The organism is Picosynechococcus sp. PCC 7117, from assembly GCF_001693275.1.
Classification (GTDB): Bacteria; Cyanobacteriota; Cyanobacteriia; order Cyanobacteriales; family MRBY01; genus MRBY01.
The window spans coordinates 172088-264782 of the sequence record NZ_CP016482.1; the positions used below are offsets into that span (position 1 = coordinate 172088).

At 45.5% G+C, this 92695-nt stretch carries 79 protein-coding genes, 3 pseudogenes and 2 CRISPR repeat arrays (1 of these 84 only partly in view); of the genes and pseudogenes, 44 read left to right on the forward strand and 38 right to left on the reverse strand.

The genetic code is table 11. The annotated features are described in order from the left end of the window. The 3 genes from AWQ22_RS15855 to AWQ22_RS15865 form a co-directional block, all read right to left on the reverse strand. Window positions 1-1022, reverse strand: partial view of a PD-(D/E)XK nuclease family protein gene (locus AWQ22_RS15855; RefSeq protein ID WP_065711946.1) — the start only. Its footprint begins 1651 nt before the window's first position; only the first 1022 of its 2673 coding nucleotides appear in the window; the start codon lies at window positions 1020-1022; the stop codon falls past the left edge of the window. Window positions 1023-1811: 789 nt separating this feature from the next. Further along, complete coding sequence (locus AWQ22_RS15860) at window positions 1812-2135, reverse strand: YlcI/YnfO family protein (protein ID WP_030008089.1); 324 nt, start codon at window positions 2133-2135, stop codon at window positions 1812-1814. Between the two features lie 2 nt (window positions 2136-2137). After that, complete coding sequence (locus AWQ22_RS15865; RefSeq protein WP_030008090.1) at window positions 2138-2569, reverse strand: putative toxin-antitoxin system toxin component, PIN family; 432 nt, start codon at window positions 2567-2569, stop codon at window positions 2138-2140. A gap of 422 nt (window positions 2570-2991) precedes the next feature. Here AWQ22_RS15865 and AWQ22_RS16880 point away from each other — a divergent pair, with 422 nt between their 5' ends. The 4 genes from AWQ22_RS16880 (at window position 2992) to AWQ22_RS15880 (ending at window position 5490) form a co-directional block, all read left to right on the forward strand. Continuing rightward, window positions 2992-3135, forward strand: coding sequence for a hypothetical protein (locus AWQ22_RS16880; RefSeq protein ID WP_157094669.1), 144 nt, complete (start codon window positions 2992-2994; stop codon window positions 3133-3135). Window positions 3136-3137: 2 nt separating this feature from the next. Then, window positions 3138-4793, forward strand: a complete 1656-nt coding sequence (locus AWQ22_RS15870) for an AIPR family protein (RefSeq protein WP_065711947.1) — start codon at window positions 3138-3140, stop codon at window positions 4791-4793. A gap of 74 nt (window positions 4794-4867) precedes the next feature. After that, complete coding sequence (locus AWQ22_RS15875) at window positions 4868-5101, forward strand: type II toxin-antitoxin system Phd/YefM family antitoxin (protein ID WP_065711948.1); 234 nt, start codon at window positions 4868-4870, stop codon at window positions 5099-5101. Then, window positions 5098-5490: a type II toxin-antitoxin system VapC family toxin gene (locus AWQ22_RS15880; RefSeq protein WP_065711949.1), complete on the forward strand. Its 393-nt coding sequence runs from the start codon at window positions 5098-5100 to the stop codon at window positions 5488-5490. Before AWQ22_RS15875 ends, AWQ22_RS15880 begins: the two co-directional genes overlap by 4 nt. A gap of 167 nt (window positions 5491-5657) precedes the next feature. Here the strand turns inward: AWQ22_RS15880 and AWQ22_RS15885 are convergent, their stop codons facing one another. The 6 genes from AWQ22_RS15885 to AWQ22_RS15910 all read right to left on the reverse strand — a co-directional run bounded on the left by AWQ22_RS15885 (window position 5658) and on the right by AWQ22_RS15910 (window position 10239). After that, the gene (locus AWQ22_RS15885; RefSeq protein WP_065711950.1) at window positions 5658-6557 is read right to left on the reverse strand and encodes a ParB/RepB/Spo0J family partition protein; all 900 of its coding nucleotides are present in this window, start codon (window positions 6555-6557) and stop codon (window positions 5658-5660) included. Continuing rightward, window positions 6550-7188, reverse strand: coding sequence for a ParA family protein (locus AWQ22_RS15890; RefSeq protein ID WP_030008092.1), 639 nt, complete (start codon window positions 7186-7188; stop codon window positions 6550-6552). Before AWQ22_RS15890 ends, AWQ22_RS15885 begins: the two co-directional genes overlap by 8 nt. Window positions 7189-7378: 190 nt before the next feature. Then, window positions 7379-7588, reverse strand: coding sequence for a hypothetical protein (locus AWQ22_RS15895; protein ID WP_065711951.1), 210 nt, complete (start codon window positions 7586-7588; stop codon window positions 7379-7381). Next, complete coding sequence (locus AWQ22_RS15900) at window positions 7588-8094, reverse strand: hypothetical protein (RefSeq protein ID WP_065711952.1); 507 nt, start codon at window positions 8092-8094, stop codon at window positions 7588-7590. The genes AWQ22_RS15895 and AWQ22_RS15900 overlap by 1 nt, the downstream gene beginning before the upstream one ends. A 231-nt stretch (window positions 8095-8325) precedes the next feature. Further along, window positions 8326-9035, reverse strand: a protein-coding gene (locus tag AWQ22_RS16640; protein WP_397428282.1) for an IS1 family transposase whose coding sequence is annotated in 2 segments (ribosomal slippage) — window positions 8326-8750 and window positions 8750-9035 — 711 coding nt in all. Because the reading frame shifts where the segments join, the coding sequence is not laid out codon by codon here. 217 nt (window positions 9036-9252) lie between these two features. Further along, window positions 9253-10239, reverse strand: a complete 987-nt coding sequence (locus AWQ22_RS15910) for a ParM/StbA family protein (RefSeq protein ID WP_065711953.1) — start codon at window positions 10237-10239, stop codon at window positions 9253-9255. A gap of 472 nt (window positions 10240-10711) precedes the next feature. Here AWQ22_RS15910 and mobF point away from each other — a divergent pair, with 472 nt between their 5' ends. From mobF to AWQ22_RS15925, 3 genes and pseudogenes are all read left to right on the forward strand, one after another. Further along, entirely contained in the window at window positions 10712-14461 is a 3750-nt protein-coding gene (gene mobF / locus AWQ22_RS15915; protein WP_065711954.1) for a MobF family relaxase, read from the forward strand. An 87-nt stretch (window positions 14462-14548) separates the two neighbouring features. Beyond that, window positions 14549-15030: pseudogene (locus tag AWQ22_RS15920) on the forward strand (helix-turn-helix domain-containing protein). Further along, window positions 15030-15602: a PIN domain-containing protein gene (locus tag AWQ22_RS15925; protein ID WP_065712028.1), complete on the forward strand. Its 573-nt coding sequence runs from the start codon at window positions 15030-15032 to the stop codon at window positions 15600-15602. The pseudogene AWQ22_RS15920 and the gene AWQ22_RS15925 overlap by 1 nt, the downstream one beginning before the upstream one ends. A 450-nt stretch (window positions 15603-16052) precedes the next feature. On the opposite strand, the gene AWQ22_RS15930 is transcribed toward AWQ22_RS15925, so the two are convergent. From AWQ22_RS15930 to AWQ22_RS15975, 10 genes are all read right to left on the reverse strand, one after another. Continuing rightward, window positions 16053-17147, reverse strand: coding sequence for a hypothetical protein (locus AWQ22_RS15930; RefSeq protein ID WP_065711955.1), 1095 nt, complete (start codon window positions 17145-17147; stop codon window positions 16053-16055). A 36-nt stretch (window positions 17148-17183) separates the two neighbouring features. Beyond that, window positions 17184-17579, reverse strand: coding sequence for a hypothetical protein (locus AWQ22_RS15935; RefSeq protein ID WP_065711956.1), 396 nt, complete (start codon window positions 17577-17579; stop codon window positions 17184-17186). A gap of 105 nt (window positions 17580-17684) precedes the next feature. Continuing rightward, window positions 17685-19532 (reverse strand): type IV secretory system conjugative DNA transfer family protein, encoded by a 1848-nt coding sequence (locus tag AWQ22_RS15940; RefSeq protein WP_084449074.1) that lies wholly within the window; start codon window positions 19530-19532, stop codon window positions 17685-17687. After that, window positions 19477-19962 carry a hypothetical protein gene (locus AWQ22_RS15945; protein WP_065711958.1) on the reverse strand — a complete coding sequence of 162 codons (486 nt, stop codon included), beginning with the start codon at window positions 19960-19962 and terminating at the stop codon, window positions 19477-19479. The genes AWQ22_RS15940 and AWQ22_RS15945 overlap by 56 nt, the downstream gene beginning before the upstream one ends. A 40-nt stretch (window positions 19963-20002) precedes the next feature. After that, a complete protein-coding gene (locus AWQ22_RS15950; protein ID WP_084449075.1) occupies window positions 20003-21973 on the reverse strand; it encodes a M23 family metallopeptidase in 1971 nt (656 codons plus the stop codon). After that, window positions 21970-23142 (reverse strand): hypothetical protein, encoded by a 1173-nt coding sequence (locus AWQ22_RS15955; protein WP_232321589.1) that lies wholly within the window; start codon window positions 23140-23142, stop codon window positions 21970-21972. Before AWQ22_RS15955 ends, AWQ22_RS15950 begins: the two co-directional genes overlap by 4 nt. Before the next feature lie 11 nt (window positions 23143-23153). Further along, the gene (locus tag AWQ22_RS17205) at window positions 23154-24575 is read right to left on the reverse strand and encodes a hypothetical protein (protein WP_065711961.1); all 1422 of its coding nucleotides are present in this window, start codon (window positions 24573-24575) and stop codon (window positions 23154-23156) included. A 21-nt stretch (window positions 24576-24596) separates the two neighbouring features. Next, window positions 24597-25346 (reverse strand): hypothetical protein, encoded by a 750-nt coding sequence (locus tag AWQ22_RS15965; RefSeq protein WP_065711962.1) that lies wholly within the window; start codon window positions 25344-25346, stop codon window positions 24597-24599. Next, a complete protein-coding gene (locus tag AWQ22_RS15970; RefSeq protein ID WP_157094670.1) occupies window positions 25346-26377 on the reverse strand; it encodes a hypothetical protein in 1032 nt (343 codons plus the stop codon). Before AWQ22_RS15970 ends, AWQ22_RS15965 begins: the two co-directional genes overlap by 1 nt. A gap of 202 nt (window positions 26378-26579) precedes the next feature. Beyond that, complete coding sequence (locus AWQ22_RS15975) at window positions 26580-27812, reverse strand: hypothetical protein (protein ID WP_065711964.1); 1233 nt, start codon at window positions 27810-27812, stop codon at window positions 26580-26582. An 845-nt stretch (window positions 27813-28657) separates the two neighbouring features. Here AWQ22_RS15975 and AWQ22_RS15980 point away from each other — a divergent pair. The 4 genes from AWQ22_RS15980 (at window position 28658) to AWQ22_RS16885 (ending at window position 36149) form a co-directional block, all read left to right on the forward strand. Further along, on the forward strand, window positions 28658-34852 hold the full coding sequence (locus AWQ22_RS15980) for a strawberry notch C-terminal domain-containing protein (RefSeq protein ID WP_232321590.1): 6195 nt from the start codon (window positions 28658-28660) through the stop codon (window positions 34850-34852). A gap of 15 nt (window positions 34853-34867) precedes the next feature. Continuing rightward, window positions 34868-35182 (forward strand): hypothetical protein, encoded by a 315-nt coding sequence (locus AWQ22_RS15985; protein ID WP_065711966.1) that lies wholly within the window; start codon window positions 34868-34870, stop codon window positions 35180-35182. A 57-nt stretch (window positions 35183-35239) separates the two neighbouring features. Further along, the gene (locus AWQ22_RS15990; RefSeq protein ID WP_065711967.1) at window positions 35240-35749 is read left to right on the forward strand and encodes a hypothetical protein; all 510 of its coding nucleotides are present in this window, start codon (window positions 35240-35242) and stop codon (window positions 35747-35749) included. Between the two features lie 148 nt (window positions 35750-35897). Beyond that, complete coding sequence (locus tag AWQ22_RS16885) at window positions 35898-36149, forward strand: hypothetical protein (RefSeq protein WP_157094671.1); 252 nt, start codon at window positions 35898-35900, stop codon at window positions 36147-36149. A gap of 335 nt (window positions 36150-36484) precedes the next feature. Here AWQ22_RS16885 and AWQ22_RS16000 read toward each other — a convergent pair whose 3' ends face one another. From AWQ22_RS16000 to AWQ22_RS16050, 11 genes are all read right to left on the reverse strand, one after another. Further along, on the reverse strand, window positions 36485-37201 hold the full coding sequence (locus AWQ22_RS16000) for a hypothetical protein (RefSeq protein WP_065711968.1): 717 nt from the start codon (window positions 37199-37201) through the stop codon (window positions 36485-36487). 2 nt (window positions 37202-37203) lie between these two features. After that, the gene (locus AWQ22_RS16005) at window positions 37204-39969 is read right to left on the reverse strand and encodes a hypothetical protein (protein WP_065711969.1); all 2766 of its coding nucleotides are present in this window, start codon (window positions 39967-39969) and stop codon (window positions 37204-37206) included. Further along, window positions 39969-40310: a hypothetical protein gene (locus tag AWQ22_RS16010; protein WP_065711970.1), complete on the reverse strand. Its 342-nt coding sequence runs from the start codon at window positions 40308-40310 to the stop codon at window positions 39969-39971. Before AWQ22_RS16010 ends, AWQ22_RS16005 begins: the two co-directional genes overlap by 1 nt. A 5-nt stretch (window positions 40311-40315) precedes the next feature. Further along, window positions 40316-40837, reverse strand: a complete 522-nt coding sequence (locus AWQ22_RS16015; protein WP_084449076.1) for a hypothetical protein — start codon at window positions 40835-40837, stop codon at window positions 40316-40318. Window positions 40838-41044: 207 nt separating this feature from the next. After that, window positions 41045-41437: a type II toxin-antitoxin system death-on-curing family toxin gene (locus AWQ22_RS16020; RefSeq protein ID WP_065711972.1), complete on the reverse strand. Its 393-nt coding sequence runs from the start codon at window positions 41435-41437 to the stop codon at window positions 41045-41047. Further along, window positions 41434-41658, reverse strand: coding sequence for a histidine kinase (locus AWQ22_RS16025; protein ID WP_065711973.1), 225 nt, complete (start codon window positions 41656-41658; stop codon window positions 41434-41436). Before AWQ22_RS16025 ends, AWQ22_RS16020 begins: the two co-directional genes overlap by 4 nt. 92 nt (window positions 41659-41750) lie before the next feature. Next, entirely contained in the window at window positions 41751-42995 is a 1245-nt protein-coding gene (locus AWQ22_RS16030; RefSeq protein WP_084449086.1) for a hypothetical protein, read from the reverse strand. Window positions 42996-43324: 329 nt separating this feature from the next. Then, window positions 43325-46246 (reverse strand): CHAT domain-containing protein, encoded by a 2922-nt coding sequence (locus AWQ22_RS16035; RefSeq protein WP_232321591.1) that lies wholly within the window; start codon window positions 46244-46246, stop codon window positions 43325-43327. A gap of 98 nt (window positions 46247-46344) precedes the next feature. Next, window positions 46345-47490 (reverse strand): DUF1822 family protein, encoded by a 1146-nt coding sequence (locus AWQ22_RS16040; RefSeq protein ID WP_065711976.1) that lies wholly within the window; start codon window positions 47488-47490, stop codon window positions 46345-46347. 13 nt (window positions 47491-47503) lie between these two features. Further along, the gene (locus AWQ22_RS16045) at window positions 47504-48232 is read right to left on the reverse strand and encodes a hypothetical protein (protein WP_065711977.1); all 729 of its coding nucleotides are present in this window, start codon (window positions 48230-48232) and stop codon (window positions 47504-47506) included. A gap of 207 nt (window positions 48233-48439) precedes the next feature. Beyond that, window positions 48440-49255, reverse strand: a complete 816-nt coding sequence (locus tag AWQ22_RS16050; protein ID WP_065711978.1) for a hypothetical protein — start codon at window positions 49253-49255, stop codon at window positions 48440-48442. A 220-nt stretch (window positions 49256-49475) separates the two neighbouring features. Here AWQ22_RS16050 and AWQ22_RS16055 point away from each other — a divergent pair, with 220 nt between their 5' ends. From AWQ22_RS16055 to AWQ22_RS16105, 11 genes are all read left to right on the forward strand, one after another. Beyond that, window positions 49476-49985 (forward strand): DNA integrity scanning protein DisA nucleotide-binding domain protein, encoded by a 510-nt coding sequence (locus tag AWQ22_RS16055; protein WP_065711979.1) that lies wholly within the window; start codon window positions 49476-49478, stop codon window positions 49983-49985. 83 nt (window positions 49986-50068) lie between these two features. Next, window positions 50069-51625: an ATP-binding protein gene (locus AWQ22_RS16060; protein ID WP_065711980.1), complete on the forward strand. Its 1557-nt coding sequence runs from the start codon at window positions 50069-50071 to the stop codon at window positions 51623-51625. 999 nt (window positions 51626-52624) lie between these two features. After that, window positions 52625-54439 (forward strand): CHAT domain-containing protein, encoded by a 1815-nt coding sequence (locus AWQ22_RS16065; protein WP_065711981.1) that lies wholly within the window; start codon window positions 52625-52627, stop codon window positions 54437-54439. A 90-nt stretch (window positions 54440-54529) separates the two neighbouring features. Further along, a complete protein-coding gene (locus AWQ22_RS16070) occupies window positions 54530-54826 on the forward strand; it encodes a DUF1778 domain-containing protein (RefSeq protein WP_065711982.1) in 297 nt (98 codons plus the stop codon). Continuing rightward, window positions 54816-55319, forward strand: coding sequence for a GNAT family N-acetyltransferase (locus AWQ22_RS16075; protein ID WP_065711983.1), 504 nt, complete (start codon window positions 54816-54818; stop codon window positions 55317-55319). The genes AWQ22_RS16070 and AWQ22_RS16075 overlap by 11 nt, the downstream gene beginning before the upstream one ends. 164 nt (window positions 55320-55483) lie before the next feature. Continuing rightward, window positions 55484-55936, forward strand: coding sequence for a hypothetical protein (locus tag AWQ22_RS16080; RefSeq protein WP_065711984.1), 453 nt, complete (start codon window positions 55484-55486; stop codon window positions 55934-55936). Between the two features lie 110 nt (window positions 55937-56046). Beyond that, entirely contained in the window at window positions 56047-56637 is a 591-nt protein-coding gene (locus tag AWQ22_RS16085) for a hypothetical protein (protein WP_049761775.1), read from the forward strand. A 35-nt stretch (window positions 56638-56672) separates the two neighbouring features. Further along, window positions 56673-57068, forward strand: a complete 396-nt coding sequence (locus AWQ22_RS16090) for a hypothetical protein (RefSeq protein ID WP_065711985.1) — start codon at window positions 56673-56675, stop codon at window positions 57066-57068. 404 nt (window positions 57069-57472) lie between these two features. Then, entirely contained in the window at window positions 57473-58624 is a 1152-nt protein-coding gene (locus AWQ22_RS16095; RefSeq protein WP_065711986.1) for a hypothetical protein, read from the forward strand. A 25-nt stretch (window positions 58625-58649) separates the two neighbouring features. Next, entirely contained in the window at window positions 58650-59339 is a 690-nt protein-coding gene (locus AWQ22_RS16100) for a hypothetical protein (protein WP_065711987.1), read from the forward strand. Between the two features lie 4 nt (window positions 59340-59343). Next, window positions 59344-60525 carry a pentapeptide repeat-containing protein gene (locus tag AWQ22_RS16105; RefSeq protein WP_065711988.1) on the forward strand — a complete coding sequence of 394 codons (1182 nt, stop codon included), beginning with the start codon at window positions 59344-59346 and terminating at the stop codon, window positions 60523-60525. Between the two features lie 255 nt (window positions 60526-60780). Here the strand turns inward: AWQ22_RS16105 and AWQ22_RS16110 are convergent, their stop codons facing one another. Next, window positions 60781-62007: a YafY family protein gene (locus AWQ22_RS16110; RefSeq protein WP_065711989.1), complete on the reverse strand. Its 1227-nt coding sequence runs from the start codon at window positions 62005-62007 to the stop codon at window positions 60781-60783. A 157-nt stretch (window positions 62008-62164) separates the two neighbouring features. Between AWQ22_RS16110 and AWQ22_RS16115 the strand changes: the two genes are divergently transcribed. The 7 genes from AWQ22_RS16115 to AWQ22_RS16145 all read left to right on the forward strand — a co-directional run bounded on the left by AWQ22_RS16115 (window position 62165) and on the right by AWQ22_RS16145 (window position 68421). Continuing rightward, window positions 62165-62386 (forward strand): hypothetical protein, encoded by a 222-nt coding sequence (locus AWQ22_RS16115; RefSeq protein ID WP_157094672.1) that lies wholly within the window; start codon window positions 62165-62167, stop codon window positions 62384-62386. A gap of 179 nt (window positions 62387-62565) precedes the next feature. Beyond that, a complete protein-coding gene (gene csx18 / locus AWQ22_RS16120; RefSeq protein ID WP_065711991.1) occupies window positions 62566-62862 on the forward strand; it encodes a CRISPR-associated protein Csx18 in 297 nt (98 codons plus the stop codon). Beyond that, on the forward strand, window positions 62859-63845 hold the full coding sequence (gene cas1, locus AWQ22_RS16125) for a CRISPR-associated endonuclease Cas1 (protein WP_065711992.1): 987 nt from the start codon (window positions 62859-62861) through the stop codon (window positions 63843-63845). Before csx18 ends, cas1 begins: the two co-directional genes overlap by 4 nt. Further along, window positions 63845-64123: a CRISPR-associated endonuclease Cas2 gene (gene cas2, locus AWQ22_RS16130; RefSeq protein WP_065711993.1), complete on the forward strand. Its 279-nt coding sequence runs from the start codon at window positions 63845-63847 to the stop codon at window positions 64121-64123. Before cas1 ends, cas2 (AWQ22_RS16130) begins: the two co-directional genes overlap by 1 nt. A 178-nt stretch (window positions 64124-64301) precedes the next feature. Next, a CRISPR array of direct repeats spans window positions 64302-65091; the repeat unit is 36 nt; unit sequence GTTTCTCTTTACTTGAGAAGCTAATAGATTGGAAAC. 220 nt (window positions 65092-65311) lie between these two features. Next, the gene (locus tag AWQ22_RS16135; RefSeq protein ID WP_065711994.1) at window positions 65312-67372 is read left to right on the forward strand and encodes a DNA phosphorothioation-associated putative methyltransferase; all 2061 of its coding nucleotides are present in this window, start codon (window positions 65312-65314) and stop codon (window positions 67370-67372) included. A 168-nt stretch (window positions 67373-67540) separates the two neighbouring features. Next, window positions 67541-67861 carry a type II toxin-antitoxin system HigB family toxin gene (locus AWQ22_RS16140; protein WP_065711995.1) on the forward strand — a complete coding sequence of 107 codons (321 nt, stop codon included), beginning with the start codon at window positions 67541-67543 and terminating at the stop codon, window positions 67859-67861. A gap of 140 nt (window positions 67862-68001) precedes the next feature. Next, complete coding sequence (locus AWQ22_RS16145; protein ID WP_065711996.1) at window positions 68002-68421, forward strand: type II toxin-antitoxin system HigA family antitoxin; 420 nt, start codon at window positions 68002-68004, stop codon at window positions 68419-68421. 119 nt (window positions 68422-68540) lie between these two features. Here AWQ22_RS16145 and AWQ22_RS16150 read toward each other — a convergent pair whose 3' ends face one another. Further along, window positions 68541-68777, reverse strand: coding sequence for a hypothetical protein (locus tag AWQ22_RS16150; protein WP_157094673.1), 237 nt, complete (start codon window positions 68775-68777; stop codon window positions 68541-68543). An 83-nt stretch (window positions 68778-68860) separates the two neighbouring features. On the opposite strand from AWQ22_RS16150, the gene AWQ22_RS16155 reads away from it, so the two are divergent. From AWQ22_RS16155 to AWQ22_RS16165, 3 genes are all read left to right on the forward strand, one after another. Beyond that, a complete protein-coding gene (locus tag AWQ22_RS16155; RefSeq protein ID WP_065711998.1) occupies window positions 68861-69757 on the forward strand; it encodes an HNH endonuclease in 897 nt (298 codons plus the stop codon). Between the two features lie 24 nt (window positions 69758-69781). Further along, window positions 69782-70491, forward strand: a protein-coding gene (locus AWQ22_RS16650; RefSeq protein ID WP_397428282.1) for an IS1 family transposase whose coding sequence is annotated in 2 segments (ribosomal slippage) — window positions 69782-70067 and window positions 70067-70491 — 711 coding nt in all. Because the reading frame shifts where the segments join, the coding sequence is not laid out codon by codon here. A 97-nt stretch (window positions 70492-70588) separates the two neighbouring features. Beyond that, window positions 70589-71629, forward strand: coding sequence for a competence protein CoiA family protein (locus tag AWQ22_RS16165; protein WP_157094674.1), 1041 nt, complete (start codon window positions 70589-70591; stop codon window positions 71627-71629). Here the strand turns inward: AWQ22_RS16165 and AWQ22_RS16170 are convergent. After that, window positions 71626-72009, reverse strand: coding sequence for a 3'-5' exonuclease (locus tag AWQ22_RS16170; protein WP_065712000.1), 384 nt, complete (start codon window positions 72007-72009; stop codon window positions 71626-71628). The genes AWQ22_RS16165 and AWQ22_RS16170 overlap by 4 nt on opposite strands. Window positions 72010-72016: 7 nt before the next feature. Further along, complete coding sequence (locus AWQ22_RS16175; RefSeq protein ID WP_065712001.1) at window positions 72017-73159, reverse strand: UvrD-helicase domain-containing protein; 1143 nt, start codon at window positions 73157-73159, stop codon at window positions 72017-72019. Window positions 73160-73232: 73 nt separating this feature from the next. On the opposite strand from AWQ22_RS16175, the pseudogene dndC reads away from it, so the two are divergent. From dndC to AWQ22_RS16190, 3 genes and pseudogenes are all read left to right on the forward strand, one after another. Continuing rightward, window positions 73233-74270: pseudogene (gene dndC / locus AWQ22_RS16180) on the forward strand (DNA phosphorothioation system sulfurtransferase DndC); the annotation flags it as partial. 196 nt (window positions 74271-74466) lie between these two features. Then, entirely contained in the window at window positions 74467-74988 is a 522-nt protein-coding gene (locus AWQ22_RS16185; protein WP_084449090.1) for a DUF2442 domain-containing protein, read from the forward strand. Window positions 74989-75000: 12 nt separating this feature from the next. Next, a pseudogene (locus AWQ22_RS16190) lies at window positions 75001-75186 on the forward strand (AAA family ATPase); the annotation flags it as partial. Window positions 75187-75226: 40 nt separating this feature from the next. Here AWQ22_RS16190 and AWQ22_RS16195 read toward each other — a convergent pair. The 3 genes from AWQ22_RS16195 to AWQ22_RS16205 form a co-directional block, all read right to left on the reverse strand. Beyond that, window positions 75227-75973, reverse strand: coding sequence for a M48 family metallopeptidase (locus tag AWQ22_RS16195; protein ID WP_065712004.1), 747 nt, complete (start codon window positions 75971-75973; stop codon window positions 75227-75229). Beyond that, window positions 75966-76211, reverse strand: coding sequence for a hypothetical protein (locus tag AWQ22_RS17015; protein ID WP_198166568.1), 246 nt, complete (start codon window positions 76209-76211; stop codon window positions 75966-75968). The genes AWQ22_RS16195 and AWQ22_RS17015 overlap by 8 nt, the downstream gene beginning before the upstream one ends. 90 nt (window positions 76212-76301) lie before the next feature. Then, complete coding sequence (locus AWQ22_RS16205) at window positions 76302-77195, reverse strand: tyrosine-type recombinase/integrase (RefSeq protein ID WP_065711926.1); 894 nt, start codon at window positions 77193-77195, stop codon at window positions 76302-76304. A 109-nt stretch (window positions 77196-77304) separates the two neighbouring features. Here AWQ22_RS16205 and AWQ22_RS16210 point away from each other — a divergent pair, with 109 nt between their 5' ends. Beyond that, window positions 77305-77763, forward strand: a complete 459-nt coding sequence (locus tag AWQ22_RS16210; protein ID WP_065711927.1) for a double zinc ribbon domain-containing protein — start codon at window positions 77305-77307, stop codon at window positions 77761-77763. A 207-nt stretch (window positions 77764-77970) separates the two neighbouring features. Here AWQ22_RS16210 and AWQ22_RS16215 read toward each other — a convergent pair whose 3' ends face one another. Then, window positions 77971-78834 carry a WYL domain-containing protein gene (locus AWQ22_RS16215; protein WP_065712006.1) on the reverse strand — a complete coding sequence of 288 codons (864 nt, stop codon included), beginning with the start codon at window positions 78832-78834 and terminating at the stop codon, window positions 77971-77973. 96 nt (window positions 78835-78930) lie between these two features. Here AWQ22_RS16215 and cas3 point away from each other — a divergent pair, with 96 nt between their 5' ends. The 8 genes from cas3 to cas2 (AWQ22_RS16255) all read left to right on the forward strand — a co-directional run bounded on the left by cas3 (window position 78931) and on the right by cas2 (AWQ22_RS16255) (window position 89603). After that, window positions 78931-81114 (forward strand): type I-D CRISPR-associated helicase Cas3', encoded by a 2184-nt coding sequence (cas3, locus tag AWQ22_RS16220; protein WP_065712007.1) that lies wholly within the window; start codon window positions 78931-78933, stop codon window positions 81112-81114. A 692-nt stretch (window positions 81115-81806) separates the two neighbouring features. Next, window positions 81807-85148 carry a type I-D CRISPR-associated protein Cas10d/Csc3 gene (cas10d, locus tag AWQ22_RS16225; protein ID WP_065712008.1) on the forward strand — a complete coding sequence of 1114 codons (3342 nt, stop codon included), beginning with the start codon at window positions 81807-81809 and terminating at the stop codon, window positions 85146-85148. A 53-nt stretch (window positions 85149-85201) separates the two neighbouring features. After that, window positions 85202-86167: a type I-D CRISPR-associated protein Cas7/Csc2 gene (cas7d, locus tag AWQ22_RS16230; protein WP_065712009.1), complete on the forward strand. Its 966-nt coding sequence runs from the start codon at window positions 85202-85204 to the stop codon at window positions 86165-86167. Between the two features lie 14 nt (window positions 86168-86181). After that, window positions 86182-86904: a type I-D CRISPR-associated protein Cas5/Csc1 gene (gene cas5d / locus AWQ22_RS16235; protein WP_065712010.1), complete on the forward strand. Its 723-nt coding sequence runs from the start codon at window positions 86182-86184 to the stop codon at window positions 86902-86904. Window positions 86905-86908: 4 nt separating this feature from the next. Continuing rightward, window positions 86909-87745, forward strand: a complete 837-nt coding sequence (gene cas6, locus AWQ22_RS16240) for a CRISPR-associated endoribonuclease Cas6 (RefSeq protein WP_065712011.1) — start codon at window positions 86909-86911, stop codon at window positions 87743-87745. Between the two features lie 9 nt (window positions 87746-87754). Further along, complete coding sequence (gene cas4, locus AWQ22_RS16245) at window positions 87755-88333, forward strand: CRISPR-associated protein Cas4 (protein ID WP_065712012.1); 579 nt, start codon at window positions 87755-87757, stop codon at window positions 88331-88333. Window positions 88334-88335: 2 nt separating this feature from the next. Beyond that, window positions 88336-89313, forward strand: coding sequence for a type I-D CRISPR-associated endonuclease Cas1d (gene cas1d, locus AWQ22_RS16250; RefSeq protein ID WP_065712013.1), 978 nt, complete (start codon window positions 88336-88338; stop codon window positions 89311-89313). Then, entirely contained in the window at window positions 89310-89603 is a 294-nt protein-coding gene (gene cas2 / locus AWQ22_RS16255) for a CRISPR-associated endonuclease Cas2 (protein WP_065712014.1), read from the forward strand. Before cas1d ends, cas2 (AWQ22_RS16255) begins: the two co-directional genes overlap by 4 nt. Window positions 89604-89814: 211 nt before the next feature. Beyond that, window positions 89815-92657: a CRISPR direct-repeat array (repeat unit 37 nt; unit sequence CTTTCCAACCACTAAATCCCGATCACGGGACTGAAAC). Window positions 92658-92695 lie beyond the last annotated feature (38 nt).

Below are 92695 nucleotides of genomic sequence, written 5' to 3' on the forward strand. Positions count from 1 at the left end.
AAAGGATGGGTGAGGGGATGGCTTAACCACTGGGCCGTGACTTCAAAGGAATAATTAGTTTCAATGATGGTTAAAAGTTGCTCCAGCCAAGCACCGAGGCGGGTTTTTTGGAGAGAAATCGGATTCGGTAGGCTCAGGGGCACTTCATATTCCTGAGCGACATGAAGCAAGAGCGGCCCCCAATGGTTATCTTCGTTCGTGACGATGGCAATTTTTCGTGCTGCGACACCCTGTTGTAGCAGTTGTTTAATTTGACCCAGGGTGCCCCTAGCCTCTGCCTCCCAGTTGGGATAAACATGGGCTTGGACAGTTGGCGGCTCGAAATTGACGGTGTTTTGACCGAAGAATTTCTGGCTCAGGCGATCGCCTAAAGATTGCGTCTCTGGCTGACTGTCATCTAATTGCCAACCTTTCCCTTGTAAGCGTTTGATGAGTTCGCCTTGGGGTGAAAAAAGAGGCTGGTCATCTACGTGGGGTAAATACAGCAGACTATCGGCAGCGGCGATCGCCTCAATAAAGGCAATTTCATCGACCTGGGGATCTGGATAACCATAGATACAGAGAGTTTGGGGGACAGGGCCAAGGGCGATCGCCTGCCACAGCACAGCGGCGGGATCTACAGTTTTAGTTTCCTGTAGTTGAGCTTGGTACTGTTGAATAACCTGGTGCAGTTGCTGGATTTTTGGGGTGTTAAATGCTTTTAAACCATCAAGATTGGGGCTTGCTTGGAGCAGTTCCTGCATTGCCCTCCGCCAGGTTTGCACCGTCCCCTCTAGATCCGTAGGGTTTAAGGTTGTGGCGATCGCCTGTTTCAGTTGCTGATATTGCTCTAGGGGATTAAGCACCCGCTGGCCTTTCTGCCATAAAAGTTCCGCAGCAAGGCTACTCAGGGAATAGGGCTGTTGTTGTTTCAGGCATCGGGCAGTCTGCCGGGTCGGGGCGATCGCCTCCGCTTTTCCCTTTTTCAGAAGAGCCTGAGCTGCCTGTAGAAAAGGTGATGAATGCTTGTAAATAATGCCCATAAAATCAACTTGCCCGAATCAAAGTTCCTATCAAAGCCCATGACGCGATCACTCTCTCCCGTCAGATAAAATCGGAGAAAAAGCTACCCATAACGTTATGGGTAATTCATTCAAGTCTCGAACTCCTCACCATCAGAACTTACCAAACAAAACACTCTAGCAACTCAGATTGAGTAAAAAATTATCTAAACTGCTTTTGTGAGGCGATCGCCTACTCATTCGGCAACTCGAAAGAATTTCAGACTATAGGGCATTAGTCACACCTTCTTAGCGTGCAATATGTTCCCTTTTATGACGTAACCCCTAGAACCCCTATTCTTTCGTTAAAATGGCCTAAAAAGGTCGATCCTCAAAACATCTTCTATGTAAGGCTTTCAGACGATATTTTTTCTATAACCGATACTTTCTGTTCAAATGCGCCCTCTAATCCATGTACTGCTAACCCCATCGAGCAAAGCCATAGACCTGTCAAGCACCGATATACTATCCGATTCTGGGCTTTGGTGACTTTGAATCTGCTGATCGGTTCTGTCGAGCAGTGGATGAAGTGGCCAACTTTTTGAGGCCGCGTAGTCAAATGCCAGAATCAGTGTGTCTGTCGGCTCGAAGAGAGAAGTTCCTGCAAGGCGTTGAGGAACTGGAGGCATTGTTTCTATCTGCCTGATCCAAATTTCATTGAACAGGCTTTAGCTCGGCAGGAAAATCGGGGTTAGGATGAACTCAGGGCACACGACTCTGTTTTCCTGGGCGATCACCAATCTATTTTTGTAAGCCATAAATTCAAAAAGTCTAGACTTTGCTACTTATCTTCTGGCGGAGTTTGGTGATGGTCTCTGGGTTTAATTCGCTTTCTAGCTCTACGGTTTCCCTTACGTCTAGCGCGAGTTTTACTTCTTCAGGAGTTGCCTGACCCAAATCATTGAGAAGTTTTTGGAATGAGGTGTTTTGCTGTTCAACGTTCTCAGCGGGAACGGGTTCCACAACGTAATTTTGGGAAACCTGACGGGTTAGGGCATAGACAATGTATTGGTTTAGAGATACGCCCTCTTGGGAGGCTTGGTGACTAAGCTGTTGGTGGAGGGTTTCGGGTAAGCGTAGGGTTAAACGACTCATTGTTATTCATCTCCTGTGAGTTTTAGAATGAGTTCGACGGGGGACAGAACAGGTAAGCCTAGGGACTGTTTTGCCCGTTGAAAATCTTTGAGGTTTAAAGTAACGATCGCCGCATTGGCATTCATAGCACAGTCAATGATCAGATCATCGCCGGGGTCGGGGGAAGTGGGTCGCCATGTAAAATGGATTTCGGTGAATTTAGTGAGGGTGAGTAACCGACCAAGGACGGGCTTTAGGGTTTGCCAACGAGTAGGGGATAGTTTACGGCTTAAAACATCTTGGTATTCATAGGCAATCGCCGTGGAAATGTGAACGATGAATAATTCGGCTAACCAAGCTTCGATGATCAGCCCTGATGCGCTCCCCTGTTTGGTTAAGCCTTCTAGAACGATGTTGGTGTCAATAACGAGGTGTAATGGGGCTTGCTCTGTCATGACACCACTATAGCACCATATTCAGTGTCGTTTAGTTGCATTCGGCGATGGACTAGAGGGCGCATCTCGACAGAAACCTAGGATTATAGAAAAAATATTGCCTGAGAGTCTTGTATAGAGATCGTTTCAAGGTTCGACCTTTTTTACTGATTTTAACGAAAGAATAGTGGTTTCAGTGATCGCTAGTGGGTACTTCTTTATTCAGTAAAGGCTGACCTAATTCCTTCACAGAGCCATCACCATTGATATAGGAATGAAGTGCGCATCATTTGGAGAAAGTTACCCATAACGTTATGTGTAAGTCACACAAGCTTTTTAAACCTAATTCTCAGAACTTACCAAATAAAACACTCCAGTAACTCAGATTGAGTGAAAAAATTATCTAAACTGCTCCTGTGAGGCGATCGCCTTTTTTGGTGATTATGGCAACTACCCATAACGTTATGGGTAATCCATCCCAGTCCAAAAAACTCAACCCCCAAATCTTAATCAATTTTCGTGAGGCGATCGCCTTCCCAGCCCTTGGTAAAATAAGCAAGCTACAGAATCTCCAGGCCATCAGTTGACTATGAATATTAACGCTTCAATCATCGATCAACGCCTAGGCTCCCTCATCGACGCTATCCGCCAACCGGCAAAGGATGAATTAAATATCCAAGACGAAAACAAGATCAAGCCCCTTGCCTTTGTCTACCTCTGTGTCAAAACCATTCTCGACCTCGATCACAGCGAAACATTTGATTGCCTCACTGAAGGGGGAGGAGATTTCGGCGTTGATGCCATTCATATTTCTGAAGAACATGACGGAGAATTTACCGTTAGCCTTTTCCAGGCAAAATATAAAAATAACTTCAAAGGAGATGCGAATTTTCCTGCAAGCGGCATTGAAGCCCTGATCAATGCAATTCGGTATCTTTTCGATCCCAACGCCACACTGCAACGGATTAATCCTCGACTACTGAGTAAAGTAGAAGCAGCCCGTAGCCTCATCCGTGACGGTTATATTCCCCAAGTCAGAGCATTAGCTTGTAATAATGGCCAACCGTGGAATATCGCCGCAACGGAAGCCATCGAGCGCAGTGGGTTTGGCAATCAAGTCACTTGGGAACACGTTAACCACGACCGTCTGATTAATATTCTCCAGGCAACCAAGCCCGTTAAAGACACCCTCCAGCTCAGCGGCAAGGCGATCGTTGAAGATATGGAATTTAGTCGCGTTCTAGTGGGCAAAATTGCGATCACCGAAATTGCGGATTTAATTGATCGTCATGGTGAAAGACTGCTCGAACGTAATATCCGGCGTTACCTGGGTTTACAGGGCAATCGCGTCAATGAAGGAATTCGCAATACTTTGATCAATGGAGAGGAGAAAAACTTTTATTTCTATAACAACGGCATCACCCTAACCTGCGACTCCTTTACCCACAATGCCTTTCAGCAGGGAGACTATCAGGTGCGAGTTGAAAACCTCCAGATCATCAACGGTGGTCAAACCTGTATGACCATTGCCAAAACCCTTGCTCAACGCAGTCTTTTTCCCCAGGAAGCTTACGTTTTAATCCGTTTGTATCAACTTCCCAAGGAAAATGAAGACCTCGTTAAAAATATTACCTATGCCACGAACAGTCAAAATCCCGTTGACTTAAAAGATCTCAAGGCCAATGATGAACGCCAAAAACGCCTAGAGATTGACATGGAAGCCCTCGGTTTCAATTATCGACGTAAACGTTCTGAAAGTTACTCCCGTAGCGATATTACGTCAGGGGTAGCCGCAGAGGCCGTCTTGTCTGTGTGGCGCAGAAAACCCCATCAGGCAAAATTCTTTTCAAGAGAACATTTTGGCAAGTTGTACGATTCGATTTTCACAGACCAGCTCAATGGTTCCCAGGTGATCACTGCTGTTTTGCTCTATCGGATTGCAGAAAATCGGCGTAAGCGTCCCGCTGAAAATGATCCTGACTTTGTGCGTTATGGTTCTTGTTTTGCGGCGATGCAGATGGGCCAAAAGCTGCTGTCAGACATAAAGCTTGATTTAGCAAGCCTCAATCATGAGCACTTCCCTAAAGCCCAAGAACTGGTTACAACTAAAGGTGACGACTACTTTAAAGCTGCTATTGATGATATTCAAGCTGCCCTTGCAGATCTCTATGGCGATCGCCCCATATCTTTACAGCAACTCGCTGCCACTTTCCGGAGGGGTGATTTAATCGAAAAACTCCGATAAAACTTAGTGAGATTTATTCAACCTAGCTCTCACCATCAATCGCCAAATTTTTGATTTAATTTAGGGATGAAATTATGGAAATTACAAAAAGTCAGTTTAAAAGCCAATTCGAGAGTATTCTAGAAAAATTGGGCCAAAAAGAAGGGGATGAGGAGATCATCATCGTAGATAATGGCGAGCCATTATTTAAGGTTTCTCGATATCAAAAACGTCAAGGAACAGCAGAATTGTTTGCGTCGCTACGAGGTAAAGTCAAGTATTACGAAGACTTAACTACGCCAACAACCGAAGAGTGGGGAGAAGTATGACAATTGTTCTAGATACCTGCGCTCTGATTTGGTGGAGTTTAGACCCCGAACAGCTCTCGATTCCAGCGAGGTCTTTGTGTGACCAAATGGAGATGAAAAAAAATGGTTTAGTCGCTTCTATTTCATTGTGGGAAATTGCCTTAAAGGTCAAACAGGGCAAACTAGATCTTGGAGTCGATTTAGATTTGTATGTTGAGACCCTACTCCAATCTGATGTAGTACAAATTATTGCGATTGATGTGAGCCTCTGGGTGGCAAGTGTGGCTTTAGATTGGGGCCATCGTGATCCAGCAGACCGGGTGGTGGTAGCTTTAGCAACTCAATACCAAGCTCAGTTAATTACAAAAGATTCTATAATCGGCAATTTTTATTCAGCAACAGTTTGGTAATTTTTAACCGAAACAAAAGGGCGATCGCCTTTTTTGGAGACCATAGCAACTACCCATAACGTTATGGGTAATTATTTTTCCCTTTTTTCCAGAACGAAACGGAGTCCCATGGGAGAGGAATTCCAGGCAGTTTCATTTTTTATCTCGGCGGGCAGTCACTACCCAAACTAATGGGATGCTTCGGAAATTAGTTCATCAATCTGGGCAAGTAATGCCTGCATCTGATCCCATTTTTCAGGATTTTTATCCCAGAGACGCGCAGCCTTGAGTCGTTTGACCGTTTGATCAATGCGTGACTGGGGCTTTTGTTCTGCGGTGTTGAACTTTAGCTCGTTGATACGCTGCCTAATCTCGCTTAAGGAGAGATTTTCCTGGATGGCGGTTTCTAACAAGTTTTTTCGTGATTCGGCATCTTGTAGGCGGGCGATCGCCTTCGCTTTCGTGTAGGCAATTTTCCCCTCACGGAGGACTTCTAAAATATCATCAGGTAAATTGAGTAGGGGTAAACGATTCGCCGTAAAGGACGACCAATTCTGACCCAAGTTTGTAAAAATAGCTTGAATCTGCTCACCGATTTCACTACCCATAACGTTATGGGTAATCGTTTTTCCTTTTTTTTCGTTTTCTAAACGGTAAAGTAAACTTTTTACTTCTTGGGGTTCACGCTGCAACTCTATTGCCAAAAGATTAAGCACACCTTCTGCTTCTTCGACGGGGTTGAGATCTTCGCGGGTGAGATTTTCCACAAGGGCGATCGCCAGGGCTTGTTGATCGTCCAGGTCACGAATCACAACCGGAACAGTTTTGAGGCCCAACTGCAATGCCGCACGGTAACGTCTTTCCCCTGCGACCAATTCGTAGTGGTTAGCTTGGTGAGGAATCGGTCGAACCAGGAGGGGTTCTAAAATGCCATATTTTTGAATCGAAGCAGCAAGCTGTTGAATTTTCTCAAGATCGAAGTAATGACGGGGTTGACTGGCCGAAAGGCGAATATTGGCGATCGCCACGGCAGACTCTGGCTCAGTGGATAGCTCTGCTAAATAATTTCCGACGGTACGTCTAGCCAAGGTAACTCAAAGCCTCCATAAATAAATTTTCATAGTCTTGTTGAGCTGCTTTTGCGGCAGAGCCCGCTAAATCAAAAACTGTTGCCTCTTGAATTGGCGCATCAGAAATACATTGCCGCTGATAGACAATGGAATTAATGAGTGGAAATCGCTGGTCTTGACTAAGGGCCTGTTGTGCTTCTTTTAATAAAACGGTGCCTTTGACAGCGCGGCTCAGGAATAAGCCAACATGGGGCTGGCCGCCGCGCACTTTTTGTCGCTGACGAATGACCTGCAAAATTTTACTACTACTGCTGAGATCAAGACCGGATGGCTGGCAAGGAACAAGAGTGAGGTCAGAGATATCCAGAATTGTTTTGGTAATTTCACTTAGGCTACCGGGGCCATCAACCACCACCACATCATACTGATTGCTGGCCGCTTCGATGGCATCAAAGAGGGCTTCGGGATCAAGGATCGCAGCATTTGGAATTTCTTTAGGTAAACGTGCCAGCCAGCTCGAACTTGATTGCTGCGCATCGGCGTCAATTAACGTGACATTTTTATTTTGGGCCAGCCAATAGGCAAGGTGTACGGCTGTCGTACTCTTACCGCAACCACCTTTTTGGTTCACAATGCTGATAATGCTCACAGATCAACCTAAGATTTACCTGAGCACATTTTATATTACCCATAACGTTATGGGTAGCCTCTAGCCTTAAATTTTCGAGTGCCTAGTTCAAGAGGTAGCGCGAAAAACGGTCTAATGACTTAGTTGTCTCATAAAGAGTTTTAGATGATGGCGATCGCCCTACGAGTAAAAGGCGATCGCCAAAGATGAGTTAAGGAAAAAAGAGTTGCACAAAAAGGATACCAAGAACAAAGGCGATCGCCATCAGAGCCAAGATGGTGAATAAAGACTCACAGAAGCGGTCAAATTCCCGGCGTTGACGCCGCCGAAAGGAAATTTTCTGTTCAATCTCAGCTTGTTGAAGCTGTAATTGTTTGTCCCGGATTTTCAACGCCCGTTCATGTTCCCGACAAAAATCCATTAAGAATCGAAGGAGGAACTCTCTGGCAGCGCAGACGACTCCCCCGGCAGAACAGAAGCATCAACGATGTCATCTCCATAAAGAACAGCGTCAAATTTGCGCTTAAACTCTTCAGAATTTCCAATCTCATTGATCCGTTTCCAAAAAGAATCAACAATGATTTTACGAGCAGCCGCCCGCTGTTCATTAAGTAGATGAGGTGTTTCATCAATCATCTGTTCAGCAAAAGTAGCAGATTTCTGATGAAAGAAGTCGGTCAATTTAGGATCCAATACAGAACTTGGTTCAGAATGCTCTGAAGAATCAGAAGATTGATTCAAAACAATAGAAATTGCCTTTTTATAGCCTTTTTTCTGCTGACGAGCTAAATGAAAAATTCGCTCAAAAAGAGCAATTTGATCATCAGAAAAAAGAATCGTATCCTGTGAGATGTTCAAATCATCGAGGATCTCGTCAAATTTAGGCTGAGAAATGTTGTATTTTTCAACAATGTTTTGTTTGTTCATGATAAAAAGTCCTAGAAACTATCAGAAGTAAATAAAGAAGAAGAGAAAAGAGGCTCAGATTCATCGATAGTTTCGGCCTCACTCTCAGGATGGAAAGAAGTTTGAGAAGAGGAAGAAAGAGAAGTGATGAGAGCCGTTAACTGTGTAATCTCCTGAGTTAAACGATGAATAGAAAGTTCTGCCTGACGAATAATCAGTTCAGGAGAATGATGGGAAGAATGAAGGGTAGTACTAAAGGGGTAATGAGGAATTGTAGTGATGGATGAAATTCCACAATAGTCCAATGTGATTAAATACACACTTGGAGAAGGCTAGACTGCGTCTCACAAACCGTGACATCCTTTGCCTCACAGTACAATTAAAGCGCTCAATATAACTGGTTTTACCACTCTGTTTGCTAACCACCCGATGACGCTTTGAAGGGAATACGCCACGGTAGGCTTCCCACTCATCCGTGTAGAAGACTCCACATTGCCGATATACCCCAGGCAATGACGCCCACAGTGCTTTTGCACTCTCTCGACCACGGCAACCAACGTGCAGACCAATAATTTCCCGGGTTTGAACGTCAAGGGCCAGCCAGACCCACTGTTTATTGCCTTTGTGGTCAACAAAAGACCAGAGTTCGTCACACTGCACCTTTAAAGACCCCTTTTTTTGGGGACAACCTTGGCCCTTCTTGGTACTTGTGCTGCTTTCATATTGACGTAATTTTGCAGCCATTGTTCAGAAACTTGAACAGCTCTGGCGATGCCGGCCATCGAAATACGTTCGAAAAGCAGACGGTCAATCAGAGCGCGGGTTTCAGCATCAATGAGTTTATTGGTGGGATGTTCCACGAATTGACGACCGCATTGCTTGCAGAGAAAGCGCTGTTTACCGTTGTGGATGTGCCCATTTTTGACTGTATGTTGGGATTGACAGCTGGGACATTGAGGCATGGGTCGGAGTCAATGACTTCCGTTCTACCTTAACAAAACCGTCATTACCCTTTTAGTACCACCGAATGAAGTAGGTGAGGATAATGAAGGAGTAGAAAAGCATCCTCTACTTCTCTTTGAATGGTTTTTCCTGGAGATTGTTTAACGTGAATTAAAACATCTCGAAAAGGAGTTCCATCCTGACTATAGAAACAATGTCGAATCATAAAGAAGACCTCTATAAATGTTGAAGGAGTCCATAGGAATCAAGAAGGCGACGCGCAAGGATAGGATTGAGAAAAGTCGATTTTAGAAGAGGACGTAGGAGATGATTACCCCAGCCAATGTTCCTGGAGAAATGTTGAATAAGTTGAGGTTCAAGGAGCATAGCTGCGCCCCCCCCGCAGACAACGAAATCAGTAGGCTGTTGTTCAATGAGAAAAGAGTGAATTTGTTGCCAGTAAAGGGGAAGACACTGGTGAATCGCCTGCTGAAGATCAGGTCGAAGCTGTGTGCCATGGAAGAGAAGCTCAGCGAGGGAGAGTTCATCCGTATGTCCAGTGAGTTTGCTGACTTCCTGAACCAACCAACGGAAGCCAAGATTGTTGGTAGTAGAAGCTTCCGGGAGGGGAGAACCATTGTGAGTGGCTAACCAAGACACATTGCGGTGCCCAATGATAAGAGCAGAAATGCGAGAGCATTTTTTTGATAGGGTTTTGGGTAAACCACAAAGAAGTAGACCAGCTCCTTCAGGAAAAATACGAATTTCGTTGAAGTGGAGAGAGAGAGCCTGACCACAAAATTGGATAGAATCCTGAGCGGCGAGTAAACGTCGTTCAAGTAAATCCTTGGTAAGGTATTCGTCGAAAGGCAGGAGAATGCCAAGATCAATAGGTACAACTTGCGTCATCTGGAGCTGTAGATGGGCGAGAATACCGAGGATTTTATAGAGAGCTTTGTCACATTTGAGTTCGTGATTGCGGAGTTCAGAGCCTTGAAACTTTTTAGCGATCGCCCCAATGAGAAAACAAGCATCGGGGAGAGAAACCCAAGAACTTTCAAGGTGAGTAGAACCGATGCCCCAAGAAGCCGACTGGGGATAATCGGGAGGGACAGGGGCACAATGGGGGGACATAGCAAAAAAATGACAGGAACCCGAACCGAGGCGATAGGTGACTTTAGTGGCACTGGTACCAGGATCGATAACAATTTTGAGAATAGACATAAAAAAACCTCCTACAGACGAAGAAGAAAAAGAGGAGGAGATTCAGATAAGGACAGATGAGTTATTACAAAACTTCACGAAAGGAGTTAAAGAAAGACAGTAATAGTTAATTCGTATTGATTTTGTCGATATACAGGATTAGTCCATGATTTGCTACAGATCTGTCACAACTTAGGCACCCGACGAGGGTCGGAAAGTAGGTGATGAGAGAAGTCATTCTCAACAAGTAAGAAAAATAGGTCTTTATTGAGAAAAAAGTACAAAATCGTAGCAAATAATGATCAAAAGAAGGTGGTAAAAGAGGGGAAATCTGTAGCAAATCCTGTACAGGGGTAAAAGCGTAGCCCACTGGTCAAGCCGAGGAAATTTCCCCACACCTGACGCACCTCCGGAGGTTTTTTGTTGACGGGTGGAAAATATCCGAAATCGGAGGGAGATTTTCTCTTACCTAAAAACAGAGGAAATTTTAGGTATGTTGACGATCGCCACGATGACTCCGGCAAAAGCAGGGAGCTACTACAAGGAAAATTATTACGCCGAGGCGGAGCAAGTAGAATTTTCGGAATGGTGGGGGAAGGGGGCAGAAGCTCTGGGACTAAGTGGGAAAATCAGTGATGGAAAAGTATTCCAAAATATATTGCAGGGTTTGACAGCAGACGGTCAGAAAAAATTACGGGCAGCTCCACCACAAGGGAAAGAAGCAAGGGCTGGAACCGACCTAACATTTTCCGCCCCGAAGTCTGTATCGATCGCCGCATTGATTGGAGGAGATCAACGACTGATCGAAGCCCACGAAGAAGCCGTCAACCAAATGCTGACTTTGATCGAAACACGATATGCCGAGACGCGAATCAATAAACAAATTACGTCAGTGGATAATCTGTGTGTGGCGAAATTCCTCCATGATACGAACCGTGAGCTAGAACCGAATTTACATACTCATTGTCTGGTGATGAATGTGGCACAGGATGAGGGGGGACAGTGGCGTTCGGGGACAAATAGCAATTTGTATCATCACAAGATTTTATTGGGGAGAATCTACCGGAATGAGTTGGCACAAGCAATCCAAAAATTGGGCTATGAAATTGAGACCAGAGCCGATGGATTGTTTGAGTTGAAAGGTTATACACGAGAGCAGATCGAAGAATTTAGTGATCGCCACCAGCAAATCTTGGCTTATTTGGAAGCGGAGAGATTGAAAGATACGAATGAAAACCGGATTAAAGCCCTATTTGAGACCCGAAAAATCAAACAGCATCATGTAGATCGGCAGTCACTGTTGGCAGAATGGCAAAACACAGCAGCAGAACTAGCAATTGAACATCCCACCCCCTGCCCCGGAAATTCGGTTACTGGAAAAAATCTCACGGTCTTGGTTGACCAGGCAATTCGCCACAGCGAGGAACGAACTGCCATTTTTACCAGAGAAGACCTAGAAGTTTTTATTGTGGCGGAACCAACGGGTTATTCCTTTGAGGACATTGAAGCAACCATTGATGCAAATCCTCGACTAATTCGTAGAGGGCGACGATTGGCTACAGAGGAAAGTTTAATCCGGGAAAAAATGACCATTGCCCTGATGCAAGAAGGTCAGGGGAATTTAGCACCGATGCTAACGACTCAAGCCCAATTATCTGGAGTCCTTACCACTTCTCAAACTGATGCTGTAAACCACGCTCTTTGTAGCCAAGACCGCGTTGTGGGTTGGGTGGGAGTCGCTGGAGCTGGCAAAACTTTTACCTTGAACACCCTTGTTAAGATTGCACAAGCCCAAGGTATTGAAGTGTCTGGTTTTGCGCCTGATGCCAGTAGCGCCGAAGTCCTTGGTGATGAGGTTGGTATTGGTACGGATACGGTTGCTTACCATCTCCTCCAACAGGATGAACCAAGCCAAAAGCGACAACTGTGGATTATTGATGAAGCGGGTAAACTGTCTGCCCAAGAAGCGCATCAGTTATTACGGAAATCCTGTGACCAGAATGCCCAGGTTTTGTTGGTGGGGGATCCCAAACAGTTAACTGCCGTTAATGCAGGGGCTCCCTTCAAATCTTTGATTGATAATGGCCTCAGTGCCAGCCATTTAAAAGATTTCCTCCGCCAGAAAGATTCCATCATCGCCAGGGCTGTTCAACTGACCTACCACAACCTCGGCGGTGAGGCGATCGCCTGGTTACAGAAACATGGCAAAGTCTCTGAAATTCCAGATCTTGAAGACCGTGCCCAACAAATTGCCACAGCCTACCTGAAGTTAAGTGAAGCAGAACGGGCTGAAACATTAGTTTTATCTGGTACCCACCAGGAACGCTTCAGCATCATTCACCAGCTTCGACAGGGTTTAAAACAAGAAGGCAGGATTCAAGAAACGGAGTATGCAACCGAAACTCTAAATCGCAAGGATATGACCGAGGAGCAAAAGCAACACGCCCGATTTTATGCTGTCGGTGATGTCTTGATTCCCCTCAAAGACCACAATTGCCTCAAACGCTCCAAACGTTATCAGGTCACCCAAATCTCTGGTGATGATGTGACTCTCAATGAGCAAATCACTCTGAATCTGAAGGGTTTGCGATATCCCCTTAAAACAGAGGTTTTTGTAAAACATAATTTATCGATTGCCGTGGGTGATCGCCTGAAGTGGACGAGGAATAACCGCCCGCAGAAGCGCACCAATGGTCGGGAATTCACCATCATTGGCATTGAGCCCCTGACCCGCTTAGTCAGCGTTGTTGATGATCAGGGAAGATTGGATGAATTCTCCCTGAATGACTTGAATCACTGTGACCATGCCCTGGTAGGCACCGTTTACTCTAGCCAGGGTAAAACTGCGAAACAGGTCTTCGTCAGTTTTGGCAATGACCCCACTGTCAATCGCGAAAGCGTTTTAGTGGCCTTATCCCGCGCCAAATATGATGTCACAATCTGGACAACCAATGCCCAGAAACTGAGGGAACTGGCTGACATTTCCCATAACCAAGTCAATCCATCAGAGTTACTCAAAGAGCAAGGGATTAAATTACCAATTCCTCCAGCCCCGTTACACCTGAAAGAAAAACATTGGTTAGAACGAGTAGAAAAATCAGGCATTGCTCCAGAGGTGGCTGCCCTCAATGCTGAATCATTGGCAGGGATGGATGTCTATGAACGGCTGCTGGAAGACCATTTAGCAACTCTAGGCACTGGTCAGTATGTCACCCAACCCATGAAGCGGGTGATGGATCAATATGCCACTGTTGCTGAGGGGGGCGTCTGGGCGGATGGCGGCATTGATGCCACAAAATTACCAACGTTACAGATCGGTGAAATCCCTCCAGAGAAAACCTTTGGGGAGTTTAAAGCGGATCATCCTCGTCTAGACTGGCACAAGACTCAACAAAAAGGCAGCGACCAATACCGTAAATATGAAGCGCCTAGAGGGCTCCCGAAGGGCATTATCTTTCCCAGGGTGCCTGAACAACTTGCTGCGCAAATCTATACAAGATATGGCGTAAATCCCTCGGCAGAAGAACGAAGGAGTGGTTTTTGGCCCTGTGTCTACTGGTATCCGCAAATCGCCATCATCCCAGTGGAAGGCAAGAAAAAAGCAGAATCGGTGTTGAGTCAGGGTTATGCGGCGATCGCTCTCCCCAGTGTCACGGGGGGGTATCGCAGTCGAGAAAATGGTGTGGAATTGCCGAAACGTAGACTCCATCCTGAATTGGCGGTATTTGCCACAAATGGTCGACAAATCCTGATGGCATTCGACCAAGACCGTAAACAAAGCACGATTCAAAATGTACGCCGTGATTTAGTGCGAACAGGTGAACTTTTCGAGGAAGCAGGCTGCAAAGTTTCAGTTTTGAAATGGCAGTCCCACGAAGGCAAAGGCATCGATGATTTGATTGTGAAGCAAGGTGTAGAGAGATTTTCAGACGTCTTAAACCATGCCATCCCATTAACTTGGGAAGCTGACAAGCACTATCGCAATGAGTATCTCAAACTGAGGAATTATCTGCTCAAAACCCAAGGACAGGGACGGAAGTTAACCGAACTGATGATTGATATGGCGATCTCCTACACCGCGCACTCCCAAGACAGAACCAAAATCCTGCACCAGAGCAACACCCTCGAAGCACGGCGAAAGCAAGGTATTCCTGAAGATGTCAAAAGCTATCAAGTCCAGATAGAGCAGGAATTACAGCGTCTACAGCAAAAATTGAAACCTAAGCGAAGACAGGAGGTGTAAGTAGGGGCAATCTCGTTTCGATTATTTCGTTTATAATATGGAGTTGTAATCTGTGCAAAAAATGCGTAGAAAACATAGGTAAAAAACATGACAATTACCGCCAATGTTTTGGGTACTGTAGTACCAACTCAAGCCGAAACACAGCTTGCAATGGAATCCAGTCATCAATTGTTGATGCTTCTAAAGAATAGAGAATTAGAAGCTCACCCCTGCAATTACAGGCTGCATATCCAAATAAGTGAAGGAAACGAAGAGCGGATCGACATTCCTTCAGGTGCTTTTCGCCTATTGCAAGAGATTTTGGTGCAGATGGCGGGTGGCAATGCAGTCACATTGATACCGATCCATGCAGAATTAACAACCCAAGAAGCCGCTGATATCTTGAATGTCTCCCGTCCTTTCTTGATTAAGTTAATCGAGAATCAGGAAATGCCCTATCGAAAAGTAGGAACCCATCGTCGGATTTTGTTTAAAGATGTGATGGATTATAAGCAAAAATAGATAGTCAAAGGATGCAAGCACTGGATGAGCTAACTCAAGAAGCTCAGGAACTAGGATTGGGATATTGATTGCCAACAATTTCACTGCACTAATCGATGCTTGTGTTCTGTACAAAGCACCTGTAAGAGATCTGCTGATGCGTTTAGCTGTAAAAGATTTGTATCGTGCAAAATGGACAAACGAAATTCATGATGAGTGGATCAGAAATCTGTTAAAAAATAGACCTGACATTGAAAAAAAACGCCTAGAAAGAACAAGAGACTTGATGAATAGTCATATTCGAGATTGTTTAGTTGATGGCTATCAGGAACTGATTGAATCATTAGAGTTGCCAGATAAAGGCGATCGCCACGTATTAGCAGCAGCAATTTGTGCAAGAGCAGATGTGATTGTGACTTGTAATGAGTTAGATTTTCCGTCGCAAAACATTAAAAAATATGGAATTGAAGTACAAAATCCAGATGTATTTATCAGCCATTTGATAGATTTAGACCCTTTGGTCGTTTGTGATGTAGTGAGAACATTACGAGAAAGTCTAAAGAATCCGCCCCGTAGTATTAATGATTTACTCGCAGGATATAAAGGTCAAGGTTTAACTCGAACAGTACAAGCACTGGAGAAGTATAGCGAATTACTGTAGCAATAAATCTCAGAAACTCTATATTTTAGAAAAATGTTGATCTAACTTATCGAGTAAGGCTAAAGCACGGGGTAAATTAGCTGTACTAGCTAACATTTTAAACCGAATTTTTGCCTTGATTGTACCTAGTTTAATATCAGAAATATTGTCCATAAATGTATAAAAATAAATCTTTATTCTTGTGCCAAGATAGCGCATCAATAGAATTTTTGCCAAAAAAAAGGCATCCTCGAAGATGCCAAAGAAATTTAAAAATCAACGCTGAAAAGGACATTCAAGGGGAGGAGATGTCCCAAAAGCCATCCGTAGAAAGGAACGATTAAGGACAAAACTCCCCGTTCCCTCGATGACCAGCAGACAGACCCAAAGCCAGCGACCTCGATAGAGGATAAATCCCATAAACGAGATCAGTTTGTGAGCAAAATAGATAAGGGCAAATGCTTCCATGATCTATGCCTTCTGAATCTGCGAACGGTGGCTAGGTGGGTGATTTTCCACTGAAGCCGATTGAGGAAGCAGCTTCTGGGTTTGTCCATAGTATTCATGGGCTTGTTGGACAAAACTCTGGAGAATGTTCATGTCCTTCGGGGTTGCAGAGGTCGGTGTAATTTTTTGATTGTCAGCCTTGCGGGTTAAATTCACGCCACCGTCAGGGGTGATTTGCCAAGAAATAGCGTTGGTTTGAAAAGTTTTAGTGCCGTCTTGAGCGACCTCCACCTCGCCAATTTTTTCCATTTGACTGACAACGACCTTGACCGCAGGTTCAACAAAATTTTGCATAAAAACCGTGGCTGCCTGTTGTCCAGTATGGCTCAGGGTTTGATGGATTTGTTGCTTGACCTGGTTGTGGGTTTGCTTAAACTTCTGGGAGGCAGTGACAGAAAACTGATTTGCTAAACCACGCAGTTTATCGGCAACCATATTGCGCTGCTGATTAAACCAGTCACCAACCCGTTGATTCGGAGTATGAACCGGGGTGGGATTAAAGGGACGGCTTTTCACCAAATTATCCAACCGTGCTTGCAGCTCATGAAGTTTTTCATTCGTTACATGGAGTTGATTTTGCAGATCATCAAACTGTTCCTGGGAGACAGGCGAGGCACTTTCCGGTTCCGCCGTTGCAGTGGACGTAGTTTCAGATGAAGATGATACTGTATCATCAGGCATTCTAGGCACGACAGTTTCAGCTTGGAAATGAGACAGTATGTTCTTGGCAATCTGTCCTTCTTTACTCTTAAATAAGAGGGTATTCTTCTTGTCAAGAATGCGCACAGAACCGGAATTTTTCTGAGGCGAAAAAGCTTCCCTGAGAGTTTTGGTCTCTTTCGGGGTGAGTTTAGAGCGCTTGCCATTTCCGCCAACAGCACCATCATAAATTTTCTTAGAACCGACCCGAATAGTGATCTCTTGATCATTTTTCATGCCCAATTGAAGGAGCTTTTGGAGAAATTGATCAAGGGCAGATAGAGTCAGTTGAGTTGCTTCAACGGAACTGTTGGTAATGTCACGGGCAGATTGCTGATCACTAGATTGTTGAATATCCATAGATTCCTCAAAAATAAAGTCAAACAAAAATCGAGACTATTGTTTTAAAGCCTTGAGTAAACAAGACATTTGAGCAGCGGGAGATAATAAAATATCGGGTAATAAACAGCCACCTAAAGTGTCAAGAATGAGTTCGCCATGGACTTGGACATAACGGGGAATTTCGTCGATGACGAGGACAAAGGTGGAAGTCGTGCGATCGCCAAGAAAGTCAGGATCAATGTAGGCCAGACGGCCATCTTGAATCATCAAGCAGGTATCATCTGCACCATTGGCGTAGATCTCAACGAATTCAGGCAGGTAACCGTCAGGTAGCGGTTCAGCGTCCCAACCTTGACCTGTGAGTAAACCGAGGGATTCAGAAAAATCGACCTTGGCGCGGATTACTTCTGGAAGGTCGTCAATGAGTTTTTGGTCGGAATCCATAAGCATGGGAGAGTACCTCAAAGTATTGGTATAAAGGCAAAAACTGCCTTCTATGGAGTAAGAGAAAAAAGGGGCGAAAATTCGGATAAAGTTGCAAAATAAATTTCGAGATCAGAAAACAGCGGCGAGTAAGTCGGCGGTTTCTGGGGCATCAATCGCCCGAAAAGCTTGGGCATCTTGACGCAGTTGATCGAGGTCAATTTCTTTACTGGTAGGTGTTTTCGCTTGGGGAAGATCCGGACAGATCTCTTGATAGGCAGAAATTAGAGCGAGATCACGTTTGATAAAATCTCGCTGGGTGAAGTGGGGCAATGCCGTCTTTAAAAACTGCTGCTTGAGGGTTTCCCAGTCGGCAGTGGATTCCTTAAACGCCTTGAGATCATGCTCTGGAATAATGATGGTTTGGATCAGAGGAATGCGGGAACCCTGGCGATCGCCGATCCCCCGATTCCAGATAATCGCTTTCCCCTGGGAGAGTTGCAGAATTTCACTGGGGTCGATGATAGCAACGGATTGCTTATGCTCCGTATTACTGGTGGAATTGCCGCCCTTTTGCCGAGATCGCCCTCTGGTGTCGAACTCCACATCCCGATTGCCGACCGATTTCGAGTATTTTTCCGCATCGGCAATGTCATTCGCTTGAAACACCAATTGCGTCGCACAGGCTTTGAGTAAACGACTTGCCCCATCTTTGCCATAGCGTTTTTCAAGGACTTCAGGAAATTGCACCCCGATTGCCATCACCAGACCCGCCGAACGGTGAATATTCGGCCAGTCTTCCGCCGAAGGGAGATAGATTTGGGAAATCTCATCCAGCCAGAGTAAAAAAGGACGTTGACGTGGCTTGAGCAAATTACGGTTTGTGAGAAGGTGGATCACCGTTGCCAAAATCGGGTTCACAATCTCGCCCCGTTCCGCATCACTGCCACAGATGAGGATTTTGCGTTCATCTAAATCCAGCGGAATCGTCGTTTTTCCACAGATGGCAGGCAAAAGATCTGGCATCAATAAGCCACTCAAAAGATTGGCAAAAGTCGCCTTGATGCTGCCATAGGTTTCCTCAACGCCAAAGACATCGACCACCGCATCAAACACCATGCGAATCGCCTCTGGTTGCGCGTCTACAATAGCCTGCAGTTGGTTACTCGGCAGGCGTGTCAAGGTGCGACACATCACCAGATCAGGGCAGTCCGTTTGTTTCGCCAGCAGCATCACCCCCGCCAAAAAAGAAGTCGTCGCCTCCGTGAAAAAGGGATTGGAACCCCCCTTCAAAGCCTGGGGATTTAAGTTCAGGTAAAGGACTTTGGCAATTTGTCGCGCCATCGCCGCATCTTCTGGGTGACGAATAAAATCGAGAACATTGCAGCAGAGCGATTCCGGTTTACCAGGGGCAAATAAGCCGACCTCATAGTTCAAACGCTTGGCATAGCCTGCAATCAACGCCGTGGGAGCGGGATCTTCTGGGGAATGGGTGGAATATTTGATGTCGAAATACAGTCCCGGAATGCCCTGGGCCAAACCCGACAAAAAGAGAGGATTTAAGGCCGAAAAACTTTTTCCTGAACCCGCACCACCGAGAACAGAAATGCCAGAGGTACAGTCGCTGAGATAAAGGGTTTGCGGGTCATAGCAGAGATCGATGGACCATTTTCCCTTTTGACAATGAAAAACTGACCCTTTCGGCGTGCCAACCCAAAGCCCAACATCGGCTCGTTTCGTTGCTTGAACCTGCTTTAACGTTCGCAATGCGCCATTTTTGACCTGTTGCGGTGTGGCGAGTTTACCCTTGCCGAGACTGGCAGATTTGCGGCGATCGCCCTTAAAGTTCATGAAGGCTAATAAAACTCCACAACCTAGCAATAGTAAGCCAAGCGGCGAAAAAATCAGCTCACTCACATAGACGTTAAGGTCGGGTTGGGGAGTCGGAGAAGGCGGGTGGTTTGTCTGCAGGTTGGACATTGTCTGGAATCTCGATTTCTAGATTTTTTAGAGCTTGATAACGGTCAGCGGGCATGTACAAAATTTCGTCAGACGCTTGGGCGAAGACTGCAAAACCCGCCTCAAATTCTTCCTTGCCGCCCAGGGCGTCGATCTTGTGTTGCCAAAGTTGTTCATTGAGGGCGATCGCCGCTTCGGGATTGATATATCTGCTAAAGGGATAATCACTATCACTGGGCGGATTCAAACGACTACAAATGTCATTTTGAACAGTGACCAAAATCCCTTCAGGATGATGCCCATGGTCGTCAACATCAGTTGCCTGAATCACTTGATATTGTTGGTATTCCGCAAGAATGATGAAGGGTTCAGGGAGGCAACTACTTTGATAGGGGCGATCGCCAGAGTCGGAACGGACGGAGAGCATCACCCCCAAAAAACCCATGAGCATGAGAACACAACAAAAAAGGAGGGAGTGCCTTTTAAAAAGATTAGAAATTGACATAGTTACGAGGATTGAGAGGAGAACCAAAGCGATCGCCATCACGGACTTCAAAATGGAGGTGTGCCCCTGTGCTGCCGCCCGTGGAACCCTCCAAGCCGATCAATTGACCTTTTTTGACCGTCTGGTTTTGATTGATTTTTTGGGTAGTCATGTGGGCATAGCGAGTAAAAAGATTGTTCTGATGCTTGAGGATCACCACATTGCCATAGCCTGATTCCCAGCCCACATAGGTGGCCATACCGCAGTCCGCCGCGAGGATTGATGATCCCATCCCTGCACTGACATCAATGCCCGCATGGAGTCGCCACGTGCCATAAATCGGGTGGAGACGATTACCCATCTCACTAGTGACCACACCTTTCGAAGGACGTTGCATTTTACCGCCCCCGCAAGAACCGCCAAAAAAGCAATCTTTGAGCGCTGCCTGATAATCAGAAGCTTTGTGGGCAAGGGTTATAGTCTGTTCTGAGGGTAAATTTAGGGCTGTGCCAACCCCAAAAAAATCAACTTTGGTGGCAGTAATGAATTGTTTTAATTCAGGGATCATCGTCTGCATAGATGTGCTGTGATGGGAAAGGAGGTAGGCGATCGCATAAGCAGTTTGGGATTCAGTGAGATTGAGCGTTTCCGCCTGTTCCAATAGCGAGGGCAAGCGGGATGCGACCCCAGAACGTTGGGCAGGGGGAAGCGTTTGAAGTATTTTTTGCAAGCAATCATCGTCATTGTCATCGGGGGACACCGCATCGCCGTATTGGGCCTGGGCCGCTTGCAGTTGCGCCTGAACCGAGTCTGGGACACTCACCTGGGGATTAGGAAGAGCTTGTTGATTATCAAAACCCAGAAAAATGCCGTCTTTTTCCTTAGCGTGAAACAGTGACCACGGGCCAAAAATAAAGGGTGTACAACCAAGATCAAGCAATCCTTTTTGACAAAACCTTGTGGACAAACCAAACTCCGCTGTTCCCGCAGTTTCATCGGTATCCATCAAAATCAGCTTAAATTCTGAGCCGAGCATCCGTCCTGTGGGTTCCAAGCTGCCGAACGCTTGACCCAGTAAGCCAGAACCGCCTGGCACCATTTGCCCACCTGTCTCTGAATCGCCACCTTTGATCCAGCGATCGCCCCGATGTTTTTGATCTGAGAGTTCGATGTAGGCGCAGCGTTCCTGTTGGCAAGGATAACGAAACCCGACTTTAGTACTGCCGGAAATGGGTTGAAAGGTTGCATTTGACTCCCCTGCTCCCCAAACAATGTCCAAGGTGGCGATCGCCGAGGGAGATAGGATGCCCAAGTCAGCGAGGGGAATAAGATCCAGACCAGGAATATCCTTGAGAGGAATCCCCTGCCAGCCTGTAAATGCCTTGAGGGACGTTTCCGCCAAGCTGGGAATATCTGCCACCGAAAAAGTTGATAAATTAGGAATTTGAGTGAGGGGCAGTTGGGCGATCGCCGGATTGTTCAGCAATGTCCCAAGATTGTCAGACAGAACATCCTGTATTCCTTCATTTATCTGACTTGTAACCAAATCCGCTAAGGGAGGAATATCGGTTAAAGGCAGGCTGTTGATCGTCGGTAATGCCTCAGCCAAAGAACCTAAAGATTGTTGGGTGAAATGGGAAAAAGTTGACAAGGCAATATCTTGTAAATCAAGCTGTGCCAGGGATGCAATTTGCAGTGGCGATAAATCTGCAATTCCCGTATTCGCCATATCCCCCAGGGTAAAAATATCCGTCAGGCGATCGCCCGCTTGAATCTGTTTATCGAGGGAATACCCCACCTGCTCCGATAAACCTGTATCAACCGGATAGAAAGCACTGGTTTGAATCGGCGGCAAATCAGCCCAGCGTAACGTTTCTAGATTGATCGTCGGTGCAGAAGTCGCGGCGCTGCGGGAGCCCCAGCCAAAACTCAGCAGCAATATTAAGACCAGGGAGACCCAAAGAAATGGCAATTTCATAGCCCCACTGCCTCCGGTGTAACCCCCGCATTTTTCAGCACCGATTTCACATGGTTAAGCTGGAGATTGCCTTGTCGTGCTGCTTGGGAAAGAGTTGAACCACGCCGTAAACTGCGGATCATTGATTGGTAACGCAGATAGAGTCTACTCCGGTAGGGGGTATCAGGGTGGGTGATCAGCCCTCTGGCGATCGCATTGGCAATTTGATGATTATCTAGGGTACGAGGAACAGGGGTCGCTGTAGGACGCGGAATTGTATTGATTGCGAGGGTAATGGGTTTACTTTTTGGTGAATCAAGACGCTGGGCCACCTGATTTTGCCGTTGTAGGAGGGTGGCGAAAATTTCCTGCTGCTGGTCTAGGGTTTGCAATTGCGCCAAAAATTCTGATTGCTGGGAATCCAAGCTGGCCACACGGCCATCCAAACGCTCCACCTGATTTTCTAAAGCCGTCAGTCTGGCCTCAACATCGGCATTATTAGTTTCAGAAACCCCCTCAACTCTGACCAACAGTGGTTCCTGGCGCGTGGGATTATCTGGTAAAGATTCACCTTGACCCATGTGGAAAAGCTGGGCAAGGGTGCGGGGATCGAGTTGAAAAGTAGTCGCCGCCTGTTCCATGACCATTCCTTGGTCAATCTTAGAAATTGCCCCCTGAATCGCCCGATGTAATTCCGAATTTTCTACCAATAACTGTCGTTCAATCGCTAGGCGAACACCTTGCTGGAGTTGTCGTGTCGTATTCGGGGTCTGAGCTGTCGCAGCCCGCACAGTGTCAACAGGGTGAGCTGTGACATTGACGATACTATTCCCTTGGGAACCTGCCACCAGTTTAAAAACATAGAGCGATTCCACTTGATTTGCATCACGGGTCACCAGGCTGAGTTGGGCTTGTCCTGTTTGATTAGCAACCAAATGGAGTACAGACGCCCCCTGCTCAAACGGGCGATCGCCATCGAGTTGAATGAGCGAACCATCATCCAGCCAACCCTTATAGGCCAAAACTCCATCCGGCAAAGTGAGGTTAACTCCCTGGTTGACCTTGAGCGCGATGGTGGGAACCTGACGTTGTGCTGCCTCAGCTGAAATTCGTTGGGTTTGCGCCAAGACAGGTGTCCCCCACAATCCAAAAATCAGCGTAAACATCGAAAGCTTTGCAAGAGATTTCATCGAAAATAACCTTATGGAGAAAGAACAAAAGGAGCGTGAATTGTTAACTGCACAGACGTTTGGGGCTGGATCAATTGCACCGCCGACCCCACATCTGGTTCAGCCAGCAGTGAATCTGTCAAACCCTTGAGGGCGGCACTACCGAGACTTGTCCAGTCCTTGCTGCCCCCCGCCCGCGTGATGGACGTACTTGATTCCGTTTGAAAAAATGTTTCCGAACGGCTAATGTACTGATCTGCCAGTCCCCGACCTGCTCCCAGCAACGCCCGACCAAGGGGAGTTTGCAAAAAGCTCTGATCCGTTTTGGCTTTTAGTAAACGTCCATCTAGGGCTGAAACGGTCATGGTTCCACTGGGTAGAAGAACAGGCGGGCGATCGCCTTGGAGAATTGCCCGCACCTCCGCCACCAAATATCCATCCATAACCTGGGTGATCTCCGCCAGCAGCCGTGAATCCGCAGGTAAACCTAAAATTGCCTCCGCCGTGCGAATGTGGAGAATCGCTTTTTCCGCCGCAATCAGTTGTTGCGTTACCGTGCCAGCCAGGGATTGACCCCCTTCAACTAAAAATTGGCGATCGCCTCGCAAAAAAGACGTTTCCTGCTGCACCAACAAAATCGAATCATCTTGAACAGTTTCCTCAAAAGAAAAAGACGATGGCGTAGGACGAGATGGTGAAACCCCAGACTGAACCGAATTTTCCGGCAACGCGCCAAAACTCATCATTTGTTTCGGTGGTGGGGCGGAGGTTGGTAGAGATGCAGTGGGTGTAATCGGAATAGGCGGAACCGCACGCATCGGCGTAGGGGCAGGCGGAATAAAATTTTGCCGTGGCGGTGGACTAGGTACTGTTGAGGAAACCGAAGTCCTTGAATCCATCGGTGGCAGCGGTGCTCGGGCAACTTCTGATTGCTGGGATTGTTCCTGCAATTGACCTGTGAGAACTTGCTGTTTTTGCTGTTCTTCTAAGAGCGCCGCCCGATTTTTGAGGGAACTAAAGGCAATCTCCCCCTCCAATTCCGCAAGCTTAGCCTGGTCGGGATCAACCTCTTCCTCCTCCAGAGCAACATCAGGGGCGATCGCCTCTGGATTAGCATTGCCCAGTTGGATACTATTACCCTGCGTTAAAGCCGCCCCAAGAAGCGCACAAACCAGCAAAACACCCGAACCAAAAAAGATCGCCTTCAGGTGAGGACGTTTATAAAGAGGTACCTTACCGACCTCAATTTCTAAATCTTCCTGATAAGCAGGTGGCGATGGCGGAATATCCTCCGACACAGAAGCTGGCTCAAGTTCCGATACTTGCACTTGAGAGAAATCAGACGGTGAATAATCCGTTGCAAAAGAAGCCGGACTCTTTTCAGAAGGGGTTGCTGTTTCAAAATCAAAATTAGCCCAACGTTCCAAGTCTAAGGACTGAAAATTTTCTGACATAACGCATTCCTAGTAAATTAATTAATTCCGTAAGCGTTCCGGCATAGACTCAATCACCAACCCAGCCCGCCGTTCTTCCATAACAACCCGCTGAAGATTAGAAATTTGGGGATTGTCAATCGCCTGATCAACAGGAACGAGGGGATCAATCACACGCACATAAACTTCATGCTCACGCACTACTTGATCGCCTAAATTGTCACCATTCGCGAAAACCATAAGAAGACCTGTATAGTCAACTTTCCAGAGATCTTCTTCTACCTTTTGGGGCACGCCAATCACCGGAGAAGTCATTGCTGTCTGGGTGCGGGGTTGCGTCGTAAAAATATCCTGGGGCGTCAAAAGTGCAATCTGCGTGAGAATATCCTTGCGAATCCCATCACTAAGCCGAAACCCAGCCCGCCAGGTCGCTGTTGTAATTTTCAACTCGCCATTACCAGTAGAAATCAGCACACCAAGGTCAGGCTGAGGCGAACCCAGATCCTCCGGTGCATCAGGGGGAAGAATGCCACGCCAATCATAGAGGCTATAGAGGGTCGAAGCCACGAACTGACGAATCGATTCCGGGGTTGGTTCAGCATGGTCAAGGGCGACCACGTGGCGCGTTAGCCCATCAGCCGTTTCAACCAATCTTGGTGCAGGTTTATTCAGAAGGCTAATCACCGTGCCAATCACGCCGAGACTCATCAAGAGATTCAAGCCGCCCAAAATGAGACCAGCAACCACGCAGAGGGGCAGAAAATTAGGAGAACGTTGGGGTAGCAGTTTCATTATCGTTTCCCCCGATGAACAACTTTGAGACTCGTGGTGAAAGCCGCCCCTGCTGCCGCAAAAACAGCAGAAAAGCCCATACTGCCCGCAAAAAGGGCAAGGAAAGGATTAACTAATCCCCCCAAAAACGGGTAGAGCAAACCATGAAAACCAAGGGCTGTACTCTGTTGACTGGCGAGGGCAATTTGGAGGATGGTGAACATCCAGATACTCAACATCCCTGCAAACAGCCCACTGATAAAAATTTGCAGACCACTTTTTGCTGCTGGGTAGAGGGAGATGGCAATCCAGAGAGGTGCAGAAGAAGCCCAAACCGCGAGAGCATAGGCCATGATGATGTGGAATGTGCCTGCGACAAAACTGAGGAAACCCGTCACCACCAACTGGGTAAAATCATTGAAAAAGCGACCAACTGGATTAAGAAACGACCAATCTGAAGTAGACTCAGCCCCCAATTCTGCCGCTGCAGTATCCATCTCTGCATCAATCTCTGCAAGGCATTGTTCCTGCTCTAAACCACTGAGAGAGAAACAAGATTCTCGTTTTTGCTGATAGGTTTGATTAAGACCCTGCTGAAGATTGGCATTCTTAATTAAATCCCGCCCAGCGACCCCGTTGTAGGTCTGAGAGAGGAGATAATTGTTCGCCCCATAGACCAAATTTTTGTATGCCTGTAGACCCAATAAAGTAAGTTGACCTCCATTGGTAAAAAGCAAAACCACTACGAGGGGGGTGTAGATCATTTGCCAGGGAAACTGTTTGTAACTAGCAGCCTGCCACTTATAAACAGCGGCGATCGCCCAGAACATAAAGCCAACTGCAACGATGTAAGAAGTCGCCTGAAGTAAAATCGCAAAGTAAGGCGAATCAAGGGAGAGATAAGTTTCCCAAAGCGTATCAAAGGAACCAGCAATATCACTAATCCAAATCTGCGAATCAAGGGTGGCATCCCCAGCAATTCCATCAGTGCCCGCCGGAAAAGGAACCCCAGACTGAGCCAGAAGCGGAAGAGGACGGCAGCTCAAAACCATCAACAGACCCAAAAAAGCCCACTGCAGGAGCCAACACAGTCGACAATAAAGCCGCAGCCACACAGAAGGCATCCAACGAAAACAATCAAGACAATGCAGTTGAATAGCGTGATAAATTGTTTGATGAAGCGTTAAAAACATGCAAAACTATTTTCATCTCAAAAGATAAAAAACCAATAACAGTAAGAACAAGAAAAACACATTAAAAAGATGTAATCCAACAAAAAGGACTTCCTCTTGCCCGCCTCGAAAGAGTCTGCAAATGAATCAAAAATTGTCGATATAAATTAATAAATAAGAAACCTCGATGTGGGCACCAATCTGGGGAGCAAAATAGTGAGTAAATGAAATTATCTAAAAGATTAAAAGAATAAAATATGCTACTCGCTTTTCTAAAGAAACAAGGTAGTAAATTCGGAAAATTAGGCAAAGATAATTTAGCTTGAAGAGAAGTGACAATCCGAATTAAAGACAAATGAAAGCCATGCTCATGCTCACAAGATAGCTCCTTGAGTAGATTATTTATATTGAGTTTTTGAAAAGAAAATTTTCCTTTTGATAAACGAGAATAAATAGTCTGAAATCCAAGCCCAGAATCAAACGGAAGCCATGAGGATAAAAGGCCATTAAAATCAACAAGAGGTTGTGCGCACTGGAGAGCGAAATATCTCAGAGGTGAGCGAAACTTCAAAAACTGCTTAAAGCGAATCTTTGAATCCTGATCTTGCTGACATTGCTCTAAAGAAAGTGTAAGTTTCGGAAAATAGGTCTGAAGAAAATCAAAGTCAATAAAACGGTGTAAAAGTTGAACTAAATCAGAATTAATTTTAAAAGCTCGTTGAAAATAATTCCAAGCCCGTTGTGCACTAGCCTTAGAGAGTTCTAAATAGTCGGCTAATTCTAAAATAGTGGGAACTTCTCCAGGAATTTGACAAAGAAAAGTCAAAATAGATTGTTGACGTTTTGTTAAAAATGGTTGACATAAAGCTTGTAGAAATTGCCAGCCATACTCATCAAAATCAGGAGCTGAAAAATGGGATGTAGAAACAAACTCAAGCTCTCGGAAAAAAGAGTAAGACTGTAACTTTTGGGCAAAGTGGGGCGTGACAGAAATTGGATAAAGATTACGGGCAGCTCCAGTCCTGACAGCATTACGGAGGTTCCAATAGGAAGTTAATTCAGCCGGATCATCAGTGCGAAGAGCCGTTTCAAAAAAGTGAGTAACCGCCTCTTGGTAAGCATCCTCAAAACCCCATTGCCTGGCCCAAGCAGTCGAGCGACACATGGCAGCAATATCGTCGGCATGGGCTTGGAGAAGAAGATCCAGGGCTCGCTGGCGAGTATGGGGTTGCTTAACATCTTGAAGGAGTTGACAGGTAGATTCCCAGGAGAGAGAAAGGTGCGCAGGATCAGATTTAAGAGCAAAAGAAGACATGAAAAGATTCCTAAAATTGCATGGCAATTCAAGGACTTCGCCCGTTAATCGAGTATAATGAAAACGGGCAAATGAAGTACTTGTATTTAATTTGCCGAGATAAAGGCTCTTATCCAGAAGTTTTCGAGGCTATATGGATGGGAGTCTTTGTGTTGCGGGATAAACAGAAAATAAAGAGTTGAGATTAAGACAAGGTAAAGAACCAAATCGAAGAAAAGACTTTATTTTCAAAGAATTGTAAAAGAATATTGTTGTCCTCTATGAGTTTGAGTACTAAATCAAGAATCTCAAAAACAGAGTAATGCTGTTCGAGACATTGAATAAATAGAATTTAGCGTAAAAAATAGATTTTTGGAACCTTTTTGAAAAAAAGTCTCAGTGCACACAAAAGAACAAGAATTAATTTTAAATCTTAAAAAATGTTAAGAATAGATCTCGAGCCCTAAGAATGTAGCTCAATGTAAAAAAAATATAAAATCCCATAAGAATAGGGAACAAAAAAATGAGCGCATACAATCTTACGAAATTACGATGATCGATACTGTGATTTTACGAATTGTCCAAGCAGATTAATGACACAGTATTAAAATGCCAGGAATATGAGATTAATCGTAAATAAAGAGGTATTATCTAACTAAAGAAAACGAGATAGGAAAACTAATGTTTTATGCTTAGCATAAACATCTAGAATACGCCACTATCGATGAAAGTATCACCGCTAAAGATTCTGTAGAAGAAATTAAATTCTAGTGGCACAGCAAAAAACGTTCGTTAAGGTATGGCGGCAGATCTAAGGTCAAAATGTGACAGAAACAGATCTAGAACGGATACAGCTAAGAAACTATTTGACAAATTTGTGGCAGCGAGGAGGCAAATTTGATTCAATCACAGCAGCAAGAAAAGCTATTCAAGCGGAATTAGGGATCGCCATTGAGCCGGGGAGTCAAACTGCAAAAATCATTGATGAAGTACTGGAATTATCATTGGTGACCGCAGCACGGGAAATAGCGTCTGAAAAAAAGCCACTAGAGGCATTTGACTTACTGGTAGATTTGTACGATCGCCAACCGCGTTTAGGGGTACGGTCATCAACAAGCGTCAGACAGCAAGCTTATAGTACGGCTTTACCCATCGCTTATTTAGCCTCGACTTTGGCGGGCATTAATCCAACCGCAAAAATCTATGAACCGACCGCAGGAAACGGAGCATTATTGCTAGGGGCAGCACCAGAAAATTGCACTGTTAATGAACTGAATCCAGATCGAGCTAATCAACTCCGTAGCCAAGGGTTCACAGTGACGGAACAGGATGCAACGGCATATCTGCCGAACCAATTCCATGATGTGGTGATCATGAATCCGCCGTTTGGTCGGGTGAAGGGGAAGCGATTTCGCCTCGCTGGAGAGATGGGAACAACAAGCCAAATTGATCAGGCGATCGCCCTCCAGGCGTTGCAGGCGATGAAAAACGATGGTAGAGCAGTTTTGATTTTGGGAGGGAAACCAGAAACCACGACATCGGAACGGGCCGAAGCCTATAACAGTCTGGAAACTCGACGCTTTTTTTATGTATTACAGCAGCAGTATAACGTCATTGATCACTTCACCATTAGTGGTGATCTATACCGGAAACAGGGGGCCGGTTGGGCAATCGATATTATCCAAATCGCTGGGCGGGGGCAATCTCAACGACCTTTACCCGCCGTAGAACCGCCCCGAATTTATACCAGTTTTAATCAATTACGAGGATTTCTCCATGACTATCTCCAACGCAATCCAATTGCCGAGTTACAACGAATACCAAACCACCGACCGCGTCTGGATCCCAAAAACAGAGGGGGATCAGGCGTTATTTATGGTACGAATTCCAGCGAACCTAAGCACTCTCGACTTTCAGACGTACCTCGAATTGATGAAAGTGCGGGTCGAGTGGATGTGCCGCCAATGGCTGGAACAGACCGGACAGTTGAAGAGCTTACAGGAGGAATTAGAGGAGACATTACAGCAACTCAATCCGTATTTGATGGCTCCTTTGCTCTATCAGAAAGAGGACACCGACGAAATCGGCGATTGGTTGATGAACTGGGCGGTGAATCTGGTGGAATTCAATTCGACATGGCGGAATTGGTGGCAGATAACCAACTGGGCAATCGAGTTTCCCGTCTCCCTAACGGAATTAAAGCCGGATCCCAATCAGATGGCACAGCACGACGCAGTGACAATATCGCAATTTCTGTCGGAACTCAGAACTCCTTTCCCATAAATGAAGAAACCACCATGAGTGAAGAATTTAACATTCCTTATCAACCCCGTAGTCAAGGGCGATCGCCGCAAACTCTTATTCCAACAAACATGGCGGTGGCAGCCCAGAAAGCTCTTGATGTTTTTGAAGCAGTCCATGGCAATATTGACGATTTTGTTTGTCAGCGATTAGGCTATCCCTCCAAATCAGTGATGTTTGAGGTGTTGTACGCCGAGCAGATTGATTCCCTTGCCTTGGCTTTTGTCCAGAAGGATCAGGGGAAAATTTTTCTTAACGGCGACCAGACGGGAAATGGTAAGGGTCGATTTGGTGCTGCCAATATCATTGATGCCCAGCGACAGGGCCATATTCCTGTGTTTGTCACCCAAAAGCCCAATCTCTATGCCGCAATGTTGGAGGACTTGGCGGATATTGGGCAGGGTGGAATGACGCCTTTTATGACCAATAACAATGAGAAGCTGATCCTAAAAAATGGCACAGTGTTGACCACCGGAAATAAGGCGAGTCAGGAAGCAGAGATGTTCCAGATCGCCCAACGGTTGCATCTTGGCAATTATGGTGTAGTATTTACGACCTACAATCAGTTACAAACGGTCAATAATCAGGAACCCTATCGCCGAGAATTTTTGCGGGCGATCGCCCACCGTTCAGTCTTTATTTTTGACGAAGCCCACGAAGCCGGTGGGGGTCAGTCCGAAACATGGAAAACCGGACAGGCTCCCAATCGTGCTGAATTTGTCCGGGAATTGGTAGATCTCAGTGCAGGCGCGATGTTTATGTCCGCCACTGCCACTAAAAATCCTGCTGTGATGGATTTGTATGCCCGGAGAACCGATGCAATCCATGCAGTAGATAGTATGTATCGCCTGGAAAATACCCTAAAAGCGGGAGGAATTCCCCTCCAGCAGATGATGGCAACCCAGTTTGTCCGTGCGGGCAATATGCTGCGACGGGAACGGAGTTTCGACAATATTAGTTTCGATGCCAAGACTGTTCCTGTAGATCAAGACGTTGCCGACAATATTTCCGCCGTGATGCGAGCTATTGATCGCTTTGATGCGACCAAAGCCAAGGCAATGAAAGAATTGCGCAAGGAGGTGAGGGCAGAAGCGAAGAGTCTTAGCGAGGATAATTCCATTGGGCAGGCTAGTGTGCAGTCGGTAAATTTCACTTCCCTCATGCACAATGCTATTGAACAGGGATTACTTTCCCAAAAAGCAGAGGCCACTGTCCAAGAGGCGATCGCCGCCCTAGAACGAGGTGAAAAACCTTTAATTGCCCTGTCCAATACCATGGATAGCTTCATCGGCAGTTATGCCAAAGACCAAGGCATCGAGGCAGGGGAAGCGATTGAAATTACCTTTGGCGATGTTCTAAACCGTTATCTCGAACGTTCCCGCGATGTCATTATTACCGACTATCTCGGCAAGCGTACTCGAATGCCCATGACCGCTGACCAATTGGGTGAAGAGGCGATCGCCGCCTTTGAAGAAGCCAAGGAAATCCTTGCCAATGCTGATTTTACGAAAATCCCCCTCAGTTCCATCGATTACATGAAATACCGTTTAGCCCAGGAGGGTTATCGCGTTGATGAAATTACAGGACGCAGCAGCATTCTCCAGTACAACGATTCAGGCATGACCTATGTCCTCCGTTCCGCCAAGGACACCAGCCCCCAAGCCAAAATTGATATTGTCAATCGCTTTAACAGTGGGCAATTAGATGTCGTCATCTTAAACCGCAGTGGTGCGACGGGGATTAGCCTCCATGCCTCTGAGAAATTTACTGACCAACGCCCCCGACACATGATCGTCGCCCAGGCTGAGCGGGATATTAACCAGATGATGCAAATGTTGGGACGGGCAAACCGTTTTGGGCAGGTGATCGAGCCAAAATTCACCCTGGTGATGGCAGATGTTCCCGCCGAGAAACGCTTGGGGGCAATCTTGGCGAAAAAAATGGCATCCCTCAATGCCAATACCACCGGCGGACGGGATTCTGCCTTGAGCGTGGGCAACGTGATTGATTTCATGAATACCGCTGGAGAGGAGGTAATCACCGAATTATTGGAGGAAAATCCAGAACTCGATGCCATGTTGTCCTACCCGACACGGGGCAGTTTAGACGGAGATACTGCCCTCATCCAACGGGTGACAGGACGTATCCCCCTTTTACCTTTGTCAGACCAAGAAGAACTTTACGGCATCATCGAAACCGAAACTGAAGCCCTGATCAAACAAAAAGAGGCGATGGGGGAGAACATTCTTGCGGCGGATAAACTCGACCTCGATGCCCGCACTGTGGCAATGATGGAAGTTGTGCCAGCGGATGCCAATGTAGTCAGCGAATTTACTGGAACTGTGGTGCTGGAGGTGGTCGATGCCAAGGTAATCAATAAACCCCCTTCCCAATTACAGGTAATGAACTTGGTGCGAGAAAATCTCGAACAACCCAAGGTGAAATCCATTGAAGAAAATGATCTTGGAGCAATTCAGGCGATCGCCCAACAAGAGGGTCAGGTCAAACTCCAAACCCTCCAAACGGCGATGACCGCCTACCGAGAGCGGGTATTGTCCCAACTCAGATCTGCGGCAACTCTAGAAAAAACCCAGGAAAAACTCGATCAACAGTGGGATGCTGTTCAGAAGATCATTGAGCAATTTCCAGTGGGAGAACCCGTTCAGTTTTTTAGCCTTGGTTTGGAAGGTGTAAAAATTTCCTCCGGTGTGGTGATAGACATTACTCAAAAAAGTCGCATGATCGGTAGTCCTAGTGCCCCCACCAACTGGACAATGCAAATTATCAGCCTCGAAGGGAAACGGCTTTCTTTACCTTTTTCTAAAATCAATACCGGACGGGCCTCTAGTATTACCCTCAATCCAGCGGATTCAGACCGGAATATCTACGGCGAATTTGATCGTCTACAACAGGCACAGCGGACGGAAATGCAGGTATTCACGGGAAATTTACTGAAAGCTTACGAAAAATTTCCCAAGGGTAAGTTTGTGAACTTCACCGACCAGCAGGGGCAAACCCGACAGGGACTGTTGATGCACCAGGACTTCGATATCGTCGAACAGCTCCAGCAACAACCTGTATCTTTTGAAAACCCAGAACAGGTGAGTCTTTTCCTGACGGAATGGAGTCATAACCGGGGTGTGGTGGAATCTTTGGAGTTAGATTTAGCGATCAAAGCCAATGGCAATGCCAGGCTCACTGGCAAACCCCCAGAATATTATGTGGTGCAGGTTCCAGAAGCAACGAGTCGTGGGGGCAAATATTTTCTCAATGAAGCTTTACTCCAAGCTGCACAGGAGGAGTTTTATTCCGTGGGTGGCCGCATGGAAATGCGAGTACAACCCAAGGATTTAGAGGCAGTTGTACAGGTTTTGATGGAGGCATTAAAGGTGAAATTGGCCGTCCATGATCCCAGCTACAAAGAATTATTAAGGGAACATTTAGGACAATCTTTGCCGACTTTACAGCAGATGGTAACGACTCCAGTTCAGCCTGAAGCCACGGAACAATTGCAAATTTTCAATGCTCCACCTGCCGCAATAGCCACTCCACCACTGCCCAAGTCCGTTGAACCTATACCTATGACTACAATTGCTGAATATACTGCGCCGGTGCAGTCCTCAAGAGCCAAAACCCAAGGTATTCTGTCGTCGGAAAAGCAGGGGAGTAAGGCAGCGAAACATATCGCCCAACTTCTGCATAAATCAGGATTTGCGGCACTGGTGCTGGCAGGGGAGAGTTTCCATCAGCGGTTTGAACAGGATGGTTATTTACCTTTTGTGATTGAACGGCACGGTGAACAGTTTTATTTAAGCCATTACGCTGAATTGAATGGGGATCACTATATTGACGCCGAAATGGTGTTTCAGATTGGTCAGCGGGGAAATTTATCATTACTGGAAACGGCGAGTTATAACCCTTTGACTGGGGGTGAACTGCGAAATAAAGATTATCGTTTTGCTGAATTATTTTCTGGGAATCTTTTGGCACAGGGCTGGGCGGAAGTTATGCAAGCCAGTCGGCAGGATTTCGTTCCAGGGCGAGAGGAAGAGATCGTCGTCTCAGAACCAACAAAAACTCCAGAAAAAATTGCATACCCACAAGAACAGCCTGCTCTAAAATCTGACCCACCGCTTCAGAATAGTGCCCCATCAAGTCCGAGAGATTTGGTCGTCAGTCCGGAAAATTGGGGCACGGTGGCAAGGGCGATCGCCAAATCCCCAGCGTATTTGCAACGAATTCAGGAGGTTACAACAAAACCCTTACAGGAGAAGGCTGTCACTGCGATGGAAAATGATTTTGCCGCTTTTCAGCAGTCCGTGACTGCATTACGGCAATGGTATGCTCACGCCCGCTGTATCGATAAAGCCGCCAATTATCTACAAGGCATTCAGGCGATCGCCGAACAATTTAAAGCCGGCCAACCCCTGAGTGAAGCCATCCACTGCGCCATGCAAGAAGATCGCCGTGTCGCTACCTTTGAGCAGCTCGCAACGGACTTAGACCGCCAACACCCCGCAACTTTTCTCCAAACTGTCGCCCAAAGAGGCTTACAGAAAGGATTGCAAGTACAAGAACTCGCCGCGACTCTATTACAAGGCGATCCAGCCCTGCGGGATATTCATAAAATTCAGCCCCAATCAACCCAAGCCTACCTGCAAAAAATTCTTGCCACCGCTGAACAACTTTTCACCAGAGAACAGTCCCAACCCATGCCGGCAAAAGTCTCCAGTGAACAACACCATCACCAAAAACTTTAAAACTCTAAAAAACCCATGCATGATCAACAAAAAACCGTCCACGAACTCAACCAAGCTGTCCTCGCCACTGCCCTGAGCAAACTGGTGAGCAATCTGCAATCCTGCCAATCTCGACTTGATTACGCCTATGCCAGAGCTACCCGTTCTCAAAATGTCCATATCCAAGGCAAACTATCAGCAGCTTCATTGAAACTCTCAGAAATGCAAGAAATTTTGAATGATGAAGCCATACAGGCACTGCTCAAGACTCATCCAGAGCGGGATTTACTGCGGGAACTGATGGTCAACCCAACTATTCCCGCCCCAGCCCACGAAGAAATTAACTTTTAACCTTGCCTATTCGGAATTTGCGAATATAGAATAAAGGTCACGAGAAGAAAAAAATAAATGCTAAAACCCCAAGACATCGTGATCTTACTTCAAGTTCACTGCTTAGGTACAACATGGACATATAGCGAATTAGCAAAAAGTCTAAAAATGAGTGCCTCAACCGTCCATGAAGCCTTACAACGTTGTGAACTGAGTCATCTATATAATCAAAACAAAAGAAGAATTTTAAAAGGAGCATTAGAGGAATTTTTAGTGCATGGTTTAAAGTATGCTTTTCCTGCAGAAGCTGGAGCAATCACACGTGGAATTCCTACCGCTCATTCAGCCGAACCATTAAAAAAATTGTTAATGATAGAGGAGAAAAATCCTTATGTGTGGGCTTCAGCGAAGGGAAAAATTAAAGGTCAAAGGATAACTCCCCTGTATAAATCTGTGCCAGAAGTGGTGGAAAATGAGGAAAATTATCGATTATATGAATTGCTGTGTCTTGTTGATAGTTTACGGATAGGAAAGATTAGAGAACAGGAATTAGCATCAATGGAGTTGAGTAAAAGATTATATGTCTAATCCGCAGATTAAGAATTTAGAAAAAGTCGCTGCTATTTTATCTCACATTCCGGAGCAATTTGTCTTTACAGGTGGTGCAACTATTGCTCTGTATTTAGATTAAATATTGTGGGATGAAGTGCGTCCGACAATGGATGTAGATTGTGTCGTGGAAATTGCTTCTCGTGCGGAATATTATGCTTTGGCAGATCGCCTCAGGGCTTTGGGCTTGGAAGAATGTATGGAACCTGATGCACCGTTGTGCCGTTGGTTATATCAAGATTTAATCGTGGATATTATGCCCTGTGATGCAGGGATTCTAGGTTTTAGTAACCGTTGGTATCAGGCTGGAATTCAGCACAAAATATCCTATACATTACCAAATGGTCGGGCGATCGCCATTTTTCCTCCTATTTATTAGCGAGTAAAGTTGAGGCTTTTCTTGGGCGGGGTCAAAATTTTCGATATTCTAAGGATATTGAAGATATCGTAATTTTGCTAGATGGCTATGACATTTTAATGGCGCAATTGGCAACGGCGGAAGCAGATGTGTCTGCATTTTTAAAAAATTAGTTTCGTGAAAATCAAGAAGATTTAGAAGAAGCTATGCTCTGTTTTTTACCGACATCAAGCTATGAACGGGAAGATGTGGTTATGGGGCTAATCCAACGATTCGCAGAATCATAAAAATAGGGAACAGAAAAAGCCACTCCCTATTGAATATTATTCGTGTGTTTTTAATAAAAGAAAGTTAGCTCAAAGATCATCAACTAAAGCATTATTAAACTGCACCTCACGGAGAATCTGATTGGCAGCGCGATCCTGTTCAGCTTGCTGGGTGCGTTCTGCACGGGCCATGGTTTTGAGAACATTAGCTTGGGCAATATTATTCGCAGCAAGTTGTTGAAGAATCTGCTGGTTTTGCTCGATTTGGATCCGGGAAAGCTGGGTTTCATTCGCCATCTGGAGCGTCATACATTTCATCACTTCCTGGGTGATATTCAGGGTTTGGCATTGGGCTGCTAGATCGCCGGAGGTGCTAGAGATTTGTGTTGAAGTTGCTGACAATTGTTCGGTATTCTGTTGGCCTTCAGCAGAAAAAACAATTTCTCCAAGGGTACTAGAAGTACCGGCAGCGACTTCGGCTTGTCTTAAAATGCCTTCTGCAATGTCGTTAATATCAGTTTGATTGAGGGTGGCTTGGTCACGAATCTCTGCAAAAATACCGCTGGGATCTGGCAAGCCTAATGCGCCTGAGATCGCCTCGATCCCTTGGGGTACATAGACTTGAAGGAAGTCTTCAACATGGCTGCCGACATAGGTTTCAAAGGCACCAGAAATAATTTGGGTAGTTTGGTTCCAAGTGTTTCTGAGAATGTCGAGGGCTGAGGCTTCGCTTTTAGCGGTGGAAATGAGGATGATGCTCGTGGAAAGGGGAATGATGATCAATAGTTTTTTGGTGCGGTTTTTCATGGTTAAAAATCCTCTAAGGGTTTGCCCTGTTGCATACAGGTTTGGAAGTGGGCGCCCCAGCGGGCAGCGGCTTCGAGGGGGTTAGGGTATTGTTCAAAGAAGCGATCGCGGGCGGTGACTTGGGCTTTGTTGTTGGCGAGTAAACCGACGAGAATCGGACTGGCAAAATAGCGTCCGTGGGTATAACGGCGATCGCCATCGACTAGCCATTGGGAAGTACCGCGACGGGGGTCGGCCTTAAAGGTACTGGCAACGTTTTCGCTGATGATGGCTTCAGGCGTGCGATGGATGCGTTGGTAATGGTCAATGTCATCGCCGTTGATTCGTCCTGTAATGCGCAAGGAAAGATTGGTACGCATCTTGGCACTGGCGGCATTGGTTTCGATGATCACTGGATCTTGAGTGGTTAAAATAACCGTCAAACCAGACTTTCGCGCCGTTGCCATTTGCACACCGACATATCTTGCTAGACCGGCATATTCGAGCCAGATAGAAGCCTCATCAATGTAAAAAATAGAGCGGGAACATTGCAGGGCGCGCCGTTGGGCGATATTGCAAATCATCAGTCCCAAAACCCGTGCTTTTTTCTCAGAACTGGGTTTGAGGCAGGAAAATTGCAGGTAGGGTGTGCGGAAAAAATCAACGCTAGAAGGTTGGGCGATCTGCTTACCCATTGCCCCTTCAATCCAACTCATCAGGGCGGAACGGATGAAATTAACCGCCTGCCGTTGCCCCTCGTCGTCGTTTTGCACTAGTGAATAATTGATCCGCTCGTAGAAATCTTGGAGAGTCGGATAGGCTTGCCATGCCGCAGAATGAATTCCCTGTTTTTGAGCCTGGGCAATGCGGTCAAGAATTTCGGGATCACGATAAAAACGGGCGATCGCCGTCGTGAGAATAAACTCAACCTGCGTGGCTAAACCCGAATCAGTAACCCCATCCAGCACCAAGGCTTGCAACATTGCCTCAATAGATTCCACAAACGCCTCCCGTCGCTCCAGTTGAGTTTGGGGCGAAAAGTTAGAAAAATCTGGCAATTCTAAAATATTGGATGCTTCACGGGAAGGATCAAACTCCGTGCCACCAAGAAATTTAATCAACGCCGAATAGGTAGAGGAAGTCTTCTGGGACTCCTCTAAAGACTCAGTTTCAGACGGTACGACCAAATCCATGGAGGTAATCTGCGCCCCTGTAAACGCTGCTTCCACGAGCATATCGCCCACCAGAACTGACTTACCCGAAGCCGTTCTGCCGTAGACGACCCCGTGGCGCGGACTGCCAAATTCATCCTCCAGACTGGCGCGAAACGGTACGCCTCCCTGAATACTGATAAATTCCGTGCCTGTCTCCGCCTGATTGACGATGCCCGTGAGGTTGACTAAGCCCAACGCCGCCGAAGCATTGATGGAAAGCCGATAATCACCCGTCACAAAACCCGCACAACGCCACAACAATTCCAGCTTGATGGGCAAGGTTTGCAGCCAAATCCGCCAGACATAATCCCGCTCCTGAAACAGGCGAGTGGGGCGATTAAAGCCTTTCCGAATCAAGGTTAATTTGTCGCGGAGAATATCTAAATTAGGGGCATAGACGAGGATTGCTACGCCCACATAAACCGGATAATCCCCTTGCTGAATCAGCCGTTGCGCCTCCATCGCCTCCTCGGAGGTAACCACCGCCGTTTGGTCTGCCTGCCCATTTTTGTTGGAGGTGCGGAGCTGTTGTTTGGTGTAATTTTGTAGGGATTTGCGTACCCCATCCACCGAGGCATAACTGTATTGGGTAATCAGGTCATAATCGCTGAGATCTAGGGAAATCAGGCAATCCCAGAGCCAACGATATTTATGTTCTGGTGAAGTGAACTCGTCGGGTAAATCCTCAAAACCCAGAATCGCACAATATTGTTGCCGTGCAGGAAGCCAGAGGTGTTCTTGGTGTGTCCGGGGAAAATTCTCGTCGGTAAAAAGCTGTGACAACAATGACAAGGGTTCTCCCGTCAGACTTTCACCCGTGCGCTTAAACTCCTGAATTTCGGGATGGGGGTCATCGAGATCGACAAATAAATAGTAGGGTAATGTCGAATCACCGCCGATCGCTTGATTGAGCATCTCCCAGAGGCGATCGCCATCATAGAGTTGCGCCTGATCTAGTTTCAGCGTGGCATAGAGGGTTTTCTCAAACTCAATCCCCGCCCGGTAAGCAGACTGAAATAGCGTCAACAACTGGTCGTATTCCCGCTCATATTCCACATCGGTGAACAGAGCTTCCCAGCGGCGAATCACCTTGGAGAAAAACTTTTCGACCCCATTATCCGAATCCACTGCTGACCCATCGACCGTAAACGTACTATCAATGCGATAGGTAATTTGCTTGCGTTGTTTGCTGTGGGCGAGACTGCGGCGCGTACTATCCTTGTTCAGCCAAAGTAATTGTGCCGCTGGATTCGGTAAATGCTCCGCTGGGGAAGCCTCAAAATGAGAATTCACCTGCGTCGAAAAAGTGAGCTTTTCCTGCTCCGCTAAACCTTTCAGCACCGATAGTAAACCCGCCATGGAAGGCTCGTGGGCTTCATTGCTATGGATACACTGATAACTGGCACTGAAGGAAAACTGAGTTAAATCCCCCTGGGTATTGGCGATCGCCCAGACATCATGACCCCCTTTTCGCAGACAAACAATTTTGACGAGATCTAAAAAATTCTCAATTGCAGGCAAATAATCCGTGGGCATAGAACCCCGCAAAGCCTGAATTGCCGTTGCTAAACCCATTACCGTAGTTCCTCCTGAATTGAAACTTGCCGACTAACTGCCACAGTCGGCGTCCGTTTAAGCCACATCGAATGTCGCCCCCGACCGCGACGCCAGCGGGGCGGCTGCTGATATTTCGCCGCTGTTCTTGCTGGAGAGTGACCCGCAACAATCAGCCAAGTAATGAAGGGCGCACAGGTATAAACCATGACCCAGATAAAATTTGCTTGGCACCAAACCCCGACAACGATAAAGCCAAAAAACAGCGACAAGCCAAACGGGATAATGTGTTCAGGGCTGAAGATAAAGAAATTGGCGCGGCGACGAAAAGATTTATTGACCTTCGTATTTTTCACAGACATGATGTTTAGCCCCCACAACCACTACCCATGATGAGCGGTTCAATTGCCCCCACCACGACAATGGAAACAATTGCGTAGACAATCGTTTTGATTTGTTCCGAGGAATCCTGCTGTTTCCGTTTTTCCTGCCATGCCTCAAAGGCAACGAACGCTAAACCAAGGACAACACTGCCCCGAATCGCCGTAAAAATTAACCCAGACAATACCGCTAAACCTGCAATTTGACTGAAAATACAGGTTTCCATCGCGGTTTGAGTGGCTTGGAGTAAGAACGAATACTCGATCGCCATTACCGGAGGACTGATGCATAAACCCAGCATCGCTAACCCAGTCAGGGCCGCAAGGAATTTAGACCGAGGTTTTAACCGTTGAAATGCCCGTAGCCCTTGGGAAGTGAATAGAAGGGCATAGATACAGAGGGGAATCATTGCCCAAGACGGCTGTCCCGATTTCAGCAATAACAAACTGAGGGGAACGCTGAGGGTTTCCACCAAACGAGTGGGTCTGAAATGAATTGAGTGCGACATAAAAAACTTTGAACGCTTCAATCCCTAAGAGCAAAGGGCATTCCAGATTCGGATAAAGTCGCAAAATTATTTTTTCGAGACCTGGGCAAAAGAGGAGAATCATCCAAGCTTGAGAGGCTCTAGGCTCCGAACATGAGTGAGTCATTAGCGCGATTACCCATAACGTTATGGGTAACCAACCAGCGCAACCAATCTCCAGGCTTTGAACTAGGTATGACGTTTTAACCAGCAAGATATTTTTTCGATTTCTGTAACCTGGGGAGCCTGGCCCATAGATATTTCCCGAAATAGACTAGCAGCTTCTGCTGGTAGCGCATTTAATTCAACGTCATTAATCGCTAAAAACGTATAGACAACGATCAAAGCCACTCGCTCATTTGCTTCGACAAAACAATGATTTTTGGTAAAGGCATAGGCATAGACTGCCGCTAAATCACAAAGATCTCGATTCTGGGAGTAGTAGAAAACATTTTTCGCTTTATGCAAACTTGCCATAATTGACCCAGCAGCTAAAATACCGGGCTGTCCACCTGATGCTGCAATCACTGCTTGATGGATGCCATAAATATCTGCGGCATTTAACCAAATCGGTTCTTTCATCGGGCTAACTCAATTAAGGCTTGCTGATATTTTTCGATACCACATTGGGCAATTTTCATTTTTTGCGCCAAATCTAAATCTGCCGGAGACTGGCGTCGATGCTTATCCAAGATTTCCTCAAGAGCCATAACAGTCAAAGCTTCCAAGGAAAGGTCGAGGTGGAGCGCAAGAGCGATGGATTGTTCTGCAAGATCATCGGGTAGTGCAATAGTAATCGCCATGGTTTTTTGTGGTGTGGTTGGTGTTTGGGATCTGAAAAGCAGATTTTAAAGATCAATTGTGAATATCTACTTTACCGAGAGTATTAGCCAAGTTAGCGCTGCAGTCGTTTCTGCAAATACTCACAAGTCCAGCCCCGGTCCACTAGCACTTGCCAGGACACCAAATGAATACCATCCCGCACCAGATAATCCCCATCCACCTCTTCGTAGTAACCCAAACGCCCCAACTTCTTCATCGCCTCAAACCAGTAGAAGAAATTCGCCCTTTCACTCGTGTGATTATTTGCCACTGCATTCTTGACTGCATAGACAAAAAAGCCCGCTGGATTTTTCACATAGTGGTCACGCCGATACCGCTGATAGGCGGCGATCGCCCCCTCAATGATTTCTGCCGCCGTCGTCTTCACTAACCGCACCAGAGAAGGATTCAACACAATCCCTAGATCATCAAGCCGTTCCAAATGAGCCTTGGCTTGGGAATTTACCACCACATCCGCTTTATCCGCTTCTTCCGTCTGCAGTTGTTTTTCCTCAATGGCTTGAGTTGTAACGTTCCCAGCTTCCTGAACTGGAGTTCGCTTATCTTTCTCTTTCTCTTTTTGCCTCAATTCCCTTGATTCCGTTGAAAACTCAACCCTTTTCCCAGAATTAGAAGTTGATTGGCTCTCTCCTTGCTCCCTAGGCCCAATCATCGCCGATTTCTCAGTCACCAGCCCATTATCGTGATCACAAACATTTCTTGTTGATTCTACACTTTGGCCCGTCGCTTTTTCTTTTTCTTGGTCTAACTTGTGGGTTTCACCAGTAACTGCATTTCCAGCTTCATGGTTTTTAACATTTTCCCCTTGGCTAGACTGAGTTTTCTGTTCCAGTACATCAGTAGCCTGAGGATCCAAAAAAGAAAATTTTAATTGAACAGCAGAACAATCCTGATCTGTTGAATCTTTAGTATCTATATAAGAAGGTACGGCAGCATCAGGGTTTGAGGCGCGTTTTTGAGAAGTTTTATTCCCAAACTGGGAAGTTTTGTTCTCGATTTGGGAAGTTTTATTCCCGGGACGATAAGCGGCGAGTTTGTAGATTTTGCTGTTGTACTGGCGCTGAATATTGACGAGACCAATGTTTACGAGTTCGGTCACGGCCTGGCGGATCCACTTGAAGCAATAGGGTTTCTTGCGGAATTTGCCAGTCCAGTGGCGGAAAGTATCGAGGTCTACTTCAAAGGTTGTACCGGCGGGACGTTTGCGTAGAAGCCAGTTGTAGAGGGTGGCGGCGCAGCGACTTACTTGGTTGAGGAGGCAGTCACTATCGGCGGTAATCATGGCAAAGGCGGTCATTTTTTTATTCTCCAGATGGGGGGGTTGGAGAATCAGCAAAAAAGCTGCTAGAATGTACCCATCGAAAATCCCTGGAAAAAGTTTTTCGATGGGTCGGTGGAAGCAGAATTCCGCTGACCCTCATCTTTTTTAAATTTCTCTAATTCTACAGGATCTTCTCCAGGAAAGGGAAAGCCCCCTAGGGGAGATCTATATCAGCTAATCTGGCGTTGCTACGTCACTGTGACGAAAAGTCGTAGGTTATGGCACCGTCTGTTTAAGGGCATTGAAGCAGTAATAATTTAATAAAACTTTACAAACTTCCCTGATAGAGCCAAACCAATGATGGCTTAGCTGCCTTGGCAGATGAAACCGGCCCAATAAAAGGGATCGATATAGGGTTGTTGGTTGGGGTTCCCTATGTTGATCTGGTGGGCCAGCTCCGGAAAGTCACGACACAGGTCGGCAATAGTCACATTTCTAAGACGCTGTTGAGCTTGTTGTAGGGCGATCGCCGGTTTTTGGGTTTCTTTGAGGACTTCATAGTAGTAGCTAGTGAAAATTGCTGTTGCGAGGTCATCTACCGCCCAGAGAGAGGAAATCACCGTTCTTGCACCCGCACAGAGAAAACCTGTCCCCAGGGTCAGTAGGTCATCGGTTAGCTCTGGTTTACCGAGGTTGGTTTCGCAACAGGAAAGGAACACATGGTTGAGATTTGGGTAGCGTTTTAGCATTAGACTGCCCAGGCTAAAGTTGCCATCGCCTAATTTCAGGGCCGATTCTCGCGGATTACTGAGGTTTGATTCGGCGTGGTGGGCGGAATGGATATTCTCAACTCGTTCTAGCAAGGCCTGATAGTTTTTAACGGTAACTTCTGCTTTGCCCCTGAGGTAATTTTCAGGCAGGACGGTTTCTAACTCTCTGAGTCGTTGGGCTTCAATGTGGGTAAATTTCAGGTCATCACTGGCATTTTCGACGATGCCATAGGTGATTTTCTGGGGTTGGGGGCGGTCATGGCAGTATTTGAGGATCTGGCAACTGGGCAGCACCCGGATCTGGAACTGATCACCTAGGTAGGTTTTGTGGATGATGCTCTGGATTTTTGTGATCTTGGTTTTTTCCTTGAGCTTAATGCGGGAATTATCCGGAGAGTTGCTAGTCACCGTTGCTTGGGCATCGCCGAGGGGCAGGGCAGCAAAGGGAATGTGGTGGAGGCCCAGGTGGGGAATGATGATTAGCTCCTTAATGCCTTGTAGGTGGTCTTGAACCAGTTGCTCTAGGTTTAGGGCTTGGGCAATGTTTTGTAGGTTGTGTCCCAGATTAGCCCGCCATTGGGGATTATTTTCCTGGTAGGGGATTAACCACTGTTCGGTCAGGAGTTCCTCCAGCTTGCCGTAGGTCAGCTCTAGACAACTGTGGAGAGTTACTATCGGCTTGGCTTGCTTCGGTTGCTGGAACCGGGAAAATAGACCTGATTTTTTTGGGGTTGCTGCGGGATAGCGGATGACAAAAATATGGGTTTCGGCGCCGGTATTGCAGATGCTGAGGATGGCACTCTCTGGGCCTGGCAACAAGGCAGCAATCTCCGCAAAGGAAATCGCCTCCACCTGGATTTGTTGGGCGATCACAGGGTCAGCGCGGCGAATTTCCCGCCAGAGGGTTTGTTTCTCTGCTGCTAGGGCTTGGATTTGTTCTAGTTTTTCTTCCCTTGCCTCTGAGCTGAGGTTAGTTTCCTGGAAGCGACTGAATCGTCTTTCCATGCTCCCCTGGGAATCATCTTCTTGACGCAGGTCATGGAGTTGTTTTTCTATGGCTTCGTAACGGGCGAGGTAGTCCTGAATTTCTGGAGGGATTTCTGCATCGGCATAGAGATCATTACTGGCAATTAGATCCACCAGGCGACGACTACGGCCCCGCTCAGCGTAGGTAATTGCCTCATCATATTTCCCCAGGGCAACGCAGGCTTGGATAATGTTGTCATAGACTTCAATATTTTCAGTAATAATTTGTTGTTTATAGTCATCATCGGTTGCCCAACTGGTCAACAATTCAATACATTCAATCGCCGTTTGATAGGCTTTAATTGCTTCTTGCCAGTTTGCTTGTTGGAAGTATAAATCGCCCAATCCAGAACTGGTGTTTAAGCACTCATGAGGATAGTCATTTTTTGTCCTCACGGTTAAGGCTTGTTGGTAATGAAAGATAGCGCGTTCAAGGTTCTCCCGTCTGTCCCCCTCTATCCGGTCACTATAGGCACTAGCCAGGTTATTCTGGGTCGTTGCCCAATCTTCTGGATAGGCTTCTTCCGTACTGACGGTTAAGGCTTCTTGGTAGTGGAAGATAGCGAGTTCAAGGTTCTCCCGTCGCTCCCCCTCTATCCGGTCTAGGTAGGCAAGAGCCAGGTTATTTTGGGTTGTTGCCCAATATTCTGGATAGGTTTCTTTCGTATCAATGGTTAAGGCTTGTTGATAGTGGAAGATGGCAAGTTCAAGGTTCTCTCGTCGCTCCCCCTCTATCCGCTTACGGTAGGCAGAAGCCAGGTTATTTTGGGTTGCTGCCCAAGCCTCCGGATAGGCTTCTTTAGTCCTCACCGTTAAAGCTTGTTGACAGTGGAAGATAGCGAGTTCGATGTTCTCTCGTCGCTCCCCCTCTATCCGGTCTAGGTAGGCAAGAGCTAGGACATTTTGGGTTGTTGCCCAATCTTCTGGATAGGAATCTTTTGTCCAGACTGTTAACGCTTCCTGGTAATGGTGAATGACCCTTTCTGTAATTTCGCGTCTATTTTGCTCGAGATTGTCAAAATAGTCATAGGCGATATCCCACTGGATTTCAGCCCAGTCTTCCGGTGATTTAATTTTGCCCGCTTCAAATTCCTGCAGAATCAACGGCATCCGCAACATCTCAAAGACCACCGCAATCTTGAACATTAGCCATTGCTGTACTGACTCAACATCCACATCCGGCAACTCCATCGCCACCGCCGCCTCAATCTCCTCAAGGGTTTCTGTAGGTGGCTCCAGGTCATTAAAAATGAACTGGAAAAGATCATGAATATTCTTTTGACTCAGCCTTAAGAGCGCTTGGTTGAGGTGAATTTCTGACTCGAACTCAAAGGAATTTTGTAAAACATCCTGGAGCAGTTCAATCGCCCTAAAGATCAGCTCTAACTCCGCTTCCTCACAATTTTCCTCCAGGTACTCAGACAGCTCATCAATCGTCCACTCGTTCAGATTCGCATCGAGGTTTTGTTCGTACTCTGTTTTGGACATCATGGCGCTGATTTCTGTAACAAGGTTAATGAATGCAAGGTAATCACCCAGGGGACAATTGGGGAGGTAGGGAGGCAACAGGCTGTCACCTCCCCAGTAGGCTAAATCTGAAAGTATTTTTGGACTAAGGTATCGCTGAAGGAAAACTCCAGAAGAAAACCTTCTCCGGTTTCTCCTTCTAACTCAAGGCTCAGTTGGCGATCGCCTTCATCCACTCGTTCCTCATATAAGACCGCATCAGTATCATCGAGCAAGCGGAGGCTAAGACCCACAGGGAGCGCTTCTGCTCCTTCTTGGGGATAGACTTCAATGGCAATATCCACGGAGTTTTCGTCCTTAGGGAGACAACGGATCACCACCCGCAAATCTTGACCCCCTAAGGACAGCATGCTGATGCCATGACAGAGGGATTGATGCACAGGGGCGCTGGTAGAGCGCGTTTGGCCCGCAAGACTGAGGTTAAGATCTGGGTACATCAGGGTAGCGAACTCGTCCTGGAGATTGGCCCAAGCCCCCTGCCATTGATCCTTTAACCAATCCCCCAGAGCGACAAAATCCCCCCAGAGAGTATTCAGTTGCGCGAGGAAGTGATTTGCCGTTTCGTCCAGTTGGGGATAGGCCTGAAGCAATGCCACTTTTCGTTGGCGCAGGGGTAAATCCTTAAGGCGTTCCAGCATCACAATGGCATCGGCGGTAGAGACAAAGACTTCCGTGGCCATCAGTTCAGGCAAAATTTCCAGATATTCTTCTAAGCCGTAGAGATAGTCCTGGAGTTGCTTAATGTCCTGGAGTTGGCTGAGAGAAAAATCAGTGGCATCTTCAGCGAGGTCTGCTGTCGGGAGGTAACCATAGAGCCGACAGGAAGTCGTTTCGCCAGAAAACAGAACCACCACATAACCAAGGGCAGGTGCTGCCTGGAAAGGTAACGGAAGGCGATCGCCCTCCGCTAGATCCTTACCTTGTACAGGAATACAAATAAGGGGGCCAAAATCAGGTAACTCTAAATCAAACGTGGGGTTGAGTTGGCGTAGAAGAGGATGATCACTGTTGCTGGTACTCAGCTCCGTGGTGATATGTAGCTCGGAGAGAAAATCCTGAACTGCAGTACGGGCCAGGGTTCCCAGATAAACAGACTCTGCTTGAGCTTCACTCAGCTGTTGGGCCGCATAACGGCGTGCTAGATATTGTTGTTCCGGTTTAAAAGTTACAGTAAGGCCAGTTGTGGCATCTAAAAGAGGTGTATTCATAAAAATAAGGGGGTTAACAATAATGTTGACGAAGCTCGTCAAGGAGAGGTTTGCATTTACGGTGCCAGTGACCAGTGATTGTTCCCTGGGAAATGCCAAGCTCTAGGGCAATTTCTTTAAAGGTTTGTTTGGGCTCCCGAAGATTTTGACGATAAAAAATGTCATAGCAATTGCACTGAGAATATTTTTTGGAGGCACAGGCTAGTTTTTTCGGTAATAACACGAGAATTTCTTGGTATTTCCGTTGATTTTCGCGGATAGTTTCAGCGTCGATGAGAGTATGCATAGGATTTGTATCAGCAGGAATACAATCTTCGAGGGTTTGCCCTTCACCGATAGGCGTGCCAAGACTAATAGAGCCTTGAAATCCTTTGCCGGACTCACGACGACGATCTAGTTTACGCTTTTCATCCTGGCAATCCCGCTTGAGGATCATTGAAACCCAGTTGATAAAAGCTTTAGAAACGATTTCTATATCAGTTGGCTGATCAAGCTGCCGTTGGCTGAACTTGACCTGGGCCTTGTCTGTAAAAAATTTGGTGATATTTTTTTGGACATCCTTCATGGTCATCGACAATGCTTGCTCGTAGTAGCGCGAGTAACCAGGGCCCAAAAAGGCTTTTAGTCGGGGGATTTGGTCAAGCCCATAAGCAAGTGTTTCTACAGCATTGTCATAGGGTTGGTTGGTGGCATGGCAGTGGTAAATGTTGAGAATGAGGGTGCAGAGGGTGTGGTCGTCCATCGCGTCGGGTATTAGTAAGTGTTGGCAGTGGAGGAGAACATAGTTTTTAGGATAACTAAGGAATTAATGGGGAGTAAGAGAATATAAGCCGGTAAAAGACCTCCAAAACGCTTGCTGTACTGTAATATCGTCAGTCCAAAATAATTTATGCAAAAAGAGGAAAATTTCTTTGACTCAATTCGGCGATCGCCCCTCTGTCATACCGCTTCAGTCCCTATGACGGTCGTTTGACTTTCTTTGTAAGGCATTGTTTTGCTGTCGGAGTAATTGCGGTGAAACATAGATCTCAAAAGGAATCGGGCCAATTCCCCTGGCGGTTGTTGCAGTCTGTGAAATCACTCTGGGAGTCTCTAGTGAGTGATGCGGATCTAATTGTTCAATGTCCGCCAATCTTTTCTGGATGTTGGCGGCTTCAGGCTCATAGGCCAATACTTGATGATAATCGCGGCGGGCCGTTGCATAATCTCCCCGTTGAGCATAGAGTGCCACCCGCTTCGTCAGAGCAACCACAAAATCAGGTCGGAGGGCGATCGCCTTGGTGAGATCCCGAATAGCATCAGCATTACGTTCTTGGGCATGGTAGACAATCGCCCGTTCATAAAGCCACTGTGCATTGGTGGGTTCTCCACGGATCGCTGCCGAAAGATCCTGTAAAGCAGCCTGCCAATGGTAGGTGGCTCGCTGCTGGTAAAAAGCTGGATAATCGCCTAGAGGCTTTAAACACGAAGCCCGGTAGAGCAGGAGTTGATCCCAGGAAAACTCAAGATTGAGTTGATCACCACCCCGAGTCATCCGTTGCCGATGAAAGCCTGATGCTTGAAAGTATGGGGCAGCATTGTCAAAGTCCCGGAGGGCAGACTGATAACGCCGCGTCAAAAATAGGCCAATGCCCCGGTAGAAAAAAGCCAGACCCTGCTGATGACCTTGTAGTAAGAGGTCATTAAAAAAATTGAGTGCCTCTTCCGGTGCTTCATTCAGTAAGGCGATCGCCTGAGCAACGTCTCGATCTAATTCAGTGGCCATAATTATGCTCCTGACAAGCTCAAATTAGCAAAGTAAACATGGGTCGCCATTGATAGACATTCCCGTGTCACTAAATCGCCGCTTCCCCCAGATTTATGCAATGCGTTCGTTTTTTGTGAAAATCCATCACCTAAATTCCGCCTGAACCGCCAAAAATTGCATAAAAGCAGAATAAGCGCCGATATAACCTTAGCAGCTTGAAAAATAATCCATTTTTCCGATGATGACCTTGCCGAAGCCCGAAAATATGCCCTTAAGCCATAGCCCAACCATCCAGACCCTCATCCAAACCATTGATTACCTATCCCAGCATCAAATTGGTGCCTTATTAATTATTGAGCGCCAGATTCCCCTAACCGAGCAAGATGCCCTCAGGCCTGGTGTCCCCCTAAGGCTGCCTCTAACCCAAGATAATTTGGTGCGTATCTTTAGACCGAGTTCACCCCTCCATGATGGTGCAACCCAAATTCGGGGCCAAGAAATTATTGCTGCCGGGACTCTCCTCCCCCTCTCCTGTCAGCCCCTGCCCCGTCGCTACGGCACAAGACACCTGGCAGCACTGGGGATTTCAGAACAAGTGAGTAGCTGTGTTGGGATTGTGGTCTCCGAAGAAACTGGCGGGATTACCCTGACCCATAAAGGAAGCTTTAACAATAATCTCACGCTCCCCCAACTGCAAATCTATTTACAGCAACTCCTGCTGCCTCCCACGACCGAGTCACTTCCCTAGACCACCAAGCATCACAGATGCATTTAACCATTGGTTGAATTAACTCCATTAACACCCTAGATTTAAGGAAATTAAGAAAGACAATGCTGACCCAATCCAAAGGCTGGCTCGCCATTAGTACCGACGGCTTTGCCGCGATGAATGCTGCCCGTCCCCCCGAACACCTCGTCAAAGAATTAGTACAAAATGCCCTGGACTCTATTCCTGAAGGGCAACCCGGTCAAATTGATCTGAATTATGGCTATGGGCAAAATAAATTCTTCGTTGAATGTCATGACAATGGCGGTGGCATTGAATGTCTATCTGATTTGCGCGTTGTTTATCTCACCCACAAAACCGATAGTCACCTCAAGCGGGGACGTTTTGGTCGGGGGTTTAAAGAAGCCCTTTGTGTGGCCGACTATGCCCTTGTCCAAAGCCAAGGCCAGCAGATTGAATTTCTCTATGATGGCCAGGAGCGAGTGACCCAGGAAAATCCTAGTGTAACTTCTCAACTCGGCACCCTGGTAAAAATGCAGATGGCCTGGCCCCCAGAAACCAAGCTCAAATTGGATCACTATTTCCGCCAGTTTCTAATTCCAGAAGGAATCCAATTCCGGCTCAATGGCATCCCTCTAGTGACTCGCCCGAGTCAGTATCGCGTCGCAACCCCTCTCACGACAGAAGTGTACGATTACCAAGCTCAAAGCTGGAAGAAACCCCGCCGCAAGACAAGCATTCATTTAATTCACAGCCAGGCCGACGAAATACCGATGATTTATGAGATGGGCATTCCCGTAGCCCCAGTGGAATGGACAGTCCCATTTCATTGCAATATCCAACAGCGGGTTCCCATGAACCCTAACCGCGATGCCGTGGCGACGGGCTATCCCCTCAAGCTTCATGTGGCCTGTTTACCGATTCTGTTGGAGAGTATGGATTCTGAAACTGTGCGCCAAGACTGGGTGGGCAATGCCGGCAAAAAATGTGACCAGGCAGTGAAACAACAGATCATCACCAAGGCCTTTGGGGGAAATATTGCCCGCTCTGTGCCGAAGACAGGGGCCAGACAATTTGATGAAGATGCCCGGGAGTTGGGGATCGAGATTGTAAAAACCAGCCAGACCAGCGGCGGTTTCCGGGAGATGCTAAAGGAATTAATCCCCACGGCGCGGGAGATCGTCCAAAAAGACGAGGTACAGAAGGCTGCGGAAGCAACGGCCAGTGGATTTGTGCCGACCCAGCCTTTACCAGAGCAGGATCCCCGACAAATGTGGATCGAGCGCCAGGGAGGGATTGACCATGTGAACCGCTGCTTAGATTTTGCCGTGTGGTTTTGTCAGCAGCTGCTGGATAGTTATCCGTTCCCCTTGCGGCGAGTGACGGGGAAGGTGGCGGTGAACCCTGAGGGCAGACAGCGATTCGTGGCCCATTGGAGTAGTGAGAATGTGTTAACTTTGGCTTTAGACCACGACGAGCTATGGCGTAATCCCTTGGGGCCAGAGTCTTTGGAGGTTTTTATCCATGAAGCAGCCCATGCGATGAATATGCACCATGGCGAAGATTTTCGCCGGGAAGTGGAGCGTTTGGCTGGGATTGCTGCCCATGTAATGTTGATGCAAAATCAGTTTATCTACAGAAAGTATCAGAATCTAATCTAAGAAAAAATCACAAGCTTTGTTTCTAAGTAAATTCTTTTCATTAACAAACTAATGTTTCAGAAATTCATATTTGTTTTAACAGTCATTTGTCTTTTATTGGGAATAATCTTAATTCCAAGCCTATTCTTATGCTTTCTTTTACATTGCTTTAGTAAATTGCTTAAACCTATTTCACGTGAATGGTGGGCTTATACTGTTGCGCTAGAGGGACTTTTTTGGGGTATTGCATCTTGGGCTAGCTTAAGTCAGCATAAGGGTGCTAATTATCAAAATAAATCTATTGATTGTTATAAAAAATCCCTAAAAATATTTGTAAGGACTAAATCTTTAAAAATATCAGGAACGATACATTGTCGTCTGGCTCTTGCCTATAAAAACCGAATAGAGGGGGAGAGAAGGGAGAACCTTGAACTTGCTATCTACCACTACCAACAAGCTTTAACGGTCAGAACGAAAGAAGCCTATCCAGAGGATTGGGCAAGGACCCAGAATAACCTGGCTAGTGCCTACAGTGACCGGATAGAGGGGGAGAGAAGGGAGAACCTTGAACTTGCTATCTACCACTACCAACAAGCTTTAACGGTTTATACAAAAGAAGCCTATCCAGAGGATTGGGCAAGGACCCAGAATAACCTGGCTAGTGCCTACAGTAACCGAATAGAGGGGGAGAGAAGGGAGAACCTTGAACTTGCTATCTACCACTACCAACAAGCTTTAACGGTTTATACAAAAGAAGCCTATCCAGAGGATTGGGCAAGGACCCAGAATAACCTGGCTCTTGCCTACAGTGACCGAATAGAGGGGGAGAGAAGGGAGAACCTTGAACTTGCTATCTACCACTACCAACAAGCTTTAACCGTCAGTACAGAAGAAGCCTATCCAGAGGATTGGGCAAGGACCCAGAATAACCTGGCTAGTGCCTACAGTGACCGAATAGAGGGGGAGAGAAGGGAGAACCTCGAACTGGCTATCTACCATTACCAACAAGCCTTAACTGTGATGACAAAAAATGGATTTCCCCTTGATTGTTTAAGTACAAGCTCTTTATTAGGTGATTTGTATCTCCAACAAGAAAGCTGGCCAGCAGCCATTGAAACCTATCAAACAGCAATTGAGTGCATTGAATTACTGACCAGTTGGTCGACTGATGAGGACTATAAACAACAGATCATCGCTGAAAATATCAGGGTCTATGACAACATCATCCAAGCTTATGTTGTCCTGAGAAACTATGATGAGGCAATAACCTACGCCGAACGGGGGCGCAGTCGTCGCCTGGTAGACCTGATCGCCAGCAATGACCTTTACGCCAATGCGGAAATCCCTCCAGAAATTCAGGACTACCTCACCCGCTACGAAGCCCTGGAAAGACAACTCTACAACCTCCGCCAAGCTGATTCTCCTGAAATAAGCGATGGTCGATTATCTAGTTCACACCGTAAGACAAATCTTTCCTCTGAAGAACAAGAGGCAAGGCTTGAACAAATCCAAGTCCTAGAAACAGAGAAACAAACCCTTTGGCGGGACATTCGCCGAGCTGATCCTGTGATTGCCCAACAGATTCAGGTGGAGGCGATTTCCTTTGGGGAGATTGCTGCCCTGTTACCCAACCTAGAGAGCGCCATCCTCAGCATCTACAATACTGGCGCTGAAACTCATATCTTTGTCATTCGCCAGAGAGCGCAAGAAACCGAGATTAGCCTTCATAGCTGTCCAGACCTGACCTATGGCAAGCTGGAGGAACTTCTGACGGAACAATGGCTGCTCCCCTACCAGGAAGAAAATAACCAGCAATGGCAGGTTGACCTGGGCCAAAACCTGCAAAATATTGCCCAAGCCCTCAAGCTAGAGCAACTCATCCAAGATCACCTGACAGGCATCCAGGAATTGATCATCATTCCCCATCAGGGCCTCCACCATATTCCCTTCGCAGCCCTGCCCCTCGGTGATGCCCAAACGACCGCGACTAGTAGCTCTCCGGATAATTCCCGCATTAAGCTCAAGGATAAAACCAAGATAAAAACAATCCAGAGCATCATCCACGAGACCTACCTGGGGGATCATTTCCAAATCCGTGTGCTACCCAGTTGCCAGATCCTCAAATATTGCCATGACCGCTCTAAACCTGAAAAAATCACCTATGGCATCGTCGAAAATGCCAGTGATGACCTGAAATTTACCCACATTGAAGCCCAACGGCTCAGAGAATTAGAAACAGTCCTGCCTGAAAATTACCTTAGGGGAAAAGCAGAGGTCACCGTGAAAAACTATCAAGACCTTTTGGCCCGCGTCGAGAATATCCATTCTGCCCACCATGCTGAGTCAAACCTCAGTAATCCCCGCGAATCGGCCCTGAAATTAGGCGATGGCAACTTTAGCCTGGGGAGCCTGATGCTGAAACGCTACCCGAATCTCAATCATGTATTCCTTTCCTGTTGCGAAACCAACCTAGGTAAACCGGAGCTCACCGATGATCTGCTGACCTTAGGGACAGGTTTTCTTTGTGCCGGGGCGCGGACAGTGATCTCTTCCCTCTGGGCTGTAGATGACCGAGCAACGGCGATCTTTAGTAGCTACTACTATGAAGCCCTAAAACAGACCCAGAAACCATCTCTAGCCCTACAACAGGCCCAACAGCGTCTTAGAAAAGTAACTTGGGAGCAGTTGTACAAAGATTTTCCTGATTTAAAAACAGCGATTAGAAAAGAGGAATTAGCTCGACGTCAGGGTGTGAATTTCCAGGGAAAAGATGCCAGTCAATATCCTTTTGCAGATCCCTACTACTGGAGTGGCTTTATCTGTCAGGGGGTGTAGTGATATTTTGCTAGGCTAAGCATCAATCGACATACGGCAATTTGCCGGATATATTTGGAGTATGGTCAATTGTTACTCCCGCGTATCTTCATGAAACCAGCCCCTAAAAGCAAAAATCTTGCCCGTCTAGAAGCTCGCCTCAGTCCAGAAGTAAAGGCGCTCATGCAGAAAGCAGCGGATCTCGAAGGGCGATCGCTGACTGATTTTGTCGTGACCAGTGCCCAAGCCGCAGCCTATGCAGTGATTGAACGCCATCACACCCTGAAACTAACCCTAGAAGACAGTGAAGTTCTTGTCGAAACCTTATTACAGCCACCGGAGCCGAATACAGCTCTCCAACAAGCAGTAATCCGTTACCAAGAAAAAATAGCAGCCCATGGTGCTTAGGATTCAACCTCTGGACAAACGAGTCCACCAGCGCGGGGATTTTTCTTGCGGTGAAGTTTCTTTAGATACCTATTTGCAAAGGCAAGCTTCCCAAGATCTGAAGAAGCGGGTGGCGACAGTCTTTGTATTGGTGGATGAACCAGATATGGTGGTGCTGGGCTACTATACTCTGTCGGCTTATACAGTTGATGTAGGTGTTCTGGGGGCAGATGTGACTAAGGGTTTACCCCGCTATCCCCTCCTGCCAGCAACCCTATTGGGACGCTTGGCAGTGGATCAAGACTGCCATGGTCAAGGTTTTGGAGAGTTCTTATTGATTGATGCTTTACGTCGAGCCTGGGAAGCTTCCCAGACCATTGGTTCTTTGGTCGTCGTAGTGGAAGCGTTAAATGAGAGAGCCCGGCGTTTTTACCTGAAATATGGCTTTATACCGTTTTTGCAGGCACCATTAAATCTTTATTTGCCAATGAAGTCGATTGAGGCTCTTTTTTGATGATGCTTTGCTTGACCTGCAGTACCAGGAAACATAGGTGAGACATGAGGATAACGGCGGCTGGTCAATTTCAAGCAAAATTTTTCAGAGATTTTTGGAAAATTTGCATAAAAAAATTTGAGGTAGCGATTTAAAGAGTAGAAGCACAAAACGGAGCCCCTCCCATGGATGACAAACACCAAGAACTTCTCCTCCAACTCGCCGCCCTTAAGGAAGCTGCCAAAGCAAGACCCAATAACCTAGAAATTCAAGCGGGCATTGAAATCCTAGAACAGTTACTCAAGGAACGCCGTGCCCTCCAAGAAAAATCCCAACAGGAGCGGGAGCGGCGACAACAACTCAGTAGTCAGTTATGTGAATACCGCGAGAATTATCAAATCCAGGCTGAAGATCTCAAAGCTACTTACCAAGAAATGAACCGCTCCATCCAAGAAAAACAGCAGATTGTCGCTCGACGCGATCAACTGCGAGGTGAACTAGAAGCCATTGACAGCACTGTTCAAGAAGCTGTTGCTCAGGTTAAGGCCAGTAACTCCCTGCGACAAAAATTCAAAATCCTCTGGGATTTCCTCCAGGTCGTTTTCTTTGATGAGTCAACAGTCATTTCCTCATCTTAATCAAGATCAAGTGAACGACTATCCCCTAACCTCCCCAGGAAACGCGAACAATGCCACTGACGACTCCCTTAGCCTCGACACCTTTTGTAAACTCTAGCCCTGTAACAACCATGGACGGACAAGAAAACTTTGAAGAACTTATTAAACGACTCTATGAGATGGCCAGAGAAAATCCCGATGATGAAGATCTCCAAGCAATCGTCGAATTGATCAAATTTTTACGCCGTTCCCGAGGCAGTTTGCAAAGCTGGAATCACCGTTACCGCAGCGATATCACCAATCTCCAAGATGAAGTGAATGACCAAATGCTCACCAACGAATCTTTGCAACAGGATTTGCTGCGCGCCCAACAGGAGATGCAACAATTGGCCTTAGAAAAACAACGATTAGCCCAGGAACGGGAAAAGATCCGCGCTGAATTAAAAGAAATCGACCGGGAAGTCAAAGTTGCGGCAGCTAAAGTGCGCTCTAGTAAAAGTTTGTATGGCAAATTCTCCATCGTTTGGAATTTTCTCCAGTCCACCTTTTTCTCCGATGACCCCCAAGATTTTGGCAAAATCGAACCCGGTAATGACGATGATCCCGATATTCCCCCCAGCGCTGGTCCCGTTGATCCCAATCCGAACCCAAATAGTGGTGGCGATAAACCCTGGATGAGCTCTAGTAGAGCCGATATCCAACGCGATCTGCTAGACCGCTAATTATTTATTCTTTGTCCAAACTCCCGAAATACTTTATGTCACGCTTTAGCAAACTCATTGACCAACTCGAAGACCTAGACCAGCAGGATTTGCGTAATACCGCTAAGGTCTTTGCGATTACCGCTGAACTTTATGAACGTCTGCAACAGGTGGTTGAGGCCCAAAAAGAGCCCCCCCCGGCACAAATCCCTGGGGAGCAGATTAGTGAAGCACTGATAAAAGAACGCTATGGCAGCTACAACGAAGCCTATCGAGCCTACCAGCAGACCTATCACATTAAATGTAGCCGCGGTTGGAAACACCTGTTACCCCAGGTGAAGGATCTACCAATGCCCCAGACCCAGACAGAACGGATCGAGCAACTCGAAACAACCGTGCAAACCTTATCTGAGATTGTGATGAACCTTGTTCCGCCGCCGGGTTCTTCTTGATCAGGGTCTGAGTGCAATCAAAAGATTGCCAATCAATTTATTAGAAAATATCAGGAGTAATCATCATGTCTCTCTGGACGCGCCGCTAACCCTGTCCAAGCTGTGGTCGCTCTGGCACAGGCCGAATTAAATGCAGTAATTGTCAGACTGTAGGTTGCAGCAATGGCAATTGTGAAATCGGTGGTTTGAACCGCTGGTGTCCCATTTGCTGCAAAGAAACCCGAAAAATCCACCTATAGTGAGACCCTGCTCTCGTCAGTCAATGCCTTGCCCCTCCTCTGTTTGTTCAGGTGGAGGTTATTTTTTGGCTCAAAGCTAGATTGCATAAACCATCCAGAGGATATCGATATAGATACCAGGGGAACAAAAACCCCACCCGCCCCAATTATTACGATCGCCTCCCTATGCAAACACCAATTCCCCAGACCTACCCTTCAAAACTGCGCTTCGATGCTCTGCCGAGTAGTGAAGATTTATCTTCCTCTGTGCAAGCCGCCCGTAAAACAACTCTTTTTCTCCTGAAATGCGCCTTTGTCTGTCACCCCAAGGATCTCCATGGGACGGCCATTGTCACCAAAGAAGTCAAACAGCGGGCCCGCTTAAATGCCAGCCTCATCACAATTTCTAGTTTGATTAATACCATTGGTATCACCCCATTTATTCTCATTGCCCTGAGTGGCTTCGGCATTGGGACAATCCCCGCCGCCGCCGTTGTCCTCGGTGGGCTTAATGCCGCCTCTAACCACTGCGGGGCGATCGCTGCCAGACATGCCCCAGGTTATCGCGCCAATGCCTGGTGTGGCCTCAGCGGGTTTCTGATGCTCAATACCCTCCTGACTGTTTTTACAGGCCCCGGCATTGTGATGTTTACCAACAAACCCGCCGTCCAACAACAGCTGGCAACCAGCATTATCGAGGAACAACGGGAGCGCCTCGATGTATTAAAGCCAGCAGATGAACTAGATGATCTGGAAACCCAAATTAATGAAGCCCAGACAAGCCTCCAGAAAATTGTCATTGAAGAAGGAGAGGTAGCTTCCCGAGAAAATCCCGAATGGCAACGACTTCATTTGAGTCTTTATGGAACCTATGAAGAGCGCGATACCGACTGGACGACGGTCAAAACACCAAATCTGCCCCTCACTCAAAAACTCGAACGCCTTGAGACAGAAAATCTGGCCGCCTACAATGCCGCCAAGGCTAACCTAGATGAACGCCTCAGCCGCCGCACCCAATATGGCAACGATGTGCAATTTCTCCAGGCAGAAATGCCCGACCACTTTAGCAGCAATTTTCAGCCCAACCAGGAATTAAAATCTCCTGCTGATGGAGCGGCGATCGCCACCGAACTTTTTACCACGGATCTGAAGGCCGGTCGCTTTGAACGCCTCGCCTTTCCAATGCTCATGGCGGGAATCTCCATTGCCTTAAGTGCCACGGCCTGTGTCCTGACCTATACCTTTTCCCGGAGCCCTGCCGTCCAAGATAGTTTCGACCCCCAGAAAAAGGCGTTAGTTCGCAAAGCGATTCAAATGCTTCGTCAACGTTCCCAGTAAGCCTCATCCCCAGAAGATTAAACCGATGACTCTCTCCTATCCCACGCAGTCTAGCCCAGGCCCCAATTCAGCTTTGCTTGATCATATTGAAGCGACCGGTGAAGTGGACGAATGCCCAGAACTAGCACTACTCGTTGCGGAATTGATGCAACAGGAAGCCGAACAACAGGATTCTCCCGAAATAACATCAATCGATCCAGCGGCGATCGCCACCTATGAACAGGATTTATCTATCCAACGGACAGCCCTGAAAAACCACTGTCGGCAGCTATACCAAGCCCTTTCGACAATCGAAACGACCCCAGAAGCATCATTCACCGGAGCACCCGCTGAAATCCAAGACCACATCGAACAAATTCAGCAGGTGATCATGCCCATCATGAATTTGAGCTATCGCTATCATGACATCCTCCAAACGAGCGATCGCCGAGACGGCATTACCCACTGCTATTACACACGGGGCCTGACCTACTGCACCCACTTCATTGCCCAAAAAGCCAGCGTCACGGCGATCACCACAGAATTGAATACTGCTCTCCGACCAACCATTCTTCTAGCACGTATCTACCGCTATCTCGACCAATTACCCAGTCTCTATGACGCCTTAAGCAATCGACTGCTACAAACCCTGTGGGAGCAAGTTCCCAGCGAAGCTGAATCAGCCTCTCTGTTTTTTACCCAACCCACCGAGTCCCCGAACCAAGAGGAAATTTAAACCCATGAAACGTTTTGTTCGTACCGTTATCCAAGGCCTTGATACCCTAATTTTCTGGCACCGCACGGCTCCTTTCCGCCCGACTTTCTCTAAAGAACGCCTCAACAATGCCCAGTTTAAACAAGCCATCCAAGGCGATCGCCGTGATTTTAGCCGTGTGGTTTTTGTGGGGGTCGACTTTAGCCAATATTCCCTCCAGGGATTTGTGTTCTACCAGGCTGATTTTCGCCTGTCAAACTTATCTGCCCCAGGAACTAACCTAGCCGGTGCTGAGTTAACAGGAGCTCTTTTGCAGAATGTGAATTTAGCCGGTGCAAATCTGGAGAATGCCATTCTGTGCCATGCCAATCTCGAGGGTGCTAACCTTGCCAACTGTAACCTTAAAGATGCGAATCTAACTGCCGCCAACCTAAGCAATGCCCTCTTAAATCAAGCCCAGCTCACGGGGGCGATTCTTGTCCAAGCCAAAGCCCAAGGCGCTAATTTAAAAGAAATCCAAGGCCAGGGTCTCAATGCCCATAGTGCTGATTTACGAGGCGTGAATTTAAGCCAAAGTATTCTCAATGCCGCTGTGTTTAGCCAGGCACAATTGGGCGCAGCAAATATTGCCCATAGCCAATTGCAAAATAGCAATTTTGCCGAAATCCAAGCCCCTCAACTCAATGGCGTCGGCTGTGATTTATCGGGGGCTGAACTGCAAGAAGCCAACTTACAAGGGGCCAATCTCCAGGATGCCGTGTTAAAGCGCACCATGTTGCAGCAGTCCAATTTAGCCGGGAGCCAGTGGGCCCGGGCCGATTTGACCCATGCCACCCTCAGTGGAGCAAACCTCAGCGGTTGTGTCTTTGATAATGCCAATTTAAATGGCGCTAATCTCGCAAAGGCCGCCATGAAAGAAGCCAACCTAAACCATGCTTACTGCGCGGGGATTAATGCTGCAGGTGCGAACTTAGCCGGGAGTAACCTCGCCAATGCAGACTTGCGAGATGCCAATCTCCAGGGGGCAAATTTAGGCCGTGTGAACTGTGCTTGGGCGGATTTACGGGGCGCAAATTTGCTGGGGATCCAAAGTACTGACTTGAATTTAGAGAATGCCGATTTGACGGAGGCTAGCATCTCTGGCCTAGACAATATAGCGGCAATGACCTGGCTACCAAAAGAATATAGCGTTAAAAACTCTGAATAAGTAAGACACAAATCTACTTTATCTGCTATGGGTAACTGTTTTCTCAAGAAGAACTAAGAGGCTATTTATAAAGTAAATGAATTTCTTAATTTGACCCGTTCGACTGAGCGTTTGACGACTCGACTGCCTTTGACTCGAGCTCAGGCCGAGAGTAGCTCATCGAAGTCTCGTGTCGAAGCCTAAATCCCCCAAAATGGGGGACTTTCATTCCATTGATTGCCTAAAAATTTCCCCCAGACTGGGGGCCGGGGGGCTTTATAAATCAGCTCTAACGTCGTGTTTTTTATGTGTCGATGTCTCCAATTCGTAGCGCTTTAAAATTTTCTGGGCTTGCTGATAATGTTGTTTGATCAAGAAATCCGGTGTCAAAATCTGGATATTGTGCTCATATCTCCTCAACCACTGCATAAATTCAGGGATGGATCGCCGGGGTAATTCCAGCGAATAATCAACGTACTTTGGTTGATAACCCCTAGATGCTTTTGGGCCTTTGCGGATCCGTTGGCTCAGATGTCGTTGTTCTGCTTCGAGGGTAATCATGGCTGCCCCGTCAAAGAAGCGCACTTTGATGGGGATCAACTCAGCGGTGCCTTGCAATTCAGCCTGTTGCTCCTCTGCTGTGCCTAACCGGAGGCCCCACCCTTGTGCCAAAAGTTGGTGGGCGATCGCCAATCGTTCTCGCTGTTGATCCAAACCCCGCCCTTGGGGATCAATAATTCGAAAATGCTCTGCAAATCTGTTAAGGCGACCAACCACGAGACACCCATTCTGACAGTCTTCATAGAGGAGATACCAGGCCACGTGGTAAAAAATCAATTGCAGGGGCCAGACTCTCTGTAATCCCAGATATTTTTCTGTATAGAGAGAACTATGGCGACTAATTTCAATTTTTTGGCCTTTCCAGATCGCTGTCTCAAGGTCTGGTAAGTAATGAAATAATGTGTGTCGATATTCGCCCTGGGCCATCATCAGCTCTGGGTCGGTCTGATTGACGGGGTGATTGAGGTTTTGCCGGATTGGATAGGTGGGGTCTAGCTCCTTAAAGTCGAAGCCCCGCAGATAGCGTTGGATCTTTTCTAAGGTTTGACGGTAACGGAAGTCACCCAAATCATGGGCGATCGCCCCCATACCGTTGAGCGCTAATTGAAGATCCGCCGCACTAAAGACCCCCGTTCCCAGATAGTAGCCCCAGCGGTACATTCGATTTTCAAGAATTCTATATTTTCGTAAAAAACTAAAGTCCTTACGAATGGTGGCTAAAGAAGGGTAGTTCGGTCGAAAATCGATACCTAGTTCACGGGCGATCGCCTGCCATTTTTCTTGGACAGCAGCCAAGGCGTTATGGTGTTCCTCCCGATTACCCATGCCATCAACATCAGGACATCCTACCCCCGGAAAACGGATTAAGGCAGTTATTAAAATAAGTAAGCGATCAAAACTTTTTTGGTCAGAGTAAGGATGGGTTTTGGACACTTTCGGCATGATGTTGACCTAGGACTAACCCGATACTTCTTTCATTGTCTACCAAAAGAAACTATTCCAACATTGTTTCGACTGATTCTTAATCAGACAACAAATGCGATTTTAATAATATTGGCTTTTTGCTGATTTTAATTAAGAACATTTGATTCAATAAAAATTGTCTGTAGTAGGGGCGATCGCCATGAATAGCCAAGAATGGTTCAAAGTATGTACATCCGTCGCCATTATTGTCTGGGGATTTTCCACCGCTGGGGCGATCGCCCAAGAAAATCAAGTTTGCCATTATGATCGGTGCTACTTAGATGGTGGATCAAAGGTACTTTGTCGGGTATTAGTGCTTGGCTCCCTTGGGATCGCCACTAGTATCTTGCGTTCTTAGAGCCTCTTTATAAAACCCCCGGCCCCCAATTTTGGGGGATTTAGGCTTCGACATGAGACTTCGGCGTGAGCTCAGTTAAACGCTCAGCCGAACGGGGCTGATCTAGGAATTTATTGACTTTATAAATGACCTCTTAGGTTCAGCATAGTTTTGTTCTAATATGCTTGGAGTTTCAGGCGATGTATCTTTCTTCCCGCGCCATTTTTGTGCGCAATTTTGCTGCTGCTCTAGTCAATGGTGCCATCACCCTGATTATTCTGCTCATTGCTCCCTTGGGTTTAGCGGCAGTGATCATGAATACTTTTTTGGTGGGTCTGTCTACATTTTTGGTTTGTAGTGCCATGGATCTTGTCAGTGCTTGGCTACTGGGAGGCGCTACACCACCCCAATCCCTAGGTGCCACGCGTCGAGGAGATCTGACCCAAACCCATCGCCAAAAAGATATTTATCCTTATCGCGATCGCCACGACCAATGAGAACGCTCTACGTGTCAGAGCAGGGTTGTTATGTGCGTCTACGGCAGGAATATCTCACTGTGTGGCGCAAGCAGGATTGTTTAACTGAAATTCAGTTGCCCCAACTTGAGCAGGTGTTGATTTTTGGGAAATCTCAGCTCTCAACCCAAGCGATCCGGGCCTGTTTATGGCGGGATATTCCCATTGTCTTCTTATCTCGAATGGGATTCTGTTACGGTCGCATCATGGCCCTAGAGCGGGGTTATCGTCATTTATCGCGTTATCAGCAAGCTCTCGCGCCAGTGGATAAGTTGACCGTCGCCCGTGCGATCGCTGGGGCCAAGCTTCAGAACAGTCGAGTTATCCTCCAGCGGCAACAGCGTAAACGGCCTCTGGAACCTGTGGCCTTTGCTATTGAGACCTTGGGTTATTTACGCCAACAGATCTCCATGGCCAATTCTGTAGAACGGATTATGGGCTTAGAAGGGGCAGCGGCAGCGAGTTATTTTAATGCTTTGGGTTATTGTCTACGCAATGAGGCTTTTCCTTTTATGGGGCGATCGCGGCAGCCACCACTAAATCCAGTCAATGCTTTACTCAGTTTTGGCTATCAAGTGTTATGGAACCATCTATTTACGCTCATCGAAATTCGTGGTCTAGACCCCTATCAAGGCTGTTTACACCAGGGTTCAGAACGCCATGGGGCTTTGGTTTCGGATCTCATCGAAGAGTTCCGCGCTCCCCTTGTGGATAGTTTGGTTTTGTATCTCGTGAATAAAAACATCATTAAACCGGATCATTTTATCTATCGAGATGGAGGCTGTTTTTTGAATCAAGCAGGACGCAAGGTTTATCTCTCAACTTTTGTGCAGCAGATGGAAACAACTATTTCCCTAGAGGATCGTCAGGAACCGCGCTGGCATCTGTTGACGCGGCAAGTTCGTGCTTACCAAAATTTTGTTTATCGTCCAGTGTTGGGTTATGCGCCTTACGAAATTCGTTAATGTTTTATCTGGTCGCCTATGACATTAGTGATAATAAGCGGCGCAAAAAGATCGCGGATCTGCTGGAGGGTTATGGAGTGCGCGTACAATATTCTGTTTTTGAATGTCATCTGTCACCCAAAAAGTATAAAGAGTTGAAAAAACGACTTTCGCGTTATTACAAAGAGGATCAAGGGGACAGTTTGCGGTTTTATCCGATTTCGAGTCATACTCTTTCCCAGGTGGAAATTTGGGGGTTACCTTCTCTGACCGATCCACCTTCGTCAATGATTATTTAGCGACCGATTTGGAAAATGGCTGAAACAGTATTAACTTCGTGCAATTGCTCGAAAGCTTACCTGGCAAAGGTTTTAGGGATTTTTTTCTGGCCTTTTCTGTTGGAGCCTGGTAAAATTTTGCTATCGGTCGCAAACGCTCGCTGGAGTCCTCTCCGGACAAGCGTTTGAAAGACCAACAGTTTCTCTTTACTTGAGAAGCTAATAGATTGGAAACGCTTAGAATTTGACCAGTTGGTCAATAAGCCATTGCGTTTCTCTTTACTTGAGAAGCTAATAGATTGGAAACAATACAGAACCCTTTTCTGTTCCTTTACATCGTCATGATGTTTCTCTTTACTTGAGAAGCTAATAGATTGGAAACTTAGTACACATTGAATATGGAGGTATCAACATGTACTTACGTTTCTCTTTACTTGAGAAGCTAATAGATTGGAAACCCATTGTTACAGTGCAACAAGTTGATTACATCTGTGGCAACAGGTTTCTCTTTACTTGAGAAGCTAATAGATTGGAAACTCAGTAACAGCTGTGTCTAGTAGATAGTGTCTGTAGGTATGTTTCTCTTTACTTGAGAAGCTAATAGATTGGAAACTTAGATTTTCTAGAAGAAAATTATCAATTTAATTTAATAAGTTTCTCTTTACTTGAGAAGCTAATAGATTGGAAACTTTTCAAGTATTATGGATGGACGAAAGATTTAGATATGAGTTTCTCTTTACTTGAGAAGCTAATAGATTGGAAACCGGTCGAGCTCGTCCCAGTCCACCGGGGTCGAGACCGGTGTTTCTCTTTACTTGAGAAGCTAATAGATTGGAAACAGTTTGTAGATAGGTTCAATCTCTACATCTTCAAAGAAGTTTCTCTTTACTTGAGAAGCTAATAGATTGGAAACCTCCTGCAGGTCTTTAACTTGTTGTTGGAGTTGGACAAGAGTTTCTCTTTACTTGAGAAGCTAAATTCGATTATCATAAGCTTACTAAAATCGCTGAAACTACTGCTATACATAGATTTCAGTGGAAACATCTCAAAATTACCGTAAGCTTAGACTATTTTTTGTCTACTTTTAAATTCATTCTATCGCCGGGGATCATTGCCCCATAAGCTTTTCAGAGGATCTGGTATCGTGAACTACTGGTAAATTAAGCCCACAGTCTATGATGAGTATGCTGTAATCCAATTTTGCGCACCATGATTCGCGAGACTTTTCACTTCGCCACGGTTCAATCCCAGTTGCAGCAGCTACCCTTCGGGAAAAAATTACCTACAGCCCTCTATCTCCACATTTCTGCCCTCAAGTATTTGCCTCCTGAGTTACAAGACTATGAGGCGATCGCCCGCTCTCTGTTCCCTGATAAAACTTTCCCCATTACCCTGATCAAGTTCAATACCAGCGAACCGAAAGTTTCCTATCTGGACTACCCCGATTTTGATATAGACCCCCATCCAGCCCTCAAACAAAGTATTCAGGTCAACTTGGGAGTAGGTAGCTATCAGGTGCGGCAATATGGCGATAATCCGCCAATTTTGCATCGTAAAGAAACCTTTGTCCATCCCACCTATCCTCACTACGCAACCTTTACCCAATTGACCCAAGCTGAGGAAAAACTAGGTTTACTGGCCGACTCCCACAACATTGGCTATCAGCAGCAGTGGGAGAAGAAACTACAACATTTTCAGGTCACAATCAAAGACCATCGACTACTTGAGATTAAGGATTCTGAACAACAATCGCCTAAGATTGATCGCCATAAGGCTGCAATAATTCGGCGGCAGATGTCCCGTCCTGTGCGATCGCTCCTTGAAGCCAACCTTCTCACCGAGGGCATGACCTTCTTTGACTATGGCTGTGGCCATGGAGAAGACCTGAAATTTATTGCCGAGAAAGGATTTCAAGTACAGGGATGGGATCCCTTTTACAAGCCTGATAACGAGAAAAGTCCAGCAGATGTCGTCAATCTCGGCTATGTGATCAATGTGATTGAAAATCCCGCAGAACGGCGGGAGGCATTGGTTAAAGCCTGGGCATTAACCCAAAGAATCCTAGTAGTTTCCGCCCAGGTGCTGATTGCCGATGGCGGCTATGGTCAGGTGGCCTATGGCGATGGGGTAATTACCAGTCGCAATACGTTTCAGAAATACTACGACCAAGAAGAGCTGAAACTTTACATTGATCAAGTGTTGGGGGTTGATGCGGTTCCGGTGGCATTGGGAATTTACTTTGTCTTCCGGGATGAAGCCCAGGCAGAAACCTTTCGAGCTTCGCGCTTTCGATCACGGGCAACAACCCCTAGGATTCGTCTTTCAGTTAAACGGTTCGAGGATTATCAATCACTCCTACAGCCCCTGATGACCTTCATCACCGAACGGGGGCGCTTACCCAAAAAAGGAGAACTGCCAGAAGAAACAGCTATCTGTGCAGAGTTTAGAACCCTAATCCGTGCCTTTAAGGTGATTGAACAGGCGACGGATGCAGAAGAATGGCAGCGAATTGCCGAACAGCGCAAGTCTGATATTCAGATTTATCTAGCTCTCTCGAAATTTGCCAAGCGGCCAAAGTTTAGTCATTTAGACCCCACTCTACAGACCGATATCAAGGTTTTGTTTGGGACGTATAAGCAAGCCTGTCTACTTTCAGACATGATGCTGTTCAGTTTGGGAGATTTGCAAAACCTAGCGGATATTGCCCAGGAAAGTAAAATCGGTATTTGCTCGAATAAGGCATTGTTGGTGCATATCAGTGCCCTCGAACAGCTTGACCCGTTACTGAGGCTCTATGAAGGCTGTGCCAGTCGAACAGTGGGACGGTTAGAAAATGTGAGTTTGGTGCGATTTTATCTCCATGAGCCGAAGATTGCTTATATTTCTTGTGCTGATTTTGATGATGATCTTCATCCGCGTTGGCAGATAGCAATGCAGATTGGGTTACAGGATCTGAAGGTGCGGTACAAAGAATATGACCCAGATTTTGCTCCGGTGGTGCAACGCAAGGATCGCCTAGTGGGTCAGGATTATCCCCGCTACGAAAAGTTTGCCAAGCTCTCCCAACAGGAGGAGGATTGGGGCTTACTGGAAAATTGGTCAGAGATTCAGCTTTGGTCAGGTTGGCAGAAGGTATTACGGGAAACGGGTGTTGAGTTTAAGGGTTCTCGGTTGCAATGGCGGCAGGATGCTGATTCCTATCAACAGAAAATTGTGAAGTCGCGGATTCGCTCTCGACAGCGGCAACGACAGAAGGAAAAGGATAATTGATTAGGCGATCGCCAACACCGAAAATTCCTCGAAAAAATCGATAAATACTTAACTCTATAATTACCATTGCCAAAAACTTCGCAAAACGCTAAGATTTAGACGTGGCAATAAACCACAACCAAGGAAAGCAGATGATGGCTGTCAACCCCACCTTGGATAATGTTGCCTATGCACATCATCTCGAAAACTGCCCTGAAGCAATTCTGGGAAAAGCATCCAAATGCCAAAGCGAGCTTAACGGCTTGGTACAAAATTGCCAGCCATAGCAAGTGGAAACATTTAGATGATGTTCGTCAAACCTTTCCCCATGCAGATCTAGTTGGGCAACTAACTGTATTTAACATTGGTGGAAATAATTATAGGCTCATCACCAAAATTGTCTTTCCTACAAACGAGAGTAATATTGGCCGAGTTTATATTAGAGCTGTGTTAACCCATGCAGACTATAGCAAAGGTAATTGGAAAAAGGATTCATGGTTTAAATCATAAATCTAATTTCCTAAAAGATTAAGGAATAGCTAATTTAGACAAAATCTTAAAATCATCTTGCTTTCCTTTTAAGGCACTTAGTTCTTCGTATTAATCTTTGTCAAAAACAAAATTACCTTATTTAGTATAAAATCATTTCTATGACCCATACATACTTAGAATTAATTCAGTCTTTTCCTCCCCGCCCCATTCACTCTGCAACAGACTTTGAGGCAACTCAAGCAGTTGTCAACAATCTGCTGGATAAAGAGCTATTAACTGCTGACGAAGCAGACTATTTAGAAGTTCTAGGTACTTTGATCTACGACTACGAACAGCAACAAGAAGATCTTATTCCTGACATTTATGGTGTAGAGCTTCTGCGTGTTTTAATGGAAGAACGTGAATTGAAGCAAAAAGATCTCGTGTCAATTTTTAAAACGGAATCGATTGTTTCTGCGGTATTAAACGGCAAGCGACAGCTAACAACTCGCCATATTCAAGAATTGGCGGCATTTTTCCATGTTTCTCCGGCTACGTTTTTCCCGGCGAACTTTTCTGAAAATTTTCTTGCGGCCTAAATTAAACGAATATCTAGAAATATAAAGTCAAGCCCTGAATATCTTTATTCTGAAAAACTAACCCTAGAGAAATTAGAAAAACATGGTGTGGCTGTCGCTATTTACAATGGTAAAGATAATCACCAATCTCGGAAATTTTGCAGGTGTGTGAGGCTGTCGGCTGTGGCGATCGCCTTGTTCCTCATAGTCCTACTTGAGTGATCGCCGCTGTTGGGATTATCGGTGATGTAGGAGTGAACGTTGTAAAAGTGACAGTAGTAATAAGCCTCTTCTTCTTTCAGCCACGTAAACCCCACGCCGCAATAGTCCCGATGGCTCTGGGCAATGTACCAGTATCGCTCTACATATGCCGCCACCCTCTCCGCCAGTTCATAGCCAAATTTTTTATTATCCATCCTTGCAACTGGGTAAAATGGTCTTAGTGTGAAGCGTGCGAGATATGATTAAAGATGTAGCCTACTACCAGCAAAAGTTTAAGAAGCTACGGGTTGATCGTTCGCGGGGGACTGCTCCCCATCAGCCGATCATGTTGTTATCGGTGATGGAGCAAATTGAACAGAAACACATCACAGTTAATCGCATCTATCCTAACGCCAGTTTAATCGCAACGTTCTCGAAATATTGGAGTTATCTGGCTGGGGAAAATCACCGCAATAGTATGCATTTGCCATTTTTCTATCTGAAAAGTAGTAAGTTTTGGCACCTAAAAGTTAAGGCGGGTTTGGAAACGGCGATCAAGGGTTTCAGACCAAAAAGTGTGAATACTCTCACGGCTCTGATTGATTATGCTTATCTCGATCCAGAGTTGTTTGACTTGCTGCAAAATGTCGGCGATCGCTCAGTTTTAATTCTGACATTATTAGAAAAATGGTTTCCCGATAAACAAGATCAGATTAGAAAATTATTTCAGATTGATGCTTTTAAAGATTTTCAAGATCGATTAAGGGAATCGGGCGGCAAAGTTTACGATGTCAGTGACGATGAAGTAAAAGACGACAACCTTGTGATTGTACGGGATACAGCATTTAGGCGAAATGTGGTCGCAAACTACAATTATCAATGCTGTTTTTGTGGAATGCGCGTTTTAGACTTGAAAGGTCAAAACATTGTAGATGGTTCACACATTAAACCTTTCTCAGAATTTAGAGATGATCGCTTTGATAATGGTTTATCTCTTTGCAAAAATCATCACTGGGCTTTTGATCGTGGCTGGTTTAGCATTGATGAAAAATATCGAATTATCGTTAGCAAAGATCTAGACGAAATTACACCATATAATCGAGCAATAAAAGATTTTGGTGGTACTAAAAGGGTAATGACGGTTTTGTTAAGGTAGAACGGAAGTCATTGACTCCGACCCATGCCTCAATGTCCCAGCTGTCAATCCCAACATACAGTCAAAAATGGGCACATCCACAACGGTAAACAGCGCTTTCTCTGCAAGCAATGCGGTCGTCAATTCGTGGAACATCCCACCAATAAACTCATTGATGCTGAAACCCGCGCTCTGATTGACCGTCTGCTTTTCGAACGTATTTCGATGGCCGGCATCGCCAGAGCTGTTCAAGTTTCTGAACAATGGCTGCAAAATTACGTCAATATGAAAGCAGCACAAGTACCAAGAAGGGCCAAGGTTGTCCCCAAAAAAAGGGGTCTTTAAAGGTGCAGTGTGACGAACTCTGGTCTTTTGTTGACCACAAAGGCAATAAACAGTGGGTCTGGCTGGCCCTTGACGTTCAAACCCGGGAAATTATTGGTCTGCACGTTGGTTGCCGTGGTCGAGAGAGTGCAAAAGCACTGTGGGCGTCATTGCCTGGGGTATATCGGCAATGTGGAGTCTTCTACACGGATGAGTGGGAAGCCTACCGTGGCGTATTCCCTTCAAAGCGTCATCGGGTGGTTAGCAAACAGAGTGGTAAAACCAGTTATATTGAGCGCTTTAATTGTACTGTGAGGCAAAGGATGTCACGGTTTGTGAGACGCAGTCTAGCCTTCTCCAAGTGTGTATTTAATCACATTGGACTATTGTGGAATTTCATCCATCACTACAATTCCTCATTACCCCTTTAGTACTACCAAGATTTTAAAGGCGAAAAAATTTCTCTACCTAATCAGAGTATTTATAATCCTAGGATTGATTCCCTAGAGTGGCATCTCAACAACATATTTGGCAGATAATAAAATGATAAAATACCGATTTGCAAAAGGAAGCGACAATCAAATTATTGACATTAATGACCTAAGTCGAGAAACAAAAAATACTAGTAAATCTTTTTATTGCTTAGGCTGTAATAACGAGATCATTCCTGTTTTAGGAGAAAAGCGAGTCAAACATTTTCGTCATAAGCATGTCGAACAAAATTGTAGTCAAGAAACTTATTTACATCACCTTTTAAAGTATTTATTCTATGATGTTTATAGTAAGTTTCTTGAAAGTCAAGAACCTTTTTTGATTGAGATAGACGTTTCAAATCAGTGTACTCATTATCAAGAAGAGTTTTGTCAAGCATGCCCTTGGGGCACTTCACGTAAAACATTTGATATAACAAAATACTTTAAATCGATTGCGTTAGAAACAAAGCTTGACAATTTCATACCGGATATTTTATTAAAGTCATCCAATAATGATTACATTTTTGTGGAAATAGCTGTCACACATAAATGCGATGAAAAGAAAATTGACTCTGGATATAGAATTATTGAAATAAATATTGAAACGGAAGAAGAGTCTGGTCAAATCCTACAGAAGTACATACGAGAATCCGAAAAAAATCTCTTCTATAATTTTAAGCGAGATAATTTTGGAGACTTTTGCAAGGGAGATTGTATACAAAAACCAGAATCCACTTCTAGTATTGCAAAATATCAAATATTTGTCGTTTATCAAAATGGCTCTGCAATTTTGTGGTCAAGAAACTTTGATGAGTTTCAAGGTTTAAAAAAATCAAAAACTATTGCATACACAAAACTAGTACCTTTTGATTTTACAAAAGAGGACAAGCGAGAATATATCAAGGAAGTCTATTTTAAAGAGCTTGATTCTGCTGTTAAAATGGATATTACTATTAAGAGTTGTTTTTTATGTACTTACAACATTACCGATCATTCAAAATCCGATGAAACGATTTTTTGTGGAGTGATTAACAGTCGAATAGAAGATAAGGTTGCTTTACAGTGCCCACATTTTAGCCCTAAAACATTATCTTAATGCAGGCTTTCCAATAAGTTTTTTGGCGTATTTACTAAAAACAAGACTTTTTTTGCCCTCGTAAGAGCAACATATGTAAGATTTAATTCTTGCTCTTTTTCCCAGTCTCTCATATTTTCCCACGAAAAAGGCATTTGATCACTTAATAGTAAGAAAACACGATTGCTCTCTATCCCTTTTGCCTTATGAATCGTAGAAAGAGTTACTTCACCTCTACCCTGCTTAAATAAGCTAAGTATATTATCTTGTAATTCTTTTACGGATCTAGCTTCTGGAAATCCTTCATAGCATAGATTAATTCCTCTGCAATAATCTTTAATTTTTTCGATTTGATTGTTCGAATTAGAAACATGCTTTATCTGCTCTATTTTGTTCTTCAAATAAAGTCTAACAAAATCTTGTATTTTTATTTATAGCTTCTATTTCAAATAAAATTTCAATCATTGCATCGGCAACATTTTGTCTTGTAATTGATGCAGGAATTTTTCTTGAAATCAAATCTAATGCTGTTCTAATGAGAGGATAATTAAGTCTACATAAAACTAGATCAGTTGTTTGAATTTTACTCAGCATTTCGTCCTCATCTATCTTTTTGACAAATCCATATATTACATCAGGTGCGGCTTCAATATGTGGAACAATATCTTTTGACAGTTTAATATGAGATTTAGGACATCGATAACAAATACTTAAAGGGAATCGCTGAGCACCTGTAACTTTTTGAATATTTTTGATGCTCTGAGAATCTGCACCTGAAAAGCCATATATGGCTTGTTTTTCATCACCTACAAATATGATTCTGCCATTCTTAGAGCAAGACTTTAAAATCAAATCAAGAGATGCTTTATTTAAATCTTGAGCTTCATCTACAAAAATCCATTCATATTGTTGTGGTTTCAGACTCCAGTAATAAGGAAGCCAAACCATGTCAGTATAATCGATAACTCTTTCAATCCTAGCTATTTCTTCACCTCTGTCGATGATTTCTCGTACATATGGCAAGAAGATATCGAGATATTCTGTCTCAAGAGAAAAGTGTTCTATTAAATCTTGAATTTCCTGAGTATTATCAGGATTAGTCAAAGTCATTCGAATATATTTGATAAATTCTTCTAGCTCCGTAAACATCTTGTTCTTTTTGATATTCTGCTCATTTTTAGAGAATTGAGCTAGATATGCTTGTAAATCACCTTCTATCGCATAGTAAAAATCTCTTTTAACCAATGCGGAATATTTGTATTGCTCGACGGGCTGAATTCTCCCCTTTAAATATCTGCTTATACATCCAAAACCGATGGAATGAACAGTTTTTATATCTGAATTGTGATGCGATATTTTGTGTGAAATTTCTTGTTGTATATGCTTGTTAAAAGCACAAAATAAAATCCTTTTGTTGTAAATTAATTGAGATGCTTTAATTAATGTTGTGGTTTTTCCACTGCCAGCCACTGCTTCGATTAAGGCGTGTCCATTTCCGTTTTGTACCCAATTAAAAATAGCCCGTTGATACTGACTAGGAGCAAAATTCATTATCTGTTTCAGTGATTTAGATCAATGTTGAATGATCGTATCAAGAAATTTAGAGTTGGTGTAGTAGCTTTGCCTTTCTCCCAATGCCAGCCTACCCAACTCATTGATCTATAGCCCCATCGAAGACTGGACAAACGACGAAGTATGGATTTACCTCAACCAATTTCCAAACCCTTGGGGACACGACAACAAAGAACTTTTTACCCTGTACCAAGGCGCAACCGCCGATAACGAATGCCCCCTCTTCATCGATACCAGCACCCCCAGTTGTGGCGACTCCCGCTTTGGCTGTTGGGTTTGCACCATGGTCGATCAAGACAAATCTATGACCGCCATGATCCTCAACGACGACGACAAAGCATGGATGGAACCCCTCCTCGATATCCGTAACGAACTCGACCTAAAAGACGATGGCGATCGCCGCGATTTTCGTCGGATCTGGGGAGGCGTACAAATCTTCGAGCGCAGACAAGAGGACGGTACAACCAAACCCGCCCCGATCCCCGGTCCCTACACCAAACAATGGCGGGAACATTGGCTTAGACGAGTCCTCAGTACCCAGACCGAACTGCGCCGCACCGCCCCCGAACCCATGCGCGACATCACCCTGATCGACCTCGAAGAACTCCACGCCATCCGGCAAATTTGGCTCGAAGAAAAACACGAATTCGACGATAGCCTCCCCCGCATCTACCAAGAAACCACGGGCGAATCCTTCCCCCTCGCCGCTAGCGAAAGTAGCCTACTCGGTTCCGAAGAATGGGACGTACTCACCGAGATTTGCCAAGACGACCCCATGCACCTCGAACTCATGGCAAGCCTCCTCGACACCGAACGGCAATACCGCACCATGAGCAAACGCATTGGGATATTTGATGCCCTCGAAAAATGTTTCGATAGCAGTTCCCGCACCGAAGAGGAGGCGCGCTGCGAAGCAGATCCCTGCGAGATCGCCCAGGCCCAACGGCGCTACCAAGCCAAACGCGCCCTCAATGACCCCGAAGAATTTAAACGAATTTTGCAGGAAGACGACCCAGCTCAACTCGACCTTACCCAGGTCAAACCCCAAACCAGCAGTTGGGCTGCCGCTAAGTTTGGAAAACACATATAAAAATTTCCTATCTTGGAAGAGCTAGGACTCGGCTCGAACCCTTCCCTGTCGTTCATCGCATTTTCCTAATATAAGGAAAATAGCAAAAAGCTGATTATGTAGTGCTACTGAAGGCGATCGCCTACAATAAAAAACCTAAGCAGTTCGGTTTTTAACACTAATGTCCAAAACCAACAATACCCATTGGAGAAATGGCATGACATCCACCGAAACTAAATGGCAAAAAGACTTTTCAGAGGAAGCCCTCGCCGCTGGAATTGCCCAAGCCAAAACCGCTGCCCAACAAGCTGAAGCCACCGAACCCTGTGCAAAAAATGCCTATTACGACGGCGATCGCCAACTGCTAGTGATTGAGCTAACCAACGGCGCGATCTTTAGTTTTCCGCCCCACCTTACCCAAGGATTACAACAGGCAACCCCCGAACAACTCAATGACTGTTGGCTCGATGCCTCAGGACGGAGTATTCACTGGGAAAGCCTCGATGTGGATTTTAGTATCGTTGGACTGATGACCGGGATTTTTGGTACTCAAGCGTGGATGCAAGAAATTGGTCGTCGCGGTGGTCAGGCTAAATCACCGGCAAAACGAAAAGCTGCCCGTGCCAATGGCAAAAAAGGTGGTAGGCCCCTCAAAACGGCCACCATTGAAGATCTATTTTTTTCCAGCGACATTCTTCAATCCTTTAACCACGCCGAACTGGATGGTGATCGCCCTTAAACTCCACATTTTATGATTTTTAAAACCTTGATCCTTGAAAACTTTGGCCCCTATAGCGGTAGACAAACCCTCGACCTGACCCCTACTGAAACTAGCCCGATTATCCTCATTGGTGGTATGAATGGCGGCGGCAAAACGACCCTAATGGATGCCCTGCGCTTGGTACTCTACGGACAGCAGGCCCAATGCTCTACCCGTAGCTTGATTTTATTGCTTATGCTCAGATAGCTAAATACCTCTAGGATTTTGGTAATTCGGTTTGAGCTAATTTCTGTTTGCGTTGTTCCCAGTCTGGTAGGCATTGACTGAGGAGTCGCCAAAACTTTTTGCTATGGTTCATCTCTCGGAAATGACAAAGTTCATGGATGATGACGTAATCAATGCAGGAGGGGGGAGCCTGGATCAGGTCAAGGTTGAGGTTAATATTGCCTCTGCTGCTACAGCTTCCCCAACGGGTACGCATAGGACGAATTTTAAGATTGATGGGGCGATCGCCTAAATCAAGAATATGTTGTGTTTTTTTGATGCACTCTGCTAAATGTCGCTGAAAGAGGAGTGTGGCATGGTCTTTATACCATTGCTGTAATAGGGCTTTGATATGGTCTCGATTGGCGGGGTCAGGGACAATGATTTGAAAATATCCCCCTTGGAGTTTGATGCTGTTGCTTTCCCCTTGGGTAATATTCAGGCGGTATTGGCGACCGAGATAATGGTGAATTTCGCCGGAGATATATTGGCGTTTGGATGGGGGAGCTGGGAGCTGGTCTATTTTTCTGAGCGTCTTATCAATCCAGCGGTTCCGTTTCGCGAGTAGGTTATCGATGTCGGTGAGGGCGACTTTGTGGGAGGCGTGGACAACAATGCTTTTGTCAGGATGGATAGAAATTTGCAGGGTACGGCGATCGCCTCGTTTAAGGAGATAGGGCAGGGTTTCACCATAGAGGGAGAACTGTCGTTTTTCTTCAGTAATGGGTGCTTTAGGCATCAGGTAAACGAATGATAGCAGTGGCGACGTACCTATCGAGGATATCGTCGATTTCGTCGAAATTTAGTTTGATGTTGTATTGGTCGAGTTCATCAAAGAGCAGGTTTTCGCTTTTTTGTTTTATGCGGTTCTGAACATCGCCATTCTTCTGCAAGTTGATAATGCAGTTGTGCTTCGTAAATGTCATCAATGGCGTTGGCGATCGCCTGGGGGAATTAAGGTCACGGGTGTTTATCAAAGAGTATATAACATACTCTTTGTCTTTAAAGCTTAACTAAGCGTTTGTGACTCAATATTGCTCTTTTATTATTTAGTTTGTCGTTAATGGTTAGTTTGAAGCTTGGGTAAGCACTGCTAAAGCTTCTTTGGCAATGGTCTCTGCTCTCTGAGATGTCACCTTTTGGTAGCGTAAGGTTGTCTGGATATTTTCATGGCCCATTAGGGCTCTCAGGGTTTCAATACCCATCAACCCGACCCGCTCGGTGGCAAAGGTATGGCGCAAATCATGGAACCGGAGGCCCTGGAGTTGGGGTTCTCGTTGGGTCATGGTGCGCCAATCGCTGTAGGCGGTGCGATAACTGAGGCGACTAACGGCTTTTGTTAAGGGTTGTTGGGCGGTAAACAGGGCTGGATGCTCTGGATGGCGATAGTACTTTAAATAAATCCCCAGGCTTTCATCGACATCTGGACTGTAAAAACACCAGCGCTGTTTGTTTCCTTTACCAACCACCTGGAAGCGACGTTCCTGTAAATCCACTTGGTCATAGTCCAGGGACAATAATTCGGCAATGCGGGCCCCGGTGCGGTGGAGTAAGCGCACAAGACACTGGAGACGGGGCTGCTGGGCGGTGGCTTGGTAGAGAAGTTGGAGTTGGTCTGGGGTCAGGTAACGGATCGTCTGGTCGCTGTGGTATTCGCCTTTGTTTGGATTAGGTTTGCGTCGGGGCAGACGGGCCAGGGGATTGGTCACTAAATACTGCTGCTCAACGGCAAAGTTCAGTAGGGATTGGAGAATGGCTTGGTGGCGACGGTGGGTAGTGTAGCTGAGGTGTTCTAATTGTTGGAGATAATCCTGTAAGGTCTTGCGGTCGAGGTGGGTAATGGGCCAAGCACCATAGTCTGCTAGCAGGGGTAGCAGGGCTGTTGTGTAGGAACGCACTGTGCTGGGGGCCAGTCCTGGCCGTTCTAGAAATTCTGTGGCGACGGTGGCAAGGGTAGGCATTATCTCTAGTCTTAAAGCTAAACTCTAGGGTAGAAAAATAAAGTAGGCTAAAAGTAGCATATTAAAGATATTTAGATAAATGCTAGTTGATATAAAAAAGTAAAGAATTATGGATAAATTAGAAGCGCTAATAACACCGCAATCTGACGAGTCTTTGGGGAACTATGTTCAGCGTCAACGGCGACGGTTAGGGCTCACCCAAAGGGAAGTGGCTTTAAAGGCAGAAATTCATCCCCAGAGTTATGGGAAGGTGGAACGGGGTCAAACAGTGCAACTTAATCAGCGCACGCAACGGGGATTGGCCTATGCGCTCCAGGTGCCGGAGGAATATTTAGAGGCTTTAAGTCGCGGCATTGCGGTGGAGGTGGAGAAGCAACAGGCGTTGCGGTTTTGTCCCCAATGTTGGACGCCAGGGTCAGCACCGGATCCATTATGGTTGGTCTTACGGGCACAGTATTGTTTTGCTTGCGGGACGAAGTTGCAGAGTCGCTGTCAGGGTTGCCAACAGCCAATCACTTCTTTAAAACATCGTTTTTGTCCCTATTGTGGTAAACCTTATAAAAGTTAAGTCAATCGCCCTGCTTCCCAGGCGTGACCAGCAATGGGTTATGCTTCGTCGCGGTAGTAGGCAACTTTTTGCTCTAGGCGGGCGATCGCCTCGGTGAGGAAAGGATAAACTTCACATTCATCGGTATTGTCGTTCTGAAACATGAGTTCACCAACAAAATGCTCTGGATAAAACTCTCTAGTTTGCGCAACTTTGTCAGAAAGAATATCAATGTTTTGGGTTATACATTTGATAGAGTGCCTCAAGATCTTGTTTAAAAAGATCACTGATAGATTGAGGGGCAATAATCTTACAATCTTTCCCATAAGGTAAAATTTCCCGAAAAAACCAAAAGGTGCTGGTTACCTGGCGGATGACTTGACGCGTTTTAGGGAGCTCTGGATGCCAATCATTATGGACATCGGCACTTTTCCCTTGATAAGCAAAAGCCAATCCTCGATACAGGTGTAGTTCTACAGAAATGCTATCGAGGTGCGATCGCCATTTTTCATTGAGGGGACTGACGGCAGCATCCTGAATCCGGTCTAAACGCAAACTCCAATTGTGTTGCAGTTCAGGTAAATCAAGATTTCCTTCCGTTTCCGTTGCCCAACAGTCAAGGTATTGGCGTTTTTCGTGGGTAACGATTTGAGCGTGATGGATCGAGAAACTCCAAATTCGCCCTTGGGCATCTTGATAGGACAACTGAAAGGGTTTTTGACGACGAATAAAACTATCAATGCGCTGTCGCCATGTTGGGAGAGGCTGTTGTAAGAATTTTTCGATTTCTCGTTTTAAGGCAATGTCTTTGAGTTCACCTCGTTCGCTTAAGATCTGGGCAACGGCGATCGCCTCATCTATCTGCCCCTGATCAATTAAAAAAGTCCGGATGCGCTCCAAGACATTAATTCGCTCTAATTGCCAATCGTTATTCGGCGCGATTTTTAGCTCCCGTTTGGCAATCTGCTTGATGAGCTTAGAGATATTCGGGCGATCGCCCCATACACATCCATATTCCAGAGCTAACTTTTCAAGCGCCGCTTTTTCCCGCTCTAGGAGTGACAGCGTAATCGACTGACCTTTACGACCCATATTTGTACGTACATTTTATTCTTTTTTGTACTTTCACTTCTGATTTTTACAGTTAAGATAGGAATCAACAAGGATTTACGTACACTTTCTGCGGCAATGTCTAATTATTCGATTACTCTGAAACCCGTGTTTTCTGCTCCGGCGGATAGTTTGCCGCAAGGTTTGGCATTGCCTGATGGTTGGTCATCCTTGGCTTGGCATCAGAAAGAAACATTAGATGCGCTGAATAATCCTGAGATCGATGTGGTTTTTAATGTGGCGATGACGGGAGATGGTAAAAGTTTAGCTGCTTATTTAAAATCCCTGACTAAAAAGTTATTTTCTGTAATCGCACTCTATCCCACTAATGAATTAGCACGAGATCAAGAATCACAAATAGAAAATTATATTGAACTATTTCAGTCCAAACCTAAACCTCGATGCCATCGACTTAGTGGAGAACTTTTAGAACTTTATGCAGAGAACGAAGAGATAAGAAAAAGCGAAGCAATTAGCAGTCAGTTGGGTCAATCAGAGATCGTGATGAGTAATCCTGATATATTTCACTATATTCATCGGGGAGCTTACTTAACTCCTTACGAAAACCGTGATAAGTTGTGGGGAAAAATTGGTTTAGATTTTGATGTACTTATCTTTGATGAATTTCATGTTTTTTCTGCTCCTCAAATATCGAGCGTATTAAATACAATGCTTTTAATACGTACAACCCAGAGCTTAAATAAAAAGTTTCTCTTTCTTTCCGCAACACCAGATCATGAATTTATAGAGCGTTTAAAAATAGCTGGATTTCGCTGCCATGTTATCGATCCCAAAGAAGAAAATAAATACCAATTTCCGGTTACGGAGGCAGATCAAGCAGAATTATTAGCTCAAAATTGGCGCAAAGTTGTCAGTGAGATTAATTTACAGTTCATTGCTTTAGAGTCGAATAGTCGAGCTTCTGAGTCATGGCTTAAGGAAAATGCAGAGCAAGTTTTAGCGCAATTCTCCGAATCTGGGAGCAAAGGAGCCATCATTCTAAATTCGGTGGCATCAGTAAAACGGTTAGTTCAATTTTTTAAAGATTATTTAGAGCCTCACGGTTTGACGGCAGGGGAAAATACAGGTCTGTCTAGTAAAGATACAAAAGAAAAATCCTTAGCCTCAGATCTGGTGATTGGAACGAGTACCATTGATGTGGGGGTAGATTTTAAGATTAATTTCTTGTTTTTTGAATCCGCAGATGCTGGGAATTTTATTCAACGGCTAGGGCGTTTAGGTCGTCATGAAGGTTATAAGAAAAATAATGAGTATATTCAATTTAAATCTTTTCGGGCTTATGCTTTAGTGCCAAACTTTTTCACAGAACGCTTGTTTGACAAAAATGATGCACCTTTAACCCAGAATGAATTCTATGAGCGTCCCTCTTTTCATGACGTTATAAACACAGAATATCGCTCCATTAATCAGTTTTATTACTACTACCAAAAATGGGGTGGTTTTCAATCTTTTAAATTATTATTAGATCTAAAACAAAAACCAATCCAGAAAACCTATGAAGAGAGCGTTAAAGTTTTTGCAGAGCTAAGTCAGCGAGCATTGAATTTTAAGTTGGGTTATGTTGCCCATCAATGGAAAAAGTTTGGGCAAGAATGGCATGAGTTATCTGGCAAACAAGGTAATCCAGTGACAGAGGAAGCTTGCAGTTTTCGGGGTAAGAGTGATTTGCAATGTGGTCTTTATGACTTGACAGAAAATCACGAAGCGTCAAGTTTTAAGACCTATGGACTACCGGGGATTTTAAGTAATCTGGAAATTGAACCGATAACAGAGAAAGAGTTTCGGCGATCGCTGGATCAAGCCATCAAGCAATCTGGTCAACCCATTGCTAAGGGTCGATTTAATTACTGTCTGGCGTTTATGAAGTTAGTGCGTTATCGAGATGAGCGGCTGGACTGGAAGTTTACGTACAACGGCGATCTACTGGATCTGATTAATCGCTGGGAGGTGCAAGTGTTGTACGGCTTCGAGATTTGGCAACCAGACAACCGCTGGATCTCAGCCATCAATAAACGCTTATCCAAACAGGGCATGGTGGTTTACTTGCTACCTCGTCCGGTCTTGGAGGTGAGGGCAAGGCTACAACTACCGATGCATTTCCAGATTTATCCAATCTGCGATCGCCATAGTTGGCATGACCCAAAAGCACCGTACTCGATTGCATTCGGGCAAAGTGCTCTGTTAATCGATACCCTCGCTTACTACTTCAAGCAAGATGGAGGTAAAGCATGGATTTTTTAGGAAAACAGTCCCGTAGTCGGGATTTTTTTCGCGAGATGGCTTTCACCAATAAGTACAGACGTATTTATTTCAGTCCCGAAAGCGGGATTAAGCCAATTCCTGACTACTGATGCCTGCAAACTTAGGATAAGACGAAAAAATAAAGTAGTCAAATACCTCTGAACTTATAAAAATTTTGAGCGACCCCTTGTTATTTTCGAGATCGCGTTGCTAGCATCACAGTGTAAACTCAAAAACTTAAGGAAATTCCCATGAGTAAAAAAGCTCAAATCCTTCGTCTCCTCTCTGATCGCAAGCCCCACGCTCCGCAAGAGTTAATCCCCATCACCCATCGTTTTAGTGCTGTAATTCACTCTCTCCGAGAAGAGGGGTATCAGATCGAGACGCTTCGTACTGCTCATAACGACTGCCGTTATCAAATGCTTTAGCCTCTGCATGGGTATGTTTTAATTTTTCCTTCGTAACCTAAGCATACCTATTTTCTCAGAGAGAGATTTAAATAAGGCTTTCGGCACTAAGGACAGGCGTAAGTAGTCTCAGCCCCCAATTATGGTTGGTTTAGTCACAAGTTTCTAGCAAGTCATTTAGTCAAATAGCATTTCTCTTTTATTTCCCTCTCTGAGTTTTCTTAAGTTCTTTTCTATTGATTTTGGATTACAACCCACTCACGACAACTGCATTTACTAGAAAATATGAATGACAATTTTGATTTAGAGAACATTAATCCCGATGAATTTCTCGCGGATGAAAGTGGAGATCGCCTAATTGAAACCCAAGAAAGAGAGCTATTAACCCTAAAGCTTTTGCGTAAGGCGATTCAGGATTCTAACCAAGATGATCCAGTGATGAAAGATTTTTCTGAGATTGTCTTACCCAATTTGTTGAAGGTGGCGATCGGGGTCACGGCTAAAGGCGGTAAATTTTTCGATGAGATCGACGCTCAACGGGCAGCAGAAGGTAAAGAAAAAGTTCGGCGGGATAATGCGGCGGATCAGTCCCTAAATACCCATTTGCTCAATGGCTTATTTCCCGCTAACCAAATCGAAAAACGATTAGAAAAATTGGATACAACGATTGCCCGTGGCATTGAAGAATTTGAACGACGGTTAACTATTGCAGGATTTATGCTCCATGACTTTGAGAAATTTTCTGATGTCCCTCAAGATTGCCGCAAGCTTGATATCCAACAACAGCAAGAGATCATTGTCCAAAAACTTTTGGAGTTAGAACTCAATAAATTTATTGACCCAGATAATCCCGAAACCTATCAAGACTATATTGATGATTTAACCGTTCTGATTTGCAATGCCCAGAGACGCTGGGATACGAACTGGAACTTTTCTGAATATGGCTTACAACCGAAAGTTCACCCTAAATTATTGCGGCAATTAGCAGACTTAACCTGTTTAGCAGATTCTTTTGCTTCCATCATCAAACATCCCCAAGATGCCGCTAAGACGAAATTTAAAGAGTTATTACATAGTCTCAGCGATGGTCAATTAAGCTTGACCTATCATCATTTAGCCGAAAACCGTGGGGTTTTAACCAACGTGGTGAACAATGCGGTGATTGATCTCCATATCAGTCTGAATACAGAAGATGAAATCTTCTATGAACCATTACTGTATTTACCGACGGGAGTAATCTATCTCAAAACCCGTAATGCCCCAAATATTCCGACAGATGGGTTAGGCGATCGCGTTGTCAAAAAAATCAAAAGCCTTTGCTTTAAGCAACTCAAAGCGAGACAAACAGGGTTTAGCCGAGATGGTAAAGGCATGAAATATGCCGATTATTATAATCTCTTTTGTGATGAGCGAGGCTTGATGGAAATCGCTCTTGATGCCACTAAGAAAATCCTTACTGCTAATAAAAAATCTGTTGCTCCTGCCCGTACAGAAAAACTGCAAAATTTCCAAGAATCAGGGGTTTTGTCTGCCCACTATGATTTTCAACTACAAGAAGATATTCGCATGGATCAACTCGCTGAATTTGGCGATACCATCTGCCGCAAAATTTGGGGGAATAAATATAAGGAGTTAGAAAACCTTTATAAACAAAGAGTTCGCGATCGCAAGAAAAAGAAAAGCCTCGCAGAATTACCAGAACCTCAATTACCGCCAGAAGAAGTCATTCTCAAAGTTGCAGAGTTTTGGGGATTGGCAGACTATATTCCCCAATTGCGGCAAATCCAGAACATTAATCAATCCCTCAAAGAAAATAAACTTAAGGGTAATACGGGTGGTGTTCCCTATGAATGGTATTACCTTTCTACTAAATATCTTGAAGCAAATCCCGGCTTAGAAGATATTCGGGAAACTGCCGAACAACTCATTACCTTTGTCGCTGATTTAATCGAACCGATTATTGCCCAATATTCTGTTGATGATGGTTGGCAAGATATCCGCGAATGGGTAAAACGAGTGGTGATGTTACCGCAACAGGAAATAGCCTCTAATGCAGAACAGATTGAAATTTTCTTAAAGGAATTAAATGCCTATCAAGCTGCAAAAAAATCTGGACGGGGTAAAGAAATTATTTGCTCTATTTCTAACTCTCCCTACTCAGTCACGGAGCAGATGGAGTCAGCGGTATTGTTTACGCCGCAGGTTTACACCAACAAACAACATTTAGGGGGTTCCAACGCCAAGCGCAATATTTCTAGCATTGCAGGCATTGAGATGATGCTCCGGCAAATTCTCATGAACCAAACCCAAGCGGTCGGTAAGCGTTTTGAAGATGGCAAGTATCGTTATCTCTATTTTTATCCCACTTACTACTTCACACCCGAAACTAATAAATTTTTGCAGCAAGCTTATCAGGCGATCGCCCAAACTCGGTTTGATACAGAGCTAAGAAATCACTTTATTAGTAAAGAAGGTGATATTAATCTCACAAAAGCAAACTATCAATCCGTTGACTTTTTGTTAATGGACGAAGACCTCAAAGCCAAGCAGCAGCTACCAGACAAAGATCCCAACTATCGTAAAGACCGCACTTTTAAACTCTCCTATCCAGATGATCAGCCCCTAACCTTTTACTTTATTGCCCTACCACCGGGACGCGATCCCACCGATACTGAATCTTGGGTAATGCCCACTTGGTTAGCCTTTGTGATGCCGATGATTTTGGATGTCAAAACCGTTGTTTCTGAATCACCGATTCCACCATTTACCGATGGCACAGAATTTGAAGAGACTGTCTTTCTCGATAGTGCCCCCCAAGCATTTCGGGTATTGACTGGGGTAGATCGATTCCGTCTCGACTACATCCTAGAAGGGTGGCGCGATGGGAGTGGTCGGATTTATCCGTCGCCGTTAAAAGCATTGACCGCAGCCTATGCCATTCACCTTGATGTAAATCCCAAACGAGGCAAAGGAGGTTATGACGCGAATTGGGGCAAATTAACAGAACTTGCCAAAGATTTTCAATCTAGTCCCCTCAATGTTTTTAGCTACCTCAGTAAATGGAGGAGAGGAAAAGAGGCGGAATCACCGCCGATCAGCAAAATTAAGCTTTATGCGGATCATTTTTATCCCTGTTTTGACCCCTATTACAACTCTGAAACTCAAAAGGAGAAATCACCCTTGAATCACCCTAAAAAACTAACAGAACTCTACCGAGAGTTTTATCGGGCAAACAAGTCCTATAACCCAAAGGCAAATGCTGTTCTAAAACCTATTGATGTTGCAGCTCAGGCAATACTCAATGCAGATAATTGCTTAATGGATAGTGACACATTAATCGCTGTGGCAGCGGCGGAAGTATCCAAACTCATGGATCGTGTCCATTCTTCTACTGCAGAAGGTCGTTGGGTCATTAGTGATCGAAAAAAAGAACGACAGAGAATTCTTGAGTTTGCCCAGTATTTTGTCCAAGACGTTTTTGAAGGAGGTTTTAAAGGTGATCGCGCTCGTTTGGCAGGGAAACAACTAAACCTCATTCGAGACACTTGCGAATTTCTCTATCGCTTGGAGCAAGACCAAGAAAACCAAGACTATAAAGCTCGTAAAGCGGCTCAAGAGGAAGAGTAACCATTTTTTTCATCTCGTCCTTTATTTTTCTTACACATTTTAGGAACATAATTATGTCTTTACTCAAATCCATCGATTCTAAGTTTTTCCATACAGAAATTCCCAGCAAGCCTATGGGGAAGTATGCCCATTTTTTAACTATCCGTGTAACTGAATCCTACCCACTCTTTCAGACTGATGGCGAGCTTAATAAAGCAAGGGTAACAGCAGGTGTTGAGGATCAAAGTTTGATGAGTCGTTTGGCGATGTTTAAGCGGAAGCAATCTACACCTGAACGTCTAGTGGGTCGTGAACTTCTGCGTAATTACGGGATTATTACAGAAGCCTGTGAGTATAATGAGAAATTCGAGATGGATCATCCTGATTCGATTGTCTATGGGTTTGCCATTGGGGATTCTGGTTCAGAAAAGTCGAAAGTGGTTGTAGATACGGCCTTCTCCATTACTCCCTTTGACGAATCCCATGAAACTTTCACTCTGAATGCGCCCTATGAGAGCGGCACAATGAGTAAACAAGGGGTGGTGACTAGTCGCATTAATCAACAGGATCATATTCGTCCTCAGGTTTTCTTTCCAAGCATTGTCACCCTGAAAGATCCGACAGAAGGTACATTTTTGTATGTGATGAATAATATTCTGCGAACCCGTCACTATGGTGCACAGACTACTCGCACTGGTCGTTTACGTAATGAGTTAATCGGCGTGGTTTTTGCCGACGGAGAAATTGTTAGTAATTTGCGCTGGACACAAACGATCTACGATCTGATGAAAGATAAGATTGCCCCCCCAGATCCTTTACAGGAAGCAGATGTACTTGATGCGGCAAAAGAAGCGATCGCCCAACTCATGACAGAGGAAGTTATTGTCCATACAGATTTAATTGGGGAAGCTTTTGAAGCCTTACTGGGTGAAGTAAAATCTCTCACTTCTACAGAGGAAGGTATTCAATCTTTACTTCAAACAGCAGATCGAGATGCAAAAGCATACTATGGGAAGTATGTAAAAAAGCAAGGTAAATAAGCGAGGATAATCAGATGACTATCATTTATAACTGTACTTTAGAGCTTCATGATAGTCTCTATTTCGCTACCCGTGAAATTGGGAGACTATACGAAACTGAAGCCGTCCTACATAATTATGCCTTGGCTTATATTTTGGGGTTTGTGGACAATCCTAAATATCAAACTGAAGTATCAACAGAAAATTCATATCGCTATTTTTGTGCTGAACAGATACCTAAATATAAGCAACATTTAGAACCTCTGAATAAGCAAAATATTTACATTACACCAGCGAAACCAAAACATCATACTTCTGTTTTGAACACATGGAAATATGCTGATAATCACTATCATGTGGAAATGAAGCCCACATCCAAAAATATTCCGAGTTTTGGTCGAACCAAGGAAATTGCACCAGAAAGCGAGTTTGAATTTTTTGTAATCTCGAAAGAAAAACTCAATTTTCCCCATTGGGTACGAATGGGGAAATGGTCATCAAAGGCTAAATTAGAGACCAAATCTCTGGAAATTGATAAACATTACTCAAATCAAGAATTTACTTTTCCCTATGTGCTCAATCCTTTGGATGTGATGAAAAGCAATCAAATTCTTAGTTTTGACACGATTAACATGCCTCCCGTCAGCTTAATTCAAAACATTCACATGATTGGAGATTATTTCACTTTTAAAAATCTACCAAAACAAATGCAAGGTTTAAAACTACCAAGCAATATGTCCTATCAGTTTTCTGCTTAAGTAAATGCCCTATAGCCTAGTTATTAATTTTGTCCCGCGATCGCCGCTGCTAAAAACCCATCTTAATGGTCGTAATTTCCATGCCTTATTTCTTGACCTGGTTAGCTCCGTTGATAAAGACCTGGGGACACAACTGCACCAACAGCAGAGTGAAAAAGCCTTTACCCTCAGTCCAGTGCAGATCAGGCTCAATCGTAAGCTAATGCAATGGAGCTATCATCGGGCGATCGCCCCTGGTACTCCCTGTTGGTGGCGCATTACCTTATTGGATGACAGCCTATTTGGAAAACTAGCTCATCTCTGGCTAAATATAAACCGCACGGAACCTTGGCAGTTAGGGTCTGCCGAGCTTGATATTATCAGTATCCTTTCCAATCCCCAGTCACAACAGCCATGGGCAAACTTTATTTCTTATACTAGACTCTATGAACAAGCCCTTGATGGCACAGATAGCCAAACTTCACAACAGGCAAGAAAAATAAATTTTAGATTCTGTACGCCTACAACATTTAGAAAAACACAATACGATGTTTCTCTACCAGATCGAGACTTGATTTTTCGGAGTTTGCTTAAGCGATGGAATCAATATAGTGAAATTCCACTTGAATTTACAGAGACTATTTTCGAGCCTATTTATCCTAGTTTCTTTGATATTAGAACTGAAATGGTCAGCGATAAACGGAGTAAATTTATTGGCTGTGTTGGTGAAATGAGTTTCAGTATTTTAGGAGATGTAAATGCCCAAATTATCAAGCAAATTAATACCTTAGCTGACTTTTCTTTTTATGCAGGTATAGGACGAAAAACGCCGATGGGTATGGGACAAGTTTCTAGATATTAAAGGTTTAAAATGGACGATTATCTACCTCTCGCCTATCTAAATGCATGGGAATATTGCCCAAGACGTTTTTACTTTGAATATGTACTTGGGGAGATGGAAATTAATGACCATATTATTCGGGGAAACCATCTTCATCGGAATATTGATCAAGCTGGGACATCAATTGAAGGAGATACCCGCATTCATAGGCAGCAATGGGTTTGGAGCGATCGCCTAAAAATTAAAGGCATTATCGATGCGGTAGAAGAGACTGATGGCTTACTGATTCCCCTCGAATATAAAAAAGGAAAAATGGGGAAGCACCTTAATGATCATTTCCAACTTTGCGCCGCAGCCCTATGCCTAGAGGAACGCACCAAACAAGAAATTCCCTACGGTGAAATTTTCTATTACGGCAATCGACGGCGACAACAGGTTGAATTTACCCAAACCCTCCGAAACTTGACCGAGCAAGCGATTATGGCAGCCCATCTTGCTAGTAATCGCCCCATGCCTCTGCCAATCACCAATCAAAAAAAGTGCACTGATTGCAGCCTAAAGCGTTTGTGCCTCCCTAAAGAAATTAAAAAACTAGTTAAATTCCATTAACCATGTCAACTCTATACCTAACTCAGCCAGATGCCATTCTGAGCAAACAACAAGAAGCATTCAAGATCGCCCTGAAGTCTGAAGATGGCACATGGAAAAAACAATCAATCCCTGCCCAAACCTTGGAAGATATTGTTCTTCTGGGTTATCCCAGCATGACAGGGGAAGCCTTTGGATATGCCCTAGAACTTGGTTTACCTGTCCATTACCTCAGTCGCTTTGGTAAATATGTTGGCTCTGCTCTCCCCAATGAATCCCGCAATGGTCAACTGCGTCTTGCTCAATTTCGCGCCCATGAGAACCCAAACCAACGCCTCGATATCGTTAAGGCGATCGCCAAAGGAAAAATCCACAACCAATACAATCTCCTCTACCGACGGGGACAAAAAGAAAATCCCCTCAAAGGTCGCGAAAAACTGGTGCTTCAAAAACAGTCTCTCGACGAAGTACGCGGTGTTGAAGGATTAGCCGCGCGGGAATATTTCGCCTGCTGGCAGGACATTTTAGGAGACCAATGGGAATTTACCGGACGTTTTCGCCGTCCCCCCACCGACCCCGTCAATGCCCTCTTGAGTTTTGGCTATGGCTTACTTCGCACCCAAGTCACTGCCGCCGCCCACATTGCCGGACTCGATCCCTACATCGGCTTCCTCCATGAAACCACCCGTGGTCAACCCGCCCTCGTTCTCGACCTTATGGAAGAATTTCGCCCCCTCATCGCCGATAGCGTAGTCCTCACCGTCCTGAAGCAAAAAGAAATTAAGCCTAAGGATTTTAATGAAAGTCTTGGTGCTTACCGTCTCAAAGATGATGCTTGTAAGGTCTTTTTATCTGCCTTTGATCGTAAACTTTGTTCGGAATTTAAACATCCCATTTTTAACTACAAGTGCAGTTATCGTCGGGCCATTGAGCTACAGGCTAGATTGCTCGCAAGGCACCTACAGGAAGGGATTCCCTACGAACCGTTAATCATTCGATGAACACTCTTTTTTACCTGATTATTTACGACTTACCTTCTACAAAGGCAGGAAATAAGCGCCGCAAACGCTTGTTTGATTTATTATCGGGTTATGGCACTTGGAAGCAATTTAGTGTTTTTGAATGCTTTCTGACGACGAAGCAATTTGCAAAATTACAAACTTCGATAGAAAAACTGATCAAACCAGATGAAGATGCTGTTTGTATTTACATTCTCGATGCCACTGCTGTTAAAAAGGCGATCGCCTACGGTACATCTACGCCAGAAAAGCCGGGTAGCATCATCCTTTAGATTTGACCTAAAATCAAGTTGGCAAACCCATAGCGTGACCAAAAACCCTAGGGACTTTGCCAAAACTTCCAGAACCTTGAAAACTCAATACTTTTCAATACTTAAAGGTCAACAATTTATAGAGCGATCATGGGTAAAATTGGATGCATGGAGCGACATCTGCCAAATGAGCTTTGCAAAGCTAGGTATCGTAAGAGTCCTGGCTCGCGGACTTTCCAACCACTAAATCCCGATCACGGGACTGAAACACTCGCCGAAGCCTGCACGGGCATCAAAAAGAGGCTTTCCAACCACTAAATCCCGATCACGGGACTGAAACTCTCTCCAATCACAGAGGTTTGGGATTATTTCCCGACTTTCCAACCACTAAATCCCGATCACGGGACTGAAACAAAACAAACCAGCGGGAACCCCGTTAGATGCCCCTGCTTTCCAACCACTAAATCCCGATCACGGGACTGAAACTATAACCAACTATTGAAAGAGCGCTCTATCCTGCCTTTCCAACCACTAAATCCCGATCACGGGACTGAAACTTATGCCCTGACTGGGTTTCAGACGAACTGATCCGCTGATCCGCTTTCTTTCCAACCACTAAATCCCGATCACGGGACTGAAACTATTTTTAGGGGAGGGGCGATCTCCCCAGATATTTCTTTCCAACCACTAAATCCCGATCACGGGACTGAAACCGAGAGATCGTGGTAACCGCCCTCAACAATGCGAGAGCTTTCCAACCACTAAATCCCGATCACGGGACTGAAACGAAAAAAATGAACATTCCCAAAGAGGTTCAGGCCAACTTTCCAACCACTAAATCCCGATCACGGGACTGAAACCAGTTTTTACCCCAGCTTCCGAGTGAGTGGGCATCCTTTCCAACCACTAAATCCCGATCACGGGACTGAAACTAAACACTTGGGTGTTTACGTCTACCACCGAGCGAAGTCGACTTTCCAACCACTAAATCCCGATCACGGGACTGAAACCCAACTCATTGATTTTCCTTTCAGCCCTGGCATTAGCCTTTCCAACCACTAAATCCCGATCACGGGACTGAAACTAAGATGGCGACGTTTTTTCGATACCGGGCCAAGGATGCTTTCCAACCACTAAATCCCGATCACGGGACTGAAACCAAGCACTGCGTTTCCGTCGCATTGTGCGCTGGCTAACTTTCCAACCACTAAATCCCGATCACGGGACTGAAACAGAGGATGGCCTGGGCCTCTGGCAATCAGACTGGTTCCTTTCCAACCACTAAATCCCGATCACGGGACTGAAACGGGCTTTTTGCTTTTTAAGACATTAAGCCAAGCGGATTCTTTCCAACCACTAAATCCCGATCACGGGACTGAAACGCCTTCTACAATGACAATTGTCCGTGAAGCTTGCCCTGCTTTCCAACCACTAAATCCCGATCACGGGACTGAAACTAATTTTGCTTCCTCTGCTGCTTTCTTTGTGGTGCTTTCCAACCACTAAATCCCGATCACGGGACTGAAACTTTATTTTGAGTCTGCCTATCAGTCTTACATCGATTCTTTCCAACCACTAAATCCCGATCACGGGACTGAAACAAAAATGTGGGCATCGCACCAGACTGCAAAGTCAGAAGCTTTCCAACCACTAAATCCCGATCACGGGACTGAAACGCTCAATCAACCTACGATTTTTAAGGAGAAAACCTTTCCAACCACTAAATCCCGATCACGGGACTGAAACGAGGTGCCCAACCAGACGGTGAACAAGGCAGTAAACTTTCCAACCACTAAATCCCGATCACGGGACTGAAACGTGCGCCATGTGCGGGGGACTCAGGACGAATTCGTCTTTCCAACCACTAAATCCCGACCACGGGACTGAAACAATGTAATCATGTGTCGTGGCGTGGATATGGCGCTCTTTCCAACCACTAAATCCCGACCACGGGACTGAAACCTGTTTAATTGTTTTCCCAGCTTTGACGACACTTACTTTCCAACCACTAAATCCCGACCACGGGACTGAAACACCTCTAGAGTCGAAAGACCACCCTTAATAAATTTCAACTTTCCAACCACTAAATCCCGACCACGGGACTGAAACCACAAATGCTCTTTTAACTAATCCTGCCTTGGCTGCTTTCCAACCACTAAATCCCGACCACGGGACTGAAACCTTTCTGCTGAAAAATTATGCTTCTGTCTATATTTTAGACATGGCTTTCCAACCACTAAATCCCGACCACGGGACTGAAACCTTTCTGCTGAGGGCAAAATCACACAAGCAAATGCTTTCCAACCACTAAATCCCGACCACGGGACTGAAACTGATGTTGTGATGCACATTGTTAAGAAAGATGCCCGCTTTCCAACCACTAAATCCCGACCACGGGACTGAAACTGAGGAAATCGACGTTCTCCGGGCTGAAGTGGACTCTTTCCAACCACTAAATCCCGACCACGGGACTGAAACTTTTCCTGGCTTTATTGTGGGGGCTGTCCTTGGTGATTCTTTCCAACCACTAAATCCCGATCACGGGACTGAAACCAGTTTTTACCCCAGCTTCCGAGTGAGTGGGCATCCTTTCCAACCACTAAATCCCGATCACGGGACTGAAACTAAACACTTGGGTGTTTACGTCTACCACCGAGCGAAGTCGACTTTCCAACCACTAAATCCCGATCACGGGACTGAAACCCAACTCATTGATTTTCCTTTCAGCCCTGGCATTAGCCTTTCCAACCACTAAATCCCGATCACGGGACTGAAACTAAGATGGCGACGTTTTTTCGATACCGGGCCAAGGATGCTTTCCAACCACTAAATCCCGATCACGGGACTGAAACCAAGCACTGCGTTTCCGTCGCATTGTGCGCTGGCTAACTTTCCAACCACTAAATCCCGATCACGGGACTGAAACAGAGGATGGCCTGGGCCTCTGGCAATCAGACTGGTTCCTTTCCAACCACTAAATCCCGATCACGGGACTGAAACGGGCTTTTTGCTTTTTAAGACATTAAGCCAAGCGGATTCTTTCCAACCACTAAATCCCGATCACGGGACTGAAACGCCTTCTACAATGACAATTGTCCGTGAAGCTTGCCCTG

Excerpts from the sequence above, each read along its gene's own strand:
- AWQ22_RS15860 (WP_030008089.1), bottom strand. The coding sequence starts at position 2,135 with ATGAGTCGTTTAACCCTACGCTTACCCGAAACCCTCCACCAACAGCTT.
- AWQ22_RS15865 (WP_030008090.1), bottom strand. The coding sequence starts at position 2,569 with ATGACAGAGCAAGCCCCATTACACCTCGTTATTGACACCAACATCGTT.
- AWQ22_RS16880 (WP_157094669.1), top strand. The coding sequence starts at position 2,992 with ATGGCAACTACCCATAACGTTATGGGTAATCCATCCCAGTCCAAAAAA.
- AWQ22_RS15870 (WP_065711947.1), top strand. The coding sequence starts at position 3,138 with ATGAATATTAACGCTTCAATCATCGATCAACGCCTAGGCTCCCTCATC.
- AWQ22_RS15875 (WP_065711948.1), top strand. The coding sequence starts at position 4,868 with ATGGAAATTACAAAAAGTCAGTTTAAAAGCCAATTCGAGAGTATTCTA.
- AWQ22_RS15880 (WP_065711949.1), top strand. The coding sequence starts at position 5,098 with ATGACAATTGTTCTAGATACCTGCGCTCTGATTTGGTGGAGTTTAGAC.
- AWQ22_RS15895 (WP_065711951.1), bottom strand. The coding sequence starts at position 7,588 with ATGGATTTTTGTCGGGAACATGAACGGGCGTTGAAAATCCGGGACAAA.
- AWQ22_RS15900 (WP_065711952.1), bottom strand. The coding sequence starts at position 8,094 with ATGAACAAACAAAACATTGTTGAAAAATACAACATTTCTCAGCCTAAA.
- AWQ22_RS15910 (WP_065711953.1), bottom strand. The coding sequence starts at position 10,239 with ATGTCTATTCTCAAAATTGTTATCGATCCTGGTACCAGTGCCACTAAA.
- mobF (WP_065711954.1), top strand. The coding sequence starts at position 10,712 with ATGTTGACGATCGCCACGATGACTCCGGCAAAAGCAGGGAGCTACTAC.
- AWQ22_RS15930 (WP_065711955.1), bottom strand. The coding sequence starts at position 17,147 with ATGGATATTCAACAATCTAGTGATCAGCAATCTGCCCGTGACATTACC.
- AWQ22_RS15935 (WP_065711956.1), bottom strand. The coding sequence starts at position 17,579 with ATGCTTATGGATTCCGACCAAAAACTCATTGACGACCTTCCAGAAGTA.
- AWQ22_RS15940 (WP_084449074.1), bottom strand. The coding sequence starts at position 19,532 with ATGTCCAACCTGCAGACAAACCACCCGCCTTCTCCGACTCCCCAACCC.
- AWQ22_RS15945 (WP_065711958.1), bottom strand. The coding sequence starts at position 19,962 with ATGCTCATGGGTTTTTTGGGGGTGATGCTCTCCGTCCGTTCCGACTCT.
- AWQ22_RS15950 (WP_084449075.1), bottom strand. The coding sequence starts at position 21,973 with ATGAAATTGCCATTTCTTTGGGTCTCCCTGGTCTTAATATTGCTGCTG.
- AWQ22_RS15955 (WP_232321589.1), bottom strand. The coding sequence starts at position 23,142 with ATGAAATCTCTTGCAAAGCTTTCGATGTTTACGCTGATTTTTGGATTG.
- AWQ22_RS17205 (WP_065711961.1), bottom strand. The coding sequence starts at position 24,575 with ATGTCAGAAAATTTTCAGTCCTTAGACTTGGAACGTTGGGCTAATTTT.
- AWQ22_RS15965 (WP_065711962.1), bottom strand. The coding sequence starts at position 25,346 with ATGAAACTGCTACCCCAACGTTCTCCTAATTTTCTGCCCCTCTGCGTG.
- AWQ22_RS15970 (WP_157094670.1), bottom strand. The coding sequence starts at position 26,377 with ATGGTTTTGAGCTGCCGTCCTCTTCCGCTTCTGGCTCAGTCTGGGGTT.
- AWQ22_RS15975 (WP_065711964.1), bottom strand. The coding sequence starts at position 27,812 with ATGTCTTCTTTTGCTCTTAAATCTGATCCTGCGCACCTTTCTCTCTCC.
- AWQ22_RS15985 (WP_065711966.1), top strand. The coding sequence starts at position 34,868 with ATGCATGATCAACAAAAAACCGTCCACGAACTCAACCAAGCTGTCCTC.
- AWQ22_RS15990 (WP_065711967.1), top strand. The coding sequence starts at position 35,240 with ATGCTAAAACCCCAAGACATCGTGATCTTACTTCAAGTTCACTGCTTA.
- AWQ22_RS16000 (WP_065711968.1), bottom strand. The coding sequence starts at position 37,201 with ATGAAAAACCGCACCAAAAAACTATTGATCATCATTCCCCTTTCCACG.
- AWQ22_RS16005 (WP_065711969.1), bottom strand. The coding sequence starts at position 39,969 with ATGGGTTTAGCAACGGCAATTCAGGCTTTGCGGGGTTCTATGCCCACG.
- AWQ22_RS16010 (WP_065711970.1), bottom strand. The coding sequence starts at position 40,310 with ATGTCTGTGAAAAATACGAAGGTCAATAAATCTTTTCGTCGCCGCGCC.
- AWQ22_RS16015 (WP_084449076.1), bottom strand. The coding sequence starts at position 40,837 with ATGTCGCACTCAATTCATTTCAGACCCACTCGTTTGGTGGAAACCCTC.
- AWQ22_RS16020 (WP_065711972.1), bottom strand. The coding sequence starts at position 41,437 with ATGAAAGAACCGATTTGGTTAAATGCCGCAGATATTTATGGCATCCAT.
- AWQ22_RS16025 (WP_065711973.1), bottom strand. The coding sequence starts at position 41,658 with ATGGCGATTACTATTGCACTACCCGATGATCTTGCAGAACAATCCATC.
- AWQ22_RS16030 (WP_084449086.1), bottom strand. The coding sequence starts at position 42,995 with ATGACCGCCTTTGCCATGATTACCGCCGATAGTGACTGCCTCCTCAAC.
- AWQ22_RS16035 (WP_232321591.1), bottom strand. The coding sequence starts at position 46,246 with ATGATGTCCAAAACAGAGTACGAACAAAACCTCGATGCGAATCTGAAC.
- AWQ22_RS16040 (WP_065711976.1), bottom strand. The coding sequence starts at position 47,490 with ATGAATACACCTCTTTTAGATGCCACAACTGGCCTTACTGTAACTTTT.
- AWQ22_RS16045 (WP_065711977.1), bottom strand. The coding sequence starts at position 48,232 with ATGGACGACCACACCCTCTGCACCCTCATTCTCAACATTTACCACTGC.
- AWQ22_RS16050 (WP_065711978.1), bottom strand. The coding sequence starts at position 49,255 with ATGGCCACTGAATTAGATCGAGACGTTGCTCAGGCGATCGCCTTACTG.
- AWQ22_RS16055 (WP_065711979.1), top strand. The coding sequence starts at position 49,476 with ATGATGACCTTGCCGAAGCCCGAAAATATGCCCTTAAGCCATAGCCCA.
- AWQ22_RS16060 (WP_065711980.1), top strand. The coding sequence starts at position 50,069 with ATGCTGACCCAATCCAAAGGCTGGCTCGCCATTAGTACCGACGGCTTT.
- AWQ22_RS16065 (WP_065711981.1), top strand. The coding sequence starts at position 52,625 with ATGACAAAAAATGGATTTCCCCTTGATTGTTTAAGTACAAGCTCTTTA.
- AWQ22_RS16070 (WP_065711982.1), top strand. The coding sequence starts at position 54,530 with ATGAAACCAGCCCCTAAAAGCAAAAATCTTGCCCGTCTAGAAGCTCGC.
- AWQ22_RS16075 (WP_065711983.1), top strand. The coding sequence starts at position 54,816 with ATGGTGCTTAGGATTCAACCTCTGGACAAACGAGTCCACCAGCGCGGG.
- AWQ22_RS16080 (WP_065711984.1), top strand. The coding sequence starts at position 55,484 with ATGGATGACAAACACCAAGAACTTCTCCTCCAACTCGCCGCCCTTAAG.
- AWQ22_RS16085 (WP_049761775.1), top strand. The coding sequence starts at position 56,047 with ATGGACGGACAAGAAAACTTTGAAGAACTTATTAAACGACTCTATGAG.
- AWQ22_RS16090 (WP_065711985.1), top strand. The coding sequence starts at position 56,673 with ATGTCACGCTTTAGCAAACTCATTGACCAACTCGAAGACCTAGACCAG.
- AWQ22_RS16095 (WP_065711986.1), top strand. The coding sequence starts at position 57,473 with ATGCAAACACCAATTCCCCAGACCTACCCTTCAAAACTGCGCTTCGAT.
- AWQ22_RS16100 (WP_065711987.1), top strand. The coding sequence starts at position 58,650 with ATGACTCTCTCCTATCCCACGCAGTCTAGCCCAGGCCCCAATTCAGCT.
- AWQ22_RS16105 (WP_065711988.1), top strand. The coding sequence starts at position 59,344 with ATGAAACGTTTTGTTCGTACCGTTATCCAAGGCCTTGATACCCTAATT.
- AWQ22_RS16110 (WP_065711989.1), bottom strand. The coding sequence starts at position 62,007 with ATGCCGAAAGTGTCCAAAACCCATCCTTACTCTGACCAAAAAAGTTTT.
- csx18 (WP_065711991.1), top strand. The coding sequence starts at position 62,566 with ATGTATCTTTCTTCCCGCGCCATTTTTGTGCGCAATTTTGCTGCTGCT.
- cas1 (WP_065711992.1), top strand. The coding sequence starts at position 62,859 with ATGAGAACGCTCTACGTGTCAGAGCAGGGTTGTTATGTGCGTCTACGG.
- cas2 (WP_065711993.1), top strand. The coding sequence starts at position 63,845 with ATGTTTTATCTGGTCGCCTATGACATTAGTGATAATAAGCGGCGCAAA.
- AWQ22_RS16135 (WP_065711994.1), top strand. The coding sequence starts at position 65,312 with ATGATTCGCGAGACTTTTCACTTCGCCACGGTTCAATCCCAGTTGCAG.
- AWQ22_RS16140 (WP_065711995.1), top strand. The coding sequence starts at position 67,541 with ATGCACATCATCTCGAAAACTGCCCTGAAGCAATTCTGGGAAAAGCAT.
- AWQ22_RS16145 (WP_065711996.1), top strand. The coding sequence starts at position 68,002 with ATGACCCATACATACTTAGAATTAATTCAGTCTTTTCCTCCCCGCCCC.
- AWQ22_RS16155 (WP_065711998.1), top strand. The coding sequence starts at position 68,861 with ATGATTAAAGATGTAGCCTACTACCAGCAAAAGTTTAAGAAGCTACGG.
- AWQ22_RS16175 (WP_065712001.1), bottom strand. The coding sequence starts at position 73,159 with ATGAATTTTGCTCCTAGTCAGTATCAACGGGCTATTTTTAATTGGGTA.
- AWQ22_RS16185 (WP_084449090.1), top strand. The coding sequence starts at position 74,467 with ATGACATCCACCGAAACTAAATGGCAAAAAGACTTTTCAGAGGAAGCC.
- AWQ22_RS16195 (WP_065712004.1), bottom strand. The coding sequence starts at position 75,973 with ATGCCTAAAGCACCCATTACTGAAGAAAAACGACAGTTCTCCCTCTAT.
- AWQ22_RS16205 (WP_065711926.1), bottom strand. The coding sequence starts at position 77,195 with ATGCCTACCCTTGCCACCGTCGCCACAGAATTTCTAGAACGGCCAGGA.
- AWQ22_RS16210 (WP_065711927.1), top strand. The coding sequence starts at position 77,305 with ATGGATAAATTAGAAGCGCTAATAACACCGCAATCTGACGAGTCTTTG.
- AWQ22_RS16215 (WP_065712006.1), bottom strand. The coding sequence starts at position 78,834 with ATGGGTCGTAAAGGTCAGTCGATTACGCTGTCACTCCTAGAGCGGGAA.
- cas3 (WP_065712007.1), top strand. The coding sequence starts at position 78,931 with ATGTCTAATTATTCGATTACTCTGAAACCCGTGTTTTCTGCTCCGGCG.
- cas10d (WP_065712008.1), top strand. The coding sequence starts at position 81,807 with ATGAATGACAATTTTGATTTAGAGAACATTAATCCCGATGAATTTCTC.
- cas7d (WP_065712009.1), top strand. The coding sequence starts at position 85,202 with ATGTCTTTACTCAAATCCATCGATTCTAAGTTTTTCCATACAGAAATT.
- cas5d (WP_065712010.1), top strand. The coding sequence starts at position 86,182 with ATGACTATCATTTATAACTGTACTTTAGAGCTTCATGATAGTCTCTAT.
- cas6 (WP_065712011.1), top strand. The coding sequence starts at position 86,909 with ATGCCCTATAGCCTAGTTATTAATTTTGTCCCGCGATCGCCGCTGCTA.
- cas4 (WP_065712012.1), top strand. The coding sequence starts at position 87,755 with ATGGACGATTATCTACCTCTCGCCTATCTAAATGCATGGGAATATTGC.
- cas1d (WP_065712013.1), top strand. The coding sequence starts at position 88,336 with ATGTCAACTCTATACCTAACTCAGCCAGATGCCATTCTGAGCAAACAA.
- cas2 (WP_065712014.1), top strand. The coding sequence starts at position 89,310 with ATGAACACTCTTTTTTACCTGATTATTTACGACTTACCTTCTACAAAG.